The 114,158-nt window shown below is 62.4% G+C and carries 105 protein-coding genes and 3 pseudogenes (2 of these 108 running past the window's edge); 57 read left to right on the forward strand and 51 right to left on the reverse strand.

The window, feature by feature from the left end; genetic code table 11:
* The 20 genes from BRA1417_RS0119075 to BRA1417_RS0119170 form a co-directional block, all read right to left on the reverse strand.
* Positions 1-393 carry the 5' portion of a MoxR family ATPase gene (locus BRA1417_RS0119075; protein ID WP_027517166.1) on the reverse strand. It extends 489 nt beyond the left edge of the window, so only the first 393 of its 882 coding nucleotides appear in the window; it begins with the start codon at positions 391-393; the stop codon falls past the left edge of the window.
* 7 nt (positions 394-400) lie between these two features.
* Positions 401-1,423, reverse strand: a complete 1,023-nt coding sequence (locus tag BRA1417_RS0119080; RefSeq protein ID WP_007593027.1) for a xanthine dehydrogenase family protein molybdopterin-binding subunit — start codon at positions 1,421-1,423, stop codon at positions 401-403.
* 1 nt (position 1,424) lies between these two features.
* The gene (locus tag BRA1417_RS0119085; protein WP_027517167.1) at positions 1,425-3,020 is read right to left on the reverse strand and encodes a xanthine dehydrogenase family protein molybdopterin-binding subunit; all 1,596 of its coding nucleotides are present in this window, start codon (positions 3,018-3,020) and stop codon (positions 1,425-1,427) included.
* 11 nt (positions 3,021-3,031) lie between these two features.
* On the reverse strand, positions 3,032-3,508 hold the full coding sequence (locus BRA1417_RS0119090; RefSeq protein ID WP_027517168.1) for a (2Fe-2S)-binding protein: 477 nt from the start codon (positions 3,506-3,508) through the stop codon (positions 3,032-3,034).
* A 5-nt stretch (positions 3,509-3,513) separates the two neighbouring features.
* A complete protein-coding gene (locus tag BRA1417_RS0119095) occupies positions 3,514-4,332 on the reverse strand; it encodes a xanthine dehydrogenase family protein subunit M (RefSeq protein WP_027517169.1) in 819 nt (272 codons plus the stop codon).
* Positions 4,329-4,778, reverse strand: coding sequence for an SRPBCC family protein (locus tag BRA1417_RS0119100; RefSeq protein ID WP_027517170.1), 450 nt, complete (start codon positions 4,776-4,778; stop codon positions 4,329-4,331). Before BRA1417_RS0119100 ends, BRA1417_RS0119095 begins: the two co-directional genes overlap by 4 nt.
* Positions 4,779-4,783: 5 nt before the next feature.
* The gene (locus BRA1417_RS0119105; RefSeq protein ID WP_007593021.1) at positions 4,784-5,221 is read right to left on the reverse strand and encodes an SRPBCC family protein; all 438 of its coding nucleotides are present in this window, start codon (positions 5,219-5,221) and stop codon (positions 4,784-4,786) included.
* A gap of 9 nt (positions 5,222-5,230) precedes the next feature.
* Entirely contained in the window at positions 5,231-8,134 is a 2,904-nt protein-coding gene (locus BRA1417_RS0119110) for a flotillin family protein (protein ID WP_027517171.1), read from the reverse strand.
* A gap of 25 nt (positions 8,135-8,159) precedes the next feature.
* The gene (locus BRA1417_RS0119115) at positions 8,160-8,993 is read right to left on the reverse strand and encodes a phosphoenolpyruvate hydrolase family protein (protein WP_027517172.1); all 834 of its coding nucleotides are present in this window, start codon (positions 8,991-8,993) and stop codon (positions 8,160-8,162) included.
* Positions 8,994-8,996: 3 nt separating this feature from the next.
* Positions 8,997-11,210 carry an ABC transporter permease gene (locus tag BRA1417_RS0119120; protein ID WP_027517173.1) on the reverse strand — a complete coding sequence of 738 codons (2,214 nt, stop codon included), beginning with the start codon at positions 11,208-11,210 and terminating at the stop codon, positions 8,997-8,999.
* Complete coding sequence (locus BRA1417_RS0119125) at positions 11,203-11,985, reverse strand: ABC transporter ATP-binding protein (RefSeq protein WP_007593014.1); 783 nt, start codon at positions 11,983-11,985, stop codon at positions 11,203-11,205. The genes BRA1417_RS0119120 and BRA1417_RS0119125 overlap by 8 nt, the downstream gene beginning before the upstream one ends.
* Complete coding sequence (locus BRA1417_RS0119130; protein WP_027517174.1) at positions 11,978-13,111, reverse strand: branched-chain amino acid ABC transporter permease; 1,134 nt, start codon at positions 13,109-13,111, stop codon at positions 11,978-11,980. Before BRA1417_RS0119130 ends, BRA1417_RS0119125 begins: the two co-directional genes overlap by 8 nt.
* 1 nt (position 13,112) lies before the next feature.
* Entirely contained in the window at positions 13,113-14,123 is a 1,011-nt protein-coding gene (locus BRA1417_RS0119135; RefSeq protein ID WP_027517175.1) for a branched-chain amino acid ABC transporter permease, read from the reverse strand.
* Positions 14,124-14,323: 200 nt separating this feature from the next.
* Complete coding sequence (locus tag BRA1417_RS0119140; RefSeq protein ID WP_027517176.1) at positions 14,324-15,151, reverse strand: AraC family transcriptional regulator; 828 nt, start codon at positions 15,149-15,151, stop codon at positions 14,324-14,326.
* A gap of 129 nt (positions 15,152-15,280) precedes the next feature.
* Positions 15,281-16,531: an ABC transporter substrate-binding protein gene (locus tag BRA1417_RS0119145; protein WP_007593010.1), complete on the reverse strand. Its 1,251-nt coding sequence runs from the start codon at positions 16,529-16,531 to the stop codon at positions 15,281-15,283.
* 347 nt (positions 16,532-16,878) lie between these two features.
* A complete protein-coding gene (locus BRA1417_RS0119150; protein WP_027517177.1) occupies positions 16,879-17,844 on the reverse strand; it encodes an ABC transporter ATP-binding protein in 966 nt (321 codons plus the stop codon).
* Positions 17,841-18,815: an ABC transporter ATP-binding protein gene (locus BRA1417_RS0119155; protein WP_027517178.1), complete on the reverse strand. Its 975-nt coding sequence runs from the start codon at positions 18,813-18,815 to the stop codon at positions 17,841-17,843. The genes BRA1417_RS0119150 and BRA1417_RS0119155 overlap by 4 nt, the downstream gene beginning before the upstream one ends.
* A gap of 3 nt (positions 18,816-18,818) precedes the next feature.
* On the reverse strand, positions 18,819-19,679 hold the full coding sequence (locus tag BRA1417_RS0119160; protein WP_027517179.1) for an ABC transporter permease: 861 nt from the start codon (positions 19,677-19,679) through the stop codon (positions 18,819-18,821).
* A complete protein-coding gene (locus BRA1417_RS0119165; RefSeq protein WP_007608695.1) occupies positions 19,676-20,620 on the reverse strand; it encodes an ABC transporter permease in 945 nt (314 codons plus the stop codon). The genes BRA1417_RS0119160 and BRA1417_RS0119165 overlap by 4 nt, the downstream gene beginning before the upstream one ends.
* A 78-nt stretch (positions 20,621-20,698) precedes the next feature.
* Positions 20,699-22,240 carry an ABC transporter substrate-binding protein gene (locus BRA1417_RS0119170; RefSeq protein WP_027517180.1) on the reverse strand — a complete coding sequence of 514 codons (1,542 nt, stop codon included), beginning with the start codon at positions 22,238-22,240 and terminating at the stop codon, positions 20,699-20,701.
* Positions 22,241-22,478: 238 nt separating this feature from the next.
* Between BRA1417_RS0119170 and BRA1417_RS0119175 the strand changes: the two genes are divergently transcribed.
* Positions 22,479-23,435 carry a MurR/RpiR family transcriptional regulator gene (locus BRA1417_RS0119175; protein ID WP_027517181.1) on the forward strand — a complete coding sequence of 319 codons (957 nt, stop codon included), beginning with the start codon at positions 22,479-22,481 and terminating at the stop codon, positions 23,433-23,435.
* Between the two features lie 147 nt (positions 23,436-23,582).
* Here the strand turns inward: BRA1417_RS0119175 and BRA1417_RS0119180 are convergent, their stop codons facing one another.
* The 4 genes from BRA1417_RS0119180 to BRA1417_RS0119195 all read right to left on the reverse strand — a co-directional run bounded on the left by BRA1417_RS0119180 (position 23,583) and on the right by BRA1417_RS0119195 (position 25,187).
* Positions 23,583-23,858 (reverse strand): hypothetical protein, encoded by a 276-nt coding sequence (locus BRA1417_RS0119180; protein ID WP_027517182.1) that lies wholly within the window; start codon positions 23,856-23,858, stop codon positions 23,583-23,585.
* Positions 23,859-24,023: 165 nt separating this feature from the next.
* Positions 24,024-24,197, reverse strand: coding sequence for a hypothetical protein (locus tag BRA1417_RS44845; protein WP_198034843.1), 174 nt, complete (start codon positions 24,195-24,197; stop codon positions 24,024-24,026).
* Positions 24,198-24,288: 91 nt separating this feature from the next.
* A complete protein-coding gene (locus BRA1417_RS0119190) occupies positions 24,289-24,615 on the reverse strand; it encodes a hypothetical protein (RefSeq protein ID WP_027517183.1) in 327 nt (108 codons plus the stop codon).
* Positions 24,616-24,896: 281 nt separating this feature from the next.
* On the reverse strand, positions 24,897-25,187 hold the full coding sequence (locus BRA1417_RS0119195; protein ID WP_245286247.1) for a hypothetical protein: 291 nt from the start codon (positions 25,185-25,187) through the stop codon (positions 24,897-24,899).
* Between the two features lie 390 nt (positions 25,188-25,577).
* Between BRA1417_RS0119195 and BRA1417_RS0119200 the strand changes: the two genes are divergently transcribed.
* The 3 genes from BRA1417_RS0119200 (at position 25,578) to BRA1417_RS0119210 (ending at position 27,674) form a co-directional block, all read left to right on the forward strand.
* On the forward strand, positions 25,578-26,024 hold the full coding sequence (locus tag BRA1417_RS0119200; RefSeq protein ID WP_051448354.1) for a hypothetical protein: 447 nt from the start codon (positions 25,578-25,580) through the stop codon (positions 26,022-26,024).
* 445 nt (positions 26,025-26,469) lie between these two features.
* Entirely contained in the window at positions 26,470-26,745 is a 276-nt protein-coding gene (locus BRA1417_RS42870; protein WP_035968645.1) for a hypothetical protein, read from the forward strand.
* A 173-nt stretch (positions 26,746-26,918) separates the two neighbouring features.
* Entirely contained in the window at positions 26,919-27,674 is a 756-nt protein-coding gene (locus tag BRA1417_RS0119210) for an outer membrane protein (protein ID WP_035969427.1), read from the forward strand.
* Between the two features lie 316 nt (positions 27,675-27,990).
* Here the strand turns inward: BRA1417_RS0119210 and BRA1417_RS46315 are convergent, their stop codons facing one another.
* Complete coding sequence (locus BRA1417_RS46315) at positions 27,991-28,296, reverse strand: hypothetical protein (protein ID WP_371259998.1); 306 nt, start codon at positions 28,294-28,296, stop codon at positions 27,991-27,993.
* 439 nt (positions 28,297-28,735) lie between these two features.
* Between BRA1417_RS46315 and BRA1417_RS0119220 the strand changes: the two genes are divergently transcribed.
* The 3 genes from BRA1417_RS0119220 to BRA1417_RS0119230 all read left to right on the forward strand — a co-directional run bounded on the left by BRA1417_RS0119220 (position 28,736) and on the right by BRA1417_RS0119230 (position 31,693).
* Positions 28,736-29,824 (forward strand): AI-2E family transporter, encoded by a 1,089-nt coding sequence (locus BRA1417_RS0119220; RefSeq protein ID WP_027517189.1) that lies wholly within the window; start codon positions 28,736-28,738, stop codon positions 29,822-29,824.
* Between the two features lie 152 nt (positions 29,825-29,976).
* On the forward strand, positions 29,977-31,089 hold the full coding sequence (locus tag BRA1417_RS0119225) for an acetate/propionate family kinase (RefSeq protein WP_027517190.1): 1,113 nt from the start codon (positions 29,977-29,979) through the stop codon (positions 31,087-31,089).
* A 145-nt stretch (positions 31,090-31,234) separates the two neighbouring features.
* Positions 31,235-31,693, forward strand: coding sequence for a potassium channel family protein (locus tag BRA1417_RS0119230; protein WP_027517191.1), 459 nt, complete (start codon positions 31,235-31,237; stop codon positions 31,691-31,693).
* Here BRA1417_RS0119230 and BRA1417_RS0119235 read toward each other — a convergent pair.
* Positions 31,671-32,354, reverse strand: coding sequence for a helix-turn-helix domain-containing protein (locus BRA1417_RS0119235; protein ID WP_027517192.1), 684 nt, complete (start codon positions 32,352-32,354; stop codon positions 31,671-31,673). The two genes, BRA1417_RS0119230 and BRA1417_RS0119235, sit on opposite strands and share 23 nt — an antisense overlap.
* Before the next feature lie 335 nt (positions 32,355-32,689).
* On the opposite strand from BRA1417_RS0119235, the gene BRA1417_RS0119240 reads away from it, so the two are divergent.
* On the forward strand, positions 32,690-33,313 hold the full coding sequence (locus tag BRA1417_RS0119240; RefSeq protein ID WP_027517193.1) for a response regulator transcription factor: 624 nt from the start codon (positions 32,690-32,692) through the stop codon (positions 33,311-33,313).
* Between the two features lie 197 nt (positions 33,314-33,510).
* Positions 33,511-33,885, forward strand: a complete 375-nt coding sequence (locus BRA1417_RS0119245) for a response regulator (protein WP_027517194.1) — start codon at positions 33,511-33,513, stop codon at positions 33,883-33,885.
* 12 nt (positions 33,886-33,897) lie between these two features.
* Here BRA1417_RS0119245 and BRA1417_RS0119250 read toward each other — a convergent pair whose 3' ends face one another.
* Genes BRA1417_RS0119250 through aspT form a run of 3 tightly spaced genes read right to left on the reverse strand, consistent with a single transcriptional unit; the run spans position 33,898 to position 37,124 of the window.
* Complete coding sequence (locus BRA1417_RS0119250) at positions 33,898-34,509, reverse strand: invasion associated locus B family protein (RefSeq protein WP_027517195.1); 612 nt, start codon at positions 34,507-34,509, stop codon at positions 33,898-33,900.
* 27 nt (positions 34,510-34,536) lie between these two features.
* Positions 34,537-35,379, reverse strand: a complete 843-nt coding sequence (locus tag BRA1417_RS0119255; protein WP_245286249.1) for a S9 family peptidase — start codon at positions 35,377-35,379, stop codon at positions 34,537-34,539.
* A gap of 56 nt (positions 35,380-35,435) precedes the next feature.
* Complete coding sequence (gene aspT, locus BRA1417_RS0119260) at positions 35,436-37,124, reverse strand: aspartate-alanine antiporter (RefSeq protein WP_027517197.1); 1,689 nt, start codon at positions 37,122-37,124, stop codon at positions 35,436-35,438.
* Positions 37,125-37,248: 124 nt separating this feature from the next.
* On the opposite strand from aspT, the gene BRA1417_RS0119265 reads away from it, so the two are divergent.
* The 6 genes from BRA1417_RS0119265 to BRA1417_RS42880 all read left to right on the forward strand — a co-directional run bounded on the left by BRA1417_RS0119265 (position 37,249) and on the right by BRA1417_RS42880 (position 45,385).
* A complete protein-coding gene (locus BRA1417_RS0119265) occupies positions 37,249-37,923 on the forward strand; it encodes a YoaK family protein (RefSeq protein WP_027517198.1) in 675 nt (224 codons plus the stop codon).
* Positions 37,920-39,629 (forward strand): SulP family inorganic anion transporter, encoded by a 1,710-nt coding sequence (locus BRA1417_RS0119270; protein ID WP_027517199.1) that lies wholly within the window; start codon positions 37,920-37,922, stop codon positions 39,627-39,629. Before BRA1417_RS0119265 ends, BRA1417_RS0119270 begins: the two co-directional genes overlap by 4 nt.
* A 195-nt stretch (positions 39,630-39,824) precedes the next feature.
* On the forward strand, positions 39,825-42,578 hold the full coding sequence (locus tag BRA1417_RS0119275) for a decarboxylase (protein WP_027517200.1): 2,754 nt from the start codon (positions 39,825-39,827) through the stop codon (positions 42,576-42,578).
* A 10-nt stretch (positions 42,579-42,588) separates the two neighbouring features.
* Complete coding sequence (locus BRA1417_RS0119280; protein ID WP_027517201.1) at positions 42,589-44,289, forward strand: aspartate:alanine exchanger family transporter; 1,701 nt, start codon at positions 42,589-42,591, stop codon at positions 44,287-44,289.
* Positions 44,290-44,320: 31 nt separating this feature from the next.
* Positions 44,321-44,758: a hypothetical protein gene (locus BRA1417_RS0119285; protein ID WP_027517202.1), complete on the forward strand. Its 438-nt coding sequence runs from the start codon at positions 44,321-44,323 to the stop codon at positions 44,756-44,758.
* A 159-nt stretch (positions 44,759-44,917) separates the two neighbouring features.
* Positions 44,918-45,385 carry a hypothetical protein gene (locus BRA1417_RS42880; RefSeq protein ID WP_084462258.1) on the forward strand — a complete coding sequence of 156 codons (468 nt, stop codon included), beginning with the start codon at positions 44,918-44,920 and terminating at the stop codon, positions 45,383-45,385.
* A 112-nt stretch (positions 45,386-45,497) separates the two neighbouring features.
* Here BRA1417_RS42880 and ppk2 read toward each other — a convergent pair whose 3' ends face one another.
* Together ppk2 and BRA1417_RS0119300 are read right to left on the reverse strand one after the other, a co-directional pair.
* On the reverse strand, positions 45,498-46,298 hold the full coding sequence (ppk2, locus tag BRA1417_RS0119295) for a polyphosphate kinase 2 (protein WP_027517204.1): 801 nt from the start codon (positions 46,296-46,298) through the stop codon (positions 45,498-45,500).
* Between the two features lie 38 nt (positions 46,299-46,336).
* Positions 46,337-46,789: a hypothetical protein gene (locus BRA1417_RS0119300; RefSeq protein WP_027517205.1), complete on the reverse strand. Its 453-nt coding sequence runs from the start codon at positions 46,787-46,789 to the stop codon at positions 46,337-46,339.
* A gap of 181 nt (positions 46,790-46,970) precedes the next feature.
* Between BRA1417_RS0119300 and BRA1417_RS0119305 the strand changes: the two genes are divergently transcribed.
* The 6 genes from BRA1417_RS0119305 to BRA1417_RS0119330 all read left to right on the forward strand — a co-directional run bounded on the left by BRA1417_RS0119305 (position 46,971) and on the right by BRA1417_RS0119330 (position 53,864).
* Positions 46,971-47,381, forward strand: coding sequence for a hypothetical protein (locus BRA1417_RS0119305; RefSeq protein WP_027517206.1), 411 nt, complete (start codon positions 46,971-46,973; stop codon positions 47,379-47,381).
* On the forward strand, positions 47,374-48,606 hold the full coding sequence (locus tag BRA1417_RS0119310) for an HlyD family secretion protein (RefSeq protein ID WP_027517207.1): 1,233 nt from the start codon (positions 47,374-47,376) through the stop codon (positions 48,604-48,606). The genes BRA1417_RS0119305 and BRA1417_RS0119310 overlap by 8 nt, the downstream gene beginning before the upstream one ends.
* A 113-nt stretch (positions 48,607-48,719) precedes the next feature.
* Entirely contained in the window at positions 48,720-50,063 is a 1,344-nt protein-coding gene (locus BRA1417_RS0119315; protein WP_027517208.1) for a TAXI family TRAP transporter solute-binding subunit, read from the forward strand.
* A 236-nt stretch (positions 50,064-50,299) separates the two neighbouring features.
* Positions 50,300-51,205: an ABC transporter substrate-binding protein gene (locus BRA1417_RS0119320; protein WP_245286250.1), complete on the forward strand. Its 906-nt coding sequence runs from the start codon at positions 50,300-50,302 to the stop codon at positions 51,203-51,205.
* 104 nt (positions 51,206-51,309) lie between these two features.
* Positions 51,310-52,950: a DUF3300 domain-containing protein gene (locus BRA1417_RS0119325; protein WP_027517210.1), complete on the forward strand. Its 1,641-nt coding sequence runs from the start codon at positions 51,310-51,312 to the stop codon at positions 52,948-52,950.
* Positions 52,947-53,864 (forward strand): DUF2950 domain-containing protein, encoded by a 918-nt coding sequence (locus tag BRA1417_RS0119330; RefSeq protein ID WP_027517211.1) that lies wholly within the window; start codon positions 52,947-52,949, stop codon positions 53,862-53,864. The genes BRA1417_RS0119325 and BRA1417_RS0119330 overlap by 4 nt, the downstream gene beginning before the upstream one ends.
* A 114-nt stretch (positions 53,865-53,978) precedes the next feature.
* On the opposite strand, the gene BRA1417_RS0119335 is transcribed toward BRA1417_RS0119330, so the two are convergent.
* Positions 53,979-55,673 carry an MASE4 domain-containing protein gene (locus tag BRA1417_RS0119335; RefSeq protein WP_027517212.1) on the reverse strand — a complete coding sequence of 565 codons (1,695 nt, stop codon included), beginning with the start codon at positions 55,671-55,673 and terminating at the stop codon, positions 53,979-53,981.
* Between the two features lie 103 nt (positions 55,674-55,776).
* Positions 55,777-56,209, reverse strand: a pseudogene (locus BRA1417_RS42885) (amidase family protein); the annotation flags it as partial.
* 342 nt (positions 56,210-56,551) lie between these two features.
* Between BRA1417_RS42885 and BRA1417_RS0119340 the strand changes: the two are divergent.
* From BRA1417_RS0119340 to BRA1417_RS0119420, 17 genes and pseudogenes are all read left to right on the forward strand, one after another.
* Positions 56,552-57,214 carry a response regulator transcription factor gene (locus tag BRA1417_RS0119340; protein WP_027517213.1) on the forward strand — a complete coding sequence of 221 codons (663 nt, stop codon included), beginning with the start codon at positions 56,552-56,554 and terminating at the stop codon, positions 57,212-57,214.
* Positions 57,214-58,635: a sensor histidine kinase gene (locus tag BRA1417_RS0119345; RefSeq protein WP_027517214.1), complete on the forward strand. Its 1,422-nt coding sequence runs from the start codon at positions 57,214-57,216 to the stop codon at positions 58,633-58,635. Before BRA1417_RS0119340 ends, BRA1417_RS0119345 begins: the two co-directional genes overlap by 1 nt.
* 87 nt (positions 58,636-58,722) lie before the next feature.
* A complete protein-coding gene (locus BRA1417_RS0119350; RefSeq protein ID WP_027517215.1) occupies positions 58,723-59,799 on the forward strand; it encodes an ABC transporter substrate-binding protein in 1,077 nt (358 codons plus the stop codon).
* A 270-nt stretch (positions 59,800-60,069) separates the two neighbouring features.
* Positions 60,070-61,377: an MFS transporter gene (locus BRA1417_RS0119355; protein ID WP_027517216.1), complete on the forward strand. Its 1,308-nt coding sequence runs from the start codon at positions 60,070-60,072 to the stop codon at positions 61,375-61,377.
* 76 nt (positions 61,378-61,453) lie between these two features.
* Positions 61,454-62,248, forward strand: a complete 795-nt coding sequence (locus BRA1417_RS0119360) for a substrate-binding domain-containing protein (RefSeq protein ID WP_027517217.1) — start codon at positions 61,454-61,456, stop codon at positions 62,246-62,248.
* Between the two features lie 336 nt (positions 62,249-62,584).
* Positions 62,585-63,925: an MFS transporter gene (locus BRA1417_RS0119365; RefSeq protein WP_027517218.1), complete on the forward strand. Its 1,341-nt coding sequence runs from the start codon at positions 62,585-62,587 to the stop codon at positions 63,923-63,925.
* 42 nt (positions 63,926-63,967) lie between these two features.
* Complete coding sequence (locus BRA1417_RS0119370) at positions 63,968-65,005, forward strand: isocitrate/isopropylmalate dehydrogenase family protein (protein ID WP_027517219.1); 1,038 nt, start codon at positions 63,968-63,970, stop codon at positions 65,003-65,005.
* 4 nt (positions 65,006-65,009) lie between these two features.
* Positions 65,010-66,332, forward strand: coding sequence for an MFS family transporter (locus tag BRA1417_RS0119375; protein ID WP_035968649.1), 1,323 nt, complete (start codon positions 65,010-65,012; stop codon positions 66,330-66,332).
* Between the two features lie 76 nt (positions 66,333-66,408).
* Positions 66,409-68,067 carry an acetolactate synthase large subunit gene (locus BRA1417_RS0119380; protein WP_027517221.1) on the forward strand — a complete coding sequence of 553 codons (1,659 nt, stop codon included), beginning with the start codon at positions 66,409-66,411 and terminating at the stop codon, positions 68,065-68,067.
* A gap of 72 nt (positions 68,068-68,139) precedes the next feature.
* Positions 68,140-68,508 carry a phasin family protein gene (locus tag BRA1417_RS0119385; RefSeq protein ID WP_245286251.1) on the forward strand — a complete coding sequence of 123 codons (369 nt, stop codon included), beginning with the start codon at positions 68,140-68,142 and terminating at the stop codon, positions 68,506-68,508.
* Between the two features lie 203 nt (positions 68,509-68,711).
* Positions 68,712-68,927, forward strand: a pseudogene (locus BRA1417_RS0119390) (hypothetical protein); the annotation flags it as partial.
* A gap of 42 nt (positions 68,928-68,969) precedes the next feature.
* A pseudogene (locus BRA1417_RS40590) lies at positions 68,970-69,574 on the forward strand (adenylate kinase).
* Positions 69,571-70,743 (forward strand): iron-containing alcohol dehydrogenase, encoded by a 1,173-nt coding sequence (locus BRA1417_RS0119400; protein ID WP_027517224.1) that lies wholly within the window; start codon positions 69,571-69,573, stop codon positions 70,741-70,743. The pseudogene BRA1417_RS40590 and the gene BRA1417_RS0119400 overlap by 4 nt, the downstream one beginning before the upstream one ends.
* Before the next feature lie 24 nt (positions 70,744-70,767).
* Positions 70,768-71,442: a poly(R)-hydroxyalkanoic acid synthase subunit PhaE gene (locus tag BRA1417_RS0119405; protein WP_035968653.1), complete on the forward strand. Its 675-nt coding sequence runs from the start codon at positions 70,768-70,770 to the stop codon at positions 71,440-71,442.
* Positions 71,439-72,560, forward strand: a complete 1,122-nt coding sequence (gene phaC / locus BRA1417_RS0119410; RefSeq protein ID WP_027517226.1) for a class III poly(R)-hydroxyalkanoic acid synthase subunit PhaC — start codon at positions 71,439-71,441, stop codon at positions 72,558-72,560. The genes BRA1417_RS0119405 and phaC overlap by 4 nt, the downstream gene beginning before the upstream one ends.
* Positions 72,560-74,482, forward strand: coding sequence for an acyl CoA:acetate/3-ketoacid CoA transferase (locus BRA1417_RS0119415; RefSeq protein WP_027517227.1), 1,923 nt, complete (start codon positions 72,560-72,562; stop codon positions 74,480-74,482). Before phaC ends, BRA1417_RS0119415 begins: the two co-directional genes overlap by 1 nt.
* Positions 74,460-75,413 carry an alpha/beta fold hydrolase gene (locus tag BRA1417_RS0119420; RefSeq protein WP_245286252.1) on the forward strand — a complete coding sequence of 318 codons (954 nt, stop codon included), beginning with the start codon at positions 74,460-74,462 and terminating at the stop codon, positions 75,411-75,413. The genes BRA1417_RS0119415 and BRA1417_RS0119420 overlap by 23 nt, the downstream gene beginning before the upstream one ends.
* Positions 75,414-75,740: 327 nt before the next feature.
* Here BRA1417_RS0119420 and BRA1417_RS0119430 read toward each other — a convergent pair whose 3' ends face one another.
* Positions 75,741-76,607: a ferritin family protein gene (locus BRA1417_RS0119430; protein WP_027517229.1), complete on the reverse strand. Its 867-nt coding sequence runs from the start codon at positions 76,605-76,607 to the stop codon at positions 75,741-75,743.
* A gap of 201 nt (positions 76,608-76,808) precedes the next feature.
* On the opposite strand from BRA1417_RS0119430, the gene BRA1417_RS40595 reads away from it, so the two are divergent.
* The 8 genes from BRA1417_RS40595 (at position 76,809) to BRA1417_RS45675 (ending at position 86,195) form a co-directional block, all read left to right on the forward strand.
* Positions 76,809-79,121 carry a NosR/NirI family protein gene (locus BRA1417_RS40595; RefSeq protein ID WP_051448358.1) on the forward strand — a complete coding sequence of 771 codons (2,313 nt, stop codon included), beginning with the start codon at positions 76,809-76,811 and terminating at the stop codon, positions 79,119-79,121.
* Positions 79,122-79,143: 22 nt separating this feature from the next.
* Positions 79,144-81,090, forward strand: coding sequence for a TAT-dependent nitrous-oxide reductase (nosZ, locus tag BRA1417_RS0119440; RefSeq protein WP_027517230.1), 1,947 nt, complete (start codon positions 79,144-79,146; stop codon positions 81,088-81,090).
* Between the two features lie 13 nt (positions 81,091-81,103).
* The gene (locus BRA1417_RS0119445) at positions 81,104-82,465 is read left to right on the forward strand and encodes a nitrous oxide reductase family maturation protein NosD (protein WP_027517231.1); all 1,362 of its coding nucleotides are present in this window, start codon (positions 81,104-81,106) and stop codon (positions 82,463-82,465) included.
* Complete coding sequence (locus BRA1417_RS0119450) at positions 82,462-83,370, forward strand: ABC transporter ATP-binding protein (RefSeq protein WP_027517232.1); 909 nt, start codon at positions 82,462-82,464, stop codon at positions 83,368-83,370. The genes BRA1417_RS0119445 and BRA1417_RS0119450 overlap by 4 nt, the downstream gene beginning before the upstream one ends.
* Positions 83,367-84,194 (forward strand): ABC transporter permease subunit, encoded by an 828-nt coding sequence (locus BRA1417_RS0119455; protein ID WP_027517233.1) that lies wholly within the window; start codon positions 83,367-83,369, stop codon positions 84,192-84,194. The genes BRA1417_RS0119450 and BRA1417_RS0119455 overlap by 4 nt, the downstream gene beginning before the upstream one ends.
* Positions 84,191-84,748, forward strand: coding sequence for a nitrous oxide reductase accessory protein NosL (locus tag BRA1417_RS40600; protein WP_035968657.1), 558 nt, complete (start codon positions 84,191-84,193; stop codon positions 84,746-84,748). Before BRA1417_RS0119455 ends, BRA1417_RS40600 begins: the two co-directional genes overlap by 4 nt.
* A gap of 10 nt (positions 84,749-84,758) precedes the next feature.
* On the forward strand, positions 84,759-85,754 hold the full coding sequence (locus BRA1417_RS0119470; protein ID WP_027517235.1) for an FAD:protein FMN transferase: 996 nt from the start codon (positions 84,759-84,761) through the stop codon (positions 85,752-85,754).
* A gap of 153 nt (positions 85,755-85,907) precedes the next feature.
* Positions 85,908-86,195, forward strand: a complete 288-nt coding sequence (locus tag BRA1417_RS45675; protein WP_256379232.1) for a beta-propeller fold lactonase family protein — start codon at positions 85,908-85,910, stop codon at positions 86,193-86,195.
* A gap of 222 nt (positions 86,196-86,417) precedes the next feature.
* Here the strand turns inward: BRA1417_RS45675 and BRA1417_RS44125 are convergent, their stop codons facing one another.
* Positions 86,418-86,684: a hypothetical protein gene (locus tag BRA1417_RS44125; RefSeq protein WP_198034844.1), complete on the reverse strand. Its 267-nt coding sequence runs from the start codon at positions 86,682-86,684 to the stop codon at positions 86,418-86,420.
* A 135-nt stretch (positions 86,685-86,819) separates the two neighbouring features.
* On the opposite strand from BRA1417_RS44125, the gene dusA reads away from it, so the two are divergent.
* The gene (dusA, locus tag BRA1417_RS0119485; protein WP_084462260.1) at positions 86,820-87,815 is read left to right on the forward strand and encodes a tRNA dihydrouridine(20/20a) synthase DusA; all 996 of its coding nucleotides are present in this window, start codon (positions 86,820-86,822) and stop codon (positions 87,813-87,815) included.
* A 33-nt stretch (positions 87,816-87,848) separates the two neighbouring features.
* Here dusA and BRA1417_RS0119490 read toward each other — a convergent pair whose 3' ends face one another.
* The 5 genes from BRA1417_RS0119490 to BRA1417_RS0119510 all read right to left on the reverse strand — a co-directional run bounded on the left by BRA1417_RS0119490 (position 87,849) and on the right by BRA1417_RS0119510 (position 92,585).
* Positions 87,849-88,403, reverse strand: a complete 555-nt coding sequence (locus tag BRA1417_RS0119490; protein WP_027517239.1) for a TIGR02281 family clan AA aspartic protease — start codon at positions 88,401-88,403, stop codon at positions 87,849-87,851.
* A 28-nt stretch (positions 88,404-88,431) separates the two neighbouring features.
* Positions 88,432-88,635, reverse strand: a complete 204-nt coding sequence (locus BRA1417_RS0119495) for a DUF1289 domain-containing protein (RefSeq protein WP_027517240.1) — start codon at positions 88,633-88,635, stop codon at positions 88,432-88,434.
* 44 nt (positions 88,636-88,679) lie between these two features.
* On the reverse strand, positions 88,680-90,275 hold the full coding sequence (locus tag BRA1417_RS0119500) for a HAMP domain-containing sensor histidine kinase (protein ID WP_027517241.1): 1,596 nt from the start codon (positions 90,273-90,275) through the stop codon (positions 88,680-88,682).
* 137 nt (positions 90,276-90,412) lie between these two features.
* Complete coding sequence (gene nhaD / locus BRA1417_RS0119505; protein WP_027517242.1) at positions 90,413-91,690, reverse strand: sodium:proton antiporter NhaD; 1,278 nt, start codon at positions 91,688-91,690, stop codon at positions 90,413-90,415.
* A 22-nt stretch (positions 91,691-91,712) separates the two neighbouring features.
* Positions 91,713-92,585: an NAD(P)-dependent oxidoreductase gene (locus BRA1417_RS0119510; RefSeq protein WP_027517243.1), complete on the reverse strand. Its 873-nt coding sequence runs from the start codon at positions 92,583-92,585 to the stop codon at positions 91,713-91,715.
* Between the two features lie 181 nt (positions 92,586-92,766).
* Between BRA1417_RS0119510 and BRA1417_RS0119515 the strand changes: the two genes are divergently transcribed.
* The 4 genes from BRA1417_RS0119515 to BRA1417_RS0119530 all read left to right on the forward strand — a co-directional run bounded on the left by BRA1417_RS0119515 (position 92,767) and on the right by BRA1417_RS0119530 (position 96,491).
* Positions 92,767-93,204, forward strand: coding sequence for a VOC family protein (locus tag BRA1417_RS0119515; protein WP_027517244.1), 438 nt, complete (start codon positions 92,767-92,769; stop codon positions 93,202-93,204).
* A 53-nt stretch (positions 93,205-93,257) separates the two neighbouring features.
* The gene (locus BRA1417_RS0119520; protein WP_027517245.1) at positions 93,258-94,400 is read left to right on the forward strand and encodes an Mrp/NBP35 family ATP-binding protein; all 1,143 of its coding nucleotides are present in this window, start codon (positions 93,258-93,260) and stop codon (positions 94,398-94,400) included.
* Between the two features lie 217 nt (positions 94,401-94,617).
* Positions 94,618-95,709: a TRAP transporter substrate-binding protein gene (locus tag BRA1417_RS0119525; RefSeq protein ID WP_027517246.1), complete on the forward strand. Its 1,092-nt coding sequence runs from the start codon at positions 94,618-94,620 to the stop codon at positions 95,707-95,709.
* 422 nt (positions 95,710-96,131) lie between these two features.
* Positions 96,132-96,491, forward strand: a complete 360-nt coding sequence (locus BRA1417_RS0119530) for a hypothetical protein (protein WP_027517247.1) — start codon at positions 96,132-96,134, stop codon at positions 96,489-96,491.
* Positions 96,492-96,518: 27 nt separating this feature from the next.
* On the opposite strand, the gene BRA1417_RS0119535 is transcribed toward BRA1417_RS0119530, so the two are convergent.
* Positions 96,519-97,577, reverse strand: a complete 1,059-nt coding sequence (locus BRA1417_RS0119535) for an alpha/beta fold hydrolase (RefSeq protein WP_027517248.1) — start codon at positions 97,575-97,577, stop codon at positions 96,519-96,521.
* A 316-nt stretch (positions 97,578-97,893) separates the two neighbouring features.
* Here BRA1417_RS0119535 and BRA1417_RS0119540 point away from each other — a divergent pair, with 316 nt between their 5' ends.
* The gene (locus BRA1417_RS0119540) at positions 97,894-98,568 is read left to right on the forward strand and encodes a response regulator transcription factor (RefSeq protein WP_027517249.1); all 675 of its coding nucleotides are present in this window, start codon (positions 97,894-97,896) and stop codon (positions 98,566-98,568) included.
* A gap of 1 nt (position 98,569) precedes the next feature.
* Positions 98,570-100,024, forward strand: coding sequence for a HAMP domain-containing sensor histidine kinase (locus BRA1417_RS0119545; protein ID WP_027517250.1), 1,455 nt, complete (start codon positions 98,570-98,572; stop codon positions 100,022-100,024).
* Positions 100,025-100,143: 119 nt separating this feature from the next.
* Here BRA1417_RS0119545 and BRA1417_RS0119550 read toward each other — a convergent pair whose 3' ends face one another.
* Positions 100,144-101,445 (reverse strand): M20/M25/M40 family metallo-hydrolase, encoded by a 1,302-nt coding sequence (locus BRA1417_RS0119550; RefSeq protein ID WP_027517251.1) that lies wholly within the window; start codon positions 101,443-101,445, stop codon positions 100,144-100,146.
* A 278-nt stretch (positions 101,446-101,723) separates the two neighbouring features.
* Here BRA1417_RS0119550 and BRA1417_RS0119555 point away from each other — a divergent pair, with 278 nt between their 5' ends.
* Positions 101,724-102,812, forward strand: a complete 1,089-nt coding sequence (locus BRA1417_RS0119555; protein WP_027517252.1) for a TRAP transporter substrate-binding protein — start codon at positions 101,724-101,726, stop codon at positions 102,810-102,812.
* A gap of 79 nt (positions 102,813-102,891) precedes the next feature.
* Here the strand turns inward: BRA1417_RS0119555 and BRA1417_RS0119560 are convergent, their stop codons facing one another.
* From BRA1417_RS0119560 to BRA1417_RS0119580, 5 genes are all read right to left on the reverse strand, one after another.
* Positions 102,892-104,547, reverse strand: coding sequence for a TRAP transporter large permease subunit (locus tag BRA1417_RS0119560; RefSeq protein ID WP_027517253.1), 1,656 nt, complete (start codon positions 104,545-104,547; stop codon positions 102,892-102,894).
* Between the two features lie 28 nt (positions 104,548-104,575).
* Complete coding sequence (locus tag BRA1417_RS0119565) at positions 104,576-105,157, reverse strand: TRAP transporter small permease subunit (RefSeq protein ID WP_027517254.1); 582 nt, start codon at positions 105,155-105,157, stop codon at positions 104,576-104,578.
* Positions 105,158-105,326: 169 nt separating this feature from the next.
* Complete coding sequence (gene moaA / locus BRA1417_RS0119570; RefSeq protein WP_027517255.1) at positions 105,327-106,361, reverse strand: GTP 3',8-cyclase MoaA; 1,035 nt, start codon at positions 106,359-106,361, stop codon at positions 105,327-105,329.
* 108 nt (positions 106,362-106,469) lie between these two features.
* Entirely contained in the window at positions 106,470-106,967 is a 498-nt protein-coding gene (locus BRA1417_RS0119575; protein WP_027517256.1) for a hypothetical protein, read from the reverse strand.
* 135 nt (positions 106,968-107,102) lie between these two features.
* Entirely contained in the window at positions 107,103-107,792 is a 690-nt protein-coding gene (locus BRA1417_RS0119580; RefSeq protein ID WP_027517257.1) for an HAD-IA family hydrolase, read from the reverse strand.
* A gap of 174 nt (positions 107,793-107,966) precedes the next feature.
* Between BRA1417_RS0119580 and rpiA the strand changes: the two genes are divergently transcribed.
* From rpiA to gor, 3 genes are read left to right on the forward strand one after another with little or no spacing between them, the layout of a single operon-like run.
* Positions 107,967-108,680, forward strand: a complete 714-nt coding sequence (gene rpiA / locus BRA1417_RS0119585; RefSeq protein WP_027517258.1) for a ribose-5-phosphate isomerase RpiA — start codon at positions 107,967-107,969, stop codon at positions 108,678-108,680.
* Between the two features lie 2 nt (positions 108,681-108,682).
* Positions 108,683-109,201, forward strand: a complete 519-nt coding sequence (locus tag BRA1417_RS0119590; protein WP_027517259.1) for a DUF2059 domain-containing protein — start codon at positions 108,683-108,685, stop codon at positions 109,199-109,201.
* Between the two features lie 55 nt (positions 109,202-109,256).
* Complete coding sequence (gene gor, locus BRA1417_RS0119595; protein ID WP_027517260.1) at positions 109,257-110,645, forward strand: glutathione-disulfide reductase; 1,389 nt, start codon at positions 109,257-109,259, stop codon at positions 110,643-110,645.
* A gap of 7 nt (positions 110,646-110,652) precedes the next feature.
* On the opposite strand, the gene BRA1417_RS0119600 is transcribed toward gor, so the two are convergent.
* The 4 genes from BRA1417_RS0119600 to BRA1417_RS0119615 form a co-directional block, all read right to left on the reverse strand.
* Positions 110,653-111,792 (reverse strand): hypothetical protein, encoded by a 1,140-nt coding sequence (locus BRA1417_RS0119600; protein ID WP_027517261.1) that lies wholly within the window; start codon positions 111,790-111,792, stop codon positions 110,653-110,655.
* A 339-nt stretch (positions 111,793-112,131) separates the two neighbouring features.
* Positions 112,132-112,317 carry a hypothetical protein gene (locus tag BRA1417_RS0119605; RefSeq protein WP_027517262.1) on the reverse strand — a complete coding sequence of 62 codons (186 nt, stop codon included), beginning with the start codon at positions 112,315-112,317 and terminating at the stop codon, positions 112,132-112,134.
* Positions 112,318-112,380: 63 nt separating this feature from the next.
* Positions 112,381-113,607: a carboxylate-amine ligase gene (locus BRA1417_RS0119610; RefSeq protein ID WP_027517263.1), complete on the reverse strand. Its 1,227-nt coding sequence runs from the start codon at positions 113,605-113,607 to the stop codon at positions 112,381-112,383.
* 21 nt (positions 113,608-113,628) lie between these two features.
* Positions 113,629-114,158, reverse strand: partial view of a class II glutamine amidotransferase gene (locus BRA1417_RS0119615; RefSeq protein WP_027517264.1) — the 3' portion only. 298 nt of this gene lie beyond the right edge of the window; the window shows 530 of its 828 coding nt (coding positions 299-828); its start codon lies beyond the right edge, outside the window; it ends in the stop codon at positions 113,629-113,631.

The following is a 114,158-nucleotide window of genomic DNA, read 5'->3' on the forward strand; positions in this document are numbered from 1 at the left end:
CAGCAGCACGGTCGAGTCAGGCGCGCGCAGCGTCGCCAGCATCGGTCGCTCGATCAAAAACGTTTCGCCGTAGATGTCGATGCTCTCATCGCCGGCCCGGCGGATGGCGAGCATCTGGCGCGGATAGTTCCATTCGTAGAGTGCGGCGGACGCGTCGATGCCTTCGTAGCATTGTAGGCGGATCAGGCGGCGGCCGAGGACAGCGGCAATGGCTTTGGCGGCCTCGGTCTTCCCGACGCCCGGCGCACCCTCGAGCAGCAATGGCTTGCCGAGTGCCAGCCCGAGATAGGCTGCGGTCGCCAGCCCCTCGTCGGCGAGGTAATAGGCCGCCCGAAGCGCCTTCTCCAGTGCCTCGGGACTGTCGATGCCGACGATGTTGCTGCGGACGGCCATCGAGACCTCAGCGCCGCGCCTGAGGGCGCGCGCCGCCCTCGGCCTTGATCGCGCGCAGCACCTTCTCCGGCGTAATCGGCAGATCGTCGATGCGGACGCCGACGGCGTTGAAGATGGCATTCGCAACCGCCGGCAATACCGGATTCGCGCACATTTCCCCGGGGCCCTTGGCGCCGAAGGGGCCATCGGGCGCGGGACGTTCCAACACGGCGATGTCGTGGGGGCAGATGTCGCCAGGACCGGGCATGACATATTCGACGAAGTCGCGAGGGCCGTGGACAGGGTCGGGATAATAGGGTTCAGGCGTCTCGTAGAGCGCGTGACTGACGCCCATCCAGGCGCCGCCGACGAGCTGTTGCTCGACCAGGCGCGGGTTGAGCGCACGGCCGAGCTCATAGGCAGAGTCCATGCGGATCATCGTGACCTCGCCGGTCTCGTCGTCGACCTCGACCTCGGCGACGAGACAGGCATGGGCATAGCAGGTCGCCGGCGACATCTCGCCGGTTTCCGGATCGACGTTTGAGAGCGGCACCAGGAAGATGCCACGGCCCGAGATGGTCTTGCCCTGTTTGAACTGCGCCGCGATGGCGACGTCCTTGGTGGAGATCGAGCGGTGCGGCGCACCCTTGACGTGGATGTTGCCCCGTCCGTCGGTTTCGAGATCGGCCGCATTGACCTCGAGTTCCTCGGCGGCGGCCTCCATCATCACGCCGCGCGCCTCGCGCGCCGCCGCCATCACGGCATTGCCGACGCGATGGGTGCCGCGCGAAGCGAACGAGCCCATGCAATGCGGGCCGGTGTCGGAATCGGCCGTGTCGACATAAACATCCTCGACCGGTACGCCGAGCGTCTCAGCGCAGATCTGCCGCGTCACCGACTTCATGCCCTGGCCAAGGTCAATCGAGGATAGCGCCACGGTGAACTTTCCGCTTGGGTTGGAATGGACCAGGGCCTGACTGGGATCGCCGCCGAGATTCATACCGATGGGATAGTTGACCGACGCGATGCCGCGTCCGCGATGTCGAGTCATCTCAACGCCTCCTGGTGCCGAACACGGATGAAAATCGACCCGCCCCATGCGAGGGCGATGCTGGTCGCGGTGACGGCGGCGGGGAGGGCGCGGGCGGTGGGGGCTCGCGCGGCGGTTCGCGCGACGCGGCCGTTGGCAGGCGATCATAGCTCGTGCGCTGCTGCGCCGGCGCGGTCGTCCGTGCGTGGGTGTCGGCAGGCGTGCGCGGGATGGCGGCGCGGCTGCCGCCTCCGTCCTTGCGGGAGGAGGCGCGCTTGAACTCGTCGCGGATCGGCCATTTGGCTTTCTCGGCGGCGACCTGGACGCACTCGATCAGTGCCGTGTTCTTGGCCTCGCGCCGATGCGCCTTCATGTCGCCGTCGCGATAGGCATTGAGGATGCGGAACTCCATCGGATCCATGCCGACGAGGTTCGCGAGCTTGTCCATCTGGCACTCGATCGCAAAATCCATCGCGGTGACGCCGAAGCCGCGCATCGCGGTTGCCGGCGTACGGTTGGTGAAGACGCAGTAGACATCGCCATAGACGTTCGGGATGGTGTAGGGCCCTGGCAGATGGGCTGCGCATTTCACCGCGGCATAGCTCGAGAGCCGCGTATATGCGCCGCTGTCGAAATATGCGCGGATCTTCCGCGCAACGACCCGGCCGTCGCGCATCACGCCGTCCTTGATGTAGATGCGCTCGGCGCCGCGCGGCGGACCATATTGCATCTCCTCTTCGCGTCCGAATACGTAACGCACTGGACGTCCCGTCAGCATCGCACCCAGGATGCATAACGGTTCGGTCAGCGTGTCCACCTTGCCGCCAAAGCCGCCGCCGACGGTACCGCCAATGAAATGGAAGGTGTTGGAGGGGACATCGAGGATCTTGGCGCAGGTGTCGACCGAGAAGAACAGCGCCTGCGTCGACGTATAGACGACATATCGCCCGTTGGTGTCGGGCGCCGCGATCGACCCGTTGGTTTCAGTCGGCGCGTGCTCGATAGGCGACATCTGGTAGCGCTGTTCAAGCACGTGATCGGCGGTCGCGAGTGCGGCATCGGCATCGCCGAAGCGGAGCTTTTGGTGGTCGTATGTGTCGTGATAAATGAAGGCATTCTTCGGATAGGTATCGTTGACGACGGGCGCGCCGGCCTTCAGCGCATCTTCAACGTCGAACACGGTCGGCAACGGCTCGTAGTCGATGCGGACTTTCGAGATAGCTTCAAAGGCCTCGCGCTCGCTGTCGGCGACGATGGCCAGGATCGGCTCACCCTTGTAGCGAACCTTGTCGACGGCCAGCGACGGTTCGTCGTCCTTGCCGAAATTGATCAGGCTCAAGAGGGTGTTAAGATTGCGGGGCACATCGGAGCCGCGGATGATCCGGCGCACGCCGGCTGAGCGCTCGGCGTCCGTGGTGTCGATCCGCCGGATCCTCGCATGCGAATGGGTCGAGCGAACGACTTTCAGGTGCAGCATCCCCTGGAGCTTGTGGTCGTTGAAATAGCTCGATGTGCCCGTGACATGGCCAAGCATGTCCTGGCGCTGCGTGCCCTTGCCGATCTCGTTGAGATTGTCGTCGCGCTCGTCGGCGAAAATATCTTTGCGCAGTTCCAGCATGATGTGGTCCTTCAGGCGCTCACCCGGCCGCCGGCAGCGGCGAGGATGGCGTTGATGATCGGCTCGTAGCCGGTGCAGCGGCAGATGTTGCCGGAGATCGCCTCGACGATCTCGGCGTGGCTCGGGGAGGGATTGCGATCGAGCAGTGCCTTGGCAGCCATCAGCATGCCCGGCGTGCAATAGCCGCATTGGGCGGCAAAATTCTCGGCGAAGGCGCGCTGCAGCGGGTGGAGGTTGGGTCCCTGCTTCAGGCTATCCAGCGTCTCGACGGAGCGGCCGGCGACGGTCTCGGCCAGCGTCAGACAGGAGAGATGGAGCTCGCCGTCGATCAGGACGCTGCAGGTACCGCAGCCGCCTTGGCCGCAACCGAATTTCGGCGTCATGTCGCCGATCAATTCGCGAAGCGCGACGAGCAGGTTGGTGCCGCCATCGACGAAAATGGCGACATCGCTGCCGTTGTGACGAAATTGCAGGGCAGTCTTGGCCATACGATCTATTCCTGACCCAAGAGAAGACGACGCAGATGGACGCCGACGATCTCGCGGCGGTACCAGGCGCTGCCGAGCGCGTTGTCGGATGGCGATGTTCCTTCCACGGCTGCAGAGGCTGCGGCCGCAACGGTTGCGGCATCGAGCGGGCGGCCTTCGAGAGCGCGTTCGGCCGCCCGCGCACGTATTTGCGTCGGCGCCATCGATCCCAATGCAATTCGTGCCCCGGCGATCCGTCCGCCGCTGATGGGCAGATGTGCGGCGAGCGTGATAACCGAGCCTCCTTTGGGCTTGATCCGTGCGATCTTGCGGTAGCGGAAAGCCTCCGGGCTGGTCGGTCGCGTGCACGACACCGACAGCACGAGCGCGCCCGCCTGCCTTTCGCGTGACTGCAAGAACTCCTCGATTGGAATGTCGCGAGATCCAAAGCCGCCTTGCAGAGCCACGGTGGCATCGAGCGCAAGCAGGGCGACGATGAAATCGCCATAGGGACTGGGCGCGAACAGATTGCCGCCCACCGTACCCATGTTGCGCACCGCTGGGCCGCCGATCGAGCGGGCCGGAGCGTGCAGGAAAGCGAGGTCGCGCTCGGCCAGAATCCGGGCGAAAGTTACGCCAGCACCCAGTGTGATCCGCGGGCCTGAGGGGTCGATGCGCGTCAAGGCATGGTCATTGGCGCGCACGACGGTCGAGATCGAGATGTCACCTTCGTTCAGTGCGCGCATCACCAGCGTGCCGCCGCCGAGATAACGTGCGTTGCGATCGGACGACAGCGCGGCGGCGGCCTCGCTCGAACTCGTGAAGGTCTTCACCGTCACAGTCATGTTGACACAGTCTCCTTGAAGTGCCGGCGGATCGCGTCGAATCCCGCCTGGTAGATATCTTCCGCGACCATGTGGGTGATCCGATCCTTGTCCTCCGGCCGTGTCGAGAAGCGGGATTCCCAGTGCCAGAAGGTGCGGTCGCCGTCCGTCACGGGCAGCAGGCGGACGTGAGCTACGTAGTTGAACATCGGAACCGGCGTATCGAGCAGGCAATAGCTGAAGGTCTGCTCCAGATCCGACAGCGTCAGCAATTGCTCGCGCAGCTCCGAGCCGTCCTGCAGCTTGAAGCGCCTGACACAGCCGATCTTGTCAGAAGCCTGCGCCCGCTCGATCGTGGAGGTCGCAACCGCCGGATGCCAGCGATCGTGCCCGTTGAAATCGCGCAGCACCGCCCACACGGAGCCGGTCGGCGAATCCAGGATCGTGCTCTTGATGATATGCGGCACGGCGCTCAGCCTCCGAACTGGCGTTTGAGGGCATCGAAGCCGCCCTGGAACACGCCGCCGCCGATATTCGCGACGAGCTCCGCCTCCCGCTCGGGTGCGCAGTCGAACTCGGCGGTCCATTCCATGAAGGTCTGGTCGCCATCCGTGACCGGCGTCAGCCGAAGCGTCGCGACGTAGTCCTCGACCCCCATCGGGGACTCGAGGATCGAGTAGGTGCAGAACATGTCGTAATCGGACAGGCCGAGCAGCTTTTCCCGGATGCGATCGCCGTTGCGCAGGCGAAAATCCCTGACGCAGCCGATCTTGTCGGAGGGCTCACCGCCCTCGATGCGGCTTTCCGCAATCGCGGGATGCCAGTTCGGCAGACCGTTGAAGTCGCGCACCCGCGCCCAGACGCGATCATTGCGCGCGTTGACGACGGTTGAGACGTAGACGCGGGCCATGGTGCGACCTCAGCTCTTCTTCCGGGGGCTGCGCTCAACCGGCGGCTCGCCGTCGGCCGAAGGCGACGGCGCAGCGGCTGGCTTCTCGCCACCGCCGCCGCCCTTGCGTGCGGAGTCCTTGATGCCCTGCATGTCGCGAGCTTCCCGGATCAGGCCTGGCATCTTGGCGAGGCTGCCGCCTTCGACGCCGATGTCCGCCAGAAGCGAGTCGATCAGCGGCGCCTGGACGCGGTAGCGCAGCGCCGAGTCGATCACCTCGTCGGTGGCGCTGCGGCCGCCGTTGCCGCCATGGCCGTTGCCGTTGAGGCCGTCGACCTGGAGGATGCGGATGCCCTCGATCTTCTCCATCGGCTTGACGCTCTCACGGACGATGCCCTCGATGCGGTCGAGCAGCTTTCTACGGAACAGCGAGTAGCGCGCCTGGTCGGTCAGCACGTTCTCGGCCTCGTTGAGCATACGCTGCGCCTCGGCCTCGACTGCAGCGCGGATTCGTTCGGCTTCCGCGGCAATTCGCGTCTCCTCGGCCTGCTTCTCGGCGATCAGGATCTCCACGGTCTTGCGGCGCTTCGCGATCTCGCTCTCGCGCGCGGTGATGACGCGCTCGGCGGCTTCAGTGGCATGCACCCGCGCTTCCTCGGCCGAGGCCTTGGCCGCGGATTCCTCCAGCGACTTCAGGTGGATGGCAATCGCCTTCTCCATCAGAACGGTCTCGACCTCCTTCTCGCGATTGATTTCAAGCTTGCGCAGCTCGCGCTCGCGGCCGATGCGGGCCTCGTCGAGGCCGCGATCGGAGGCAATGCGGGCGCGGTCGACCTCTTCGCGCGCGGCAATCTCGGCTTCCTGGAGCGACTGGACGCGGGCGACTTCGAGTTGTTCAATCGAACGTCGGCGTTCGATCCGCGCCGCCTCCAGAGCTTGCTCGCGCGAGACGTCCGTGGTCTCGACCTCCTTGCGCGCGACAATCTCGGCCTGCCTGACCTGGCGGTCCGCGTCGATGCGCTCGGACTTCTTGGTCGAGAGCGCAATGACGCGGTCCTCATCCGCAATCTCGATCGCCTTCTTGTGCTCGATGTTGAGGACTTCGCGCTTCTTGGAGGACGTGATTCGCTCGGCTTCGAGCGCGAGATCGACGCCGATGCGCTGGCGCTCGATGGCGTCGCGCCGCTTCAACTCGGCTGCCTCGAGCACGGCTGTGCGTTCGATCTCGAGCGCGCGTGTGTCACGCTCGGCCTGGATACGCTCGGCTGCAACGGACTTCTCCTGCGCGATCCGGGCGGCTTCGATGGCTTCGCGTGAGGCAATGTCGGCTTCCTCGACGGCGCGGTTGCGGGCGATTTCCAGCGACCGAACGCGTTCTTGCTGAGTGATGCGGGCAGCTTCCGTGGCTTCGCGTGCCGTGACCTCTGCGACTTCCAGCGTCTGATTGCGTTCGATCTCCAATTGCCGGGTATTCTGCTCGACCGCGATGCGCTCGACGGCGAGCCTGTGCTCGCGGTCGATGCGCGCCGCCTCGACCGCGCGCTGCGCCTCAATCTCGGCTTCCTGGATGTTACGCACCTGCTGGATCTCCAGCGCGCGGGTGCGCTCATCGGATGCGATGCGCTCGACATTGACGATCATGGTCTGGGCAATGCGGGCCTTTTCGGTCGTCTCGCGGGCAGCGATCTCGGCTTCGTCCACAGCGCGGGTCCGGTCGATCTCGCGGCGCCGGGTCTCCTCTTCGTTGGCGATGCGGGCGTCGGTCACGACGCGGTCCTGCTGGATACGCGCTTTCTCGATCGCCTCGCGGGCGGTGATCTCGGCTTCCTCGACGGTCTGCATCCGCTCGATTTCGCGCTGGCGCACCTCGCGCTCGGAAGCGATGCGGCTGGTATCGATCGAGCGCTGGTTGGCGATCCGGGCCTTCTCGATTTCTTCCCGTGCGAGCAGTTCCTTCTCCTCGATGGTGCGGGTGCGCTCGATCTCCCGCTGGCGAGTCTCCCGCTCCGAGGCGATACGGGCTTCGGCAATCGCCTGGTCGTTGGCGATTCGCGCCTTCTCGATGGTTTCACGGGCGGAAATCTGCGCCTGCTCGGCTTCGGTCTCGCGCAGGGCTCGCTCACGTGCGACCTCGGTGCGTTGCAGGGCGCGGCGCATCTCGATGTCACGCTCCTGTTCGAGGCGCGCCGTCTCGCTTTCGCGCTCGATCTCGAGCGCCTGCCGCTCGGCCTCAAGGTTGCGAGAGCGGATCTTGATCATCGAATCCTGCTCGATGTCGTTGCGCAGTTTGCGCTTGGCCTCGATGTCCTCCATCAGGCGCGTCAGACCTTCGGCGTCGAAACGGTTCGAGGGGTTGAAGAATTCGAGATCGGTTTGGTCCAGATCGGTGATCGCGACTGACTCCAGCTCGAGTCCGTTCTGGGCGAGGGCCTCTGCCGCGTTTGCCTTGAGGCGGGCGACGTACTCGCCGCGCTGCTCGTGCATCTGCTCAAGGGTCATTTCCGAGGCGACGGAACGGATGGCCGAGATGAATTTGCCGGCCAGGAGGGCGTGGAGCTGTTCGGGCTCCATGGTGCGGCGGCCGAGCGTGGCGGCCGCGATAGACACGGCTTCGCGGGTCGCCTGCACTCGGACATAGAAATCGGCCTCGATGTCGACGCGCATGCGGTCTCGGGTGATCACGGCGTCTTGGCGGGAGCGCACGATGCCCATCGGCTGCACGTTCATGTTGACCGGCGTGTAGTCGTGGATGAACGGCAGCACAAAGGCGCCGCCGTTGATCACAACGCGCTCGCCGAGCAGGCCGGTCCGGACGAATGAGGTCTCCTTGGACGAGCGGTGATAGAGCCAGTTCACGATGTAGACGCCGACCACGATCACCACGATCGCGACGATCAGCCAGAGGATCAATTCACCGACCAGAGTCCCTGACATGTTTCTCTCCCTCGACCTTTCGGCGTTATCGCGCGCCGATCGCCTTGAATTTGCGAACCTGATCCGTCAACGCCCGCTCGACCGGCAGCCGTTCCATCGAGGAGGCGCCGTAGAAGCCGTGGCAGTTGCGTGTATTCCTCATGATGAAATCGGCATCGTCCGGATCGGAGATTGGTCCGCCGTGAGCGAGCACCAGAATGTCCGGATTGACGCCGAGCGCGGCGGAGGCCCAGGTGTCGATGTGCGCTGGGCAATCCGTCAGCTTGAGTGCGGTCTGCGCGCCGATGGTACCCCCGGTCGTCAGGCCCAGATGACAGACGATGATATCCGCGCCCGCGATCGCCATCGCGGCGGCTTCCTTCTCGCTAAAGACGTAGGGCGTCGTCAGCAGGTCTTTCTCGCGCGCCTTTGCGATCATGTCGATCTCGAGCGCATAAGACATGCCGGTCTCTTCGAGATTGGCGCGGAACACGCCGTCGATAAGGCCGACAGTCGGAAAGTTCTGCACACCGGCGAAGCCGAGCGCTTTCAATTGGTCCAGGAAAAGATCCATGTCGCGGAACGGATCCGTGCCATTGACGCCGGCGAGCACTGGCGTTCTGGTCACGACGGGCAGCACTTCGCCGGCCATCTCCAGCACGATGGCGTTGGCGTCGCCGTAAGCCATCAATCCCGCGAGCGAGCCTCGGCCGGCCATTCGGTAGCGGCCGGAATTGTAGATGACGATGAGGTCGACACCGCCGGCCTCCTCGCATTTGGCCGAAAGGCCAGTGCCGGCGCCGCCGCCGACGATGGGCTCGCCGCGCCTTGCCATGTCGCGGAAGCGCTTCAACAGTGCAGCGCGTTCAAACCGGGCCATCGGTCACCTCGCTAGTCTCCGGCGCGCCCCAGTGCGGCCGAACAATGTTCGGAACGCGCTGACAATGGTGGAGGCGAACTCGGGGTCATTGATGTTCTTGGGAACGCGGATAAGCTGACGGTTGGCGGTCTGCCGCACGTTGCGCTCCAGCGTGCGGAACAGCGCCGCATCGGCGTCCGGATCCCAGAATGGCTGTCCTCGCGCGTCGAGCGCGGAGACGCCGCCCTCAGGCAGGAAGAAGCGCACCGGGCCGTCCATCCGGTTGAGCCGATCCGCGATCCAGGATCCCATGCGCTCGTTCTCCTCCGCCGTGGTCCGCATCAAGGTGACCTGCGGGTTGTGGACGTGGAATTTCCTGCCGCGGTAGCGCTCCGGGATGGTCTCGGGGGCGCCGAAATTCACCATGTCCAGCGCGCCCACCGAGCCGACATAAGGCACCCGGCTGCGGATGATGGCACCAAAGCGGTCGTCGGTGGCCGGGAACACGCCACCCATCAGGAGGTCCCCGACCTCCGTGGTCGTGAGGTCGATGACGCCTGCGAGTTGCCCGGAATCGACGAGCTTCTCCATTGAGCGTCCGCCGACGCCGGTGGCATGGAAGACGAGGGACTCGAAATCCTCGCGCAAATCGGCCGCGATCTTCTGCACCGCCGGCGTGGTGACACCGAACATGGAGATGCCGACCGACGGCAATCCGCTGTCGTCGCGATCCTTCCGGGCATGCTGATCCAGGCGCGCCTTGACCATGCCGGCCAGCGCGTTGGCGCCATTGGCCAGCACGGCGCGCGAGATTGAATTGAGGCCCTGCACGTCGGCGACCGAATGCATCATGGTGATGTCCGCGGGGCCGACATAGGGTCCGACGTCGCCAGAGGCGACGGACGAGACGATGAGCTTCGGTATCCCGACAGGAAGCGTCCGCATGCCCGGCGCGACCAGTGACGCTGCACCCGAGCCGCCTGCCGAAATCACGCCAGCAACATTGTTCTGGCGCCGCAGCCAGCTGGCGAAGGCCTCGGCCATCGCGGTGACGGCGGCACCGCGGTCGGGTCCGAATACCGCCGATCCGCCGCGAGCATGGTTCAAGGCGATCTCCTGGGCGGAGACGTCGCTGGCCGCGTGCCTGCCGCTGGTGGAGACATCGACCAATCGGGTTCGCAGGCCGGTCCCGGCGATGATGTCGCGGATGAAGCGGAGCTCGGTGCCCTTAGTGTCGAGCGTACCGACGATGAGCACGACCGGAGAGCCCTGCGTTTGTGCCGCGACCGGTTCGCGCCGGCGTCGTGCCGTCTCGTCGAGACGCATCACTTGTGTCGAGAACGTGCGGGCGGCGGCCTCGATGCGGGCGATCGGCACAGGCTGCGACCACCGTGTCGGCGACGTCGGGTTTGACATGTAGATGCGGATCGCGCCGCCTGGACGCGTCTGCTGCGGAGAACGCTTTGGTTCCGTATCCGCCGGCGGCACGTCGAGGTCGAGCTCGAGTCCGGCGTGCATTCCGACACCAAGCAGGCGTTGCTGCAGTTCGCGATCGGCGGCAAGCCGCACCGAATCGATGATGCGGTTGACGCGGCCGTTGACCATGATCGCGACGTTACGCGACACGGCCGTCGCCACGCCGATATTCTGCTCGATCACGAGCACGGACATCTCGCCGTCCTCGCCAAGCCGTAGCAGCATCTCCTCCACCTGGGCCACAATGACCGGCGCGAGCCCCTCGGTGGGCTCGTCCATGATCAGGAGCCGCGGGTTGGTGAGCAACGCGCGGGAGATCGCAAGCATCTGTTGCTCGCCGCCGGAGAGCTGGCCGCCGCCGTGATCCTTACGTTCGGCCAATCGCGGAAACGTCTTGTAGATGCGCTCGACCGTCCAGGCGCCGCGGCGCAAGCCGGCGGCAAGCTGCAGATGCTCGTCGACACTGAGTGAACGCCACAACCGCCGGCCCTGCGGAACGTAGCCGACGCCGAGACGGGCTATGTGGGCGGGCGGCTGCCGGGTGATGTCATCGCCGCGGATGCGAATCGAGCCGCCGCTGACCGGCACCAGCCCCATGATGGCCTTGCACAGCGTGGTCTTGCCCATGCCGTTGCGACCGACGACGGAGAACACGCCGGCCTCGAGCGTCAGGTCCACGCCCTGCAGCGCATGCGAATGGCCGTAATAGACGTCCAGGCCGCGCACTTCGAGGGCGGCGGCGGTACGGCGGACCTCATTCATGGCCGCCTCCGAGGTAAAGCTCCTGCACTTCGGGATCGGACTCGATCTCCTGCGGACGGCCTTCCTTGAAGATCCGCCCGTTATGCATCATCGTGACGCTCTCGACGACGCGCAGGGCGACGTCCATGTCGTGCTCAATGATGATGTAGCCGATATGCGCGGGCAGGGAGGTCAATATCTCGATCAGCTCGGCACGCTCGGTCGGCGACAGTCCCGCGGCCGGTTCATCGAACAGGACGAATCGCGGCGCGCCGGCAAGCGCAAGTGCGATCTCGAGCTGGCGCTGCTGGCCATGCGCGAGCTCGGCAACGCGTTGATCCTTCACGCCGGAGAGATGGACGGCCTGCACGAGATTTTCGGCCGCGTGCATCAACGCATCGTTCTGACCGGGGCGGAGAAACGAGAAGCGCCCGCGTGAGACGCCACGGCAGGCGAGGTAGACATTGTCTTGGACGGTGAGGCCGGGAAACAGCGCCGAGATCTGGTAAGTCCGCCGCAGGCCACGGCGGATGCGCTCATAGGGCGGGAAGTGCGTGACGTCCTCGCCGAAGAAGCGGATGGTGCCGGAAGAGGGTGGGAAGTCGCCGGTGATGCAGTTGAACAGCGTGGTCTTGCCGGCGCCGTTGGAGCCAAGCACGGCGCGCCGTTCGCCGGGGCGGACGGTAATGGTGATGTCGGTGAGTGCCGCGAGTGCGCCGAACAGACGCGTCACGCCGCGCAGCTCCAGCGCCGCGCCGGCGCCCACGACAGAGAGGCGTTGCGCGACGCTATCCATGGCGGGATCCTTGGGTGGATCCTTGGCCAGAGTCTCGGTCAGGTTCTCGGCCGTGTCGTCCACTTGAACTTGCCGCGCCGGAGCGTTGGCGGCGGCGCCAGCTCTGCCAGAGCCCGATGACCCCGTCCGAGGACCAGAACACGATGGCGAGGAAGCCGAGGCCGATCAGGAGCCGAAAGCGGTTGCCGTCGAGCCCCAGCTTGACCAGGAAGTCGAGTGCGAAGGTGCGCAGCAGTACGAAGATCAGCGCGCCGATAAAGGGTCCGATGGGGCGCGTGATGCCGCCAACGACTGCAATGATGAGGATATCGATGCAGGCCCCAACGCTCACGGATCCCGGCGAAATCTGCCGGTAATTCCAGACCTGGAGTACCCCTGCCAGCGCCGCGACGAAGGACGCGAAGGCGTAGGCCGCGACGCGATGCGCATTGACGTTGAAGCCGAGTGCCGCCATGCGGCGGGGATTGTCACGTACGCCTTGCAACGCGAGGCCGAACGGCGCGCGGGAGATGTAGTCGACGGCGAAGTAACACAGCGCGGCTACCGCGAGGACGATATAATAGAAGGGTATGTCGGCGCGCCAGTTGACGCCCCAGAAATGGGGCGTGGCAACGGTATTGATCCCGGTATGGCCGTTGAAGATCGCCCAGTTCTGGTTGGTGAAATAATAGAACGCCGCGCCGATCGCGAGCGTGATCATGATGGTGTAGATGCCCTCGGTGCGCACCGCCAGCGCGCCGCCGAGCGTGCCGAAGATGGTCGCGAGCGCGAGCGCCATCGGGACCGCAAGCCACCACGGCCAGCCCAGGCTGATATTGGCGTTGCCGCTGACGCCAAACACGGCGACCATATAGGCGGAGAAACCCGCGATGGTGAGCTGCATCAGGCTGACCATGCCGCCATAGCCGGCAAGAAACATCAGACTCAGCGCCATGGTTCCGAGGATCAGCGTTGTCGCGAAGATCTCGATCAGGAAGAAGCCGTTGGCGATCAGCGGCATGATCAGGAGAATGGCCGCGACGGTCCAGGCCGCCGGATTGTCGATTTCCGGCCATCCGCGCAATCTGGAGCGCTGCACAGCAGCGGTGGGACGAACCGGGACGCGGGCGTCGTGAGCGAGGGACATGTCAGCGCCTCGCCAACAGGCCCTGCGGCCGAATGGCCAGCACCAGAACCATGATCAGGAAGGTCACGACGATGGCGTAGGTCGGGATGTAGACCGAGCCGAGCTGCTCGGCGAGGCCGATGATGAGCGCGCCCAGCGCAGCACCCGGGATCGAGCCCATTCCGCCGACGATCACGACGACGAGGGAGGCGAGCAGGAAGCGGATGTCCTCGCCGGGCGAGAGCGACTGGAAGGTTCCGCCGACGACGCCGGCGACGCCGGCGAGGCCGGCGCCGAGCGCAAACACCACCACGAAAACGAGTTGGATCCGCACTCCGGTCGCCGCCAGGATGTCGCGATCGTCGACCCCGGCGCGGATGATCATGCCGATGCGCGTGCGGTTGAGCGCCAGCCACATCGCCACGCCGATCACGACGGAGGCGGCGAAGATCACGAGCCGGACCATGGGATAGCGGAGATAGACCGGCTCGCCTGAGGACTTGACCGCGGTGACCAGCGGCAGCTCCACAGGTCCGATCAGCCAGTTCGGAGTCTGGATCTGATAGAAATCGCCGCCACAAGCCCACAGCATCAAATCGGCGAATACGATCGAGAGTCCGATCGTCACCATGGTCTGGCGCAGGTCCTGGCCTTCCATGCGGCGGAAGACGAGGACCTGGAGCAGGACGCCGACCAGCGCCGTCAGGATGAAAGCGAGGATGAAGCTGAGGACCCATGAACCGGTCGCGACGCTGATGGCGTAGCCGACATAGCCGCCGAACAGATAGAGCGAGCCGTGCGCGAGGTTGACGTTGCGCATCAGGCCGAAGATCAGCGTGAAACCGCTGGCGACGAGGAAATAGAGGCCGCCGAGCGTGATGCCGTTGAAGAGCGCGTTGAGGAAGACCCGCTTGCGGCCGAACGCATCTTCGACGCTCTGCGGCCACACTGCGAGAATCAGCCAAAGCGCCACCGCAACCACGATGATGACGATCAGTGCCCAGGCGGGATGGCGTTCGACAAAGCGGGTCATGATCGCCGCTCCGTCTTCACGTCACCCCATCTCTCACCCCACAAGCGGGGCGGAGGGGCACGCAGACCGTTGCCGGCCGCAAGCCCTGCCATGCACGTGCGCTCCCTATCGCGCGCGATCCTCTTTTCGGGACCGCGTTTGGCGCATCCTAATGCGGCTGTAAGGGAGGCGTTTGATCGTGAGTATCTTTTCGCGTGGGGTCAGGCGCGCAAAACCTTGGCCGCGCGGCGATAATCGGTCGGCGCCATGCCGACATTGGCGGCGAAGAAGCGGGTGAATCCGCTCTGCGACGAGAAGCCGAGATCGAACCCGATATCGGCGATCGGCGCTTCGCTCGCCACCAGCGCCTCCAGCGCCTGCTCCATCATCAGCGTGTTCAGATAGAGGTGTGGCGTGACGCCGGTCTGGGTGCGGAAGAGCCGGTAGAAATGCGGCCGGGACAGGCCGGATTCGCGCGCGATGGTATCGAGCTCGATCTCGGCGCCAGGACTCTCCGACATCATCTTGATGCATTTGCGCACGCGAAAATCCGTGACCGAGCCATTTGCGCGCGGATCGCGCGCGGTCGCGGCCTGTTGCCAGCTTTCGTCGTAACAGATGTCGATCAGGCTTCTCAGCTCGCCATCGAGGCTGTTGAGGGAGGGTGCGCCGCACACGAGGGCGGCTGCGTGCCTGATATGCTTGTCCAGTGCAACCGACCGTGTGAACTGGGTGCGGCCGAAGCGCAGGCGGTCGGCGCCGGGCGCATCGGGCGCGAACCACTCCGCATTGACGTAGAGCACGAAGAAAACGGCGCCGCCTTCGAGATCGGACGGCAGGAAATTGTGCGGCTCCCACGGATTGACCGCGACGACGGAACCTTCGGTGAGATGGTAGCGTCCGTCGCTGACATCAATGCATGCGGAACGCCCGCCGACATGGAAGATCAAATGACCTTCGCGATGTGCGTGGATGTTGAAAGGGCGATTCAACTGATAGACCGTCGCCCGACCAAAGCGGCCGTGGAAGACGGCGAGCGCCCGGCTCATGCCTCTCCTCCCAAAAGCTCTTGGTATTTTTGGTAGCGTTCAACAACCGGGGAGAGAATGCAAGGGCGCACGTGTCGCGCTTCTGGCAAATCTCTCCCCGGCCGGTCATCGCTCGCGAATGAGAATAGGTCAGTATTTCTTACATTCCGGTACTGTGCGGCTCGGCAAACCGATCTTGGCGAACACCGCAGGATCGTAGCCCAGCGTTTGGTTGACGTTCGGGATCACGTTCACGACCTTTGAGAACAGCGCGCCCTTGCCGTCGTCGACGACCTCGGTGACGAAGTTGGTGCCGATTGCCTGGCGGTTGGAGTCCAACTTGATCTTGCCGTTGGGTGCGTCGAGTTCGATCTTGGCAAGGGCCTCCTTATACTTGGCTTGATTGTTGGAGAGATCTCCGTTGACCTGACGCAGCGCCAGGATCAGCGCCATTGTCGAGCCATAATAGTTGGTGGCGAGCAGTGATGGGCTCGGGAAGCGCTTGTTGGGCGGGAAGGCGTCCTGATAGTCCTTCACGAACTTCTGCCAACTCGGGTTCTCCCAGGTGTCGGCCTGGCCGCTCGCGGCCAGCGTGCCAATCAGGGCATTCTTGGCGTTTCCCTTGGACGACAGGATGGTCTGGTCGATCATGATCGAGCCGCCCATCAGATGCGCCTTGCCGCCGGCCTGCTGGTATTGGTTCAGGAAGTTGACGGCGTCGGCGCCGCCGAGGCCGAGATAGATTGCATCGACGTCGTCGGGCAGTGCGGCGATAACCGAGGCAAAGTCCTTGGTGCCGAGCGGCACCCATTGCCGGTTGGTGACCTGTCCGCCAGCACCGCAGAACTCGAGCACGAGGCCGAACACTTGCGTATAGATGAAGGAGTAGTCTTCGCCGACGGTCGCGATCTTGCGATACTTCTTTTGGTCATAAGCGTATTTGCCGAGGCCCACCTGCCATTGCGCGCCGTCCATGTTGTAGCGGAAAAAGTTCGGAGCCGGATCGACATAGGTCGTTTCCTGGGCCCCGGAGGCGGCATTGATGAAGGTCAGTTCAGGATGGGTCTTTGCAAAATTCTTGACCGCGATGCCTTCGTCGCCAGAGAGCGGCGACAGCAGGATCTGTACCTTGTCCTGCTCGATCAGCTTGCGCACGGCTCGCACGGCGGAGTCCGGCGTCGCGTCGGTCGAGGCGATGACAAATTCGAGTTCCTTGTCGCCGACCTTCTTGCCGAGGACGTTGAGGGCCGTCTGGAAGCCGCGGATACCGTCCTCGCCGAGCACGGTGTACGTACCTTCGAGCGTCGCGGTGACGCCGACCTTGATCTTCTCCTGTGCGAAGGCGGTGCCCGAAAGTAACAGGCTGCTCAACGCGATCAGTCCTAGACTGCCTTTCAACATTGCTCTCCTCCCTGGGCGTTCTTATCACTGTTTTTCACCGCGCCTTGGCGCGTCCGCCGCGCGGTGCGGCGTTCGGGCAAGGCCAACGGTTCTTGACAGGGAGGCTAACCGAACTCGGATACAGTGCACGTGCCGGAGCCGTACGCGGCTTAACGGGCAGTCTCATTTTGAATGTTGCGTCGCGATTAACATCGCGGTGCAACAGGCATCAGGCTTCCCGATTTGCACCCGCCTGCCGCATGGCTGTCGCGACTGCCGCTGACTGCGGCTGCGGAATGGGATCGCTCGAATAGAGGATGAATCGATTGTACGCGTTGCGTCATTTCGCTGCGCGCAGCACTCGCTGGTTAAACGTTGTGGCAGGCGATTGTCCGACCGTCCGCGCCGGCAGATCGAAGTCGTGGCACATCGACGAGACAGCGATCGCTGGCCATTGGACAGCGGGGCGCATATGCACAGCCGCGCGGCCGCGTGAAGAGGCTTGGCGGTTCACCCATTTCGATCGCGCCCTGGATCCGCTTCGATGGATCCGGCTTCGGAATTGCTGCCACCAACGCGCGCGTATAGGGATGGAGCGGATGATCCAGCACCGTCCGCGTCCCGGCCTGCTCCACGATCCGGCCCATATACATGACAGCAACGCGGCTGCTGATCTGTCCGATCACGCCAAGGTCGTGCGAGATGAAGAGCATCGACAGTCTCAATTGGTCACGCAGATCCATCATCAGATTGAGCACCTGGGCCTGCACGGAAACGTCGAGGGCGGAGACCGGCTCGTCGGCGACGATGATGGAGGGCGCGGGAAGAATGGCGCGTGCGATTCCGACCCGTTGCCGTTGCCCGCCACTCAGTTCGTAAGGGTAGCGAGCGGCGAAAGACGGGTTCAACCCGACGGCCGTCAAGGTGGCAGCTATGGCCACGCTACGCTCGCCGCGGCTCTTGAAGAAGCCGCTGATGTCGGCCGCCTCTGCCACCGAATCTCCAATTGCGCGCCGCGGGTTGAGCGATGCATTGGGATCCTGGAAAACCATCCGGACGCTCAGACGCATCTCGCGCAGGCCGGAGCCGCCGGCTCCGATCACTTCGGTTCCCTTCAAATTGATGTTGCCGCTGTCGGGCTGGACCAGCCCGACGAGGGTGCGGCCCAGCGTGGTCTTGCCGCAGCCGGACTCGCCGACGATCCCGAGGACCTCGCCTTCGGCTAGCGACAGCGATACACCATCCACCGCCTGCACCCGGTATTTCCGACCGGCTCGCCTGGCACTGAACGAGACCATCATGTCCCGGACGTCGAGGATGGCATTGCCGCTCATGGCAGCTCCCCGCCGGCCAGCGGAAATGCGCAGAGCACCTCGTGCCCTTGGGCGGCCTCAAGGAGAGGCGGGGTCGCCACGCGGCACTCATCGCGCACCGCTGCGCAACGCAAGGCAAACACGCAGCCAGCAGCGACCGTACCTGGCAGCGGCGGCTGACCAGAAATGGTTGGCAGCCGGCGCGCGCCGGAATTTCGCGACGGCATGCAATCCATCAGTCCGCGGGTGTAATGGTGACGCGGTTCGCCGAACAGCGCATCGACTGCCGCGGTTTCCACGATCCGGCCGGCGTACATGACAGCTACGCGATCGGCGAGCTGCGCAATGACTCCCATGTCGTGGGTGATGAACAATATCGCCATATCCAGCCGGTTGCAGAGCTCGCGCAACAGTCCGAGAATCTGAACCTGTATGGTGACATCCAGCGCGGTGGTCGGTTCATCGGCGACCAGCACCTGTGGTCTGCAGGCAAGCGCAATCGCGATCATGACCCGCTGGCGTTGGCCTCCGGACAATTGATGCGGATACGCGGACAGCTGCATTTTGGGGTCGGGCATACGTACCAGCTCGAGCAGTTCGCGCGCACGGACCAGTGCCGCTGCACCCGGAATTCCCTCATGCACGCGCACGGCTTCCGCGATCTGATCGCCGATCCGACGAACCGGGTTGAGTGAGGTCATCGGCTCCTGAAAGATCATTGCCATGCGGCCGTGGCCCGCTTCGACACGTTGCCAGGGCTGCAGCTGCGTTACGTCGCAGCCCTCCAACAGGACCCGCCCCGCTCGGACCCGGGGGCCGGGCTGCGGCAGCAATCCCATGACCGCAAGCGAGGTCATGCTCTTTCCGCAACCGGACTCGCCGACGAGGCCTAGGATCTCGCCCTTGGCCAACCCGAAGGACACGCCCGCGACGATGTCGATCGGCGCGGTTTCCGGCCCCACTGACACGGTAAGGTCGCAAACTGTCAGCACGGCCTAACCCTTCTCACCAAAGACTTGACGGAACCGCGGATCGAGTCGATCCCGCAATGCATCGCCGACCAGGTTCAGAGAAAATGCCGTCGCCACGATCATCATACCCGGGAAGAAGAGCAGCCACGGAGCGCGCGTGATGAAGGTCCGCGATTCCGCGAGCATATTGCCCCAGCTCGGAATGTCCGGCGGGGCGCCGAGGCCCAGGAAATCGAGTGAAGCCGCGCCGAGCTGCGCGAACGCGAAGACGAAGCTGGCCTGCACGAGAAGTGGTGAGACCAGGTTCGGCAAGATGTGCCGACTGATGAGCCACGCCGCTCCGGCGCCCATGCTGCGAGACGCCTCGACGTAGGTTTCCGCGCGCAAGCGCAGTGTCAGTCCATAGACGATGCGGGTCGTCGTCGTCATGTAGCCGATCCCGATGGCCAGAATGACGGTGGCCACACTCGGGCTCAAGATGACAATCAGGCCGAGCGCCAGAAGCAGAGTCGGGAAGGCCATCAGCACGTCGACCATGCGCATCAGCAGGTGACCCAGCCGCGGGAACAGAGCGGAAAGCACGCCGGCCGGAACGCCTGTCGCGAGAGCGAAGACGACCACGCCCGAGCCGATCAGAAGTGCCATGCGTGCTGAATGAATGGTGCGCGACAGGGTATCCCGGCCGAATTGGTCGGTGCCGAACCAGTGGGTCACGTTCGGGGGCGTCAGGCGGATCACGGGATCGATGGCATACGGATCGTAAGGCGACAGCCACGGTGCGAAGATCGCGGCGAGCACGGTCGCCAGAAGAACCCCGAGCCCGGCCAACGCAATCGGGCGGGCGATGAACGGCTTGAGCCACAATGTCACGCTGTTGCTGCTCATTGAAGTTCAACCCGCGGATCGAGCAGACGATAGCTCAGATCGACAATCAGATTGATCAGGAGATAAACCACCACGATGACCAGGATGACTCCCTGGATCACAGGGTAGTCTCGACGAAGGATCGACTGAACGACGAGGCGGCCGATGCCGGGCAGGGCAAACACGGTTTCGGTCACCACCGCTTCGGACAGCAGCGCGGCGAAGGTGAAGCCGAATGCGGACACGACCGCCAGGAGTGCATTACGCCAGATGTGGCGGCGCACGACCTGCCACGGCCGGATTCCCTTTGCACGCGCCGTGCGCACGTAGTCCTCGCGGGAAACGTCGAGCATGCTGGCGCGCGTCAGCCGCAGGATCAAAGCGGCATTCGGAGCCGCAAGCGCCAGGCTGGGCAGGACGAGATAGCGGAGATTGACGACACCGCCTTCGAAGATCGACGGATAACCGGAACTCGGAAACCAGCCGAGCCAGGCGGCAAAGATCAGGATCAGATAGAGTCCGACCCAGAACGTGGGTATCGAGGCCATCAGCATCGCCCCACCGGACAATCCCTGATCGAGCCACGTGCCGTGCCGGACCGCCGCAATCATTCCGATCGGCACGCCGATGACCGCAACCCAGATCATCGTCATGGTGGCGAGCAAGGTGCTGGTCTCGGCGCCATCGGCTATCACCGACAGCACGGGCGCCTGGAAGAAGATCGACCGCCCGAGGTCGCCCTCAAGCACATGGCCGGCCCAAGTGAGATATTGCAGGATGATCGGTTGGTCGAGACCGAGTTGGTGTCGCAAGGCGTCGATCTGGTCGGGGGTCGCGGTGTCACCGAGCAGAACGTAGATCGGGTCACCCGGCACGATATGGATGAACGCGAAGATGATGATGGACGCTGCCAGCAGCGTCACCGCCGTCGTTCCTGCACGCTTGAATGCGTAAGACCACATGTGGTGGGCGCCTGGTCAGCGGCAACGATGCGCGCCGGCGCCGGCGCTCGACAGTCTTCGCGGCCTCATTGCCCGTCCTTACTTCGTGGACACATTCCAGAACACGGGCCCGTTTGGGTTGAGCCCCTTGAGCTTGGGAGAAGCAATGTCATAGGTGTAGGCATCGCCTACTTTCATCACCGGTACCTGCTCATAGATCAGCGACTGGATCTTGTCCCATGTCGACTTGCGCGCGGCTGGATCGGTCGTGTTGATCAACTCGGCCCTAAGCGAGCCGATCTCGGGGCTGTCCCACCAGCCGGGATAGCTCGCATTGAGGAACGTGAGCAGCAACGGATCAGGCGCGAAGGAATGGTGGGTGACAAAGATGTCCCACTGTTCCGGCTGGCCCCGCATCTTCAGAAGGGTCGCCCAATCGACGACCATCATCTGAACATTGATCCCGGCATCGGCCAGCTGGCGGGTGAAGACCGAGGCTTCGTCATAGTGTGCCTGGTAGTTCGTCGAGACCAGCAGGCGGATCGGCGTCCCCGTGTAGTCCGCCTCCTTTGCGAGCTCCTTGGCCTTCTTCGGGTCGTGCGCACTGTAATTGGAGACGCCTTCGCTCGAGTACCAGGGTGTGCCGTTGGGAAAGATCGATCCTTCAGCATTCCACAGGTCCTTGGGACCGAAGGCGACGCGCAGTGCCTGCGACTTGTCCAGCGCGGTCTGGATGGCGCGGCGGAGCTTGTAATTCTCCTTCAGAATGCCCTGCTTCGAGTTCATAAAGAAAAGGCCGAAAATCGGCGCGTTGGTACGCTGCACCTGAACCGATGGATCTTTGCTCAGGGACTCGTATAGATCACCGGAGATCATTTCCGCATAGTCGTAGTCGCCCGCCTGCACGCCGCTCACGCGCGTGCCGACGTCAGGCACCGGAATGAACCGGATCTTGTCGAAGCTCGCAACGCGGGCGCCGGCGAAGCCGTCGGCCTTTTCCTTCACCGGCTTGTAGCCGTCGAACCTCTCCACCTCGACATAGCGGTTCGGCCGCCACTCCACGAACTTGTAAGGCCCGGTGCCGATATAGTCCTTTTGCTCGATCGGCCGGTTCCCCGCCTTAGCGGCTATGTCTTCCGGATAGATCGCAAGACCGCCATTGACGTCCGCAATGAGAGCCTTCCAGGCGCCGTTCGGCGCGGACAATTTCAGCGTGACTTCATACTTTCCAGTCGCCTCGACCGACGTAGCCGCCGCCATCAGGAGCTTGCCGCGCGCACCGAAACTGCCCCATCGCGTCATTGAGGCGGCCACGTCCTTGGCAGTCATCTCCTTGCCGTTGTGGAAGATGACACCTTCGCGGAGCTTGAGGACGATGGTCCGACCGCCGTCTTCCGAGCGATCGCTCTCGGCCAGCATCGGACGCGGCGTATAGGTCGAATCCAGCGCATACAGGGTCTCGAAGATGTGGCGGCCGATGACCGACGCAACGTCGGCTGTCGTCAGCATGACATCGAGCGGCGGCGGTTCTCCGATGGTGGCTTCGCGCAGCAGGGTGGCGGCATTGGCCTGCGCAAGCAAGAATGACGCGGTGGCCAGCCCCACGACGCCACGCATCAAGACACTTGGACCGTATCTCATGATCGCCCTCCCGCCTTGTTGACCGCCTGCTTCCCGGTGCAGGGGATGTGCCTTTCAGCTGTTGGCTGATGGCACGCTATTGGTTGTTCGAAAGTTACATACACAATTTGGCAATTATCAAGCGGAAAATGCTGTTATTGATGGGGCATGCCGATATACGTTTGGTCGATGCTGAAGGTTTCTTACGGCAGCTTCGTGCCAAGAGCGCAGGTGGATCTGACCTGGGGAAGGGCAGGCAATGGTGCGTGCAAAGCGAAATCATCCGGCGAGAGCCGTTGGTGCCGCGATCTCGAAGCCGTCGGGCGACGACAATGTCGTGGCCGGCGACATCATCTCCCTTATCAGGCAGAGCGCTCCAAGCCTCAGCCCGTCGGAGCAGCGCGTTGCCACGGTGCTGCTGGCCGATATGGAGTTTGCCGTTCACGCCAGCAATTCCGAGCTGGCCCGCCGGGCGCGCGTGAGCGAGCCGACGGTAACCCGGTTCAGCCGCTCCGTCGGTTGCCGGGGCGTCCGCGACCTCAAGATGAGGCTGGCTCAAGCAATGGCGGTTGGGCGGATTTACGTTGAGCCTCCCCTGCATGTCGGGACCGATCTGGCGCGCCCCGCGCTCTGGCGGTCAGTGTTTCAGGAAATTCGTCGTGCAATTGCCGCTGCCGAGGAAGGACTTCGCAAGGAGGACATCGAGAGGGCTGCCGAAGCTATTTCGCGCTGTTCGAAACTTGCAGCGTTCGGGGTGGGGGGCGGTTCCACTCTTGCGGCGGCGGAAGTTCAGAACCGGTTCTTTCGTCTGGGGATCGCCGTCTCGCATGCCTCCGATCCGAGCTTGATGCGCATGATCGCCGCGACCTTCGGGCGGGATGACGTCGTCGTTGCCATCTCGACCACCGGTGCAGCGAACGAAGTGATCGAGGCAGCAACTATCGCCAAGCAATACGGCGCCCTGGTGGTTGCAATTACCAAGCCGCAAAGCAGGCTGGCTTCAATCGCCGATATTGCGCTTGGTGTGCACGTGCCGGAAGCGCCCGACGCGCTCAAGCCGACGGCGTCGCGCTATGCATTTCTCGCCACCATCGATCTACTCGCAGCGTCAACTGCCTATTGCAAGCCGCTCGAAGCCCAGGCACGCATGCGGCGGATCAAATACGAGTTGCTGAAGGGGAGCGACGGGGACGCCAAAGGGCCGCTGGGAGACTGAAAAATCTACAGTGGCCCAACGAGGATTTGGTCGGTACATCGCCGCTCGCATGTGGCAACGCCAATCGCGTTCCGAAACCTGATCCGCACATCCTGCCGAAAAAAATATCTGGCAGGATGCGATGTTCGGAGCCGGCAACGAGGGCTATCAGCGGCAGACGTAGCTGCCATTGACCAGAACGCGGACACATGCCGTGCCGACAGCGGCTGCACCGACGGCCGCGCCGCCGACGACCGCGCGCCTGGTGGTGCGCCGTGCTACGCCGGCGACTGATACGGGTGTCAAGGGCCGCCCGACTCGTGCTTCAGCCCGGCCGAGCGAGAGCGAAAGGCCTTCGTCCACCGACCAGTCGATCGAGCCGGACACTCCGAGGGCGACCACGGCAACCGCGAGTGATAGCTTTGTGACCAAACCACGCTTCATGATAGTCTCCGTCTTGTGAGAGTGAATTGGGATCGCTCCATGGTCTGGTGCTCGGACCATTGATCAAGGTCAAGGAATCGCAAGAAAACGATGCAGCTGGTAAGCGCGGGCAACACGCGAAAGCGCTTCCAGCAGAATGCGGGCGGCGACAGCTTCTTCGACCCTTTATTTCTGCATGCAGAGCGGCCTCAGTGTCTCGTCGCTGCTGCGCGCTTTCGCGTATTCCATCAGTGCCGTCCGGGCTGCTTCGCAACGCTCTGCGCTTGAAAACTCTTGTGTCGATATGACGGCGCCATTCGCGACGCCGAGCCAGCTGATGACGACCAGAACATAGGTCATGATATCCTTCCCCTCAGCCGTCGATCCCCTGAGCGCAGATTAGCGCGAGAGGCGGCTTAATGAGCGCCGCCCATCGCGCCATCATCAAGCTCTATTGGCACACGTACATGATGCCATCGCCGCCCTTCACCAACGAACCTGGGACGCACCCGATGCCGTTGCGCGCCGCATAGTCGGTCCAGCCGCTATAGCCGTAGCTCCACGGCCCGCCGAAGTAATAGGCTCGCACGGCGTACCAGGGCAGACTCTCGTTAGTGTAGTAGTGTCCGCGATTATAGGGAGTGACGTACAATCGCGTCGCCGCTTGCGCCTTGTCGAGCCCCAGCGAAATTCCGTCTTGGTCGTTCCAGCCGATGGCGAACGTCGTTCCGCATACGAGGGCGGCAACGGCAATCTTCCTTGCGCTCGTTGATTTCATGGACCTTCTCCAAAAATGAACTCCAGCGTCACAAGACCAACGCAGCACCAGGGCGGCAGCTTGCTTTAGATCAAGGGATTCAAACAAATCGCATCCGCTTCGTCTTCGACTTTGCCAGGGCAAGTTCGAATCAAGTTAAGTGAATCTGGATGACGACGCTCTGACGTCCGATAAGTGCAGCGCGCGGGAACACATCAGAAGCGAGCTGTCACGTGGGATCTCGGCCCTCTCTCACTTGGAGCCTAGTATGCAATCGTGCGAACGCTTCTCGCTGGAATGCGTCATGCAGTCGGCGACAAGCTCCGAGACGGCATGACGCCTCTCGACCTGCTCTTCATCATGTCTGCTGTTTCGTTCGTGGGCTCGTGTTGCGCCTCGACCAATTTGCTGAACGCGAAGAACAGTCTGGCGGTGATGCCACCCTTCAATCGGTGCTCATCATGAAGCCTCTCGGCCGCCAAGGTTGACCAACTTCTTGCCTCGGCCATCCAGACCGTTTGGTTTGCCGGATCCTGGCTTGCAAGCTGCCGGCAAAGTGCTGCGCGCGAACTCAGTTCGAATTGACTCATCATCGGCCCTCCCTGCCAGAAGCTCGATGTACGCGGTGAGAATTCTGCGTTGCGTGCCACATCTCTGCAATTGCCCTTCCGGCCATTGTACCAAGGGGCATGTCACGGCCACTGACTGAGCCGTGCGATATTGCGCGAGGCGGTGTTGCGAAAATTCAATTCGTTGATCTGGCTCAAGCGACGCCGCGTTCGGACACGGTGAACATTAGTTCGCTGCAGCGTGCGTGCGCCTACCGACGAAGCGCCGCTCATGCCGCAGCAAGTGCTCACCAGGGGCGCCGCGGCGGAAGCAACGGCCGCTCGATTTAGGCAGCCATGCCCATGCGGGTTGCATTACTTCGCCAATCCTGCCGCCGTGGCCCGTTGCTTGCCAGACGAAGATCTGCGGCGGCAATGGCGCCGACAATGCCCATCTCGCGATATCTGTTCTATGTGGGCGGTACGTTGCTCGCGATGCTCTTCGTTGCGGACGCCCTGGTGCCGGATCGGCCTGCGATCCACGGTGGAGCTGCGCGCTCCGCCACCATCCGCATCCATTCCGATTGGAAATTGCCCGAGCGGGTCGTTCTCGACACTAGCCTGCCCAGGATTGTCGCAACCGACATCGCCAAGGTCGAGCTTGGTGCCCTGCCAGGCGCCGACCTCCCACAGACGCGCGTGCGCGAGGCCTTTGCTCAGCTAGGACCGCTCGATGCCGAACGACCGCCAGCGCGTCCGTCGACAAAGGCTGATGTGAAGCCGCAGCGTCAGAACAAAAGTGCGAGGAGGCACATCGAAAAAAATATTCGGCTCGTCGCGCGGCCGCCGCAGTACGGCTGGTTTGGCAACCAGGTTTGGTGAGCGTCTTCGATCGCATCTTCGGAGTGGGGCGCCGGCCATTGATACTAGCAGCGCGTGCACGTCGAGGCATTGCCCAATCAAAGGTCCTTGAAGAACGGGAGTAACTGACATGAGTGAAACGTCAAGGTCTGAACGAATCGATCGTCGCGGCGCTCTTTCATTGCTCGGATGGGCCGCTGTACTCGGATTGGCGGCATCCGGCACGGTGCTGTTAGGAACAGAAGCGCCGGCGCAAACGATCGGCATGGAGCGACGCCAGGAGAGGCGCGGAGGCCGCCACGAGCGGCGTCAGGAACGGCGCAGGGGCCGGACTGAACGCCGCCAGGAAAGGCGTACAGGGCGCACGGAGCGCCGTGAAGAGCGGCGCAACTAGGACGTCAACATGCTCTCACCGATCATCGTTCGCCGGCAGATGTCTGCCTGATCGCGATCCGGAAGCTGGCGGATGCCGCAGACCTGGTACGTCACATTCGAGGTGCACAAGCGTGGGACCTTGCCGAAGCGGCGAAGTCCACGGGAGACACGCACATTCGAGAGCGAAGCCGAGGCGCGGGCTTTCGCGCGAGAGAAATTCAATGAGGGATTGATCGTGTTTGCAGGCACGCTCAATCCCTTTTTGCCGCGACGGCTGATTCCCTCGAGCGACATTCCGTCTTGGATAGAGCCAGACCGAGGTGACGAGGTTGGCGGCCACGATGACAAGCGCGAACCGGAGAAATAGGCAGCATGTCTTGGTGCTCATGCCGATGTCGCGTGCGAAATGTCTTGAGTGTTGCCATTATGGCACGTGGAGTTTGTGCCGTCGCCCGTAGAGTTTCAGCTGGAAGTTGGGGGATGATTGCAGTGCAACAAGCCGCCGTTCGAGCAATCAAAAGCGGCCGGCAAGGAGAGAGCATGATGAAAAGACTTTTACTAGCAACCGTTGGTCTGGTGGCGCTGTGCACGGCGGGGACCGCCATGGCTGCCGATATGGCCGTAAAGGCGCCTCCACCGGCACCGATCATTCCGATCTACAATTGGACGGGGTTCTACATCGGCGGCAATGGTGGCTGGGCGCAGAACCACAACTGCGTGGATTTCCTTGACGCGGCTGGAGTCGCCGTCGCCTCTGGCTGCCGCGATCGTTCCGGTGGTGTTATCGGTGGCCAGCTCGGTTATCGCTGGCAGGCCAGCCAGTGGGTGTTTGGCCTGGAGGCTCAGGGCGATTGGGCGGATCTCAGTAACCAGCGCGTCAGCCTGTTCAATCCGACGCTCTCCACGCGCGCGAAAACGAGTGCCATCGGCCTCTTCACCGGCCAGATCGGCTACGCCTGGAATGCGTCACTGTTCTACGTGAAGGGCGGCGCTGCGGTAACAGACAATCGTCTCAGCGTGCTTGATACTGCGTCCGGCGCCGAACTCGCCGCGCAAAGTGCAACCCGTTGGGGTGGCGTCATTGGTGTTGGCTTCGAGTATGGCTTCACCCCGAATTGGTCGGTGGGGCTTGAATACGACCATCTGTTCATGGGGCACCGGAATAATTCGTTCACGGTCGCTGATCCGCGACTTGCTGCTTTCGTGAACGACCGGATCACCCAGGACGTGGATATGCTCACCGTGCGCTTTAACTACCGCTTCGGAGGGGCCAACCCGGTCGTCGCGAGGTACTGAGCTCTCCAGGGTCTGACGTCTTCAGGGGGCCGGCAGTCATGTCGGCCCTCATTTTTTTGGTTTTATCGCGCAAGTCAGTCAGCGTCTGCCGGCGCGGTCGACCAGACCGCCGCGGTTGGTCGGAGTGCCGGGCCGCACCGCTTCTCGTGCGGCAGCCCGCGCGACGGGACGCACTCCCAGGACCGCGCCCGGTCTCACGACGCAATGCGCGGGATAGTCCACATACTGGCAGTATACGGCCGCGTTGGCGCATTCAGGGCTCGCGAAGATGAGCCCTGCCGTCAAGAGCGCGTGCTCAGGAGAATCCGAGGCAGATCTACCAGCCGGAATAGTAGCTCCGTCTCGCGTAGTAGCCGCCATAACCGCCATAGCTTCCGTAGGCGCTGTAGGCACTGGGCGGACAATAATCATAGCCGTATCCTCCGCCGTAAGGGGAGTATCCGCCGCCGTAGGAGGGATATGCACCATAGTAGCCGGAGCTTGCGATCGCGCCACCGACGACGGCGCCCGCGACCACTGCGCCGGCGCCCCAGCCACGGTAGCCTCTATATCCGTAGCCCCTGTAGCCGTAACCTCTGTAGCCGTAGCCGACGCCGCGATACCCCAAACCACGATAGCCCAATCCCGCTCCGCGGTAGCCTCCGCCCCATCCGCCACGATAACCCAAGCCTCCGTAGCGCACTTTCACCACGTCACTATCAAGCGTGGCTCTCATCGCACCGACGTTGGTGGGCAAAGGCGCCGCTTCGCTTCCGGGGACAGAAATCATGGCGCTCGCGACAGTAAAAATTGCTGCAAATGCTGCTTTGATGAACCTCATCATGTCCTCCACGTGGTTGAAACCTCGACTGACCGGCTAGGAAGAGATTCCTTCGCGCCGGCGGCATGACCGTGCACATGAAATGTTGCGATCGCTAAAAGTGTTTCAGGCCGAGCGTGAGCTAAACCCGTGCGGACCTCAGCCGGAGGAGAGCCGTGACGCTTGATCTGGATCAAGCCCGCTGAGCGAGAGCAGGGGCTAGTTCGCCTCAGCATGCGCGGCAAGAGCTGAAGGCGCGTCCGTGAAAACACTCCGCCAGGTCTTCTCTGGAGACGAGATCATCCAGCTTCTCATCCGGCTGGGGTTGCTGGGGCTGTTGCTCATCTGGGCGCTCCTCCTGGTCCGCCCGTTCGTGCCCATATTGGCCTGGAGTGTCGTGCTCGCCGCTGCGCTGAATCCGGTGTTTCGGCGCCTCAGTGACATTCTCGGTGACCGACCGAAGCTTGCAGCGACGATCCTTACTCTCGTCAATCTTGCTGTGGTGATCGGGCCCGCGACCTGGCTGGGCATGGGCGCGGTCGACGGGATCACCGACCTTGCCGCCCAGGTGACGGCTGGCGAACTGCATGTGCCTTCGCCGCCGCAATCTCTCAAGGATTGGCCCGTCGTCGGCCCTCAGCTCTTCGATCTCTGGGACCAAGCGACGACCAATCTCCGGTCGCTCTTGCGCGCAGTGGTGCCCTACCTGAAGCCATTCGCGGCAACCTTGCTCGGATTTGCCGGTAATGCCGGGGTGGGAACCGTCAAGTTCCTGCTGTCGGTGGCGGTGGCCGGGGTGCTGTTTCCGTATGGACCTCAGCTCGTTGCTGCGGGGCGCAGCTTTCTGTCGCGCGTCGTGCCGGACCAGAGCGAGCACTTTCTCGACCTGGCGGGTGCCACGATCCGTGCGGTGGCCCAAGGCGTGATCGGCGTCGCTATCATCCAGGCATTGCTGGCGGGTATAGGCTTCAAGCTAGCCGGCATCGCCAGCGCGGGGCTGCTGGCATTTGTGGTGTTGTTGCTGTCGATCGTGCAGATCGGCGGGGCCATCGTGATCCTGCCGGTCATCATCTGGATCTGGACCGACAAGGAATTTCCGATCGCGCTCCTGCTGACGGTGTTTTTCGTGATCGTATCGGTGCTCGACAACATCCTGAAACCGCTTGTCATGGGCCGCGGCCTGACCACGCCAGCGCTCGTGATCCTGATCGGGGTGATCGGAGGAACTCTCTTCCATGGGATCATCGGCCTCTTCATCGGACCGATCATTCTGTCGGTGGTCTGGGAGCTGACGGTGGCCTGGATACGTACCGAACGGGCTGCGCCTGCCAAATTGGCGATCGAGCGTTGACCGATATCAATTCGACCGAGCCTTTCAGGCAAGGCGATTCGACAAGACGTCGAGGTGGTGGTGGAAATGTCTGGCCCGCCTGGTCCTTCTATTGTGACCGCCGGTGTTGATGCAGGGCTTTGGCATGCTCCAATGAGGGCGATGTGAGTGCCATGGATACCATCCTTGTCATCAATGCCGGCTCTTCTGATCTCCGATTCCAGATCTACTCTGTCGAAGGAGAAGGCAGGCTACGGCAGCGGCTCAAGGGGCGGTTGGACGGCATCGGGCGCTGTCCGCGTCTGCGGGCGAGCAAGGCTGGCGGCGGTCCGCTCGCCAATCGCGCTTACCCAGTCGAAGCAGTGCAGGATATTGCGGCCGCGATGGACATTGCCGGCGCCTGGTTGCGGGATGAGCTTCATATCCACCCCATTGCAGTCGGGCACCGCGTCGCGCACGGCGCTGCGGAGCATGATCGGCCGGTCCTCATCGATCACGAAGTCCTGGCGTGCCTGGAGCGGTTGACCGCGTTGGCGCCGTTTGACCTACCGCACAATCTGGCGCCTATCCGTTCGATCCTGGTGAATTTCCTGGCGCTCCCGCAGGTCGCCTGCTTCGACACCGCATTTCACCGAACGCGTGCCGCGGCCGCCGACGATTATGTCATTCCTCGTCAGCTCTATGCCGAGGGCGTGCGGCGCTACGGATTTCATGGTCTCACTTACGAATATATTGCGAAGGCCTTGCCTAGGATTGCGCCGGAAATCGCGATGAAACGGGTGATAGTCGCGCGTCTCGGGAGCGAGGCATCGATGTGCGCGCTCAGCGGTGGACTGAGCGTAGAAAGCACAATGGCCTTCACCGCGCTTGACGGATTGCCGATGGACGTGCGAGCGGGGCAAATCGATCCGAAAGTCGTGGGGCGCGGTGATATGCGTCAGCTCGAAGCAAGTAAGGACGCGAGCGCGAAGTTCGCCATCGATCATTTCGTTTACCGAATCGGTCTCAGCGCGGGCATGCTCGCAGCTGCGTTGCAGGGTCTTGACGCGTTCGTCTTCACGGCAGAGGTCGGCGACAACTCCGCATTGCTCCGTTCGCGCGTGGCGGAGCAGCTCGCATGGCTCGGTGTCAAGCTCGATGCGAAAGAGAACGCGCTGCAATCGCGGCTGATTTCGTCTCCAGCGAGCCGCATCCCAGTCTACATCGTGCCCTCCGACGAGGATCTCATGATCGCTAGGCACACGCTGGCGCTGCTGTTGAAGGGTGGCTCGAGGGTGGCAAGCTGAGCGTCATGATCGGGGGTCTTGGCGGCCGCAGTGCCGAGCGTACACGCCCGCGGCACGTTGATCTGCGTCAAACGCCCGCATCATACCGCGGGCCGGATGGCAGGGCTGACCAACCAAACGCCGGCAGCGTCTGAGGGAGCTCGCAATGGCGGTCCAATTCCTGCTCGGTACCTTGATCAGCGTGATCAACATCATGATTCATGCGCTGGTGACCGTTGCGGCCATCGACATCGCTCGTACCGCCGGATTGAAGCACACGGCGCGGCCCCGGTCGCACCTGATGGCCGTGATGGTCACCACTGCTGTCATTTTGATGGTCGCGCACACCGTCGAGGTTCTGATTTGGGCGCTCGCCTATGCGACGGTCGGCGCGGCGCCTCCGGGGAGCGATCTGCTATATTTCACCTTCGTGAACTACACCACTCTGGGCTATGGGGACATCACGCCCGCGATGGGGTGGCGGCTGACGGGACCCATGACAGCGATGAACGGCATCCTGATGTTTGGTTGGTCGACCGCAGTTCTTTTCGAGGTGCTGCGCAAGACGGTTGAACATCTCGCTGCGATTGCGGCACCTAAGTCTAGTTCTGGAGATCGAGGCTAGCGAGCTTCAGCCTGTCCAGAAGCACGATCTGGCGCTGAGTGTTTCCGATGAAGCCGAGGATACCGAGCTCATGCAACCGCGATAGTGCGCGGGAGACGGTTTCCAGCGTTAGTCCGAGATAGTCGGCGATATCACGCCGCGACATCGGCAGCGCCATGATCCCGGCGGCCGTCAGCCGCTTGTCCATCTCGATCAGGAAGGCTGCGACCCGCTCCAGCGACGTCTTGCGGCCGAGCAGCAGCATGTGGTCTTCCGCATGCTGAAGGTTGGTCGTGGTCATGCTCAGCAGGTTACGAGCCACCACGGCGTCGTCCTGCGCGACCAGCTCGAGGCTTTGGCGCCTCACCAGGCGAACCGTGGTATCGACGATCGCTTCCGTCGTGAACCTGTGCGCACTGCCGTTTTCCAGCCCGAAGATGTCGCCCGCAAGATGAAATGCGCCGATCTGGCGTCGGCCGTCCGACAGCAGCTTGTAGCTCCGCACAGCGCCCTTCTTCACCTGATAGACGTACTCTGCCGGCTCCTTTTCGCCGTAGACTTCGGAGCCCTTCTTATAGGTAAACTCGTTTAGACTGATGATCGGATTTGAATCGGTGTTTAACCCTAGCTCGCGGAGCGAATGAAGCCGCGAGGACGTGTCGGCAGCGGTGCGAACGAACATGGCCAACTCCCGAACTAATGGTGACGCGGTATTTCCATCGTGGGAATAAGGAGCCGCCGAAAATCCGCTTCCCGCGAAGGTTGTTTAGGCGATTATTGGGGTTTTCAACCATTGTCTGTAGGTGCATTGTACCAAGGTACAGGAGGGGTTCGATGCGCTGACTGAGAATCCGTCAGAGTATCTGTCGGATAGTGCGGCAATATGCCGACAACGGACGCTTCGTTCCCGGTTGTGGCATCCCAATTGGGCTGCTTTGCTCAGGCATCAACGGCACGTCTGGTCTTTCTGCATTTCTGGTCTTTCTGCATTTGAAGTACCCATCGAGGGAAAAAAGCTTGTCCGGCTTCGTATATGTCGTGGACGACGACGCATCCTTTCGGACGGCGATACAGCGTCGGCTCAAACTGGCTGGGTATGAAGTTGTGACCTACGCGTCCGCCCAGCAGTTACTGGATGATCCGCCAGGGTCCGACCACCCGGGATGTATCTTGCTTGATGTGCAGCTTCCTGGCCTGAGCGGGCCGGAGTTGCAAAGCTCGCTCGTCCAACGCCGTTCGCCGCTGCCGATCGTCTTCCTGACCGGACATGCCGATACCGCGACGACGGTTCGTGCAATCAAGGCCGGCGCGGAGGATGTCCTTACCAAGCCGGTATCGTCCGAGCAGTTGATCGATGCGATTGAGCGGGCAATGGCTCAACAGGAGGTGGCGCGGAGCCAACAGAGCAAGCTCGATTCGCTACGTTCTCGCTTGAGGTCTCTATCGCGGCGCGAACGACAGGTGTTCGACCTGATCGTACGTGGTAAAATCAACAAGCAGATCGCCTATGAGCTCGGAACGACCGAACGCACAGTGAAGGCGCACCGCCACCAAGTGATGACAAAGATGCAGGTACTATCGTTTGCCGAATTGGTTTCCACTGCCGAGCGGCTCGGCCTTCTGGATTCGGCAAAGGTGTAATGCAGGCCGGTTTTCGTGCGCTTCGTCAGGTCCGTGATCAGACCTGTACGATGGGACAATATGAAATGTTATTGACATAATTCGCCCTGGGCCGCCTACATACCCGCGTCGTTGGCCGTCAGATTAGCACAGGAACTTTTGCCACGGAGCGTCGTTGCGACGCGAGTGCCAGGTTTCCAATCAGAAAGACGGGTCCATTGTTTGCACGTAAGCCGATTTACGTCGTGGATGATGATTTATCAATGCGCCGAAGCTTGGAGCGGCTGCTTCGAAAGCACGGCTTTGATGCTGTTGCCTTTGATTCCGCCGCTGCGCTGCTTAGGTATGGCTGCATCGAAGAGGCGTGCTGCATCGTTCTGGATATCAATCTGAACGGAGAGTCGGGTATCTCACTCCGCCGCAGGCTCGCGAGCGAATGTGCCAGTGTCCCCGTCATCTACATTACCGGCAACGACTGCCAGGCAAATCAGGCTGCCGCGATTCAGTCCGGGTGCGCCGCCTATCTGGCCAAGCCCTTCGCAGCAAGCTCACTCATCGATTCCATCGAACGCGCCTGCGCCGACCATGGCTGACCCCGCCGCTGCTCATTCCTCGATGTCCTGCTCCAGGGTCTGTGCGGGCGCGCCGTTGTGAACCGAACCAAACTTCGCCAGCGGCAGCGATGTTGTCAGAGACAAAAGGTTGGAATCGGTGACCTCAAGCACCAGAGTCTTGCCGGCTTCCATGTCCTCGATGAACCTGGGATCGGCAGCGTCGGCGGCGATACAGGTATTGCTCAGGCACCAGGTGTAGGGCAACGATCTGGAATTTCCCTGATCGACGGTCAGCTTGGCAGGCCGTTGCAGATACATCCCGACGGGGACAAACACTTGCAGCCGGGCAGTGCGGTCGCCGTCGCGCTCGATCAGGTCCACGCGCACCGCCATCTGGCCCGTTGCAAACTTGCCGGTGATCGAGGTTCGGCACAGCATCGGCGCACCGCCGGGCTTGACGCAAAGCTTCCGCCAGTCGCCATAGGTGATGTCCTTGGCTTCGCGCTGTCCGCGAGGCGCGATTTCGGCGGACTTCGCCTCTGGAGCCGGCTTGGGCGCGGCTGCATTCTGCGCCGAAGCTGGTCCGGCAAGAGCCGCCGCGAACAACATCGACAGCCAGACGAGCGTACCGCCCGGCGAAGGTATTGATGTTGGGTCGATCATGTTCTGCCTCCACGCCAGTCTCTGCGGCTATTTCTGCGCGTCAAGAAATCGTTCGACGAGCGGTGACCACATCGGGATCGTGTCGGGCGAGCCGATGAAGAAGTGTCCTTCGCTGCCGAAGGGCGGCATCAGATGATATTCGGCCCTGCCGCCGGCCGCGGTGAAGGCCTCATGCATGCGCTTCGATAGGGCAGGGCCGAAGAACGTGTCATTCTCGATATAGAACCACAGCATTGGCACTCGCGAGGTCCGGCCGAAATCGGCAGTCGCTTCGACCAGCTTGTCCGGTGCGCAATTGTTGTTGGGTTTGCCGTCAACACGGCCGCCGCGTCCAGCCGCGAAGGTGATGATTGCCTTGACCTGCGGCGGGTTTGCGCTCGAGAGCGCAATGGAAGCCCAGCCGCCCGCGGACTGTCCAATGACGATTACATCCTTCGGCAGAACGCGTTTCTCGGCCACCATGTAGTCGATGATCCAGAGATCGACCTGCGCCACCGCACGCCCGGCGTCGTGGAAGTTCGGATTGGTGCAGTTTCCGACCTTGGAGAAGAATGGCCCGTAGAGACCATGCTCGGGCATGTCGATGGCCGCTGCGCCATATCCGGTGCCGACGGGCGCCACCACGAGGTAGCCGCGTTTGGCAAACCACTTCGCGGCGTCCCGGAACTCCACCAGCGGGAAGAAGCTGCGATCGACGGGCTTGAGCGACACGCCGTGGTTCATGATCGCCAGCGGGAAGGGGCCGTCGCCGACGGGCCGCACCACATAGGCGAGCATCGGCAGCGGTAGCGGCAGAGCCCAGACCTCTTCCTGAATCCGAACATTGTCGTCGGCGCGTACAGGAGCAAGAAGGCCGGCCAGGATGCTCAAGGCCGCCGCCAAGTAGGTCGCTGTTGAAGCATGGCGGAGATTCACGCGCGCCCCCTTCAGCCGGCGAAAGTGCTGGCCACGATGATGGGACCAAGCACGGTCAGGACGACATTGCCGACAGCGTAAGGCACGGCGACGCCGAGCACCGGCGTCTGGCTTTCTGCAACATCACAGGCGCCCGTCACGGCTGCGTCGACCGTCATGGCCCCGGCCAGGGCGCCGCAGATGATCACGGGGTTCATGCGGAGCACGCGATGGGCAAACAGGGTCGTCACGATCAGCGGCACCAGCGTGACCACCAGGCCCATGCCCACCAGCAGCATGCCGTGCGATTGGATTGCGACCCAGGCCGCGTGGCCGTTCCCGAGCCCGATCGCGGCGATAAAGCCGCCGAGCCCGAGGTCGCTCAGCGTTTGCTGCGCGGCGGGCGGCATTGCACCCATCGTCGGCCGGCGCGAGCGGAGCCAGCCGCAGAAGAGCCCCGCAATCAGGGCGCCACCGCCACCGCCCAACGTCAGGGGCACCGACCCGATCTTGACGCTTGCGAGACCGGCGAGCAGACCCACGGCGATGCCTGCGGCAAGGAATGCAATGTCGGTACGGTCTTCGGAGCGGAGAATCTGTCCAACCTGCGAGGCGGCGCGCTCGATGTTGCGGGTGCTGCCGACCAGCGTCATGACGTCACCGACATAGACGCGGGTATCGGCGCTCAGGGGGACCTCGCGTCCCATCCGCGTCAAGGTGCGCAGGAACACGCCGCGCGCGGCGTCGCCGATGCGGTCGGCCATGTCCTTGACGGAGCGGCCGTGGAGCTTGCGATTGTCAACGAGGACGTCGACCACATTGCCTGGAAGAGCCTTCAGGATCTCATTGGCGTCGATTTCAGTGCCAACAATCGGCTTTGCGGCGACAATGGCCGCCGTGCGACCCGCGATGACGATGTCGTCGCTCGCTTCAAGCACCGTGTCGCGATGCGGCTCGACGTCAGCTCCCCGCCGTACGATCCGCTCGATCACGCTCCGGCTGCCGATCTCGTCTTCGACGGCGCCGACGGTTCGGCCGGCCGCGGCCGACACCCGGTACGCGCGGGCCTGGAATTTTCGATAATGCAGATTCTCAGTTTGTGGCGGGTTGCCGCCCGAAAGCTCCGCCTCGAGCTTTGCAGCTTCCGCTTTCAAATCGATCCCCATCAATTTCGGCGCGACAAACGGCACGTACAGGAGCGTAAGGATATAGCCGAGCACGTAGGTGACGGCGTAGCCGGCCGCGATATTGGCGTCCTGCTGCTGCAGCAACTCTTTGGACAGTCCGAGCTGGGCTAGTGCGCCAGATGCGGTGCCGATGACCGACGACTGTGTCAGGGCTCCCGCAGCAAGACCGGAAGCGGTGCCGGGACCGAGCGCGAACACATGGGCAAATATGAGAACGATGACGAGGCCGGTACCACCAAGCACGAGCGCGAGCGCGACCTGAGCCAGGGTCCGGATGCTCAGCGAGGCAAAGAACTCGGGTCCGGACCGGTAGCCGATCGTGAACACGAACAGGCTGAAGAGAATGACCCTGAGCAGGGACGGAAACGTGAAGGTGCCGAGCTGCCCGATCAGGACGGCAACGATGAGCGTGCACGCCGTGGTGCCGATCGAAAAGCCGCGGATCCGGACGCGGCCAAGAATCGTCCCGAGCGCGACTGACAGCAGCAGGAAGATTTCCGGCGCGGCGGAGATGATCCATCTGACCGTGCTCATTGCGCGTGCCCTCTAGCGATTTGCGCCAAATCTGGTTCCTCAAACCCAGGGAGGCTTGATTCAGATCAATCCCTGCCGAGGGTTAAGCCGCTCCCTGGTGAGCCGCAGGAGTTGACGTTGGGACATGAGCACGATGGATACCGCCGCTGCTTCGTCGATACGCCGCGACGAAACGGTGCCAATCGCGCTGTTGCTGGCCTTCACCGGCGGCTATCTCGACGCCTATACGTGGATCATGCACGGCGTCATGGCTAACGCCCAGACTGCTAATCTCGTGCTGCTGTGGGTCTATGGATCGATCGGCGACTGGACGAAAGCGCTCCACTTCGTCCCACCGATCCTTGCGTTCGCGATCGGCATCGTCGTCGCGTCATGGCTGCGCCGGGCGGCGCGAGAGCGCGCCAGTGCCATCAGCACGCTGGTCGAAATCCTCCTGCTGGTCACTATCGCCGTCCTGCACAACCGCTTGCCGGATCTCGCGGGAACACTCGGCATTTCCTTTGTCGCCGCCGTACAGAGCGCGGTCTTCACGAGGGTTGAGGGCGTGCTCTACAGCTCCGTCATGATCACGGGCAACATGCGGCAGGCGATTGAAGGTATGTTCGCTGTGGCCTCCCGGAATGGCTCGCTACGGTCGCCGGGCATTTTCGCTGTCTTGTGCATCACGTTCGGCCTCGGCGCAGCACTTGGCGCCTTCGCGACCAAGCAAATCCCGAATTTGGCGCTCGGTGTCCCCGTGATCGCGCTCCTGGTTGTGCTGCTGCGTTGCGAAAGTCCAGGCGACGAGACCAGCCCATGACCTCATCTGACCACAGATCGCGTTGGACCTTTCTGTTTCCGCCCACAACCTGGCTGGCGCAATATCGCAGTGCCTGGCTGCGTTCGGACGCAATCGCCGGAATCACCCTCGCGGCTTATGCGATCCCCGTGTCACTGGCCTATGCGACGCTGGCGGGCCTGCCGCCCCAGATCGGCATCTATGGCTACATGCTGGGCGGCATCGGCTATGCGCTGCTCGGGTCGTCGCGCCAGCTTGCGGTCGGTCCGACCTCAGCGATCTCGTTGATGATTGCGGCCACCGTCGGAGCGCTGGCCGGCGGAGACGCGGCGAAATACGCCGAGATCGCAAGCCTGGCGGCGTGCGCGGTGGCGCTGCTGTGCCTGATCGCATGGTTGTTCAAGCTCAGCGTTCTCGTCCGCCTGGTGAGCGACAGCATCCTGGTCGGCTTCAAGGCCGGCGCGGGACTTACCATCATGATGAGCCAGTTGCCGAGCCTATTCGGCGTCGCCGGAGGCGGTCACAATTTCTTCGATCGCGCCATCAAGCTCGCCGGCCAGCTCGACGGCATCAATTGGCTGGTTCTGGCGATCGGAGCCGTCGCGCTCTTGTTTCTACTGGTGGGGGAGCGGCGGCTGCCGGGAAAGCCGGTCGGGCTCACAATCATGGCGCTATCGATCATGCTGGCGACACTGCTTGGGTTTCCGTCGCTTGGCGTCCCGGTGACCGGCAAAATTCCGGAGGGATTGCCGGCGTTTGGATTACCCAGCTTTGGTCTGTTGGAGCCCGACGAGCTCTTCCCGCTGGCTGCGGGATGCGTGCTGCTGGCCTATATCGAAGGCGTCTCCGCCGCCCGCAGCTTTGCTGCCAAGCACGGCTATGCCCTCGATGTCCGGCAGGAGTTCTTGGGGCTGGGCGCGGCGAACCTGGTCACCGCCTTCGGCCACGGCTATCCTGTGGCCGGCGGGCTGTCGCAATCTGCGGTCAACGACAATGCCGGAGCGCGGACGCCGCTGGCCCTGGTGATCTGCTCGGTGATGCTTGCGCTGTGCCTGCTGTTCTTCACGGGGCTTTTGACGAACCTGCCCAAGGCGGTGCTTGCGGCGATCGTCTTTGCCGCCGTCTACAGGCTGGTGGATATCCGCGCGCTGGTTCGGATGTGGCAAGTCAGCCGCATCGATTTCTATGCCGCGGCGATTGCGTTGGTCTCGGTGCTGCTGCTCGGGATATTGCAAGGTGTCCTGCTGGCGGCCGTCGCATCGATCATGCTGCTGCTGGCGCGGGCATCGCGTCCGAATGTGGCGTTCCTTGGTCGGCTCCCCGGTACCGGCCGCTACTCCGATAAGGCGAGGCATGAAGGCGTCGAGCCATTGGTCGGTATCATCGCGTTTCGACCCGAAGCCTCGCTGCTCTACATCAATGCTGAAACGATCCTGGAAACAGTGTTGGGCACCTTGCCGCTATCGCTCGGCGTCAAGCTGGTTGTCTGCGATCTGTCGGCATCGCCTTACATCGATCTGGCCGGCGCGCGCATGTTGCATGATCTCTATGACGAGCTCGCCTCCCGAAATATCACCTTCCGCATCGTCGGCGCGCACGCGCAGTTGCGCGATCTGCTGCGGGCTGAAGGGCTGGCGGAAAAGACCGACAGCGCGGCGTGGCTTCGTTCGGTCGACAGCGTGCTCGGGGGAAGCACGACCCGACAATCATCTGATCCCAATCCATAGGATCCGGCCGACTTATTGGCCTGATGTAATCTCACCATCGTCCTCGATCCGTCATGCTGCAGCGCCTTGGACGATGTCGCACGACAAATGACTCCAGGCCTCTTCAAGATGCTCGACCCTTGACTTGGATCAATAGACCGAGGTGAGCGGGCATCACGATCCCGGCCACGACGTCGCAAAGATCCGGAGAGAGACATGTCCAAGGACGCCAAGGCTACAGAAAAGCGCATCGATCAGTTCATTTCCGGACCCGGCGCACGGGCGGATGATTGGCGCGATCTGGTCGAGGCAGCGAAAGCATGGGCGCGCGGCGGCGAGCGCACGAAGTACGATGCGGCTTTGGCTGATCTTTCCGTCATAGAGGAGTTTCACGGCTATCCCGGGCTGCAATTGATGGCGGCGTTGCGGGAGGCCGCCTCGGCGGGGGATGCGGCGGGTTCACTGAGCCTTGCGACGCGCATCACGCAGGCCCTGATGACGAGATCCTTCCGCCAGCATGCCGGCGATTGGGATCCCAAGGACGACGGCAGTGGCGATGCACCCGAGCTTGCGTCCTCCACTTTTGGCTCACATGCAGCCCGCCGGCCCTATTTCGAAACGCTGATCGTCACCGGCCTCTCCTCCGACAAGTGGCCGACGCTCGCCGCCGAATGGCGCAAGCTGCGACGGCCGGTGGATTCGTTCGTTTATGAGCCGGTGATCGTCGGCAGCCTAGAGGATGCCTTTTGCGCGACGATGCTCAATCCCGACATCGCGGCCGTCGTCATCAACGAAGGGTTCGGGCTGCGTTCGCGTCATGACGCGCCGATCCTGCGGACCATGACAGCCGGCGCGGGCCTTAATGACGAGGCCGACGCGTCCGCGCTCCGGCTCGCGCACATCATCAAGCGGGTACGTCCCGAGCTTGACATCTATCTGATGTCGAACCGCGACGTCGAGACAATGGCCGGGGACCCCGAGGCCAACGTGGTTCGGCGGATATTCTACTCCATCGAAGAGCTCCTTGAGCTCCATCTCTCCATCCTCGAAGGCATCCAGGATCGCTTCGACACGCCGTTTTTCGACAATCTCAAGAAATACGCACAACGGCCGATCGGAACGTTCCATGCGCTACCGATCGCTCGCGGCAAGTCCGTGTTCAAGTCGGACTGGATCCGCGACATGGGCGAATTCTACGGCTTGAACCTGTTCCTGGCCGAGAGCAGCGCCACCACCGGCGGCCTCGACAGCTTGTTGGAGCCGACCGGCACCATCAAGAAAGCACAGGACAAGGCGGCACGCGCGCTCGGCGCTGATCGCGTGTTCTTCGTGACCAACGGCACCTCGACTTCGAACAAGATGGCAGTGCAGGCGCTGCTTGGGCCGGGCGACATCGCGATCGTCGATCGCAACTGTCACAAGTCGCACCACTACGGCATGGTGCTGGCCGGCGCCCAGCCGATCTATGTCGAAGCGTTTCCGATGACCGAGTATTCGATGTACGGCGCGGTGCCGCTGAAGACCATCAAGCAGGCGCTGCTGAATGCCAGGGCCGACGGCCGGCTGGACCGCGTCAAGATGCTCGACCTGACCAACTGCACCTTCGACGGCCACATCTACAACACCCGGCGGGTGATGGAGGAGTGTCTCGCGATCAAGCCGGATTTGATCTTCCTGTGGGACGAAGCCTGGTTCGGCTTCGCGCGCTTCTCGCCGTTCCTGCGGCGACGGACCGCAATGGGCGCCGCCAACGAGATCGAGGCCTGGATGCACGACCCGAAATCGGTCGCGGCTTACGACAAGCAGCAGGCCGAGCTCGGCAAGACCCCCTCGGACGAGGTGCTTCTCAAGACTCGGCTGATCCCGGATCCGCGTCTGATCCGCTTGCGCGTTTACCAGACCAATTCGACCCACAAGTCGATGTCGGCGATCCGTCAGGGCTCGATGCTGTCGGTCAAGGACGTCGAATTCCATACCGTCGAGCAGCAGTTCAAGGAGGCGGTGTTCACGCACGCGTCGACCAGCCCGAACCAGCAGCTCATCGCCAGCCTGGACGTCTCACGGCGTCAGATGGAGCTCGAGGGCTACGGCCTGGTGGCCAATGCGATCGAAATTGCGTTCGCGATCCGCAAGGCGGTCAACAGCAATCCGCTGATCTCGAAATACTTCCGGATTCTCGGCGCGGACGCGATGGTGCCGGCGCAATATCGCCAGAGCGGCTTCACCGACTATCTCGCAACAGGCATGAACTGGGCGAGCGTCCTGAAGAGCCTGGACGACGACGAATTCTGCCTCGATCCGACTCGCATGACCTTGGTGTGCGGCACCGCGGGTTACGACGGCACGCAGTTCAAGGGCATCCTCGCCAATGATTACAATATCCAGATCAACAAGACATCGCGCAATTCGGTGCTGTTCCAGTCCAACATCAACAACACCCGCAGCGATGTTGCGCATCTGGTGAGGGTGCTGGCCGAGATTGCGGGCGAAGTCGATCGTGGACTGGTTCAGGGCGGTGCCAATGCGAAGAAGACCTTCGAGGCGCGGGTCAAGAGCCTGATGACCGATGTGCCAGATCTGCCGAACTTCTCGCACTTCCACGACAGTTTCCGGGGCGATGCCGGCACCAAGACCAATGAGGGCGACATCCGCAGCGGCTTCTACTCGGCCTATGACGCAGCGGGATGCGAATATATCCGGCTCAGCGATTCCGAGATCGACCGTCGCCTCAAGGCCGGGCCGGACCTCGTCTCCGCGAGTTTCGTGATCCCGTATCCGCCGGGCTTTCCGATCATGGTGCCGGGGCAGGTCATCACCCAGGAGACCATCGACTTCATGCGCAAGCTCGATGTGAAGGAAATCCACGGCTACGACGCCAAGGAAGGGCTGAAGCTCGTACGCGCCGAAGCCCTGGCAAAGATCGGCCGGCCCAAGCCCGGTGCGACGCCAAAGCTGAAGGCGGCATCATAAGGGGACTAACATGCAGGGATTTTTCTCGTTCCTCCAGCACAATCCGTATTTGTTGCTGTTCTTCGTCGTCGGGCTCGCCGTCTGGATCGGGCGAGCCAGCATCAAAGGATATGGTCTCGGCATGGTTGCCGGCGCCATCGTGGTGGGCGCCGGCCTTTCCGTGTGGGCGTCCATCTATGGCGTGAAGCTCGAGCTCAACACCTTCGCCAAGAGCCTCTTCTATTACCTGTTCATGTACGGCGTCGGACTGCGCGTCGGACCGTCCTTCATCAATAGCCTGAAGGGCGACGGCCTGAAGTTCTGCATCCTGGCGGTGGTGTCCAGCGTTCTCGGTCTCGCACTGGTCGTGATCATGTCCAAGCTGTTCGCGTTGCCGATTGGCGCCGCAGGCGGCATGCTGGCGGGCTCGCAGACGATGTCCGCCGCGATCGGCTCGGCCGAGCAGGCGATTACCTCTGGTGTGGTCAAGCTCCCTGACGGCATGAAGCCTGAGGACGCGTCGGGTATGATCGCGCTCTCATACGGCATCACCTACATCTGGGGAACCGTCGGCATCATCCTGATCTGCAAATACCTGCCGCGTTGGTGGGGCGTCGACGCCAAGGCGGCGGCCAAGCAGTACGAAACCGAATTCGGCGTCAAGGATCTCGAAGGCGGCGGTCTCACCGGCTACCGTCAGTTCGGCCTGCGCGCCTACCGGCTGGAGAACCCGGCGCAGGTCGGCATGAGCATCGCCAAATTCCGCACGATGAATCCGGAATACCGCATCGTTAACGTCGCGCGCGGCGGGGAGTCGCTAGGAGCTGATCCCGATCTCGTCCTGCAGAAGGCTGACATTGTCGCGCTGGGTGGCTCCACGGAGCATCTCACCGACAAGATGGGTCTGATCGGTCCTGAGGTCGCCGACGCCAAGGCGCTCGGTATTCCAATGGACCAGGCGGACATCCTCGTTACCAACAAGGAGATGGTCGGACGCACCTTCGGGTCATTCCGCGACTCCGCACTGGCAGGGCAGCTGCAAGTTACCAAGGTCGAACGGGGCGGCGTGCAGATTCCGGCTGGTCTCAAGACCAAGCTGGAGCGGATGGACATCATTTCGGTCGTCGGCCTGAAGTCGGCCGTCAACGAGCTCGGCGAGATGTGGGGACGCATTGCGCGGACCAACACGTCGACCGATCTGTTGACGCTCGCCGCCGGCATGATCATCGGATTCCTGATCGGGATGATCGAATTCCCGGCCTTCGGTGCCAAGATCGGCCTCGGCAATGCCGGCGGATTGTTGCTATCCGGCGTGATCGTCTCATCGCTGGTCTCCCGGCTGCGCTTCTTCGGCAACACGCCGAACGCGGCACGCAATGTGCTCGAGGATCTCGGTCTCGTGGTCTTCGTCGCCATCGTCGGCATCAATGCCGGCGCCGGACTGCTGGCGCAACTGACCGGGGCCGTGGCGCTGAAGATCTTCGTTGCCGGCTTCATTGCCTGCACGATTCCGCCGTTCATCGTCTGGGCGATCGGCTTCCACGTCTTCAAGATCAACCCGGCCGTGTTGATGGGCGGCGTTGCCGGTGCGCGGTCGCACTCCGGTCCGTGCCGTGAAGCCGCGGTGGAAATCCAGAGCTCCGTGCCCTGGATTGGGTTCCCGGTTGGCTACGCCGTCTCCGGCATTCTGCTCACCGTGTTCGGCTACTTCGCAATGATCCTGGCTCAATAGCTCGGCGTCAAAACCAGAGGAAAGAAAAGTCATGAGAAAAGTCGCTATCTATGCCGCCCTGGTCGTCTCGCTGGCAGCCGTCGCCGGGTTCAGCACGCCATCGCGGGCAGAGACCGGCCAAGTTGCCGTTGTCTTCACCAAGGGCGGATTCATCGTTGGCGTCGGTGGGGGCGAGGGCGTCCTGCTGTATCGCGGCCACAAATATCCCTTCACCGTCTCGGGTATGAGCGTCGGCTTCACGATCGGCGCCTCGACCACCAAGCTGGTCGGTCGCGCGCTCAACCTGAGGGGGCCGGAGTCGATCGAAGGCTCCTACGCTGTTGGCGGTGCGGGCGGTGCCATCGCTGCCGGCGCAGGTGCCGTTCAGTTACAAAACGGCAACGGCGTGGTTCTGCAGCTTAGCGGGCCGAAGGTCGGTGCGGAGCTGTCAGCCGCTGTGGGGGGCGTGACGATAGCTTTGAAGCGGTAGAGCGGCAATCGCGCCGCTCTAGCTTGAATGGCGGCTGCTTTTCTCATGCACGTAAGTCGGGGAAGCGGCCGCAAATCAGCGCCAGCTCGGGTGCCAGCCGCGTTTCGCGAGGCATCGGCGAAGCGGATCACGGCACCCCATATCGAGGGAGGACATGCCATGCTTCGTTATCTCCTAGCTCTTGTTGCGGTCGTCGTTCTTCTCACAGCCACGCTCATTCCAGATGACGCCTACGCCCGCCGGGGCGGCGGTGGTGGCTATCGCGGAGGTGGAGGGGGCATGCGCGCCGGAGGTTTTCATGGCGGTGGCTATCGTGGCGGTGCCGTTCACGCGGGGCGGATCCATGGCGGAGGCGGACGCCATTACGCTGGAGGTCCGCGGCCGAGCCATCCGATCGCCGGTCGTCCGGGTCGTCCTGGTTACCCCGTTGCGGGCCGTCCCGGCCGCCCCGTCGCCGGTTATCCTGGAGGCTATCCGCGATATGGCTATCGAGGCGCGGCTTACGGTGCTGCTGCCGTCGGTGCGGCCGCCGCGGGCGCCTACGGATACTACAACAACAACTACAACAACGGCTGTTATCAGGACACGTACGGCAACTGGGTCTGCCCCAACCAGTATCCCTATTGAAAGAGTATCCCTATTGAAAGAATGCGCTGCTGACGGACCAGCGAAGTCCGTCAGCAGCATCGATCTGACGGGCAAGGATCGGATCGCGCGGGAGCGCGGCCCGATCACCTCGTCAATATCGCTCGGTAACGAAGTTCATTCCTCGCAGGCCGGCCTGGTCATTGTAGCGTCCCTTATCGGAACGCTTCGGCAACTTCACCTTGTCCTTCTTGATCCGCTTGTGCGGGATAGCCTCCAGGAGGTGCGCGATACAGTTCAGCCGCGCCCGCCGCTTGTCGTCGGAGCGAATGATGTACCACGGCGCGTCCTTCGTGCTCGTCTTCTTGAGCATCAGGTCGCGCGCGCGCGAATAATCATACCAGCGTTTGAAGGATTCCAAGTCCATCGGGCTCAGCTTCCATTGCCGCACCGGATCGTCGATGCGGGCGTTGAAGCGGCGCTCCTGCTCCTCCATCCCGACCTCGAGCCAGATCTTGATCAGGATGATGCCCCCGTCAATGACGTACTTTTCCATCTGCGGGCAGAGCGCGAGGAAGCGATCGTGCTCGGCAGGCGAGCAGAAGCCCATGACGTATTCCACGCCGGCCCGGTTATACCAGCTCCGGTCGAAGATCACGATCTCGCCGCCTGCCGGAAACTGTTCCATGTAGCGTTGAAAGAACAGCTGCGACTTCTCGCGATCCGACGGCGCCGGCAGTGCCACCACCCGGAATACGCGTGGACTAACCTTCTCCGTGATCGCCTTGATGGTGCCGCCCTTGCCTGCGGCGTCCCGACCTTCGAACAGGACGATGACGCGAAGCTTGTTTTCCTTCACATAATCCTGGAGATGGCAAAGCTCGATCTGGAGCTTTTCGAGCTCTTTCTCGTACTCCTTGCGCTTCATCCGCTCTGCAGCCTCGGCCTCTGCCATGCTTCGCATTCCATTGCTTCGAGTTGGTCAAACCGTGATCAGTCGCCCCAGGAGATCGTGACCCCGATGTCGCCGGGCACGCCGTCCGGGAAGTCGATGACCTGATAACCGATGCGATAGCCGCGCGGCTTGAGGTATTCGGTCCAGAGCTCGAAGATCTCTCTTGGAATTCCCATCAGGGTTTTCTCCCAGCCCGCCTCCATCTGGTTGATCGCGCGGCCCCTGTCGGTGCACAGGGTGTTCGGGAAGCGGTAGACCTGCACTTCGGTCAGGCCGTTGCGAACCGCGCGCTGGATGATGGTCGAGGCGAGCTTGATTTTCTCCTCCTCGGATTTGCCGGACGGTTTGCTCAGCCGTTCGATCAGAGCGCGTTTCTCGGCTTCGGCCGCGGCGGCGAGGCGAACATATTCCTCAGCCTTTCTGGCCTCCTCGAGCGCGGCTTCCTTGCGGATTTGCAGTGCGTTGGGAATGAGCTCATCGATGCCGGGCATGATTGGTGCGTTCCTGGCTTGCTGTGGGATCGGAGTCAGGGCTAAGCTAAGTTTCGTGCCGTTCGGACCTTTGATTCATATCAAGCAATTTTCTCACCTGCGCGGCCACGGTAACGAGCCGGCGCGCAGACCGCCCTGATCTCTTCTGTGGAGGCGACCATTGAGCGAGCAACTTCATCCGATGGCCCCGCATCATCTGCCGTTCTATCTCGCGCCGGGAAGCGGGACGGACGTGCTGATGGTGGTGATGGGGATCTTCCTGGTCGGCAGCGTGCTCTGGGTTGGTACGCTGTATTGGAAGCTGCACAGCCTGCCGGAACGAATGGCCCACAAGTCGCAGAAGCTTCAATTCGAGATCGTGGCCGTGCTCGGCATCATCTCGCTCTTTACGCACATGCACATTTTCTGGGTAGCCGGCCTTCTGCTCGCGATGATCGACTTGCCGGATTTCGGTACGCCGCTGCGGAGTATCGCAGGCTCGGTCGAGAGGATCGCCGACGCCGCGCCCGGCGAGGGTCGCGAGCCAGAACTCCCCAGCTTGCCGCCGGTGGAGAAGCCGATCGTCAAGGGGAAGGAGCACAGCCATGTTTGAGCTCATGTTCTGCTCCCTTCTGACCATCCTGCCGGACTATCTCTACCGCCGCTATGCCCAGGGCAAACGTTTCGGCAAGGAGATCACGTTCTTTTCCATCTGGTATGAATTGCGATGGGGCATCACCGGCTGCCTGATGCTGACGATTTCGCTGATCACGATGATCTTCTACTTTCACCCGTCAACCACCTCGGCCGCGCTCTATTTTCGGACGGTCCCCATCCTTCCTGAAGGCTCCGGCCGCGTCGCGGAAGTCAATGTCGGCTACAGCGAGGCAGTGAAGAAGGGCGACGTGCTGTTCAGGCTGGACAGTTCAAAGCAGAAGGCAGCTTTGGAGACGGCCACGCGCAAGATCGCCGAGGTCGATGCCGCGATGACAAGCGCCGAAAACGACGTGGTCAAGGCCGAAGCGCAGATCCAGGAAGCCAAGGCCAGCCTTCAGCAGGCCAAGGACGAACTGGACGTCAAGACGGAGTTGCAGCGCCGCAATCCCGGTATCGTCCCGCAGCGCGATATCGAGAAACTACAGGTCGTAGTCAACCAGCGGCAGGCCGGTGTGGACTCGGCCACGGCGTCCAAGACGTCGGCGATGTTGCGGCTTTCAACGTTGTTGCCGGCTGAAAAAGCGAGCGGCCAGGCAGCGTTGGCTGAAGCGCAGGTCGATCTCGACAAGACCTTCGTTCGCGCCGGCGTCGACGGGCGAGTCGAACAGTTCCTCGTTCGGACTGGCGATCTCGTTGCCCAGATCATGCGACCAGCCGGCGTGTTGATACCAGCGGATGCCGGCAGGGGTAGGCTGCAGGCCGGGTTTGGACAGATTGAAGCGGGGGTGGTGAAGGTAGGGATGGTCGCAGAAGCGACCTGCATCTCCAAGCCGTGGGTCATCATTCCGCTCATTGTCACCGATGTGCAGGATTACATCGCCGCCGGTCAGGTCCAGGCTGGCCAGGAATTGATTGAAGCACAGAATGCACGCAAGCCGGGTTCGATCCTCGCCTTCCTGGAGCCGCTGTACAAGGGCGGACTTGAAGGCGTGACGCCGGGCAGCAGCTGCATCGTCAATGCCTATACCAGCAATCACGAGGAGATCTCTGCGAAGGAGACGGGCACGGCTCGGGCCGTCGCTCTGCATGTCGTCGACGGCGTCGGGCTCGTGCACGCCATGCTGTTGCGAATTCAAGCGCTGCTGCTGCCGATCAAGACGCTCGTGCTCAGCGGGCACTGACCGGCTTCGCTTTGGTTTGAATCGCACTTCGGTTCAGCGATGCGCCTCAGTTGGGCCGGTCTGGCGTCATGAGCCAGTCCGACCACCCAGCGCATATTCACTATGAGCGCCACATGGTCCCCGCAAAAATGCCGATCTGGCTTCGTTCCATCATTGTCGCCAGCGCTGTTGTGCTCGTGCTTGGAGCTGGCCTGTTCGGCTACCGGTGGTATTCTCGCCCCACGACGCTGAACATCGCCGTCGGATCGCTGGACGGTGAGGCCGCGCGTCTGGTCTCGGCACTGGCGAGCCGGCTTGCCGTGGTGAACGCCCCGGTCCGGCTCAGACTGGTGGAAACCACCAACGCGGTTGATGCTGCCGAGCAGTTTGCGGCGGAAAAGGTCGAGCTTGCTGTCGTCCGGGGCGACGTCGGCGATCTATCGCAGGCACAGGCCATCGTGGTTCTCGCCCATGCCGTTGTCCTGCTGGTTGCGCCGCCGGGCTCCTCCATTACCGAAATCGCTGGTCTGAAGCGCACCAGCGTCGGCGTGATCGGCGGCGAGATGAATCGCAAGGTCGTCGACGTCCTCAGCGACGAATACGGACTTGGACGCGCCAACGTGACATTCCGCAATCTCCAACTGGCAGACGCGCGGCGGGCACTCGACACCAAGGAGGTACGGGCGATTCTGATCGTCGTTCCTCTTGCCGAAAAGTATCTGGCCCTCTTGCGCGGCCTCTTTCTGCAGACGCCGAAGACCGCGCCGGTCCTCCTTCCCGTCGAGGCGGCTGGTGCCATCGCGGAAAAGCAGCGCGCCTATGAAAGCTTCGATGTCCCGAAGGGCACGCTGCGCGGTTCGCCGCCTGTCCCGAGCGAGGATCTCACCACGCTGCGGGTTTCGTTCTATGTGGTCGCGCAAAAGCAGCTCAGCGCAGAGGTGGCGGGCAGCCTGGCCGACGCGCTGATGAAGGCACGCAGGGACCTGCTCGGCGAATTGCCGATCCTCTCGCAAATGACCGCGCCGAGCACGGATTCGGACGCCTTCCTCCCGGTCCATCCCGGCGCCGCAGCATTCTACAACGGAACGCAGCAGAGCTTTCTGGACGAATGGGGAAACGCGATCTTTCTCGCGCCCATGATTTTCGGCGGCCTCATCTCCGTATTGGCCGCGGCTTGGAAATTCCTTCAGGTGCGTGATCCCTCTAAGGACGAACGGGGCCTGGACTTGCTGTATGCGCTGGGCGCGCGGATACGCAAGACGGAGGCGGAGGCCGAACTGTCCGATATCGAGGTCGAGATCGACCGGGTGCTCCAGGGCCAGCGCGCCAAGGCCGCTGCAGGAGACGAGAATGCGCTCGATGTCACGACATTGAATGTCGCTGCGCATCGTCTTCAGAGCCTGATTCACGACCGTCGGATCCTGCTGTCCGCGAACGGACATGAGCAAGCGCTCGGTCAGCCAGTTGACCGCACCTGACGGTGGTCACTCCAGACCAAGCCGAATCACGGCCGAACCCAAGCTCAGCGACCTTGATCTTGATCAAACCCTCGGGCCGCCAACCCCGTTTCCTTCGGTAATCGCGTCATACGAAGGGTGCGGGACATCAGGGGGATAGCGGACGGGCAATGAAGCGTCGTGAGTTCATGGCCTTGGTCGGGGCTGCAGCCGCTTGCCCGGTTTTCGCGCACGCTCAGGACGGGGCACCGCGGCCGATGCCGTCGGTCGGCGTGCTGACTGGCAATCTGGTGGGCGATGGCGGCGCTCAGATGCGCGTCAATGCCTTTCAGCAGGGTCTCGCCGACCTCGGCTGGATCGCCAATCAGAACTACCGACTCGATGTGCGCTGGCCGGGCTCCAATCCGACATGGCAGGAACGTGAAGCACGCGAACTTGTTGCCACCGGACCCGACGTGCTGTTTGCGACCAGCACGGCGACGACACGGGCGCTGCGGGCTGCAACGCAGGTCATTCCGATCATCTTTGTCGGGCTCTCGGATCCGGTCGGGACAGGCCTCGTCGTCGATCTGGCAAGGCCGACCAGCAATCTTACCGGCTTCTCGCTTTATGAGCATGCTATGAGCGGGAAATGGCTGAGCCTGTTGAAGGACATGGTGCCCAGCATGAGCAGTGCGATGCTTCTGTACAATCCCGAGACCGCGCCATATGCGCCCCTTTATCTTGAGGCCGCACACCAGGTGGAAAGTCGCCTGCGCATGACGGTTATCGGCGCCTCCGTCCGCAGCGGCGCCGAGATCGCGGGGGTCATCGAGACGGCGGCGCGGAATGGTAGCGGGCTCGTCGTGCTGCCGGATGGCGGTTTCTTCAGTACTCAGAGCGCCATGGCAATCCCGTTGCTGGCCCAGCGCCGCGTGCCGGCGATCTTCGCCGTCCGCTTCTATGCTGTGAATGGCGGGCTGATGTCTTATGGCGCCGACCTGACGCAACAGTTTCGGGACGGCGCTGGCTATGTCGCTCGCATCCTTCGCGGCGCCGAGGTCCGCAGTCTTCCGGTGCAATTCGCCACGAGGTTTGATCTCGTTATCAACGTGAGAGCCGTCCACGCGCTTGGGCTGGCGATCCCGGAACGATTGCTGATGGAGGCTGAGCTGATCGACTAGCTTGCTCGGGCGTCGCGGGGGATGAGGCAGCGTTTCGTTGATCTCGATCAACAAACGCCAGCTCTCGGGTCTGATGATCGCCGGACATGTGTATGGAGGATCTGATGTTTTGCTGCGGCAGGACCTTGATGGCGCTTGCGCTCGTGATCGCGATTCCGCTGGCGGCGGCGGCGCAGACCGCAGATAAGGCGCCCGCCTCCAGCCCACAGCAGGCAGATCCCCCCGCGCAAGCCGCAGAGCTTCTGAAGCCGGAGCAACTCGAAGCTCTGGTCGCGCCGATTGCGCTCTACCCCGACGAGTTGCTTGCCAACGTGCTGGCGGCCTCCACCTATCCTCTGGAAGTCGTTCAGGCCGATCGCTGGCTGAAGGAGCGCAAGACTCTGAAGGGTGATGCCCTGAAGACTGAAGTCGAGAAGCAGCCGTGGGATGACAGCATCAAGGCGGTGGCCTCGACTGCAGAGGTCCTGGCCATGATGAGCGACAAGCTCGACTGGACCAAGGCGCTGGGGGACGCCGTGCTGGCACAGCAGCCGGATGTGATGGATGCGGTCCAGCGGCTGCGTACCAAGGCTTATGACAACAAGAAGCTGGTGACCACCAAGCAGCAGAAGGTGAGCGTCAAGACAGAGGAAAGCAGGCAGGTGGTCGTGATCGAGCCGGCGGTTCCCGATACGATGTATGTGCCGTACTACGAGCCTGCGACAGTCTACGGCGCGTGGCCCTACACCGAGTATCCACCATATTACTTCGGCTACCCGTCCTACATCGGCGCAGGCGTTGTCGCGGCGGGTCTCGCCTTCGGCACGGCCTGGGCCATCGGTCGCTGGGGCAATTATTGGGGCGGCGGCTGCAACTGGGGCAACCGCAACGTCTATATCAATCACCGGACCACGAATATCGGAAATGGCTGGCAGCACAATCCCTCGCATCGCCAAGGGGTACGCTACAACAACGCCAACGTTCAGCAGCGCTTCGGCAATAGCAATCTGAAGGCCGGGGCCGCCGACCGGATGGATTTCCGCGGCCGCGACGGACAGCAGAAGCCGGGACAGGATCGGCCAGGTGCGGGAGATCGCGCAGAAGATCGTGCCGGCGATCGCGCAGGTGATCGAGGCGGTGACCGACAAGGCGCGGGCGATCGTGCCAAGGCGGGAGGCGATCGTGCCAAAGGTGGCGGCGATCGCGCGGCCAAAGGCGGTGGTGCCAAGAATGCCGGCGCAAAGAGTGCTGGCCCTAAAGCGGGCGGTGCCAAGGGCGGCGGCGGCACCAAGGCCGCGAACCGCGGTGGTGGTGGCGCCCTGAACGTGTCGTCGGGCCGCTCGGCGGCTGCAGCATCGGCCCGTGGCCAGGCGAGCATGGCGAGCATGGGACCGCGCGGTGGCGGCAGCGGAGGCGCGAGCTTCGCCGGCCGAGGCGGCGGCGGAGGCTTCCAGGGTGGCGGTGGCGGTGGCCGCGGTGGTGGTGGTGGCGGCGGACGGCGTTCCGATATCGGGCTGAAGCACGATGTCGTTCTGCTCGGCCATCTCGCAAGCGGGCTTGGTTACTACCGCTTCAGCTATATCGGCAGCGACAAGGCCTATGTCGGCGTCATTGCGCAGGAAGTCGAGGAAGTGAAGCCGGTAGCCGTCACCCGCGGAGCCGACGGCTATCTCCGGGTCCATTACGAAAAGCTCGGTCTGAAATTCCGTACCTATCGCGATTGGCTCGAGAGCGGCGCGCGGATTCCTGCGGGGGTGACGCCATGATGGGTCTGAAGTCGCTTCATCGTGCGGCGTTGCCGGCCATCATGGCGCTGGCGCTCCTGAACTCGCCATCCCTTGCGCAGCAGTCCTATCCGACACCGGAGGATGCGGCAGCGGCGCTAGCCGCCGCCGTCAAAAGCGGGCCGGACCGGGCCATCCTGAAAGTCCTCGGCAGCGCTGCCGAGGACATCGTCTCGTCCGGTGATGAGGTCGCCGACGTCGACATTCGGAAACGCTTCATCTCGATGTATGAAGCCAAGCATTCGATCAAGGCGGAGGGTAACAAGAAGGCGATGCTGATGTTGGGTCCGGACGACTTCCCGTTCCCGATCCCACTCGTCAACACCAAGACCGGATGGGAATTCGATACTGCCGAAGGCCGCATCGAAGTGCTCTATCGCCGCATCGGCCGCAATGAGCTCGACGCCATCCAGACCTGTCTCGCCTTTGTCGATGCCGAGAACGACTACGCCGACAAGGATCGCGGTGAGGGGGCCGGCGTGTACGCACAACGCATCGTCAGCAGCGCGGGCAAGAAGGACGGGTTGTTCTGGCGCGACGACAATGACCAGAGCCCGCTCGGCGCATTGGCAGCGCAGGCTTCGGCAGAAGGCTACAAGGCCGAAGAGGGTGCGGCGCCCTACCACGGCTATTATTTCCGGATCCTGAAGGGGCAGGGGTCGAACGCGCCAGGCGGCGAGCTCAACTATGTAGTCAAGGGCAAGATGATCGGAGGTTTTGCACTGGTCGCCTGGCCTGCCGAGTACGGCAATTCCGGCGTCATGACCTTCCTGGTCAACCATGCGGGCGTTATCTATCAGAAGGATCTCGGTTATCGGACCAAGGTTCTCGTCTCCCGCATGACTGCATTCGATCCGGACCAGACCTGGAAGAAGGTCGATGGTGCAAAACCCTGAGCTACGCACGCAGATAGTGCGTCTGGCAACCCTCGTATCGGTCGCCAACCTTAGCACGATCATGATCTCTATGAAGTGAGCGAAAGGCGGAACGATCGTGACGGTCTCGTAGTGTCATTGCAACGAAGTGGGAGCGGAGATTGGCATCTCCAACTCGAAAACGGAGCCCCTGACGTCCGATTTGACCAGCCTCAACCTTCCTCCGCACCTTGCGACCAGGTTGGAGGAGATGGCCAGTCCCAACCCCATACCGCCTTGCTTCGTCGTGAAGAAAGGGTCGAAGATGCGCTCTTGATGACGCGGTGTGATGCCGGTGCCCGAGTCCTCGACGGACAAATGGACCGTTGCGCCACCATCGAGGGCGGTTTTCAGACGGAGCTCTCGTTGGTCGGCGGGGACAGAGCTCATTGCGTCAATCGCGTTTTTGCAGAGGTTCAGGACAATCTGCTGAAGCTCAGTGCCGTCCAGTGCGACTGGAGGTATGTTGCCCTGAAGCTCCGTCGTCACTGATACGCCATTGGCCAGGAGATCGTGCTTCAACAGTCTCAGTGTAAGCTCCGCGATGTCCTCGACGTTTGCCGAAGCGCCGCCGCGCGCCGTTTTGATTGTCATCTCGCGAATGCTCGATATGATGTCAGCCGCCCGACCGCCGTCGGCTTCGATGTCACAGAGGATGTTCTCGAGTTCCTCGAGTTCAGGGGAGGCAGCTCGCAAGTGACTCAACCCTGTCGCAGCATTGAGCGAGATGGCCCCCAATGGCGATCTCAGCTCATGGGCGATCGCGCCAGTGACCGCATCGATGCTGAGAAGCCGGTTCGCTCGTTCGCGTCGCTGCAGGGCAATGACGCTGGCGAGGCGCGAATAGATAAACATCGTTTCGATGAGCAATACGGTCAGCAACATGCAACTGCCGACCAGAACGAAACCGCGTGCTGCATACCAACCGATGGTGAATCGAACCGAGCTGCCGATGATCGCTACCAGAAAGTTCGGCAAGTAGGCGAGCAAAGTCACCATCAGCCAAAGGTCAAGAATGGTGCGCATGCGCGCAAACAAGACGGTGAGAGCAGTCACATTCCAAAGCAAAAGTAGCAGGTTGACCTGATTACCGAGAGGCGTCTGATGCTTGACGTCGTTCATGTAGAAGCTAGGGAGAAGATCGGCTTTCGCGGTCACCATCCATGTCAGTGCTGCCACGGTGGCGGCGATGCCGCCGAAAGCTAGTACGATCGCGACTATTGCGGGTCTGCCTGGTCGGCCGGCGGTGGAGTGATCCTTTGTGAATCCGTACACCAGGATAGCCGCGGGAAAAGCCGTGTGCCAAAGCACGTAAAGCCAAGCGGGGCTATCCAGTCCATTTCCAATGACACCTGCGCTAGCGTATCCGTTCGGAAAAGCGAGCGTTTGCAAGAATGCGAACGATCCGCTGAAAACGTATCCGCTCGCGAGTGCGAGAAGTGCCCGCTGAGGCTGGATCGAAAATTGTGCAAACAGCAGGGCTGCCGTGATGAACTCGGCCAGGGCTAAGGCGGTCTGCAATACTGGAACGAAACCATTGATCTGGCCCAGTTGGATCCGGGCGAACGGCGCGATGGCCGCTGCAAAGGCGATGAGCAAGACGGCGACACCCACCGCCCAGGCCTTTTGGCGAGGTGTTGCGGGTATGTTCGCGATGATCAATGGGAATTCTTGCTCATCATCGTAGGGGGGCTCGGCGGCTGCATTGGCCGATCGCTGGCTCGCTCGCGCAATGCCCAATCCTGACGCTGTCGCACCGCCGCCAAGTCCCATGAACTTGCGCTGGCTCATTCTGCCTCCGGGCCCACGAGACAGCATCTTACTCGTCCCCGCGCCCGTTGAAAGCCCATAAGGGCTGATCGGCGTGTTCGGAAGAGACATCTGCCGGCCGGACTTATGTTCGCAACATGGCCTCGATCTCTTGCGTTGCTTCAAGCAGCGTGCGGTCTTGTCCGCGTGCAGCGATGACCTGAAGCCCGAATGGAAGCCCGTACCGATCCGTTCCGCACGGTGTCGAAATCGCCGGCAGGCGGGCATGATTGACAAAGGGAGTTAACGCCGCGTGCGCGCGGGTTCGCCGCGCGGCCACCGATCCTGTCGGGTCCGGACTGGGTGAGTGGCCAGGCGACACAGGGGACGGTTGGCGCCAGCAACAGATCGACCTCGGTGAAGAATGCAGCGAAAGCATTGGCGATTGCGGCGCTTGCCAGCAGCGCACCAGCTACTTCGGCGCCCGACCACGCCAGCCCTTACTCGATCTGCCTGGCGATATCAGGATCGAAGACGGTCGGATCCTCGCGGAAGGCGTCTCGATAGAGTGCGGCGAGGAGCGAGAGTTTAGGTTTTCCAATTGGTTAGCGGGCGACGTGTGCGCGATGTGTGCACTGGAAAATTCCTGGAAAGTTCGAGTGAGCGACCTCGATCTGAATCGCGCAAGGCGCTCTCGAAAGGGAGCAGCGCGGAATTGCGCTCGATGTGTTTGTGTTTGGAGCCAAGACTGCGTCGAGGATCGCTGGTCAGGAGCAATACAGGTCGCGCGCGAGTGATTTCTGTCTGTGCCAGGACCTAGTATGCGCGAGGAAGCTCCGATTTGATCTTTCGATACTGTCCTTCTAGCCTCACGGCGACGTCTCCCTCGCATGGGTGGTGCGAACGCAAGGGCTTGTTCAGTGAGGATTCTGATTGTCGAGGACGATGCCGCCATGGCGCGGGGCCTTGCCGAGCGGCTCAAGCTGTCCGGGTTCGCCGTCGATATCGAGTCTGACGGGGCTTCGGCGGCGCAGACGGCGTTGCTGGAACCCTACAGCCTCATCATCCTGGACATCAACTTGCCGAACGTGTCGGGTTTCGGAGTCCTGCACAAGATACGGCAGGCGGGGTCAACCGTTCCGGTCATGATTCTGACTGCCCGTTATACGGTCGGCGACAAGGTCAGCGGGCTCGATCTCGGCGCCGATGATTACCTCTCCAAGCCGTTTGATATCGCCGAGTTTGATGCCCGCGTCCGTGCGCTCGTGAGAAGGGGGCAAGGGCTGCCCAATCCGACCTTGATCTGTGGCCCGCTCGCGTACGACCGCGCCGCGGGCACGATTACGCTGAGCGGCCGGCCGCTTGAGTTGCGACGGCGCGAGTTTGCCGTGTTGGAAGTGCTGATGACCCGCGCCGGCAAAGTCGTGTCCAAGGAGCGTCTGATCGCGGAGGTATTTGGCTTCGACGAGGCGGTAGCGCCGAACGCGGCGGAACTCTATGTTGGTCGCGTTCGCCAGAAACTCGGTCCCGACGGGCCGCGGATCCGCACCGTCCGCGGGCTAGGGTATCTGCTGGAGGTATAGTGATCGCCACCTGGCGGCCGTCGTTGAGGCGAACGCTCCTCACCAATCTGGTGGCGCCCGCCATTGTATTGGCGATCGTGCTTGGAATCGGCGGTATGTTGCTGATCCAGCGCGTTGTCCAGACAGTCCATGACCGGTTGCTCGATGGATCGGTTCTCGCCATTGCCGAACGTGTCGGCGTGGAAGATGGCGAACTGACCGTCGACTTGCCGCAGGTTGCGCTCGGCATGCTGGAAAGCCAGTCGCACGATAGCATTTACTACAGCGTAACTTACCTCGGCGAATTGATCACCGGGTACAAGGATCTTCCATTGGCCGGCTTCGATCGATTGAAGGCTGGGGAAACAGGCCATCGCGATGGCGCGTATCGCGGCAAAACGGTTCGTATCGGCGCGCAGGCGCGGCAGGTCTACGGCAGGCCAGGGCTGGTCCTCGTCGCAGTGGCCGAAACGGTGCAGGCACGCCGCGTCGTCGAACGTGAAATGCTGATCGGACTGGCGATGCTCGAGGCCGGGTTGATTAGCCTCATCGCTTGCCTCGGCTGGTACGCGGTCGATCGAGGCCTGAGGCCGCTTGGCGAACTCAAGCAAGAAATCGACGCGCGCGGTATTCAGGGCGGTCCAAATCTCAGTCCGCTCGATCTTTCCCGGGTGCCGCAGGAAGCTTTAGCACCGGCGCTCGCGGTAAATTCCCTGCTACAGCGGCTGGATCTGGCCATTGGACTGGTGCGCCGATTCACCGCCGATGCCTCGCATCAGATGCGAACGCCATTGGCGATATTGCGGACGCATCTCGATCTGGTGCGACGCCTGGGGTCGGAGACGCCGGCGGGCCGATCTGCTCTCAACGAGGTCGATAACGCCATCAACCGCCTTGAACGGCTGCTCGGGCAGCTCGTGACACTGGCTCGGGCCGACGAGCAGAACATTGCGCAACCGGCCGCGGAGAACGTTGACCTGAACGAGGTCGCCTTCAATGTCCTGTCGGAGCGTGCCCCACAGGCTTTCGCGCGCGACATCGACGTCCAGTTCGATCGATTTGACGGTCCCGCGGTCATCGCCGGCAATACCGTCCTGATTGGCGAATTGCTGGCAAACCTGATCGACAATGCCATCCGCTACAACCAACCCGGCGGGTTGGTCCTGGTTCGCGCGGTTGTTGACGCCACGACCGCGCGAATTGAAGTCGAGGATACCGGTCCAGGAATTCCGGAGGCCCATCGCGCCCGCGTCTTCGAGCGTTTTTATCGGATTCCGATGGCGAACGGCCCTGCGGGCAGCGGTCTTGGACTAGCCATCGTGAAAGCCTTGTCGGACCGTCTCGGGGCTCAAATCGTGCTTGCACCTGGCCCGGAAGGCCGGGGTCTGCGGGTTTCCGTGAGCTTTCCTCTTGCCAAGCGTGATGGTGAAAGCTCAAGTTGAGGCCCGATTGTGCGCTGCCGTACAAATGGCTGCAGTCCCGAACAAACTGAAGTCCGCAAAGCGGATCATCGATGAGGAAACGTCCCGATGGGGGCTGCCAAAGCCTTGGCCTTGTGCGTTGGAGTCTTGCTCGCATGGCCTGCCATGTCGGAGCAGGCGCAAGTAAGCCTTCCCAAGGGGCAAGCATCCGCTATCGCCGGAGCTCGAGAGCAACTCAACATCGTATCGACGACCCAGGACGCGGACGTCGCCGACTTGCTTGCCGATTTCCGGGCACGTCATCCGGACATCGAGATCGTCCATACAAAGATCAATTCCAACGAGATCTACAATCAAGTCGTGGATCCCTCGACCTCCAGCGCAGCACCCGGAGACATTGTCTGGAGCTCCGCGATGGATCTGCAGATCAAGCTCGTCAATGACGGCTATGCCCAACCCTATGTGTCGAAGGAAATTGCACATATCCCGGATTGGGCAATCTGGAAAGACGAAGCCTATGCCATCACGGCGGAGCCGATTGTCATTGTTTATAATAAGAATCTCGTTGCGGAGTCCGACGTTCCCCGAACCCGCGCTGATCTGAAGAGGCTTCTAAGCCGAAAGCCTGACACCTATCGGGGCAAGATCGCAACCTATGACCCGGAGCAGAGCGGGACCGGATTCCTGTTCATCACGCGCGATGCCGGAATCACGAGGACGACGTGGGATTTGGTCCGTGCCTTCGGCGGCGCCGGTATCAAGCTCTACTCGACCACCGGAACGGTGCTCGATCGAATTTCATCCGGCGAACATTTGATCGCCTACAATATGATAGGGTCTTACGCGATCGAACGGGCCAAGGAAGATGCCTCAATCGGAATAGTGTTTCCTGCCGACTACATCACGTTGATGTCGCGCATAGCCTTCATACCGGTCACCGCGCCAAACCCAGAATCCGCGAAACTGTTCCTCGATTACTTGCTTTCGGAACGCGGCCAGAAATTTCTCCTGGCCCGGTCGGTCGGTCCTGTGCGCCTCGGTCTCGGTGCACAAGGCGTGATACCTGCGGATCGCAGCAACGCGGTCAAGCCGATCCATATTGGTGCAGAATTGCTCACCTATCTCGATCAATCGAAACGAGCGAGCTTTCTCAAAGAGTGGCGCCGCGCGTTGCAGGATCGATAGAAATCCACGGATTTGGATTTCAAACGGAATAACATCCGAGAGAAGCCCCCCATATCTGCCGCTCATCAAGCGCGCTGTCTTCAACCCGATTTTCCTGCGGAGTGCGGCAGCGACAGGTTGGTGACAGGGAGCTGATATACGATGAGGCAGCAATCGTAGCTTGAACGATCGCACCCCGCGTATCGGTCAATCCGGCCGCGATTAAGTTCGCAACACCTGCAAGACGGGTGAACAAGACAAAAATCATAAACGATAAAAAGGGAGAACGGCATGACGGCTACCACCGGACAGTCGAAGCTTGGCATGGTGCTCCGCGTCACCAGTGGCAACTTTCTTGAGATGTTCGATTTCTTTCTGTCCGGGGTCTACGCATCGTACATCGCCAAGGCCTTCTTCCCGCTCGAAAATGAATACGCGTCACTGCTGCTGACCTTTGTCGCGTTTGGCGCAGGTTTTCTGATGCGCCCGCTCGGCGCCATCATCCTCGGCGCCTACGTTGATCGGATCGGCCGGCGCCAAGGCCTGATCGTTACGTTATCGATCATGGCTGCCGGAACGGTGCTCATCGCGTTCGTGCCGAGTTACGCAACCATTGGCATATTGGCGCCGATCCTTGTCTTGATTGGACGCCTGCTGCAAGGCTTCTCGGCTGGCGTTGAGCTCGGTGGTGTTTCCGTCTATCTCTCGGAGATGGCCACACCGGGGAAGAAGGGTTTCTACGCCAGCTGGCAATCGGCAAGTCAACAGGTCGCGATCATCGTCTCGGCCTCGCTGGGTTTCGCTCTGAATGCATGGCTTGCACCGGCGCAGCTTGACGATTGGGGCTGGCGTATCCCGTTCTTCATCGGCTGCCTGATCGTTCCTTTCGTGTTCTTCATTCGACGCTCGCTGCAGGAAACCGATGAATTCCTAGCGCGGAAGCATCATCCGACGCCCCGCGAAATCTATCGCTCCATCCTCGCAAACTGGAGCATTGTTCTTGCCGGGATGATGATGGTGATCATGACCACGGTGTCGTTCTACCTCATAACCGTCTACACGCCGACGTTCGGCAAATCGGTCCTCAAATTGTCCGCGGCCGACGGTCTGATTGTGACCATCTGTGTTGGTCTTTCGAACTTTATCTGGCTCCCTATCATGGGCGCACTCTCGGACCGTATCGGTCGTCGCCCGATCCTGATTACCTTCTCGACGCTGGCGTTTCTCACCGCCTATCCGGCGCTTTCTTGGCTGGCAGAAGGACCGACGTTTTCGAAGATGCTGATGGTCGAGCTTTGGCTGTCGTTCATCTACGCCAGCTACAACGGCGCAATGATTGTCGCATTGACCGAAGTCATGCCGGTTAGCGTGCGAACGTCGGGATTCTCTCTCGCATATAGTTTGGCAACGACGTTCGGGGGATTTACCGCGGCGGTCTGCACCTGGCTTATCGCTACCACTGGTGACAACGCGTCGCCGGGATATTGGATGAGTGCGGCAGCGGTTTGTGGTCTGGCCGGGACCTACTTCGTTTACAGGCCGCAACAACGACGCGCGCTATCCGGCGCCAATTCGCTGGAGTCGGCGATAGGGACGTGAGTACCAAAAGATCGATGACCTCGGTCGTCGTCGAGCGAGCACAGTCTCCGAATTATTGCATCGAAGGAAGTTGCCGATGAGCGTGATGACCCACGTGCGCAGGCTGATTGCGCTAAGCTTGCTGATCATTTTGGCAGCGGCGGGAATCGCCAGGGCGTCCGAGATCAGGGTCATGATCTCGGGAGGCTTAGCGACACCTTACAAGGAGCTCGTACCGCAATTTGAACGCGCGACGGGAAACACAGTCGTCACGGCCTACGGCCCCTCGATGGGGAAGACGGAGAACGCCATCCCTGTGCGACTGGCACGCGGGGAGGCAGCGGACGTACTCATCATGGTCGGCGACGCGCTGGGCGAGATGATCGAGCAGGGCAGGGCAGTCAGAACCAGCCGCGTCGACCTGGTACGCTCGCCGATCGGGATCGCGGTACGCGCCGGGACCCCAAAGCCTGATATCGGTACGCCTGACGCATTGAAACAGGCACTGTTGAACGCGAAGTCAATTGCCTACTCCGATAGCGCCAGCGGCGTCTATGTGGGCACCGAGCTGTTCAAGCGTCTCGGGATTGCCGCCGAGATGAAGGACAAAGCCAAAATGATTCCGGCCGTGCCGGTCGCGAGTGTTGTTGCACGCGGTGACGCCGAACTCGGCTTTCAACAGATCAGTGAACTTCTGCCGATCGCTGGAGCCGATCTTGTCGGGCCGCTCCCGCCAGACGTCCAGAAAATCACGATCTTTTCTGCAGGCATAACCTCCAGCGCCACTCAGCCGGAAGCCGGACGGGCTCTCATTGCCTTCCTCGCTTCAGCTGCAGCCGCTCCGACCCTGAAAAAAGCGGGTCTCGATCCCTTTGCAGCATCGGAGAAATAGACCGGCTTCAGATCTGCGGGAGGCGGACGATTCCAGCGAAGGGGGACTTGATAGTGAAGCAGTATCTCAACAGCTTCGACGCTCGCCAGACACTTGTCGTCGGTGCAAAGACCTACGCCTACTATTCGCTTGCCGCGGCGGAAAAGAATGGCCTTCCCAGCGTCTCGAGAAGCTCGCGATCGAGATCCGCGAGTCCGATGGTGCGAACAAGGCCATCATTTCCTTGACCTGCCGCATCGATACGCTCGACGAGCTCGAGTATTCCGTAACGGCGGAATTCCTCAATACGTCCTACGCCAACTGGCTGCCTGATTGTCAATCCGAAACGAGGACGCCATGCCAACGACTTCCGCGCCGCTACCGAGGATCGAAGCGGGAACCATGCGCCGCATTACTTGGCGCCTGCTTCCGTTTTTCATGCTTTGCTATTTCATTTCATACGTCGACCGCGTCAATGCCGGTTTTGCGGCCCTGCAAATGAACAAGGATCTGGGGCTGACGCAGGCTGCCTTCGGGGCGGGCGGGGCGCTGTTCTATATCGCCTACATTATTTTCGAGGTGCCCAGCAATCTGGCGATGCAGAAAGTTGGCGCGCGGATCTGGATCGCGCGTATTATGATCACATGGGGAATAGTCGGTATTCTCTCCGCTTTTGCGGTAGGGCCGATTACTTTTTATCTGAGCCGCTTTTTGTTGGGTGCAGCGGAGGCCGGGTTCTTTCCTGGTGTGATCCTGTATCTGACCTTCTGGTTTCCGGCGGCTTATCGCGCACGGATCGTTGCGGTTTTCATGGTGGCTATACCGCTATCGAGCTTTCTGGGATCGCCGATATCCGGCGCCTTGCTGGCGATGGATGGCTTGCTGGGTCTGCGTGGTTGGCAGTGGCTTTTCATCGTTGAAGCCATTCCGGCCGTCCTGCTCGGCCTGGTCTCGTTCTTCGGGCTTCCGAACAAACCCGCTGATGCAAAGTGGCTCGAGCCGGAGGCGCGCAATTGGCTCGACGCGCGCCTGCAGTCCGAGCGATCGATGGCGAAGCAGGTCGGCCACATGTCGCTGTGGCAAATTCTGACCAACAAATATGTGCTCATCCTAGGTCTGATCTATGCGGGAAGCTCGGCCACGAGCAACGCGTTGTCGTTGTGGCAGCCTCAGATCGTGAAATCGTTCGGGATGTCCAACATGGAGACCGGCCTCCTGAATGCCATCCCATTTGGCATCGCCTCCGTCGCGATGATCTTCTGGGGAAGATATTCGGACAGGTCGAACGCCCATGCCCAAAACACCGCAATCCCACTTGCGTTATGCGCAACGGCGCTGCTTGCGACCATGCTCACGAGTTCATTACCCGTGACGCTTGCTATTCTGAGCGTGGTCTTGATCGGTAATTATTCGATCAAGGGACCATTCTGGGCTCTGGCGACTGGGACACTCTCTCCGGCAACTGCTGCGGCCGGAATTGCCGGCATCAATACCCTGTCGCACATCGGCACTTCTGGCGCGGTGTGGCTGCTCGGCGTCATCAAGGAGGCGACGGGTAGCTTCCCCGCGGCCTTGATACCACTGGCTTTGCTTCAAATCGCCGGGATCATCGCGGTGCTTTGGATCAGCAAGCAGGAAACGCAACCCGTCGCCTCCGCCGCAAGCCCCCGTGCATTGAGTGCAAGGCAGCATGTCTGACATTCACAAAACTCCGCGGCTCTCATCTTCGAGGACATAGGAATGCCTGCTCAATCCAAAACGAAGCGGCCCGCTACGCTCATTCCAGGCGATGGTATCGGCCCCGAGATCGTGAAATCGGCCGTCGACATTCTCGAAGCGCTCGGCTCTCCGTTCGAATGGGACATCCAACAGGGTGGCCTGGCCGCGATCGAGGAAAGCCGTGATCCGCTGCCGCAGGCGACGCTGGACAGCATCCGACGTACGCGGCTCGCCCTGAAGGGCCCGCTAACAACGCCGGTGGGAGGAGGATTCCGCTCGATCAATGTTCGTCTGCGCGAAGAGTTCGGCCTTTACGCCAATTTGCGGCCGGTTCGAAGCATGGTTCCCGGAGGACGATTCGACGAAATCGATATCGTGCTGGTTCGAGAGAACCTCGGCGGGCTCTATGTCGCTTTCGAACACTACATCCCGATCGGGGACGATCCGCACGCGGTCGCCATTTCGACCGGGGTCAATACCCGCGAAGGATCGCGCAAGATCATCGAATTCGCATTCGACTACGCACTCAAGAACGGTCGCAAGAAGGTGACCGTCGTGCACAAGGCTAACGTCCTGAAGGCGCTGACCGGCATCTTTCTCGAGGTCGGTCACGAGGTTGCAAAGAAGTACGAGGGCAGGGTCAAAATGGACGATCGCATCGTCGATGCCACGGCAATGCAGCTCGTGATGAATCCCTGGCAGTTCGACGTCATCGTCACCACCAATTTGTTCGGCGACATCCTGTCCGATCAGCTCGCCGGGTTGGTCGGCGGTCTCGGCATGGCGCCCGGTGCCAACATCGGACCGGATGCGGCGATCTTCGAGGCCGTGCACGGCTCGGCGCCGGATATCGCCGGCAAGGGAATCGCCAATCCGCTCGCTTTGCTGCTGGCGGTCGGGCTGATGCTGGAGCACATTGATCAGCCTGATCTCGCAAACCGACTTAGGGCGGCAATTGATCAGGTCTTGCGCAAGGACGGCGTTCGCACGCCCGATCTGGGCGGCAAGGCGTCCACTGGCGACTTCACGCAAAGCATCGTCCGTCGATTGGGAGGGTAAGCAAATGACCGCCATTGCTGCATCGCACCCGGCAATCCCCGCTGATAGCACGGCGCAAAAGCTGTCACGCATCAGGGCGATCGTGGCTGCCTCGTCGGGAAACCTGGTCGAGTGGTATGACTTTTATGCCTACGCGTTTACCTCGATCTACTTCGCGGCCGCGTTCTTCCCGTCGGGCGACCAGACGAGCCAGTTGCTGGCGACGGCCAGTATTTTCGCCGTAGGGTTCTTCATGCGGCCGCTCGGTGGCTGGCTGTTCGGTTGGATCGCCGACGCGCATGGCCGCAAGAATTCGATGGTGCTGTCTGTGCTCCTGATGTGCGCCGGATCGCTAATGATCGGGATGCTGCCCACCTATCAAACAATCGGCGCTGCGGCGCCTGCGTTGCTCCTGTTTGCGCGCATGGCACAAGGCCTGTCGGTCGGCGGCGAGTATGGAACGGCGGCAACCTATATGAGCGAGATTGCCGGCAAGGGTAACCGCGGGTTCTATTCGTCCTTCCAGTATGTAACGCTCGTTGGCGGGCAACTTCTCGCGCTCCTCGTCGTCGTGGTTCTGCAACAGACATTGTCGCTCGACGAGTTAAAGGAATGGGGCTGGCGGGTTCCGTTCCTGTTCGGTGCCGTCGCAGCCGTCGTGGCGTTGTATCTCCGCCGCTCATTGCAGGAGACGGCTTCGGCAGAGACCATGCATCGCAAGGAGGCAGGTTCTCTCTCGGGCCTCTGGCATCACAAGCGCGCGCTGCTGATCGTTCTCGCATTCACTATGGGCGGATCGCTGTTTTTCTATACGTTCACGACCTACATGCAAAAGTTCCTGGTCAACAGCGTGAAGCTGGATGCCAAGACGGTCAGCTCAATCATGACCGCTGCCCTGATCGCCTTCATGCTGCTACAACCGGTGTTCGGGGCGCTTTCGGACAGGATCGGCCGGCGCAACAACATGATCCTGTTCAGCGGATGCGCCACCTTCGCTGCGGTGCCGCTATTGATGGCATTGTCCAGCACCACCAACGTCTACGCCGTTTTTGGCCTGATCATGATCGGCCTTGTGATTGCGTGCTTCTATACCTCGATCAGTGGCGTCGTGAAGGCCGAACTGTTTCCGCCCGAGGTGCGCGCCCTAGGGGTCGGACTTCCCTACGCGATTGCCAATGCGATGTTCGGCGGAACGGCGGAATATGTTGCATTGTCGCTGAAATCGTCCGGATACGAAACCCTGTTCTTCTGGTACGTCGCGGCGATGGCGCTGGTCGCCCTCATCGCGTCCCTCTGGATGCCGGATACGCGGGCGCGAGGCTATCTCGACGGCGATGGCCGGATCTGAACCGAAACACGACGGCCCCGTCCATGCGTGCGACGGCGTCCGGAGAGCATTGAATTCGAATGGGAGAGACGCGCTGATGGCTAAGGGATCAGATCTGTTGGTTGCCGCACTCGAGAACGAAGGCGTCGACCGAATTTTCGGCGTTCCCGGCGAGGAGAACTTGGATGTTGTGGAAAGCCTACGTAATTCGTCGATCAAGCTGGTCCTGACGCGCCACGAGCAGGGTGCGGCCTTCATGGCCGCGACCTATGGACGGCTGACCGGCAAGCCCGGCGTGTGCATCACCACGCTGGGCCCGGGCGCATTGAACCTGACCACTGGTGCCGCCTACGCGCTACTCGGCGCCATGCCCATGATCATGCTCACGGGTCAGAAGGGCATCATGAGCAGCCGGCAGGCCAAATTCCAGATCGTCGACGTGGTTGGCGCTTTCAAGCCGTTGACCAAGCTGTCGCTCCAGATCGTCAGCACGACCAGCATTCCGACGATCGTTCGCGATGCCTTTCGGATCGCCATGGAAGAACGCCCGGGTCCGGTGCTGCTCGAATTGCCGGAGGACATCGCCGGCGAAGAATCCGAGGATGTCGCGATGGTGGCGCCGCATCCGATTGAGATCCCGGTCGCCCATCGTGCCTCGCTGGACCGCGCCGCCGACATGATCCTCAAGGCCAAGCGGCCATTGATCATGCTCGGTGCCGCGGCATCCCGGCCGCGGAGCACGGCCGGCATCGGCGGCTTCGTCCGCCGCACGAAAATCCCGTTCTTCACCACACAAATGGGCAAAGGAACGGTACCCGGCGGCAGCAATCTCTACATGGGAACGGCGGCACTCAGCGAGCGCGACTACGTTCATGAAGCGGTCGACCGGGCCGATCTGATTATCGCCATAGGTCACGACACCATCGAAAAGCCGCCCTTCATTATGGGCCCGAAAGGGCCTCAAGTCATCCACGTCAGCTACACGCCAGCCAACGTGGAGCGGGTCTACTTTCCGCAGTGCGAAGTTGTCGGCGATGTTGGACCGAGCCTGGAGTTGCTGGCCGATCGTCTCGAGGGGCGGCTGCATCATGCCGGCGCGCTGTTAAGCCTTCGCGAAAGTATCCTGGCCCGGATCGGCGATCGCGCGACCGAGGAGCGCTGGCCCCCGACACCGCAACGCATCGTGCATGATGTGCGAAAGGTCATTCCCGAAGACGGCATCGTCGCGCTCGACAATGGAATGTACAAGATCTGGTTCGCCCGCAACTACCGCACCTATGTGGCGAACACGCTGCTGCTGGACAATGCGCTGGCGACAATGGGCGCCGGGCTGCCATCCGCCATGATGGCGGCGATGCTGCATCCGGAACGTCGCGTGCTCGCGGTCTGCGGCGACGGCGGCTTCATGATGAATTCTCAGGAGATGGAAACCGCAGTTCGCCTTAAATTGAATCTCGTCGTGCTTATCCTAGAAGATTCTGCTTATGGCATGATCCGCTGGAAGCAGGCGGTCGATAGTTTCCCCGACTTTGGCCTCACGTTCGGCAATCCGGATTTCGTCAAATATGCCGAGAGCTACGGCGCGAAAGGCTCGCGGGTCGAAAGCACGGACTCATTGATTCCGACGCTCGAAAACGCGTTCAAGGGCGGCGGGGTGCACCTCGTCGTGGTGCCGATCGACTACAGCGAGAATACGCGCGTGCTGGTGGATGAACTTCGCGAGAAGCTGAAACAGGTCGTTGAGCCGACCGTGTGAGCCGTCGGCAGGGTCAATTGGTGAGCTGAGCTGAAATTGGCGTGGTCGCAAACGTCGGCAATGGAGAGTGCAATGAGTGAGCAGATCAACGAGCAGGCCGAGAAGATGCGGGAAATGGCGCAGACCACGCTCGATAAGGCGAAAGAGGCTGTGTCGAAGTACATAACCGAATCTCAGAAATTGAGAGAGAAAGCCGATTCCAGCGTTCGCTCAACCTATTCGGCGGCGAAGGAGATGAATGAAAGGGCAGTCGCGTTCGCCGAGGAAAATGTGGCTTCGGGCTTCGAGCTTGCGCAACGGCTGTTGCAGGCCAAGGACCCGCAGGAAATGGGTGCAGTTTATCAGAGCCATCTCAAGGAGCAGATGGAAAAAATGAACGCACAGTTTCGCGAGCTTGCAACTGCAATGAGCCAGCCGCCGACGGTTGACCTGAAAAAGTAGGGCCAGTCGCCTCAAAGCGAACCAAGTCGCTTGACCATGGGATGTTGTCTGCACGCGGTGCGAGCGTGGACGAGGCGCCATCCGCTCAAGACAATCGTATCGTGGTGCGTCGAGGAGGCTCCAGGGTGGGCACGGAAAAGTCAGATACGCTGGTCCATGACGTGCCGGGCGGCTGGGCATGGCGGGCTCATGCTGACGCTGTCATTCAGTTTGCGTCGGGTCTGCCCAAGACCCGCTCTGGAAAGATCATGCGTCATATTCTGCGCAAGATCGCCGAGGACGAAGTCGGAGCGCTCGGCGACACGTCGACCTTAGCTGATCCCGCGGTGGTCGATGATCTGGTCAAAAACCGCCATAGCCAAAAAGGCGGCGTCGAAATGAATATCGAGAGGGCGACAGTGCCGAAGTGCGCCGGCTGAATCGCGCGGGCAAAGAGCTGAAACCGAGATATGGGCAACGATATGAGACTGGTTCTGTTGGGGCCGCCAGGCGCAGGTAAGGGCACGCAGGCGACGAGGATCGTCACTCGATTTGCGATCCCGCAATTGTCGACCGGAGACATGCTGCGTCAGGCGGTCGCGGAAGGCACGGCTGCGGGATTGCGCGTCAAGCACATCATGGATCGCGGTGAACTTGTGCCCGACGATGTCGTGGTATCGGTGATCGCCAATCGTATCGATCATTCCGACGCGGCAAACGGCTTTGTCCTTGACGGCTTCCCGCGCACGGTCGCGCAGGCCGAAGCGCTCGATCGGGAACTCGCCACCCGGGGCATCAAGCTCGACGCGGTACTTGAGCTCGAGGTCGGCGAAGATCCACTGCTCGGGCGCATCAAGGGGCGCGCCGACGAGGCGGCGAGCCGCGGCGCAGCGACGATAATCCGGAGGTCTTCAAGACCTGGCTCGACGTTTATCGCGAGCAAACCGCGCCGGTCACGGAATACTACCGGTCGCTGGGACTGCTCAACATCGTCGACGGCCTGCAGCCGATTGACGCCGTGACCGAACAGCTCGCCGTCGCGCTTGCGGCAGTAACGTCCGGTCAGATCAGGAGTGATGTCAGATGAAAGCTTTTACCTTCCAGGCACCGCCCAACATCCTGTTCGAGGCAGGCGCATCGAAAAAGCTGGCGGAGTTGGTTGCGGGATACGCGGCAAAACGTGTCCTGCTGGTGACCGACAAGGGTGTACGCAATGCAGGCCTGACGAAAAACGCCGAGGCCGGCCTGATTGCCGGCGGCTGCGAACTGACAATATTCGAAGATGTGGAGGCGGATCCGCCGTCGCATATCATCGAGCGGGCGGTCGCACTTTGCCGTGACAAGGACATCGAGCTGGTTGCCTCGATCGGCGGCGGCAGCGCGCTCGATACCGCGAAATTGGTGGCCTATCTGGCCAAGACGCCTGATCGCCTCGAAGATATTTACGGCGTCGGTCTTGCCAAGGGCGAACGCCTTCCGCTGCTGCTGGTGCCGACAACGGCCGGAACGGGCTCGGAGGTGACCCCGATCGCGATCGTCACCACGCCGACGACTGAGAAAAAGGGCGTCGTTGCGCCCCGCCTGCTTCCGGACTGGGCGATCCTTGATCCGGAGCTGACGCTCGGCCTGCCCGCGCATGTCACCGCGGCGACCGGCATCGACGCCATGGTCCATGCCATCGAAGCCTATACCAGCAAGCACCGGAAGAATCCGATGTCGGACCAGTTGGCGCGGCAGGCTCTCGCCCTGCTGTCGGCGAATGTCCGGACGGTCTGTGTGGACGGATCTAATCTCGAAGCGCGGTCGCAAATGCTGCTGGGTTCGATGCTGGCCGGCATGGCGTTCGCCAATTCCCCGGTCGCCGCCGTGCACGCGCTGGCCTATCCGATCGGCGCGCTGTTCCACGTGCCGCATGGCCTATCGAATGCCTTGGTGCTGACCCAGGTGCTGCGGTTCAATTTGCCGGAGGCAGAAGGCCTCTACGCCGAACTCGCGCCGATCGTCGATCCCAAGTCAGAAGGAATGAGTGTCAGCCAGCGAGCACGCCTGTTCGTCGATGCGATCGCAGCGATCTGCCGGGATTGCAACGTGCCGGCCTCGCTGGCCGATGTCGGCATCGCGAGGGGCGACCTGAAGAACCTCGCCGAGGACGCGATGAAGCAGACGCGGCTTCTCGTCAACAATCCCAGGGAATTGAGCTTCGACGATGCCCTGGCGATCTACACCGAGGCGTTCGGGAACCGCGCGGCGGCCTGAACGGGCACACAAACAGTGAGCAGCATGAGCGAGAACAATAAACCGGCTTCCGCTGAGTCCGATCCCGGCGTCGAATGGGCGAAGCTTTGGCAGACGATGGCGGAATCCTCAAACCGCATGGTCGAGGCGTGGTCGGGGTCGATGGCACCGTTCATGATGGCGCGTCTGTCCGAGAAGCCGGGTGGATTTGGCGACGGCAACGAATTGTCCGCAGCGATCGAGCGAATGGCGCAGGGGCCGCGGCTTGCCGACGTCTGGGACATCGACCGGAAAATGGCGTTGGCCTTTGGCGCCTGGATCGAGATGCGCCAGCGGCTTGCGCGCTACAATGCGGTTGCCGCCGCGCCGTGGCCCGAAGCGTCGAAGCGGTTCTACGAGACGATGTCCGCAACCGCTAGCGATGGGTCCCCGCAACCGGAGTGGCGCGAGGCGTTCGCCAAATGGAGCGAAATCTCCAACGAGGAACTGATCCGTAACCAGCGCACCGACGGCTTCTTGCAAGCTCAGAAAGAGCTGCTCCAGGCGGGACTCAAATTGCGGAGCCGGCAGGATGACGTGGCTGAAGCGGCGTCAGCCATGTTGGGCCTGCCGACTCGTAAGGATTTCGACGATGTGACGCGGCAATTGACCGAACTCCGCCGAGAAGTCCGTACGCTCGCCCGCCAGATCCGCGACCAGAAGAGCGAAGCCGCACGATGAGCGATCAGGAGAACCAGACCTCGCGCTTCGCCCGTGACATGGCGGCTAACGCCGAGAAGATGTTCAAGGCGACACAGCTGATCGCCAATACGCGGGATGAAGACGTCGCCATCGGCACCACGCCGAAGCATCTCGTCATGCGCCGCGACAAGGTCGAGCTGTTCCATTACGAGTCGACGGCGGAAGCGGCCGCGAAGACGCCCGTCCTTTTGGCCTACGGCCTGATCGGGCGGTATACCATGGCTGATTTACAGCCTGACCGCTCACTGGTGCGCAGCCTGCTCTCAAAAGGGCTCGATCTCTGGCTGATCGACTGGGGCCAGCCGGGCCGAACCGAGCGATGGCTGAAAATTGATGATTACGTCGATGACTACATCGATGCCGCAGTCGACCGCATCGCGCAGGAAACCGGCCGTGACAAGATCACGCTGCTCGGCATCTGCGAAGGCGGCGTCTTTACGACGTGCTACGCCGCTCTGCATCCGGAGAAGGTGAAAAATCTCGTCATCACCATCACGCCGATCGACTTCCATGCCGATGTCAAGGACAAGGCCGCGCACCACGGCTTCCTCAACCTCTGGACCCGTAGCCTCGATCCTGATGACATCGACAAGCTGGTCGACACCTATGGCGTGCTGCCGGGCGAGTTCATGAGCTCGGTGTTCTCGATGATGACGCCGATGCGCTCACTGACGAAGTACAATGTCGATCTCATCGACGTCGTCGATGACGAGGCCAAGTTCATGAATTTCCTCCGCATGGAAAAGTGGCTCGCGGATCGTCCGCATCATCCTGGCGAAGCGGCGAAGCAGTGGCTGAAGGATCTCTACCAGGAGAACCGCCTGGTCGATGGCAGCTTTGAACTGTCCGGCCGTCGGGTCGATCTGAAGTCGATCACGGCTCCCGTGCTGAATGTTTTTGCGCTGGACGACCACATCATTCCGCCGGACTGCTCGCGCGCGCTCGGAGCGAAGATCGGCAGCACCGATTATACCGAAATTCCGCTGCCCGGCGGCCATGTCGGCCTGTTCGTCTCCAGCAAGTCGCAGGGCAAGCTGAGCCAGAGCATTGCCGACTGGCTGGTCGCCCGCGACGCCAATTCCGCAAGAGAAACCTGATGCGCAACAAGATCGTCGACGCCGCCGAGGCGGTTGCCATCATCCGTTCCGGTGACACCGTCGCCTCGTCCGGCTTCGTCGGTGTGGGAACGCCCGACGAGATCATCAAGGCGCTGGAGCGGCGCTTCGTGCAGACCGGAGAGCCGCGGGACCTTTCGCTGGTGTTCGCGGCAGCGCCAGGGGACGGCGCCGATCGCGGCCTCAACCGCCTGGCGCATCCCGGGCTGATCAAACGCCTGGTTGGTGGACATTTCGGCCTGGTTCCGAAACTCGCCCGGATGGCGGTCGACAATCACGTCGAGGCCTATAATTTGCCGCTCGGATGCGTATCGCATCTGTTTCGCGAAATTGCGGGGCGCAAGGCCGGGCTTCTCTCCAAGGTCGGGCTCGGCACTTTCGTCGATCCGGCCAATGGCGGCGGAAAGCTGAATGCGCGCACCACCGAAGAGCTGGTGCGGCTGATCGAAATCGACGGCGAACAATGGCTCTTCTACAAGGCATTTCCGATCAACGTTGCGATCATCAGAGGTACCACCGCCGACCACAACGGCAACATCTCGATGGAGAAAGAGGCGTTGACCCTCGACAATCTGGCGTTGGCAACGGCTGCCAAGAATTGCAAAGGGTTCGTCATCGCGCAGGTGGAGCGCATCGCCGCGTCCGGTTCGCTCAATCCGCGTCACGTCAAAATTCCGAGCGTCTTGATCGACTGCGTCGTCGTTGCGCAGCCCGAAAACCATGTCCAGACCTATGCCACCGGCTACAACGGCGCGTTCTCGGGTGAATTGCGTGCGCCGGCCGATCGCAATGTTCCGATGGCGCTGGATAACCGCAAGATCATTGCGCGCCGCTGCGCCCTGGAATTGCCGATGGGCGGCGTGGTCAATCTCGGCATTGGCATGCCCGAGGGCGTTGCGTCGGTTGCCGCCGAGGAGAAGCTGTTCGACTTTGTGACGCTGACCGCCGAGCCTGGCATCATCGGCGGTATTCCGCAAGGCGGCCTCGATTTCGGTGCTTCGATCAATGCAGAATCGATCATCGACCAGAACCAGATGTTCGATTTTTACGACGGCGGCGGGCTCGATCTGGCCTGTCTCGGCATGGCTCAGGTCAATGGCCGCGGAGACGTCAACGTCAGTCTGTTCAATGGCCGCCTGGCCGGCGCCGGCGGCTTCATCAACATATCCCAGAATGCGCGCCGGCTGATCTTCGCAGGCACCTTCACCACCGGTGGGCTCAAGACATCGGTCGTGGATGGCGAGCTCAAGATCCTCAGCGAAGGAAAATCATCGAAATTCATCGACAAAGTGGATCAGATCACGTTTTCGGGCCAGCTTGCCGCAACCAACAGGCAGCCGGTTCTCTATGTGACCGAGCGATGCGTGTTCAAGCTTACCCAGGAAGGTCTCGAACTAACGGAGATCGCGCCGGGTGTCGACATGGAGCGCGACATTCTCGCGCTGATGGGCTTTCGCCCCATCATCCAAGCGCCGAAATCGATGGATGTTTCGCTGTTCAGCGAAGCGCTGATGCAGCTCGACGACCGGCTGCTCAACAGGCCGCTGGTGGAGCGGCTGTCGTACGATGCCGATCGCAACACGCTGTTCCTCGGGCTCGACGGCTATCGGGTCCATAGAGATGCCGACGTTGAAGTAATCCGGGCGTCGATCCTCGAGCTCTTCCATCGTGTCGGACGCCGGTTTTCCGCAGTCGTCAATTACGATTCGTCTTACATCGCTCCCGACATGGCGGAGAAATGGTTTTCAATGGCCGCCGAGGTCGAGCGGACCTGCTACGATCATGCTTCGCGCTACACCACCAGCGCATTCATGCGTCTGAAGCTCGGCGACGCGTTGTCACGTCGCGACGTCGCGCCGCATATCTTCGAGACCTCGGCCGATGCTCACCGGTTTGTCGAATAAACCGATGCGGCTGAAATCCACCGAGGTGCGCCCCGCGGATTGGCCTGAAGGACGGCAGATGGCGCCCGACCGTATCGGTTCGGTGCGCGGGCTGACCCGCCGCAGCTTCCATCGCATCGCATTCACGGATTGGGGACCGGCGTCCGGGGTGCGGCCAGTACTCTGTGTCCACGGGTTGACGAGAAACGGCCGGGACTTCGATCATCTCGCTGCAGTTCTCGCCAGCGCGGGCCGGCGTGTCATTTGCCCGGATTTGCCGGGCCGGGGACAAAGCGAGCGGCTGCAGGACAGCAGCGACTACGCGTTGCCGCAATATTGCAGCGATATGACAGTGCTGATGGCGGGCCTGGGTGCAACGGAGATCGACTGGGTCGGCACGTCGCTCGGTGGCCTGATCGGGATGGTGCTGGCCGCCCTTCCGGGCAGTCCGATCCGTCGCATCGTCATCAACGATATCGGACCGTATTTGCCCTGGGCCGGATTGCTTCGCCTCGGCGCCAATCTCAACGATGCGCCAAGATCCTTTGAGACGATCGAACAGGCCGAAGGCTACTACCGGCAGGTTTTGGCGCCCTTCGGGCGATTGGAGGATGCGCACTGGCGGCATCTGACAACGCATAGTGTGAGCTGGAGCGCGGAGGGGCGCTGCTTCAGGCCGCTGTGCGATCCGAACATCGCTCAGGCCTTTCGAAACCCTTGGCACTATAGCGTCGATCTCTGGAAATACTGGGATGCGATCGATGTCCCCATTCTTGTGATACGCGGGCAGCAATCGGATTTGCTTCCCGAAGCCGTCCTCAGGGACATGATGCGGCGCAATCCTAATATCCGCGTCCACACCATTGCGGATTGCGGCCATGCGCCGGCCCTGATCGCTGACGACCAGATCGAGGTCGTGACGCAGTTTCTGAGCGGCAACGACCCCACTTAACGGTGAGCACTTTATGCCGAACCGCACCAATAACGGTGTTAGTTCCAACCTGGCTGTACTCACGATGATGTCGAAACTCATACTCGATCTTCTATTTCACGGACGCGCCTGACCTGATGCGCGGTTTAGTTTCCGGAGACGCAGCTGAAAGTCACGCCTACGAGCGCGCCAAGCGCATCGCCAAGAGCGATGGGACCACCTGGAAGGCCGAAGCTTTGAGAGCCGAGTTCAGTCGGCAGCTCGGCGCGGCTGCCGACGGTCATTGTCCCGACTGCACGGGTCCGATCGATCCGAGGTGTTGAGGCGGCGCTTTTTAAAGTGCCGTCGTCAGGCTGACAAGGAGCGGAGCCACGCAAGACGGGCTATCGAACGGCCGGCGAGAGCCTGGAGAGTTTCGAGGTGTGCCGCGTTGTCCTGCGCCTCCGCGCCCTCGAGATAGGCGTCCGTCAGGGCCTCGGCGATCGTCTCGGCATCACGCTGCTGAAGACTGGCCGGAAACCGCCCGAATCCATCCGACTGTTCCGACATCGATCGCGCTTCGCCCGCGAGCTCGCGAATCCTTGCAGCCTGCATCGGATCGAGGGCGCCTTCCATTTGCTCGAGACGACCGACCAACCGGCGCTCCAGGGCGCCGGCATCGATTCGCTCTGCCGGCGCCTCACCCCACCGTGCCACATCAGGTTCTTGCCGATAGGCCCGACGGCGTGCCTTGCGCAGGATGGCCACGTGACCGAGCTCCTCGCTCGCCATCGCCTCCGCGGCCTTTTTGATCTCGGGATCGTCGGCGAATGCCGCCAGGTAAGACCAGAACGCGAAGGCACGCTCCTCGTTGCGCACCGCCATAGCGAGCGCGCGGTAAGGGGTCATCAGGTTCGAAGCCTTGATTTCGGCTGTGGCGTCACTGTCGAACGTCTCGGGCGCCTCCCAGCGGACCAGAGCGGGATCCGGCAACTTCCCGCGGCGCGACTGTGACCAGCGCTGCACGCTATGGACGTGTTCGCGCTCCGCCGCCGCCAAATCGGAGAAGACCGTCAGCAGGTCGACACGGCCCTGACGTCGCATCTCTTCGGCGAGTTCCCCGTACTTGGTCGCGGCTTCCTGCTCCATGGCATTCGCAAGCGCGAACAGTTCGTCGAGCGAGTGCAGGGTCCCTGCCGGTTCCATCTTCAAGAGCGTCGTTCGCAGCAACGGCATGATCATATTCCTCGGCTGTTTGATGCAGCGCAAGTTGCGAGGCCATTCCTATCATTAGATAGACCTTCTTGACGCAGCACGATTTGCGTTGGCTCAATCGATCCTCCCGTCCGGCGTCAACGACGATCCCGGGACATCAAACATCGAAATTCGAATGGAATGAGCGTGCTCGGGCAGACCCGTTCCGCTTTGAGGTACTCCATGGTCCGGAGTTTTTTCGCCCACAGACGGCCTGCATCTGCAGCAGTCTTCGCGGTGATTGTCGCGATCTGCGCGACGTTGTGGGCACATGCGGCACTCGCTGCCGGCGATCTCGCCACTTTTCTGCCGAAGGTCACGCCCGCCGACTTCTTTCAAGGCGCCGACCGATTCGGTCCGCCGCAGGGAGATCCGCCGATCGTTCCGGTCTATCGCGGCGACCAGTTGCAGGGGTTCGTCTACCTCAATTCCCAGTTCGCCAACGCCACGGGCTATTCCGGCAAGCCGATCCAGGTTCTGATCGGCATCGATACCAAGGGCGTGCTCAAGGGATTCAAACTGGTCGAGCACAAGGAGCCGATTGTTCTCGTCGGGATTCCGGAGAAGAGGATCCTGGACGCCGTCAACAAGTTGATTGGTGCCGACATGAGCGAGGTGGCGCGCGGTGCTGCGCAGGCGCCCCAGGTCGACATTGTCAGCGGGGCTACGGTGACCGTGCTCGTGTTCGGAGACAGCATTGTCCGTTCCGCGACCAAGCTGATCAAGAGCGGCCGGCTCGGCGCCCAAGGCAATGCAGCCGCCAGCGCAGCGCCGCAAGCGTCGAAAGCCATCGATCCCGCAAAGAGCGAGGTTCGCGATTGGCAAAGTCTCGTCGGTGACGGCTCGGTGAGGCGGCTCTTTCTGTCGGTCGCGGATATCAACAGGGCGTTCGAAAGCACTGGTAACGCCGCCGCGACCGCGCATCCGGAGACGGGCGATCCCGACGACACTTTCATCGATCTGTATGTCGCCGATGTCGCCGTTCCCACGATCGGACGGAGTCTGCTCGGAGACGACGGCTACCAACGGCTCGTCGGCCGTCTCAAGCCAGGTCAGCAGGCGCTGGTCGTGGCCGGATCCGGCCGCTACTCGTTCAAGGGAGCCGCCTACGTCCGCGGCGGAATCTTCGACCGCATCGAACTGGTTCAGGAGACCAACAGCGTCCGCTTCCGCGACCGCGATCACACCCGGCTCGGCAACCTTGCCGCCGAAGGTGCGCCCGACTTTCCGGAAATCGCGCTGTTCACGGTGCCTCCCGAGCTCGCGTTCGATCCGATTGAACCATGGGTGCTGCGGCTCCTGGTGCAGCGCGTGGTCGGCGCCCGAGACAAGGCTTTGGTCACCTTCGATCTCGGCTATGCACTTCCTGAGGCCTACCTGAAGCGCCAAGCGCCCCCGGCGCAGCCTCCGCAAGCGGCGGCTTCGAAGGCGTCGACGACCTCCGTTGCCGAGATGCGCGAAGTCGGTACGCCGCCGCCCGCGTCGGACGAGGAGCCGCTGTGGATGCGGATCTGGCGCGCCAACACCGTCAAGGTCGGCTTGACCGTGGCGGCGCTCGGCGCGCTCACCCTCATCTTCTTCTTTCAGAACGTGCTGGTTCGACGTCCAGCCGTGTACGTCTGGGTGCGCCGAGGCTACCTGCTCTTCATCCTTGTCTGGCTTGGCTGGTATGCGAACGCCCAGCTCTCTGTCGTCAACGTCCTGACCTTCGCGAATTCCCTGTTGACCGGTTTCAGCTGGGACTACTTCCTCTCGGCTCCCCTGATCTTCATCCTCTGGGCATCGATTGCGGCCGGGCTGCTGTTCTGGGGCCGTGGACCGTTCTGCGGCTGGCTTTGCCCGTTCGGCGCCCTGCAGGAATTGCTCAACAACGTCGCGCAGGCGCTCAAGGTGCCTCAATTCCGCGTTCCCTGGGGACTTCACGAGCGGCTCTGGCCGATCAAGTACATCATCTTTCTCGGCCTGTTCGGCATGTCCCTCTACTCGACCGCCTTCGCCGAGCAACTCGCCGAGGTCGAACCATTCAAGACGTCCATCATCCTGAAGTTCGCGCGGGAGTGGCCGTTCGTCCTCTATGTGTTGACCCTGCTCGCCGCCGGATTGTTCGTCGAGCGCTTCTTCTGCCGCTACATGTGCCCGCTCGGTGCTGCGCTGGCGATCCCAGGGCGCATCCGGATGTTCGAATGGCTGCGGCGCTGGCCGGAATGCGGCTCGCCCTGTCAGCGCTGCGCCAACGAGTGTCCGGTGCAGGCGATCCATCCGGAAGGTCACATCAACGTCAATGAGTGCATCTACTGCATGCACTGCCAGGAACTCTATTTCGACGACCACCGCTGCCCGCACATGATCCAGGTGCGGCTGAAGCGGGAAAAGCGCCAGGCGATGTCGTCGCCATCGATGCGCTCCGGCGGCAAGGGTCCGGACACGCTCATCATTGCTGGCGGTAAACCCGTCCGCGCGGCGCCCGCCGACGCTATCACTCCACCTGCAACCTGAAACGAAAGCCGAGGAGACCATCATGAGCGACAACGAAAACGCAAAGGGCGTCAGCCGACGAACCCTGCTGGGGACCACTGCCGCGGCTGCGGGCGTTGGACTCGCCGGCGGAGCTGTGATGAAGGACGGCGGCTTCGTCTCGGTAGCCGACGCGCAGACCAAAGCTGGCACCCCCAAGGCGCCGCCGGCGCGTCCGGCTGTGCAGAAGACGGAAGTCGCGCCGGGCGAGCTCGACGAATACTACGTCTTCTTCTCGAGCGGCCAGTCCGGCGAAATGCGCATCGTCGGCCTGCCCTCGATGCGCGAACTGATGCGCGTTCCGGTCTTCAACCGCTGCAGCGCCACCGGCTGGGGACAGACGAATGAAAGCCTCAAGGTTCTGACCGAAGGATTGCAGCCGGAGACACGAGAGTTTCTCAAGAGCCGCGGCGGCACCTACCTGAACGGCGACCTGCATCACCCCCATATCTCATTCACCGATGGGACCTATGACGGCCGCTACGCCTTCATGAACGACAAGGCCAACAGCCGCGTCGCGCGGGTGCGCCTCGACGTCATGAAGTGCGACAAGATCATCGAGTTGCCAAACCAGCACACGGTGCACGGCCTGCGCGTGCAGAAATATCCGCGCACGGGTTATGTCTTCGCCAACGGCGAGGACGCCGTTCCCTTGCCGAACGACGGTAAGATCCTTGACGACAGGAAGCAGTATCGCTCGATCTTCTCGGCGGTCGACGGAGATACAATGAAGGTCGCATGGCAGGTGATCGTCGACGGCAATCTCGACAACGTCGATGCCGACTACCAGGGCAAATACGCCTTCTCGACCTGCTATAACGCGGAGGAGGGCGTCACCCTCGCCGAAATGACCGCCAACGAGCAGGACTGGGTCGTCATTTTCAACCTGAAGCGGATCGAAGAGGCCGTGAAAAAGGGCGACTTCAAGGAAATGAAAGGCGTGCCGGTCATCGACGGCCGCAAGGGCTCGCCGTACACGCGCTATGTTCCGGTCTCGAACAATCCGCATGGCATGAACACCGCTCCCGACGGGATCCACATCGTTGCGGCCGGAAAGCTCTCACCGACGGTCACCGTGATGGACGTGCGGCTGTTCGATCAATTGTTCGACGACAAGATCAAGCCGCGCGACGTCGTTGTCGCCGAGCCCGAACTCGGCCTCGGACCGCTGCATACAGCTTATGATGGGAAGGGCAACGCCTACACCACCCTGTTCCTCGACAGCCAGGTCTGCAAGTGGAATATCGACCTCGCCAAACGGGCGTTCAAGGGCGAGAAGGTCGATCCCATCATCCAGAAGATCGACGTGCACTATCAGCCCGGTCACAACCACTCCTCGATGGGGCAGACCAAGGAGGCCGACGGAAAATGGCTGATCTCGCTGAACAAGTTCTCGAAGGATCGATTCCTCAACGTCGGTCCGCTGAAGCCCGAGAACGATCAGTTGATCGACATCTCGGGCGATCAGATGAAGCTGGTTCACGATGGTCCGAGCTTTGCGGAGCCCCATGACGCCACCATCGTGCACCGGTCCAAGATCAATCCGATCTCGATCTGGGATCGCGCGGACCCGATGTTTGCGGATGCAGTCAAGCAGGCCAAGGCTGACGGCATCGACCTGGAAGGTGATTCCAAGGTCATCCGCGACGGCAACAAGGTGCGGGTCTACATGACCTCGACGGCTCCGGCATTCGGGCTCGAGCAGTTCCAGGTCAAGCAGGGCGACCAGGTCACTGTCTTCATCACCAACATCGATGCAGTCGAGGACCTGACCCACGGCTTCAGCATCGTGAACTACGGCATCCAGATGGAAGTCGCGCCGATGGCGACGGCATCGGTGACGTTCAGTGCCGATAAGCCCGGCGTGTACTGGTACTACTGCTCGTGGTTCTGCCATGCGATGCACATGGAGATGAAGGGCCGCATGTTCGTGGAGCCGAAATCGGTTTGATTGGAGTGACGCCGTGCGTCTTTCGTTACACCTGCTTCCGGCGGCGCTCGTCGCCGCCGGATTGGCCGGCTCTGCCAACGCGGAGACGCTGACGGCTGTGCCAAGCCAGTCGCTGCAAGCGTTGCTGGATCACGCGCGCGACGGTGACGTGATCCAACTTGCTTCGGGAGACTACAACGGTGCGATCCGGATCGATCGTCCCCTTGTGCTGACCGGACACCCCGGCGCCGTGCTCGACGGCGGCGGCACCGGCAACGTCGTGACGGTGACCGCGCCGGATGTGACCATCAGCGGCGTGACCGTCCGGGGCTCCGGGCGCGATCTGCAGGCGATGAATTCCGGAGTCTTTCTTCAGAAGACCGCCGAACGCGCGAGGATCGAGAACAACCGTCTGGTGGGAAACCTCTTCGGTGTCTACGTGCACGGAGCAGCGGGGTCACAGGTCGTTCGCAACACGATCGAAGGGATTCGCGGCGGTCGCCTCAACGAGGCCGGCAACGGCGTGTCGCTCTGGAATGCGCCTGACGTCACCATCGCCGACAACAATTTTCGCTACGGGCGGGATGGCATCTTCAGCATTTCGAGCCGCAAGGACCGCTTCATCGGCAACCGCTTCGAGCAGGTCCGCTTCGCGGTCCACTACATGTACACCAACGACAGCGAAGTCAGTGGCAATGTCTCGATTGGAAACCATGTCGGTTACGCCATCATGTACTCAAACCGCCTGCGAATCCGCGACAACATTTCTGAGCGCGATCGAGATCACGGCTTCCTGTTCAACTATGCCAACTACGCCGAGATCGAAGGCAACAGAGTGACGGGCGGTCCGCTGGATACCATCGTCGACAGAGGCGACGAGCGTCCCGACGACGAGCGCGGCATGATTCCAGAGGCGAGGCGGGAGCCGGGCTTGCGGAGCGGCCCGGAAAAATGCGTCTTCATCTACAACACGAACCATAACCGGTTCCGGAACAATTGGTTCGAGCGGTGCGCCATCGGCGTTCATTTCACAGCGGGGTCCGAGGGCAACGAGATCACCGGAAACGCCTTCGTCGGCAACCGCAATCAAGTCAAATACGTCGGCACCCGCGACCTCGATTGGTCGAAAGGTGGCCGCGGCAACTACTGGAGCGACAACCCGGGCTTCGACCTCGACGGCGACGGTATCGCCGATACGGCCTACCGGCCCAACGATTTGGTCGACCGGGTGCTGTGGACCGCGCCCTCGGCAAAGGTCCTGATCAACAGCCCGGCGGTCCAGGTTCTGCGGTGGGCGCAGGCTCAGTTTCCGGCGCTCTACCCGGGCGGCGTCATCGACAGCCGGCCCTTGATCGCTCCGCCGCCGCGTCCGTCGGGCAAGGAGCAGCGGCGATGAGCGCGACCGTCTCCGTCACCGGCATAGTGAAGAACTACCAGGCCGTGCGGGCCCTGCGCGACGTCTCGTTCGAGCTCGTCCCGGGACGGCTCAGCGCGCTGGTCGGGCACAATGGCGCCGGCAAGACCACGCTGATCAAGTTGTTGCTGGGGTTGATCCGTCCGGACCGGGGCTCAATTCGCGTGCTGGGCGAGGACCCCGCCGCCGGCGAATTTTCGGCCCGCCGGCAGCTTGGATTTCTTCCGGAGAACGTCGCGTTCAACGCGGCGCTGACCGGGCGGGAAACATTGTCCTTCTACGCGCGGTTGAAGCGGGTCGAGCCCTCCAAGGCGTGGCCTTTTCTGGATCGCGTCGGGTTGACCGATGCGGCGGACCGCCGGGTCGGCACCTACTCAAAGGGCATGCGGCAGCGCCTCGGACTGGCGCAGGCGCTGCTAGGGCGGCCTCGCGTGCTCCTGCTGGACGAGCCGACGACGGGCTTGGATCCGGCACTGCGGCAAACCTTCTACGAAATCTTGAATGAACTCCGCGACGACGGCGCCACGGTGCTGATTTCGTCGCATGCGCTGAACGAACTCGAAGATCGCGCTGAGCACGTTCTCATCATGAACAGGGGCTTGCTCGTCGCGCAGGGCTCGCTGACGGAACTGCGCTCGATCTCACAACTGCCGATCCGGGTTTCGCTCGATCTTGCGCCCGGCGCCAGCGTACCCGCGGCGTGGATGAACGGCGAGAGCCTCGCGACCGCGCGCGGACGCCTACTGCTGGTGCCCGATGAGGCGGGCAAGATGGACGTGCTGAGAGCTGCCGCCGGAAATCCTGACGTCACCAATATCGAGATCGCGGCGCCGACTCTCGACGAGCTTTATGCGCATTTCCTCAATTCGCAGGAGAGCGTAGCGTGAGAACGATCCTCATCATCGCCATCAAGGAGATCCAGGAGGGGATGCGGAATCGCTGGGTGCTGGCAACCACGCTTCTCCTGGCTGCGCTCGCCTTGTCCTTGACGTTCCTTGGCAGTGCGCCCACCGGAAACGTAGGCGCGGGTGCGCTCGATGTTGTCGTCGTCAGCCTGTCGAGCCTGACGATTTTCCTGCTTCCGCTGATAGCGCTGCTGATCTCGCACGACGCCGTCGTCGGCGAGATGGAACGCGGCACCATGATGCTTCTCCTGAGTTATCCCGTGGGACGCAGCCAAGTGATCCTCGGTAAGTTCTGCGGTCACGTCCTGATCCTCGCCTTTGCAACCGTCATCGGCTATGGCGCCGCGGCCGCCGCCCTGGCGATGACCGGCGCCTCGGTACTCGCCGCGAGCTGGTACGCCTTCGCCTCGATGCTCGGAACGTCGATCATGCTGGGTGCCGCCTTCGTCGCGGTTGGCTACCTGATCAGCAGCCTAGTGCGCGACAGGGGCACCGCCGCGGGCGTGTCGGTGGGCGTGTGGTTGTTGATGGTGCTGGTGTTCGACATGGCGCTGCTCGGGATATTGGTTGTCGACCAGGGAAAGCTCGTGTCCGCACCTGTCCTGGAAGCTCTACTGTTCCTCAATCCGACGGACTTGTACCGGATGACGAACCTGACTGGATTCAACGTCAGCCAATTCTCGGGAATGGCCGGGCTTGCTGGAACTGCGACCACCAGCCTTGGCGCGCTATTGATCGGCCTGGCAGCCTGGGTCGTCGCGCCCCTCGGTCTTGCTGCCATGTTCTTCGCACGGAGAGAGTTATGAGGCGCTTCGCACTCGTGTTCGCTGTGCTGGCTCCAATCTTGTTGGGCGGCTGCTGGGAAAAGCAGACGGCCGAGCTTCCGCCCCCTAGCAGGATGACCGCTGAGGACATCGGCCACTATTGCGGGATGAATGTGCTCGAGCATCCGGGTCCCAAGGGACACATCTTCGTCGCGAGCCTGATCGAGCCGGTCTGGTTCTCCTCGGTGCGCGACACCATCGGTTTCACAATGCTGCCGGACGAGCCCAAGGACATTCGGGCGATCTACGTGTCGGACATGGGCAAGGCGCCGAGCTGGGAGAAGCCGGGCGCGGACAACTGGGTCGAGGCGCGGAAGGCGCTGTTCGTGATCGGCAGTCGCGCAAAGAGCGGCATGGGCGGAGACGAAGCCGTTTCATTCGCTGATCGGGCGGACGCGGATAAGTTCGTCCGCGAAAACGGCGGCAGGATCGTCAATTTCGGCCAGGTGCCCCGCGACTACATCCTGGCCTCGGCTGGCGTCGAGGGAGGCGCTTCCGCCGACGAGGCCGACCCACGGCGCCAGAAAAGTGACTAAGGAGGACACGATGACGGGGATGATATCGCGCCGACGCTTCGTCAGGATCAGTGCCGCAGCGGCAGGACTTGGTCTTCTGCCCTCCGGCCGTGCCGTTCATGCCGGCGCTGGGCCCGTCGTCTGGCGCGGTACCATGCTGGGCGCGGCCGCCACGATGGAGATCCACGACGACGATCGCAGACGAGCGGAACGGCTGATCGCTTTAGCTTGCGCCGAGGCACGCCGGCTCGAGCGGCAGTTCAGTCTCTACCTGAAAGACTCTGCTCTCGCCGAACTGAACCGGACCGGCATCCTGGTTGGCCCCGCGCCCGAAATGGTCGAACTGCTGACTCTGTCACAGCGCTACTCCGAGCTAACGGAAGGCGCATTCGACCCGACGGTGCAGCCGTTGTGGGAGCTCTATACGAACCACTTCGCGCGAGAAGGGGCGGACACCGCCGGTCCGCCGCCTGCGGTGATCCAGGCCGCGCTCGGGTGCGTCGGCCATCACCGTCTGTCGGTCAGCCGCGACCGGATTGCGATGCCTCACGGAATGGCCGTGACGCTGAACGGGATCGCGCAGGGTTACGTGACGGACAAGATCGTCGAGCTGCTGCAGGCCGAGGGCATCTCTCACAGCCTGGTGGACATGGGCGAGACCCGGGCGATCGGCGCGCGGCCGGACGGCAGCGCCTGGGAAGTGGGCGTCGCCGATCCGGAGATCGTGGGCCGCACCGAGGCGATCCTTCCGATCGTTGATCGGGCCGTGTCGACCTCGGGGAGCTACGGGTTTCGGTTCGATGCCAAAGGCCGTTTCAACCATCTGTTCGATCCACGGACCGGCGCTTGCGCCGTGCGTTACCGGAGCGTCACGACGGTATCCCGTAGGGCGACCGCGGCGGACGCGCTGTCGACGGCGTTCAGCCTGATGCCGGTAGAGCGCATCCGTTCGCTGCTGCCATACGTCGACGTCGAACGCGTGCATCTCATCGATGCTGCGGGCAAGTCATCCGAAATCGCCGCTTGATCGATCGACTTCAAATCCCGAGGAAAAGGAGAACTTGATGAACCGGACAGCACTTGCAGCCCTGTTTCTCGCCAGGGTCTTGGCCAGGCGAGCGCGCAGGACGCCGCCGCGGCGTTCGGCACCATCCAGGTCTTCAAGGGTGGCGCGAACGGGCTGGCAGTCTATGCGATCGATGAGAAGACGGGCGAGTCCTCCCCCATACAGCACATAGAGTCACGCGGTGTGCATCCGCGCACGTTCCGGATCGACCCGAGCGGCCAGATGCTCGTCGCGGAGCATAACCTGCCTGTTACCGTGCGTGACGGCGACCAACTGAAGGTTGTTGCGGCTGGACTGTCGGTATTTCGCATCGGCGACGACGGCAAGCTGGAGTTCATACGCAAATACGACGTCGATGTCGGCAACAGCTCCATGTTCTGGATGGGCATGGTGGAGCTGTGAATAGCGAATCGTGGCTCTCCGCCATGATGGTGCGCTTGAGCAGAGGCAGGCAAAGCCGTCAGCCCTCGCCTCAGGGCGCGCTTTATCCTGAGCAGCTTGCCCGAATACGCTATGCGGCTAGCGCCGTTTGCTGGAAATTGGAGCTCGCCATGTAGGCGAAAGCTGCTTCGCCGGTCTCGCTCCTTCCGATGTCTGGATTTCAACGATCGTCAACTCACCTCGTCAATGCTCGACCGCGCCCGTCAGAAGCACCCGGGCGTGGTCCTGGTTCACATGTCTTCGATGTGCAGATCGATAATATCGCCGAAGGTTTTGACTTGGACAGCGGCACTGGGCTTTGGTGATCCGCTGCAATCGATATTTGCGCTCCACATCGAGGGCCCAGTCTTCGCCGTCCTTGCGCCGGCGGAAGGTCTCTGACACGTAGCGGTTCTTGCGGCGGACCTGGACGCGCCAGTTCCCGGAAGGCAATTGAGTGAAGCTGGCCACGGGCGTGTGCACTCCCCAATTCGTGTGCGCTACGTGTGCACTGAGAGGTCAAAACAGGTACAAACGTGTGCAATTTCGGCTAGTTTGGAGTGCACAGGTTCGTGTTTCATCCTATTGAGATGATAAGGTAAATCATTGAAATCACAACACTATCTCTTTTCCGTGGCGCCCATGATGGATTGGACCGACCGGCATTGCCGGGTGTTCCACCGTCACCTGACGCGGCGGGCGCTGCTCTATACGGAGATGCTGACTACTGGTGCCATCATTCATGGTCACCGGGAGCGGCTGCTTGGGTTCGACCTGGTCGAGCACCCGGTCGCGCTTCAGCTCGGCGGGTCGGATCCGCGCGAGCTGGCGCTGGCGGCGCGGATCGGCGAGGAGTTCGGTTATGACGAGATCAACCTCAACGTCGGCTGCCCCTCCGACCGCGTGAAGGACGGCCGTTTCGGCGCTTGCCTCATGGCGGAGCCTGATCTCGTGGCGAGGTGCGTCGAGGCCATGAAGGGTGCGGTTGCTGTGCCCGTCACCGTGAAGTGCCGCATCGGCATCGACGACCAGGATCCGGAGGTCGCGCTCGACAATCTTGCGCGCGCGGTCGTCGCCTCCGGCTGCGATGCGCTGATCGTGCATGCCCGGAAAGCATGGCTCAGCGGTTTGTCACCGAAGGAAAATCGCGACATCCCGCCGCTCGACTATGATCGCGTCTATCGCCTCAAGCGAGCGATGGCCGATATGCCTGTCATCATCAACGGCGGCATCCCCGGCATCGACGAGGCAAGAGCACATCTCGATCACGTTGACGGTGCGATGCTTGGACGAGCCGCCTATCAGGAGCCGTGGCGGCTGCTCTCGGTCGATACCGACATTTTCGGCGAGGCGGCGCCGCATGCCTCGATGCAGGATGCACTCGAAGCGATGATGCCCTACATCGAACGACAGCTCGCGCGCGGCACGCGGCTGCACTCCATGACGAGGCATTTCGTCGGCGCATTCCATGCCGTGCCCGGCGCGCGCGCCTTCCGCCGGCATCTTGCCGAGCAGGGGGTGAAGCCGGGCGCCGGCCTCGAGGTGCTGCGCGATGCGATTGCGCGTGTCGGTGCCCGCGCGCCGGCGGAGGCGGCAGCCTAGCCGGAGTCACATGACGAGCCGGATTGCAAAAGTCTAGTCGACTGCCAGGCGCGAGCGGCGGTGATTGGTCTGGAGCTCCGGATAACCGGTGAGCATCAGCTTGTCGGCGCGCACGCCCCAGCTCTCCAGGCGGTCCAGGAAGCTCATGCCGAGCAGGTTGGTCTTCATCTGACCGCGCGGCACGACGAGGGCGGGGACCGATTTCTCGACGAGGTGACCGACGGAGAGGCGGTCGATGGTGAGGCGGGCCGCCTTGGTGTGACCGCCCGCGGTTTCGAGATCGACGTCGTATTCGAGCATCTCAAGCGGCAGCCCGATCGCTTTCGCGGTTTCCCAGGTCAGCACTACCGAAGTCGCGCCGGTGTCGATGACCATCGGTGCGGCCACGCCGTTGATCTTTGCGCGCAGCGCGAATTCGCCGCCCTGGCCGCGAGGGATCTGCACGGCGGGGGCGGGCGCTGCGGTCTGCGGGCGAAAGATATGCGAGACCTTGCTGCTCGCGCGCGCGATCTGGTCGGAATCGCCATAGGCGACGACGGCACCGGCCGTGCCGGCGAGCGTGATGAGAACCAGCAGGAAGCGGGTCATTGCGTATCTCCAGATGCGCGCCGACCGGTCAGGTGTGTTTTGGCGATCCCGCGATGGGCGCAAGTCCAGCCTGATTCATGCGCGCCGGCAACAGCGCCATGACCGCCAGTCGTTCCGCGCTCTCCATGGCGTGCCAGCGCGCGATCTCCGGCAATGTGCGTCCGCAGCCGAAGCACAGCCTGGTCTTGGGATCGATCATGCAGACGGCGACGCACGGCGTTTCTTTGCTCATTCGGACATAGTGGCGGATGGTCGGGCATGTCTGCAAGCATCTCGTTACGAGCCCGTACCTGCGCTCATGATCGGCTTGCGACGGGGCCGGCGCTTCTCGTCCGCTACCGCGGAACTCTCGGGCTGGAGCGGCGGAGAATCATCCGACATCGGCGCCAGAGCGCTCATCACGCGCTCGGGCGGGAAGGTGACGATCACTTCGGTGCCGATGCGCAGCTTCGATTTCAGCGTGAACGTACCGCCATGTAGGTCGACCAGATTCTTGGCGATCGGCAGGCCGAGACCGGCGCCCTGTTCGGCCGATTTGATCGAGTTGGAGCCTTGGCCGAACGAAGCCAGCACGACCGGGATCTCGTCCTCGGGGATTCCGGAGCCGGTATCCTTCACCGAGAGATATTGTCCGCCTGAGGCCGTCCAGCCGGCCTTGAGCCAGATCTCGCTACCCTGCGGAGTGAACTTGATCGAGTTGGAGAGCAGATTGAGCACGACCTGGCGGATCGCGCGCTCGTCGGCCCAGAGCCGCGGCATTGCCTGCTCGAACACCTCGTGGATAGTGATGCCACGGCTCGAGGCGCGCAGCTTCATCAAATGATGGCAATCGGCGACGATGCCGACCAGCGACACCGCTTCTTCATTGAGCTCGTAGCGGCCGGCCTCGATCCGCGACAGATCGAGAATTTCGTTGATGAGGTTGAGCAGGTGGACGCCGGAATTGTGGATGTCCGCCGAGTACTCCTTGTAGACCGGCACGGCATGCGCGCCGAAAATCTCGCTCTTCATCACCTCGGAGAAGCCGAGGATCGCATTGAGCGGCGTCCGCAATTCGTGGCTCATCTGCGCCAGAAAGCGCGACTTGGCGACATTGGCGGATTCGGCGCGGTGGCGCGCTTCGTCCGAGATCGCCTTGGCCTGTTCGAGCTCGCCGATCAGTGCGTCCTTCTCGGCGCGCGCCTCGAGCGTGGCGAAGGTCGAAGAGTGCAGGCGGTGGGCCAGCAGCACAAAATAGCCTTCGGCGGCGAGGGCGAGCGCGGCCAGGATGTAATTGTCCAGCGAGCCGGTCATCACGAAGCTCAGCGCCATCGCGACCGCGACCGGCGCGGTGGCGGCAAGGGCGGCGATCGGCAGATTGGCGGCCAGCATGCTCGACACTGCGATCACCAGCAGCATCAGGAACATCATCAGCGATTCCGTGATCATGTCGAGCACGGGATGGATCAGGATCGCCATCCAGCAAAGGCCATAGAGCAGGTCGAGCACGACGAAACGCGTCTGCCATGCGCGCGTTGCCGCGGGCGAGGCGGGCTCGGCCAGGAAGCGGTGGCAGCTGCGGATCATCGCGGCATGGATGCAAAGCATGCCGGCGGTCCAGGCCGCGGCCGGGATCGGCTGCATCCACAGCCCAAACAGCACGCCTGTCGCGACCACAAGCAGCATCACGACATAGGAGGCCGACAGCCGCGTCTGGGCGTAATGACGCAGCATTTCGGCGTCGAAAGCCGGCCGGGTTCCACTGGTCGACGTTAACTTATCGCGCGCCTCGCGCACCCGCTGTGCCGCAGCCCGGCGATGGCTCGCCGACGGCACGCTCACCGGCTCGGCCGGAAGCTGCACAACCTCGGGCTTTTCAGCGGGTTTACTCATCGCACAACAACAATTCCTGCCCGCGCGGGGCGGGCCTTCTGCATTGTCTATCTCTGGCAAGAAATCCTTAAGAGGTGACTTAAGGAGCTAAAGAATTACGTTAACCCGGCGTTAATTTTGGATCCGGCGTGAGCCGCTCAATGCAGCGCCGCGTGCTGCGCGATGTACACCACGGCGCCCGCCAAGTAACCGGCGAGCGCGGGAACGGCGATGCGGCGGGCGTACCAGAGGAACTCGATGCGCTCGAGTCCCATGGCGGCGACGCCCGCGGCCGAGCCGATGATCAGGATCGAACCGCCGGTGCCGGCGCAATAGGCGATGAACTCCCAGAGGAAGCTGTCGGGTGGATAATGCGCCAGGTCGTACATGCCCATGGTCGCGGCGACCAGCGGCACGTTGTCGATGACGGCGCTAAGCAGCCCGAGCACGATCACGATGATGTCCTGTCGGCCGATCGCGGTGTCCAGCCATTTGGCCAGCATGGAGAGCAGGCCGGCATGTTCGAGGCAGGCGACCGCGAGCAAGATTCCGAGGAAGAACACGATCGAGCCCATGTCGATCCGCGTCAGCGCATTCGCAAGCGTGAGGGGACCGCGGACATGCTCATCCTTGTCGCGGTGAACGATCTCGCCGACCAGCCACACGATGCCAAGCCCAAGCAGGACGCCCATGAAGGGCGGCAGGTGCGTGACCGTCTTGAAGACGGGCACCGCGATCAGTACGCCGAGTCCGAGATAGAACATCACGTTCCGCTCGAACGGATCGACGCTTTGCAATCCGTCCTCTTTCGGCGGTGGTGCGATGGTCTTGCCCTTGAGCGAAAAGCTGATGAATGCGAGCGGCACCAGCAGGTTGAGTAGCGAGGGCAAGAAAACGGAGCCCATGATTTTCAGGGGCGAAATCTGCCCACCGATCCACAGCATGGTCGTGGTGACGTCGCCGATCACGGTCCATGCACCGCCGGCATTAGCGGCGATGACGATGAGGGAGGCGAACAGCAGCCGGTCGTCGCGCTTGGCGATCAATCGCTGGATCAGCGAGACCATGACGATGGTGGTGGTCAGATTGTCGAGGATTGCGCTGAGGAAGAAGGTCACGAAGCCAATCAGCCATATCAGACGAACCTGGCTGGTGGTGCTGATGCGGGAGGTAATGACTTCGAAACCATCATGGGCGTCGATCACTTCGACGATCGTCATCGCGCCAATCAGGAAGAACACGATCTGCGCGGTGGAGGCGACGGACTCATCTAGCTGACGGCCGACCAGCGTGTGGTCACCGGTCGCGAGCGCATAGATTGTCCAGAGCACGCCGGCGCCGAGGAGCGCAGACGCGCTCTTGTTCACCCCGATCGGATGCTCGAGCGCGATCGCCGCATAGGCGAAGACGAAGATTGCGGCGAGTGCGATCAGCAAGGCAGGATCACTTCGTCAGGTGTCAGCGATTAAGGCGCGCGAGCAGGCTCGACGTATCCCAGCGCTTGCCACCCATCTTCTCGACCTCGGAGTAGAACTGGTCGACCAGCGCGGTCACCGGCAAATTGGCGCCATTGCGGCGGGCTTCGGCCAGCGAGATCGAGAGGTCCTTGCGCATCCATTCAACCGCGAAGCCGAAATCGTATTTGTCCTCGTTCATGGTCTTGTAACGGTTTTCCATCTGCCAGGACTGCGCGGCACCCTTGGAGATGGTTTCGATCACGGCCGCGACGTCAAGGCCACTTTTCTTGGCAAAGTGAATACCCTCGGAGAGGCCCTGGACGAGGCCGGCGATGCAGATCTGGTTGACCATTTTGGTCAGCTGGCCGGAGCCGGCCGGCCCGAGCAGTTTGCACATCCGCGCATAGGCGCCTGTGATGATCGGCTCGGCACCCGCATAGGCGTCCTGCGCGCCGCCGCACATCACCGTCAGCACGCCATTCTCGGCGCCGGCCTGGCCGCCGGACACGGGTGCGTCAATGAACTTGAAGCCGGCCTTGGTCGCGGCCGCATCGAGTTCGCGCGCGACCTCGGCGGACGCGGTGGTGTGGTCGACGAAGGTCGCGCCCTTCTTCATGCCGGCAAACGCGCCGTCGGCACCGATCGTGACCGCGCGCAGATCGTTGTCGTTGCCGACGCAGCACATCACGAAGTCCTGGCCCTCGGCAGCAGCCTTTGGGGTCGCGGCGGTCTTGCCGCCGAACTTGTCTGCCCACTCCTTCGCCTTGGCCGCGGTGCGGTTGTAGACGGTGACCTCATGGCCCCCTTTTTTCACGAGGTGTCCGGCCATGGGGAAGCCCATCACGCCGAGACCGAGGAAAGCGACTTTAGCCATCTGTGGTACCTTGTCCGTAGTTTGGGTTTTACGGTTCTTGCCGGGCGAGGGGCGCCCGGTTCCGCCATTGCGGCAGATCGGCCGCACCATAAACCCTTGAGGCCGGAGGGCAACGGGTTCGTTTGGCCCCCGCTTGTGCTAGGGTGGCGGACCTAAGGACTTCAAACAAGGGAGCGAAGGCATGGGCGGCGTAAGCGTGGGCGTGCTCGATCATTTCAACATCCGGACCCGGAATCTGGCCGAGACCGTCCGCTTCTACGAGGACGTGCTGGGCCTGGAAAAAGGCGCCCGGCCGAATTTCGCCTTCCCCGGCGCCTGGATGTACAGCGAGGGTAAGCCGGTGGTGCACCTCGTCGATATTTCTCCGACTGCCGAGCCACAAAAGCCGGATTCCGGCGTTGTCCACCATGTCGCCTTCGCCAGCCGCGGGTTTGACGGCATGAAGCAGCGGCTGGCCTCAAAGGGGATGAAGTTCGACTCCCGCCAAGTGCCCGGCGGCGAACTCTGGCAGATCTTCGTCCACGACCCCAACGGGGTCATGATCGAGCTGAACTACGAGGCTGCCCTGGAGCAGGGCGCGGCGCCCGCCGAGATGGCTGACGATATCGGCAGGCAGTAGCCTTTTGGGCGTTTCCGCTCTAATGGGGCATCTTGAATTCTAGGAGATGCGCTTTGAGCGTGACGCAGCAACAGGTTCTCGACAGCCTCGCCAGGATCAAGTCGCCCCGCGGGGTCGCGCTCACTAATGCCAATGTGCTGAGCGCGATCAGCGCGGCTGATGGCAAGGTGTTCTTTTCGATCAATGTCGATGCCGCCGAAGCGCGCGCCTGGGAATCCGTCCGGGCCGAGGCCGAGGCCGCGGTGCGCGCTATTCCCGGCGTCACCACCGTCATGGTGGCGCTTACGGCGGAGCGGAAGGCCGGCGCGGCGCCGCCACCGCCGCCAACGCCCAGCCGCGGCACGCCAGGCGTGCAGCCGGTCCATGCCCACAAGCCGCCGCCGCAGGGCGGCGCCCAATCGCCGATGGCGCGGCAGTCCGAGATTCCGGGCGTTGCGGCCGTGATCGCGGTCGCCTCGGGCAAGGGCGGCGTCGGCAAGTCCACCACCGCGCTCAATCTTGCGCTGGGCCTGCGCGATCTCGGCCTCAAGGTCGGGCTGCTCGATGCCGACATCTACGGCCCCTCGGTGCCGCGGCTGACGGGCCTGCATGAGAAGCCGGAGCTGGATGGCGAGCGCAAGATGATTCCGCTCAAGCGCTTTGGCCTGGCGATCATGTCGATCGGCTTCCTGGTTGAGGAAGAGACCGCAATGATCTGGCGCGGGCCGATGGTGATGTCGGCGGTGACGCAGATGCTGCGCGACGTCGCATGGGGCCAGCTCGACGTCCTCGTCGTTGACATGCCGCCGGGGACCGGTGATGCCCAGCTCACGCTGGCGCAGAACGTCCCCTTGAAGGGCGCCGTGATCGTCTCGACCCCGCAGGACCTGTCCCTGATCGACGCAAGGCGGGGGATTGCGATGTTCAAGAAGGTCAACGTGCCCGTGCTCGGCATCGTCGAGAACATGAGCTATTTCCAGTGCCCGCAATGCGGCACGAAATCCGACATTTTCGGCCATGGCGGCGCGCGCCACGAGGCCGAGAAGCTCGGGGTACCGTTCCTGGGCGAGGTCCCCCTGCACATGGCGATTCGCGCCACCTCGGACGCCGGCACGCCCGTGGTGGACAGCGAGCCGGATGGTCCCCATGCGGCGATCTACCGCGCCATTGCGGGACAGGTGCGGGACCAACTCAAGGGCGTCATCGCCGCGGCCTGAGCGGATCCAACCAACCTCTTCAAACCGATACACTGGGGACATGCGACTTTCGTAGAGCCCTGTCATGCCAATGTCGCGTTTCGAAAGCGGGGCTTCCGTGTTAAAGGCCGACGGCAGTCAAGCCCCTTCGGTTCGACGCGGCCCAAGAACGCGTCGCCGGAATGAGCGGCAGCAAAGAGGAAGTTAGGGGAAACGCCCCAACAAGGAGAGACTGAAGATGAAGCGTCGTGATTTCCTGAAAGTGTCGGCAGCCGGTGCGGCGGCGACCGCAGCGGTGGCCTCGCCGGCGATCGCGCAGTCCTCGCCCGAGATCAAGTGGCGCCTGACGTCGAGCTTCCCGAAGTCGCTCGACACCATCTACGGCGGTGCCGAGCAGATGGCGAAGTACGTCGCCGAGATGACCGACAACAAGTTTCAGATCCAGGTCTTCCAGGCGGGTGAAATCGTCCCGGGCCTGCAGGCGCTGGATGCGACCCAGAAGGGCACCGTCGAGATGTGCCACACGGTGTCGTATTATTACGTCGGCAAGGACCCGACTTTCGCGATCTTCGCGTCGGTGCCTTTCGGCCTGAACGCACGCCAGCAGAATTCCTGGCTCTACCAGGGCGGCGGCAACGAGCTCGCCAACGAGTTCTTCAAGAAGTCGAACGTGGTGGGCTTCCCGTGCGGCAACACCGGCACCCAGATGGGCGGCTGGTTCCGCAAGGAGATCAAGACCGTTGCCGACCTCTCGGGCCTCAAGATGCGCATCGGCGGCATTGCCGGCCAGGTGCTCCAGAAGGTCGGCGTGGTGCCGCAGCAGCTCGCCGGCGGCGACATCTATCCGTCGCTGGAGAAGGGCACCATCGACGCGGCCGAATGGGTCGGCCCCTACGATGACGAGAAGCTCGGCTTCGCCAAGGTCGCCAAGTACTACTACTATCCGGGCTTCTGGGAAGGCGGTCCGACCGTTCACGCCTTCGCCAACATCGACAAGTGGAACGAGCTGCCGAAGAACTACCAGGCGATCCTCACCAACGCGACGGTCAACACCAACACCTGGATGGCCGCGCGCTACGACATGGTGAACCCCGGCGCCCTGAAGCGTCTGGTCGCCGGCGGAACGCAGCTTCGCCCGTTCACCAATGAAGTTCTGGAAGCCTGTCTCAAGGCGACCAACGAATTGTGGGGCGAGATCTCGGCCAAGAATCCCGACTTCAAGAAGTCGATCGACGCCATGCAGGCCTACCGCTCCGACGAATATCTGTGGTGGCAGGTTGCCGAATACACCTACGACAGCTTCATGATCCGCTCGCGCACCCGCGGCTGATCTTCGAACCAGTCGCAAGACGACATGCCCGGTCTCGTTCGCGAGGCCGGGCTTTTTCTTTGGGATGACGCGATCGGAATAGGCGAGGCGGAAGCCGCCGAGCGGCGTTGTCGCCGCGGTACGGGCGGGGGCCTCCAACAAAAAATCTGAAAAACAACCCCATGCACAGTAGACGAGGGGTGGGAGGACAACGCGTTGCGAGTGCAGCCAAGCGCTTGATGCGATGAAGCTAATTGGCAGGCAGTCCCGAGCATCGCGGGGGCGATGAGAACTTCGCAATTTGGGCGTCAAAGCGGGGTGTGCCCAGGAGTACCAAGCGAGCGCTTCAGCGAGACCCGTTTGACTCGTCGGGCAAAACAGTGGCATAAAGGCGTTATCGCAAAATCCGAAATGAGCGCCTCGGCGGCTGGCGTGGGTTGACGATGAGCTTCGATCCCGGTGAAGTTCAAAGCGCGCTGCGCAAGGCCTGGTCCTTGGCAACCGCCAGTCAATGGACGGCGAGCAATCCGGCGGGCGGGCAATGCAATGTCACCTCGCTGCTGGTTCACGAGCTCTTCGGCGGCGAGTTGCTGAGGACGCCGCTGCCGGCCGGCGACCATTTTTACAATCGCATCAAAGGCCAGCGGTATGACTTCACGGCGAGTCAGTTCGATCAGCCGATTGCTTACATGGATTTACCTGCAAGCCGTGCCGATGCGGAACTGGGAGCGACGAGTGATCAACTGGCCGAACTCAGAGTCGCTTTTCAGGAGCATCGTACGAAGCAGGTCAGGGCCAAATAGGCGACATTCGACTATCCTCGCGCTCGTTCACGCGCCGGAAGTCTCTCGGGGCTGCTGCACGCCCGGACCTTCCCTCCCATGGGTCAACACGGCCTCGGCAGCAGCTTCGTCGATGGCCGCCATCACATCAGCGGTTGCGGAATGATGAATCATGTGTCCCGCTCCGTCGATCCGGTGCAATTTGCTCTGCTTGAGTTCGCCATGCAGCCTGACCGACTGCTTGATATCGATCAGACGATCGTCCTGGCCCGCGATAATGATCGTGGGCATCTTGAGTTCTGCATAAGTCTTCGAACCTGAGAATGCGGCGGGGACCAACATCGTCGCTTCGGCCGCTGCGGCCCGCATCTGTGATGGGCGGAGCGCCATTTCTTTCGGAAAGCCAGCGAACTTGTTCGGGACCGGCCGCGGGCCAAACAACTTGCGCAACATCGCGGGCCACATCATCCGACCGGCTAGCGGCGAAATCGTGGAGCTGATGACGTCGCCGACCACTGGTAGGGCGGATAGCACGGACGTGGCGCTGTCTGAGCGGGGCGTCGGGAAATAATATCCCGAGGCCAGCACGAGAGCCTGCACGAACGAAGGATGTCTTGTCGCCAGCGCAACCGCAACCGACGCTCCCCACGAATGGCCAAGGACAATCGCTTGAGAGACGCCCAACTGATCGAGCGCCTTCTTGAACAGGTCCGCCTGGGCATCCGGCGTCCAGACGACGTGTCGCGGCCGCGAACTATGCCCAAAGCCCGGACGATCGAACACCATGACCCGGTAATTCTCGGCTGCGAGATCGATCAATCCACTCGAGTCGAAATCCTGGACCATGCTGCCATTGCCGTGAAACAAAACCAGCGGCTTGCCCCTGCCGCGTTCCAGATAGTGCAGGCGAACCCCCTCGACGTCGATGAACCGACCCTGCGGAGGATTATCGCGTTGCGCTTTGTTCGCGAGCCGCCGATTTATGATTGCGGTAGCCGCAACGAGGGTACCTGCGGCAGCAAACGCGGCGGCGCCCGGATGTCGCGTGATGGCGGTCAGGCAATCGGATAGAAGGGAGCTGGAACGTGTTCGTCGTGCAAGGCGCATGTGCATTACCTTAGGTGGTCTGCACGACGCCCCATCAAATGAGAAATGTTGCAGCTGAGGTAAACGGTCCGCGGGGTTGTTCGTTCCTTGGCAGGGTCGATGCGACGCGGACGACAGGGCCCAAGGAGGCAAGCTTCCGCGCCATCCGGGACCTCATCCGCACATGTCTTGATTGGCTTACAGGAACCTGACGGAAGGGAGCGGCCGCCCGGCGGAGGATGCTTTTTCGCTGGCCGAGATGCCCCGGATGGTGGCAGACAGCGAAGATGCGGCGCGAGCCGTGCGGTGATACCGGAACATCCCGCGGGAAAATGCGATGCGCCTTCTGATCGTCGAGGACAATGCCGAGCTGTCGCGGCTCGTTGCCGGCGGGCTGTCGGCGGCCGGCTATGAGAGCGACATCGTCGGCAGTGCCGCCGAAGCGCGCGAGGCGGTCAGCAGCGTCAGCTATGCCGCGATGATCCTCGACCTCGGACTACCCGACGGCGATGGCCTGTCGGTGCTGCGCGAGCTGCGCCGGCAGATGGAGCCGTTGCCGGTGCTGGTGCTGACCGCGCGCGGCGGCTTGCAGGACCGCGTCAGCGGCCTGCGCAGCGGCGCCGACGACTATCTCGCAAAACCGTTCGCGATGGAGGAGCTGGTGGCGCGGCTGGAGGCGATCCTGCGCCGCCCCGGCCAGTTGCTTGGCCGCTCGCTGCGCCTTGCCAACCTCGTCTATGACACCGAAAGCCGCCAGATCTTCGTCGACGACCAGCCGCGCATCATCTCCGCGCGCGAGACCTCGGTGCTCGAGATCCTGCTGCGCCGGCAGGGGCGGGTGGTGCCGAAGAAGAACGTCGAGGACCACATCTTCGGCCTCGATGGCGAGGTCGCCTCCAACGCGGTCGAGGTCTACGTCTCGCGGCTGCGCAAGCAGCTCACCGAGCACGGCGCCAAGGTCGTGATCCACACCATCCGTGGCGTCGGCTATCTCATGGCCGAGGAGAAATAGCGTGGCCCGGATCGGATCTCACGCCGGATTCCGCGCCGGGATCCATGCGAGGTCGCCCACGTTCAAATCGCTGATCTGGCGCATCGTGTTCCTGCACATCGTGGCGGTCGCTGTGGTCGCGATCTTCCTGCCGCTGGTGCTGTTCTGGCTGCTCAATTCCGAGATCGACCAGCTGCATCGCGATGCCATGCGCGCGCAGGCCGAGGTATTGGCCGAGCGCATCGTCGCCCAGCCCGATGGGCTGCTGACGTTCAACCTGCCGGACAGTCTCAAGGGTCTCTATTCGGAAGCCTATGGCCGCTACCAGTACGACATCCGCGATGCCGAGGGGAATCTGCTGTTCTCGTCGCGTCGCAAGACCGGCACTGCCACGGTTGCGCCACCGCCGCTCTCCGAGACGATTTCCGGCGCCGGCGTCACCCGCACCATCGACGGCAAGGTCATACGCATTCGCGTCGCGGAGGACCTGGCGCACCGCGACGTTATCATCGACGACATCGTGTCGAACTTCTTCCGGCGGGTCGGGTGGATCACCATTCCGATCCTGCTGGTCCTGCTCGCCATCGACATCATCATCTTTCGCCGCGCCGTCGCGCCGCTGTGGAAGGCCTCCGAGGAGGCGAGCAATATCGGCCCGGCGCGCACCGACATCCGCCTGCCGACGGAGCAGATCCCGCGCGAGATCATGCCGCTCGTCACCGCCGTCAACCAGGCGCTCGACCGCCTCGAGGGCGGCTTTCGGGTGCAGCGGCAGTTCACCGCCGACGCCGCGCACCAATTGCGCACGCCGCTCGCGATCCTGCGCACGCGAATCGAGACGCTCGGCGACGGCGCTGCACGGCAGGCGCTGCATGCCGACATCGAGGGCATGAGCCGCATCGTCGCGCAGCTGCTGGAGATCGCCGAGCTCGACACGCTGGTGCTCGATCCCGGCGAGACCGCGGATTTGCGCGCGGTCTGCGCCGAGGTGGTCGGTTCGATCGCGCCGCTCGCGATCGCGCAGCACAAGGACATCGCGCTGAGGGGCACCGAGGCGCCGGTGCTGATCCACGGCAATTCCGTGATGCTCCAGCGCGCGATCTTCAACCTCGCCGAAAACGCCATCAAGTTCACGGCAAAGGACACGTCGGTCGATGTCGATGTAAGCGAGGACGGCGCGGTGCGCGTGCGCGATTGCGGACCGGGAATTGCGGAAGCCGAGCGCGAATTGATCTTCCAGCGCTTCTGGCGCGCCGACCGCCAGCGCAGCGACGGCGCCGGCCTCGGGCTCTCGATCGTTCGTGCGGTGGCGGATGATCACGCGGCGACGGTTGCGGTGGAGAATCTTCCGGGCGGCGGCGCGCAGTTCACGCTGCGGTTCAGGCTGGCGGAGGCATCCAAGGCGATTGAGAAGAACGGGCGCGTCGTTGACGCTGAACCCTCTCCCCTTGTGGGAGAGGGTGGCTCGACGCGATAGCGGCGAGGCGGGTGAGGGGTTGTCTCCGCGCAGCCAATCTCTCAATGGAGCGCGCGGAGAGAACCCCTCATCCGGCGCTTCGCGCCACCTTCTCCCACAAGGGGAGAAGGAAGATAGAGCTATTTCAGCTTGCCGGTGGACAAATCCATGATCATGCGCGTGGTCAGATAAAGACGCGGCACGATGCTGTTGAGCTGCACATATTCGGCGTCGTTCGAATGCGCGCCGAAGCCCGACAGGCCCATGCCTTCCACGACGGCTGCGTTGGTCTTGAGCGCGGCAAACGCCGCGTCGGTGCCGCCGCCGGTCGCTTTCTCGTCGACCTTGAGGGGCAGTCCGAGCTCCCCATAGATCGTCTTGCCGTAGGCCGCCACGCGGCGCGAGGCGTCGTTGGCCTCCAGCGGCGGGCGACGCACCTCGAATTTGAGCGCGACCTTGGAGTCGGGCAGCAGGTGATTTTTGATCTTCTCCTGAAGTGTCTTCTCGAGCTCGTCGAAATCGGCGACCTTGAGTGCACGTGCGTCGGCCTGGGCCGTGGCCTCCGCGGGGATGACGTTGCGGTTGGTGCCGGCCTTGGAGACCGTCCAGTTCAGTTTCAGGCCCTGCTCTGGCTTGGACAGGTCCTTCATCTGCAGCAGCTGGTGCGAGAGTTCGTACAGCGCATTCACGCCGCCCTCGGGCCGTGAGCCCGCATGCGACGACTTGCCCTGCACCGTGAGATAGGCCGAGCCGATACCGCTGGTGGCCAGCCGCAGCGTGCCATCGGTGCCGCCGCTTTCAAAGGAGAACACCACGTCCTGATCCGAGGCGAATCTGGTGATGGTGCTGCGCCAGCCCGGTGAAGAGATCTCCTCGTCGCCATTGGTGAGCACCGTGAGCGTGCCGTAATCCCGGAAGCTCAGCTTCTGCAGAAACGCCACCGTATGAAGAATGAGCGCGAGGCCCTGCTTGTCGTCGGCAATGCCGAGGCCGTAGGCCTTGTCGCCGTCGATGCGGAACGGTTGATCCTTCAGCATGCCCTTCAGGTACACGGTGTCCATGTGGGCGATCAGCATGATCTTCTTGCTGCCTGTGCCCTTGAATACGGCGTGTACGGCCGGGCCGATTTTCTCGGGTGTGTCGTCGAGGCGATAGACGTCGGTGGGTTGCAGGATCTCCACCGTGCCGCCAAGTTGCTTGAGCTGGCCGGCAACGCGCTCGGCGATCTGGTTCAAGCCGTCGATATCCTTGCTGCCGGATTCGATGCTGACGAGATCGCGCAGCGTGTCGAGCAGCGGCTGCTGCTCCTTTTGCGCCAGCACATGGACGTCGGCCGTGACATTCGCGCTGGGCTCCGCATGGGCCGGCATTGCCGCACATGCCAGCCAGAGCGATGCGATTAACGGACCAACGAGCGATGGAGCAGCGTGCGATCGAGACATGCGTGGCGACCTTAGGGTGCGGGAATGGCGCGGTATGCCCGTGTTTCCGGCGCTTGTCACGTGCCCGGCGCACCCGTCATGCCGGCCGAGGCGGATGTGATGGAAGGGGCCAGGCCGCTGGCCGCCTAAGCCTAAAGTCGTAGGACCGGAGGGTGCGGGAGCTGGGCATTTTCGTCCCTCACATCGTGAGGGATGGAAATCGGACGACACATGTTCCATGCTGGCCTCCAAGCCTCGGCAAGAAGGCCCACCGTCACAATCCATCAGGGTAGGAAATCATGAAAAGACGAGATTTCATCAAGGTCACCGGGCTTGGTGCGGCGGGTGTCGCCACGCTCGCCGCTCCAGCGATCGCGCAGACGACGCCCGAGATCAAATGGCGCATGCCGACGAGCTGGCCGAAATCGCTCGATACGCTCTATGGCGGCGCCGAGATGATGGCCAAGATGGTCGCGGAGGCGACCGACAACAAATTCCAGATTCAGACATTTGCCGGCGGCGAGATCGTGCCGGGCCTGCAGGTGCTCGATGCCGTGCAGAACGGCACCTGCGAAATCGGACACACCGCGTCCTACTATTATTTCGGCAAGGACCCGACCTTTACCTTCGGCTCGGCTGTGCCGTTCGGACCGAACATGCGCATCAACCAGGCCTGGTACACACTCGGCGGCGGCAGGGACATCCTCAACGAGTTCTACAAGAAGTACAACGTCGTCTCGCTGCTTGCCGGCAACACCGGCTGTCAGATGGGTGGCTGGTTCCGCAAGGAGGTCAAGACGCCCCAGGACTTCAGCGGGTTGAAATTCCGCATCGGCGGCTTCGCCGGAAAGGTGATGGCCAAACTTGGCGCGGTGCCGCAGCAGATCGCCGGGGGCGACATTTATCCGGCGCTGGAGAAGGGCACTATCGACGCCGCCGAATGGGTCGGCCCGTATGACGACGAGAAGCTCGGCTTCGTCAAGGTCGCGCCGCATTATTACTTCCCGGGCTGGTGGGAAGGCGGGCCCATGCTGCTCGCCTTCGTCAACCAGGACAAGTGGAATGCGCTGCCCAAGCACTACCAGAGCATCCTCGAGCAGGCGGGGCACTACGCCAACAACTGGATGATGGCGAAGTACGACCAGGCCAATCCACCGGCGTTGCGGCGCCTGCTCGCGGCCGGCGCCAAGCTGCATCCGTTCTCGCCCGAGATCATGCAGGCCTGCTTCAAGGCGTCAAAGGAGCTGCACACCGAAGTCTCGGCCACCAACCCCGACTTCAAGAAGGTCTACGAATCGCTGACCGCGTTCTCGAACAACGGATATCAGTGGTTCCAGGTCGCCGAAGTCGGCTATGACAACTTCATGGCGCGCAACTCGCAGAGCTGATCGCAGGGCGCGCGATCGGCGCAAACGAAAAAACCCGGAGCGAAAGCTCCGGGTTCTTTTTTTGCAAGCGAGCGGGGCGCTATTGCTTCGGCTGGCCGAAGTCGAGCGGCGGCAGATCGATCTGGGGAATGTCGATCTTGATGCTGTTGGGATCGACGGTGGACTGCACGCCCTTGTAGTGCATCACCATCGACGGGAACATGATCACGAGCAGCACCATGATCATCTGGATCACGACGAACGGCACCGCACCCCAATAGATCTGTCCCGTCGTGACCGGCTCCATGCGCTTGCCGGTGACGCGATCCGTATAGCGCTCCTTCGGTGCCACCGATCGCAAATAGAACAGCGCAAATCCGAATGGCGGGTGCATGAATGACGTCTGCATGTTGACGCCGAGGATGACGCCGAACCAGATCAGATCGATGCCGAGATGCTCGGCAGCCGGCCCGAGCAACGGGATCACGATGAAAGCGAGTTCGAAGAAATCGAGGAAGAACGCCAGCACGAACACGAAGGCGTTGACGAAGATCAGGAAGCCGACCTGGCCGCCGGGTAGGGAGGTCAGCAGGTGCTCGACCCAGACGTGGCCGCTGACGCCGTAGAAGGTGAGCGAGAACACGCGCGCCCCGACCAGGATGAAGACGACGAACGCGGACAGCTTCGCCGTCGATTCGGTGGCCTGACGGATCAGGTCCCAAGTCAGCCGCCGCTTCGCGGCTCCAAGAATGAGGGCGCCGGCTGCACCCATGGCGCCGCCTTCGGTGGGCGTCGCGACACCGATGAAGATCGTGCCCAGCACCAGGAAGATCAGGAACAGCGGCGGCACCATCACGAAGGTGGTCTGTTGCGCCATCTTCGAGAGGAAACGGAAGCCCGTCAGCTTGTCGAGGACCCAGTTTGCGATGGCGACGAAGAATGCGAAGAGGATGCCGAAGAACATGCTGAGCACGACAAAGTCGGCGCCGTGGGTCTCCGAATTCCGCATCATGAACCAGCCGAAGACGCAGCTCGCCAGGAACAGCACGCCGAGCGACTTCAGGCCGCGGTCGCCGCTCTCCTCGCGGAAACCGATGGCTTCCTTGGGCAGGCCCGGCGCCGCCTTCGGGAAAATCATGGTCACGAGGAACGCGTAACCTGCATAGAGGCCGGCGAGCACCAGGCCCGGAATGAACGCGCCCTCGTACATGTCGCCGACCGATTTGCCGAGCTGGTCCGCCATCACGATCAGGACGAGCGAGGGCGGAATGATCTGCGCCAGCGTGCCGGAGGCCGCGATGATGCCGGTCGCCACGCGGCGGTCGTAGCCGTAGCGCAGCATGATCGGCAGCGAGATCAGGCCCATCGAGATCACCGAGGCCGCCACGACGCCGGTGGTCGCCGCAAGCAGGGCGCCGACGAACACCACCGCGTAAGCGAGGCCGCCGCGAATGGTGCCGAACAACTGGCCGATAGTGTCGAGCAGATCCTCGGCCATGCCGGAGCGCTCGAGCACCAGTCCCATGAAGGTGAAGAAGGGGATGGCGAGCAGCGTGTCGTTGTTCATCACGCCGTAGACGCGCTCCGGCAGGGCCTGGAGAAAGTCCGGGTGGAATTGCCCGAGCTCGACGCCGATGATGGCGAAGAACAGGCCTACGGCGCCGAGCGAAAATGCCGCAGGGTAGCCGAGCAGCAGCACGACGACGAGCGTCGCGAACATGATTGGCGCCATATTGGCGACGATAAACGCGGTCATTGAATCCCCCTACGATGCCGCTTGGCGATCACTTCTGTTCGATCGCTTCAACGAGATGCTCGACTTCGGCCTCCAGCGCCGAAATCTGCGACTCGTGGGGATCCGGAATCATGCCACGCATGATGGCGATCCGCTTGATCAGTTCGGAGATGCCTTGAACAAGCAGGAGCGCGAAGCCGATCATGATGAGCGACTTGGCCGGCCATTGCGGCAGGCCGCCCGCATTGCCGGATTGCTCGTTGATCTGAAGCGAGCGCAGGAAGAACGGTATTCCGGTCACGATCATGACGATGGTCAGCGGGATCAGGAAGAAGATGTGCCCGATGATGTCGATGATGTTGCGAGCCCGTTTCGGCATCATGCTGTTGAAGATGTCGATCCGGATGTGCTCGTTGTCGAGCAGCGTCCAGGACGCGCACAGCAGGAACACGATGCTGAAAAGCACCCATTGCAGCTCGAGCCACGAGTTGGAGGACGTGTCCAACGTCTTTCGAATGATCGCATTCAGCGCCGAGATGACGACGGCGAGCAGGATCAGCCAAGCCAGACGCTTGCCGGTCCAACGTGTGAACGCGTCAATTCCATTGCTCAGCTTCAGGAGCGCTTGCAAGATTGGTCCTCCCCGATTTGCCCCGGCCGTCTTGACTGCGCCGAGTGGCGCGTTGGCTTGTCTCGCCGCGCAGGCATGAGGCAGCCGCACCAAACCAGCGAGTTTGCCGCCAGTCAATCGGAAGTTTGTTGATAGTTAAGGGGAATAAGCCGCGGCCGGGCAGCCGATGCTAGCCGCCGGTGACGCTCATGTGCCTGCTAACGCTGGGGCGGTCGTGGCGGCGGTCGATGATGAAATCGTGGCCCTTGGGCTTCAAGCCAATGGCGCGGTCGATCGCATCCGCAAGCAGCGAATCGTCGTCCGATGCACGCAGAGGTTTGCGCAAATCGGAGGCATCCTCGTGGCCGAGGCAGGTGTGCAACGTTCCCGTGCAGGTGACGCGCACGCGGTTGCAGGATTCGCAGAAATTGTGGGTCATCGGGGTGATGAAGCCGAGCTTGCCGCCGGTCTCGGCGACGCTGACATAGCGCGCCGGCCCGCCGGTGCTCTCGGCCAGATCCGTCAGCGTGAATTGCTGGGCGAGCCGCGCGCGCACCAGCGACAGCGGCAGGTATTGGTCGATCCGTCCCGATCCGATCTCGCCCATCGGCATGACCTCGATCAGCGTCAGGCCCATGCTCTTGCCGTGGGCCCAGCGCATCAGGTCGGGAAGTTCGTCCTCGTTAAGATTCTTCAGCGCCACGGCGTTAATCTTGACCGCGAGGCCCGCAGCGCGTGCCGCCTCGATGCCTTCCAGCACCTTGTCGATCTCGCCCCACCGGGTGATCTCGCGAAACTTTTGGGGGTCGAGCGTGTCGAGCGAGACGTTGATGCGGCGGACACCGCAATCGGCGAGCTCGCTTGCGTATTTCGCGAGCTGGGTGCCGTTGGTGGTCAGCGTCAGCTCGTTCAACGCGCCGCTCTCGAGATGCCGCGACAGCGAGCGCACCAATGTCATTACGTTGCGGCGGACCAGCGGTTCGCCGCCGGTGAGCCGCAGCTTCTTCACGCCCTTGGCGATGAAGGCCGAGCAGAGCCGATCGAGCTCCTCCAGCGTCAGCAGGTCCGCCTTGGGCAGGAACGTCATATCTTCCGACATGCAGTAGAAGCAGCGCAGGTCGCAGCGGTCGGTGACGGAGACGCGCAAATACGAGATGGTCCGTCCGAACGGATCGGTCATCGCGCTCGACAGCGCGGCGCGGGGGCTCGCGGAAAGTCCGTTCATACCAAATGCCTTGTCACTTGCGGCAACGCGAGCAGTTTTGCTTCAGCGTCGTCCTGGACGCAATCTAAGCATCGAACGCGTCAGAGACAATTGGGGGGATGACGGAGGTCAGCGCTTGCCGGCGTTTGGATCCGGGAACGGCGAGCCCGCGGCCGGTGCGGCAGCAGCCGGGGCAGCGGCGGGCGCCACGGGTTTCGGTTTCTTCGGCCGGTGCGGCCTGCGGACCGGTTTTGGCGGAATGGCCGGCTGGAGCTCCGCGAAAACCGGGTTGGGGTCGGTGGTGACCGAGGCGGGCGTCGTGAAGTCGCCGGGATTCCTGATGACGTTCACCGGCACGCTTACCGGCTGGTATTTCGGCAGCGCGAAAGCGACCGTGAAGGGGACTTCGGGGGCGGGAACCGACACGGAGCAGGGGGTCTTGCAGCCCTGTCCCAGTGAGGTCGTGGCGTCAGCGCCCGGAGGATTGGATTCGAGCCGGACCTGGACGATCGGCGGGGCCGATTTGAACATGTCCCAGGAAGTCGAAGACATTGAGGAGCAGGCGGCAAGACTTGTTGCCCCGAGGACGCTTACTCCGGCTAACGTCAACGTGATGACACGACGCATGACATCCACCGAGTGCGACGAACCGCCACATTCCACGCGAACTTAGGAGCGTCGTTTCCAGCGAGCAACCGGCGGGCCGCGCATAGTTAGTGGATGGTTAACGCGGGATTCTGCGGAATAACCAAGCTATCTCAGCTACTTGAGAGCTTCCTGCGCAGTCATCAGGCTGCTCGCGGCGGCCGGCAGGTCGCGCATGTGATGGATCAGCCGGTCCGGCTTCAACTCGGCAATCGGTACGTCCGTATAGCCGAAGCTGACCCCGATCACGGGAACTCCGGCGCGCCGGGCCACGCCGACATCGGGTCCGGCATCGCCGACCATGATGCTGGCTTTGACCTCGCCACCGGCCCGCGCCACCGTTTCGCGGAAAATGGTCGGATCGGGCTTCTGGACCCCAAAAGTGTCGGCGCCGCAGATTGCGGCGAAGCGCCGGCTCAGGTCGAGCTGATCCAGCAAGCGCTTCGACAACCATTCCAGCTTGTTGGTGCAGACCGCGAGGCGATGGCCCTGGGCCGCAAAATGGTCGAGTGCGGCCTCCAGCCCCTCGAAGGGCCGGGATTCGACCGCGATATTGTCGGCGTAATAGGCGATGAAATCGGCCGTCATCCGGTCCATGTCGGCAACCGTGACGCTGCGGCCCTCGGCCTCTAGCCCCCGCTCGATCAGCTTGCGGGCGCCGGCGCCGATCATGTTGCGGGCCGAGGCCATCGGCACGGGCGGCAACCCTTCGCGGTCGAGCACGTAATTGAGCGCGGTGATCAGGTCGGGCGCCGTATCCACAAGCGTGCCGTCGAGATCGAAGACGATGGTGTGGGAGGGGATCATGGCCCAGCGCTACCGGCCCGGCCCCGCCCGCGCAAGGGCCGAAGCCATAAGATCACCTTATAAGGTGGGCCCGGAGGCCTGTTCCCCCAGGCCCTGTTCTCCGAGGGAAAACGAGGCTACACAGGCCGCCGCGAGCCTATGAGGCAGCACTCGTAATTCAGGGACGGCGCAAACGTGAACATGGACCAGTTGAAGCGGCAGGCTGCGGCGCGCGCCCTCGAGGACGTCCGTGACGGCATGCAGCTCGGGCTCGGCACCGGCTCGACCGCAAAACATTTCGTCGAGCTGCTCGGCGAGCGCGTCCGCGCCGGACTGAAAGTGATCGGCGTGCCGACGTCCGAGGCGACGCGCCTCGATGCGCTGCGATGCGGCGTGCCGCTGACGACGCTGGATGAGATCGACCATCTCGACATCACAATCGACGGCGCCGACGAGATCGACCCCGAACTCAATCTGATCAAGGGCGGCGGCGGCGCGCTGTTGCGCGAGAAGATCGTGGCGGCCGCCTCGGATCGCATGATCGTGATTGCCGACGACACCAAATGGGTGCCGACACTCGGCCGCTTTCCGCTGCCGGTCGAGGTCATCCCGTTCGGGCTCGGCGCAACGCGTCGCGCGATCGAGAAGGCGTTTGCGGAATGCGGCGTTTCCGGGCAGATGGCGGTCCGCAACGGCAAGGACGGCCACGTTTTCGTCACCGATGGCGGCCACTGGATCGTCGATGCCCAGCTCGAAAAGATTGAGGATCCCGCGCGCCTCGCTACCGCGTTGAGCGCGATCCCCGGCGTTGTCGAGCATGGTTTGTTCATCGGCTTGGCCAGCTCGGCTGTCTTGGCGGGTGGCGAGGGAATTCGCGTGATTGAACGGCGAAAGCCGAAAGGAGACTAGGAATGAAGAGCGTTTTGAAATTGTTGTCGGTCGCGACCCTCGCTGTGGGACTGGCCCTCTCGGTCGCCCCGGCCGGGGCCCAGCAGGCCGCGGGGCCGAAATCGACGCCGGCGGCCATTGCGGCCGCCAAGGAGATCCTGGCAATCAAGAACGCCAGTGCGATGTACGCGAACGCCGTGCCCGGCCTGGTCGACAAGACCAAGATCGCGCTGATCCAGCAGAACCTCAACTATCAGAAAGATCTCACCGAGGTCGCCGGGGTCGTCAACCAGCAGTTGGCAGGCCGCGAAAAGGAAATCGGAGAAGGTATGGCGCAGGTCTATGCCAGCGAGTTCACCGAGCAGGAGCTGAAGGATCTCGTCACCTTCTACAAGTCGCCGCTGGGCAAGAAGCTGATCGAAGCCGAGCCGCGCGCCATCGGGCTGAGCATGGCCTTCATGAACTCCTGGGCCCAGAACTTCTCCGAGACCGTGATGGGTGCCTTCCGCGCCGAGATGCGCAAGCGTGGCAAGGAGATCTGACAGTTCCTATCTGATCAGAATCCGGATCATGTTCTGAAAGAGGTCGGAGTGGACAATGGCTGAATTCGACGTCGACCTCTTTGTCATCGGTGGCGGTTCGGGCGGCGTGCGTGCCGCCCGCATCGCGGCCGGTTACGGCGCCCGCGTCATGATCGCGGAAGAGTACCGCATGGGCGGGACCTGCGTGATCCGCGGCTGCGTGCCGAAGAAGCTGTTCGTCATTGGCTCGCATTTCCGCCATGAGATCGAGGACGCCGCCGGTTTTGGCTGGACCGTTCCGCCTGCGAGCTTCGACTGGCCGACGCTGATCGCCAACAAGGACAAGGAGATCGCGCGTCTGGAGGCGGCTTACACCGCCAATGTGGAGAAGTCGGGCGCGCAAATCGTCAAGAGCCGCGCGGTGATCGAGGACAAGCACACCGTCCGTCTGCTCGAGAACGACCGGAAGATCACCGCAAAATACATTCTGATCGCCACCGGCGGCGCGCCCAATCACGGCGCTCCGATTCCCGGCATCGAGCACGTGATCTCCTCCAACGAGGCGTTTCACCTGACCAAGTTGCCGAAGCGGATCGTGATCCAGGGCGGCGGCTACATCGCGCTGGAATTCGCCGGCATCTTCGCCGGCTTCGGCTCCGACGTCACAGTCGTCTATCGCGGCGACAACATTCTTCGCGGCTTTGACGAGGATGTTCGCGCCCACGTCCGCGCCGGGATGGAGAAGCAGGGCATCACCATCCTCACCGGCTGCACGGTGACGAAGGTCGATCGGCACGGCGAGGAATTCACCACGCATCTGTCGAACGGATCGAGCCTCGCCTCCGACCAGGTGATGTTCGCGATCGGCCGCCATCCGGCGGTGGCCAATCTCGGCCTGGAGAAGGCCGGCGTAGCCATCAACCCGCGGAACGGCGGCATCGCGGTCGACCATTTCTCGAGGAGCTCGGTCGACAGCATCTATGCAATCGGCGACGTCACCCATCGCTTCAACCTGACGCCGGTCGCGATTCGTGAGGGCCATGCGTTCGCCGACACCGTGTTCGGCAAGCGCGAGGTGCAGGTGGATCACGCCAACATCCCGACCGCCGTGTTCTCGCAGCCGGAGGTCGGCACCGTCGGCCTCACCGAGACCGAGGCCCGCGCGCAATTCAGCCATGTCGACATTTACAAGACCACGTTCCGCCCCATCAAGGCGACGATGTCGGGCCGCGATACCCGCGTGCTGATGAAGCTCGTCGTCGACGGTTCAACCGACCGCGTGCTCGGCTGTCACATCGTCGGCGATGCCGCGGCCGAGATCACGCAGGCAGTCGCGATTGCAGTGAAGATGAAGGCGACCAAGGCCGATTTCGACGCGACGATCGCACTGCATCCGACCGCGTCCGAAGAGCTCGTCACCATGCGCACGCCGACCGCACGCCACGTGCGCCAGGCGGCGGAGTAAACTCCGCTTAGCCGTAGAGGTACCCGACCGGCTTGCCCTCGGTGCGCAGGGGACGGATATCCTTCTGCGTGATGATCTGACCGGCGAGGCCGTCGATTTCATCGCGTTGCGTCGGCGTCCAGCTGCGGAGGTCGTTCATGCCTTTGAGAAGGCCTAGCCGAAGGACCTGCGTGTTCTCGCCGACACCGACGAGGGCTGTAGCGTTCTTGCCTGCCGTCACCACGTCGCCGGCCGCGAGCTCAAAGGTCTCGCCCGTCTTGTTCTTGAATTCGGCCGTGCCGCGGATCACGCGGTAGATCACGACCTCGCCCTTGGCGAAACATGTGGTGTCCGCTGTTGCCGACGTGCTCTTGGGCAGGAGCGATTGGCCGCGCGGGTCGGTTGCGATGATGTGGCCGGTGACGAGATGTCCGCTCGGCACTTCGATGCCGATATCGCGCATATACACCGGCATGGATGATTTGACCGGGCTGTCGGTGAGCGGCTTGAACAGCGCATCCAGCGCCAGCGGGTCCTGGAGCCAAAAGCCTGCGTCCGCGGGGCGATCATGCAGAGAGTGGCTCCACGCCACCCGTGGCGTCTCGTCTTCGTTGATCTGATCCGGGCCGACAATAGTGGGGTTTGGAAAGGTCGTCGGATCGGTAATGAAGGCTTCGAGGAATTTGCCGGAATAGCCCATGGAAATTGGATCGGGCGCCACCGTCTGTGGCGTCTTCAAATTCTCTTCGGTCGATAGTCCCGACCAGGTGTAGAACAGCTGTCGGTGCACGATCGCGCTTTGCAGCATCACCGCGCCGGGGCCGACATTGTAGAAGCGCCCGTCATAGTCGAAGGTGAACGCGCCCGAGGTGACCAACACGAGCTGAAAGCCGCCCGGCGGCAGATGAAGATGGAAATCTGTGGGACCGGTGTCGGGCAGATAGATCGGCAGATTGGTCGCGACTTCGTGCAGCAGGAAGGTTTCGTTATTGGCGTGGAAACCCTCGTTGGCGCGATTGTAGAGGGCTTGCGGCCGGTACGTCGCCTCGAACTTCGCATTCCGGTCGCGGTCGATCGCCACGAAATCCTGGCCGTTGAGGCGTAGGGGGGCGCCGTCCGGGCGGGTGAGGCCGGTGATTTTGAGATCGCCGGCGGCATGCACGTTCATGGCAGTCTCCGATTCTAGGCCGCTCACCCGGTCTCTCTCGGCGCACGCATCTTGCTGCAGTAATCGGGAGAGCAGGGGATCAGGCCTGATGCTGCCTTGCGAATTCTGGGCCAGTCGAGGCGCCGCGCGGTACGCAAGGCTGTGCGACACGCCGCAACGCGAGGAAAAATCGAGGTTGCACCTGAGGTTAGCTGACACGCTTCGCCAGCCTGCATGGCCATGTTCGCCCGGTCTGCAAACCTGGCGACGAAACGCGTCTTGTCTAATTTGTCGGCATCCTGGCGCGGACGTGCAGCCGCGCCGATCAGAGGAAGTCGGCGGCCGGGTGAATGGAGCCGTTCATTCGAAAGATCGACCGACGGTCCGCTCGGGCTTGCCGTACGGGCTGTCAGCCCACTTCGCCATGTCCACTGCACGCGCCTCGATGAGCTCGCACCAGAGGCAGCTGAGCTCTGCGCGCCCTTTGGCCGAGAGCATCGGAATGAGGCCATGGCCGCAGCCGGCGCAACATTTGACGCGATTCATGGTTCTCTCCGCGACCTTCCGAATTCAGGAGCGACATTGTTGCTCCCGAAGCTTGCGCGGGCGCTATGAGGGCGCAGCGACGCCTGCGGCCGGGGCGCTCGTGCCCGAGATCGTCGCGTCTGCGATCCAGCGCGACACCGCGGCGATGTCCTCCGCATTGTCGCGGAAGGCACGAAGCTGGAATTCAGCCGAGCTGCCACGCTCGACGATGGTACGACAGTGTTCGACCTCGGCGGCGCAGTTCAGCGCGGCGGCGTCTTCGGCGATGTCCTCGATCACGCGGGAGAGCAGCTCGGAGATCTCGACCGGCCCGTCCTTGGAGGCAAAGATGCAATCGGTGCCGTAGCGCTGGGCGCGCCATTTGTTCTCCACCGCGATCGCGCGTTCGACCGCGGTGACCTCTTTCGACAGATGAGGTCGCAGGTACAGATAGCGCGTCAGGCAGCGATAGAGCGAGGCAATGGCGACGGCGTCGTCGACGAAGGTGCAGGTGTCGGGCGCACGCAGCTCGAGGGTCGGGTGCTTCATGGAGGGGCGCATGGCCCACCAGATGTGGCTTTCATCGGGGATCACGCCGGAGCGCTGCAACGCGCCGACATATTCGTCGTAATCCTGCCTGCTCTCGAACAATTCGGGCAGGCCGGTGCGCGGCAGCTCGGAATAGGCGGCGAGCCGATAGCCCTTCAGCCCGGTCTTGTGTGAATTCCAGAACGGGGAGGAGGCCGACAGGGCGATGAACAACGGCAGATGCGGCAGCATCGCTCGCATCACCGCCATGCGCTTCTCCGGATCGGGCAGCTGGACGTGGACATGCATGCCGCACATCAGGTTGCGGTGGCCGATGCTGCGCAGATCCTCGATCATCTCCTCGTAGCGCGGCTTCGGGCTCGGCTGCGACATGCGCCAGACCGCGGTCGGATGCGTGCCGCAGGCCATGATCACGAAACCGTATTGTGCCGCGACGTTTGCGACTTCGCGACGCAGGAAGCGAAGCTCTTCGCGCGCGTCGGCAACGTCGACATGAACGTTGGTGGCGACCTCGAGCTGCGACTGCAACATCTCCCGCATCGCCTGGCCGCCGGTGGACCAGTTCGCAGATTCGAACAGGGCATTTGGAGTTTCGATCGCAACGTCCAAAGTTCGCCGGTCGGCGAGGAAGTATTCCTCCTCGATGCCGAACGAATATTCCGCGGCCTTGCCGCGTCCGCCGGCGGAGCGAATGACGAGGTGCTGCTTGTCTTCCGAGGAATCGAGCCGCAGCAGTCTCAAAACGTCTGATGCAAATGTCATCGTGCCACCCGGCCAAGGTATTTACCTGCGGGCGATAATCCTTCTGGCAGGGGCGGGTTCCGCCTCAGACCCACCGGAAATTGCAAGGTCGAACGGAACAATCTTCGCGCTTTCGGATGCACGTGCGACCAGCGCGTGATTCGGGGGCACTTCCGTCCAGTCGGTTTCCTCGTCGAACGGCTCGGACACGACGATGACCTGGCCGCCAACCTCGCGGAAATACAGCGTGTTGGCGGCATCGTTGACCGCAACCCGGAAGGCGTAGAGATCCCGGCCGTTGGCGATGGCGCTGGTGAAGCGGAGCCGCTCACGAAGCTCGCCTTCGTTGACGAGGCCGACGAGGGCTCGCAGCACGCGATGCGTTGCGCCGAGCGGATCGGCGTCGAGCCCCGCGCCCATCATGGCGAGAAACACGGCTTCCGAATCGGTCGTTCCTGTCCGCGAAGGATAGTAGGCGTCGGGGATCAGCGCCTCGACCTTGCGCCGCAGGCGATTCCAGCTGCCGACGAAACCGTTGTGCATGAACATCCAGTGGCCGCAGGCAAACGGAT

The organism is Bradyrhizobium sp. WSM1417 (assembly GCF_000515415.1).
In the GTDB taxonomy this organism is placed as follows: Bacteria; Pseudomonadota; Alphaproteobacteria; order Rhizobiales; family Xanthobacteraceae; genus Bradyrhizobium.

Excerpts from the sequence above, each read along its gene's own strand:
- BRA1417_RS0119080 (WP_007593027.1), bottom strand. The coding sequence starts at position 1,423 with ATGACTCGACATCGCGGACGCGGCATCGCGTCGGTCAACTATCCCATC.
- BRA1417_RS0119085 (WP_027517167.1), bottom strand. The coding sequence starts at position 3,020 with ATGCTGGAACTGCGCAAAGATATTTTCGCCGACGAGCGCGACGACAAT.
- BRA1417_RS0119090 (WP_027517168.1), bottom strand. The coding sequence starts at position 3,508 with ATGGCCAAGACTGCCCTGCAATTTCGTCACAACGGCAGCGATGTCGCC.
- BRA1417_RS0119095 (WP_027517169.1), bottom strand. The coding sequence starts at position 4,332 with ATGACTGTGACGGTGAAGACCTTCACGAGTTCGAGCGAGGCCGCCGCC.
- BRA1417_RS0119105 (WP_007593021.1), bottom strand. The coding sequence starts at position 5,221 with ATGGCCCGCGTCTACGTCTCAACCGTCGTCAACGCGCGCAATGATCGC.
- BRA1417_RS0119110 (WP_027517171.1), bottom strand. The coding sequence starts at position 8,134 with ATGTCAGGGACTCTGGTCGGTGAATTGATCCTCTGGCTGATCGTCGCG.
- BRA1417_RS0119115 (WP_027517172.1), bottom strand. The coding sequence starts at position 8,993 with ATGGCCCGGTTTGAACGCGCTGCACTGTTGAAGCGCTTCCGCGACATG.
- BRA1417_RS0119120 (WP_027517173.1), bottom strand. The coding sequence starts at position 11,210 with ATGAATGAGGTCCGCCGTACCGCCGCCGCCCTCGAAGTGCGCGGCCTG.
- BRA1417_RS0119125 (WP_007593014.1), bottom strand. The coding sequence starts at position 11,985 with ATGGATAGCGTCGCGCAACGCCTCTCTGTCGTGGGCGCCGGCGCGGCG.
- BRA1417_RS0119130 (WP_027517174.1), bottom strand. The coding sequence starts at position 13,111 with ATGTCCCTCGCTCACGACGCCCGCGTCCCGGTTCGTCCCACCGCTGCT.
- BRA1417_RS0119135 (WP_027517175.1), bottom strand. The coding sequence starts at position 14,123 with ATGACCCGCTTTGTCGAACGCCATCCCGCCTGGGCACTGATCGTCATC.
- BRA1417_RS0119140 (WP_027517176.1), bottom strand. The coding sequence starts at position 15,151 with ATGAGCCGGGCGCTCGCCGTCTTCCACGGCCGCTTTGGTCGGGCGACG.
- BRA1417_RS0119145 (WP_007593010.1), bottom strand. The coding sequence starts at position 16,531 with ATGTTGAAAGGCAGTCTAGGACTGATCGCGTTGAGCAGCCTGTTACTT.
- BRA1417_RS0119150 (WP_027517177.1), bottom strand. The coding sequence starts at position 17,844 with ATGAGCGGCAATGCCATCCTCGACGTCCGGGACATGATGGTCTCGTTC.
- BRA1417_RS0119160 (WP_027517179.1), bottom strand. The coding sequence starts at position 19,679 with ATGAGCAGCAACAGCGTGACATTGTGGCTCAAGCCGTTCATCGCCCGC.
- BRA1417_RS0119165 (WP_007608695.1), bottom strand. The coding sequence starts at position 20,620 with ATGTGGTCTTACGCATTCAAGCGTGCAGGAACGACGGCGGTGACGCTG.
- BRA1417_RS0119170 (WP_027517180.1), bottom strand. The coding sequence starts at position 22,240 with ATGAGATACGGTCCAAGTGTCTTGATGCGTGGCGTCGTGGGGCTGGCC.
- BRA1417_RS0119175 (WP_027517181.1), top strand. The coding sequence starts at position 22,479 with ATGGTGCGTGCAAAGCGAAATCATCCGGCGAGAGCCGTTGGTGCCGCG.
- BRA1417_RS0119180 (WP_027517182.1), bottom strand. The coding sequence starts at position 23,858 with ATGAAGCGTGGTTTGGTCACAAAGCTATCACTCGCGGTTGCCGTGGTC.
- BRA1417_RS44845 (WP_198034843.1), bottom strand. The coding sequence starts at position 24,197 with ATGACCTATGTTCTGGTCGTCATCAGCTGGCTCGGCGTCGCGAATGGC.
- BRA1417_RS0119190 (WP_027517183.1), bottom strand. The coding sequence starts at position 24,615 with ATGAAATCAACGAGCGCAAGGAAGATTGCCGTTGCCGCCCTCGTATGC.
- BRA1417_RS0119195 (WP_245286247.1), bottom strand. The coding sequence starts at position 25,187 with ATGATGAGTCAATTCGAACTGAGTTCGCGCGCAGCACTTTGCCGGCAG.
- BRA1417_RS0119200 (WP_051448354.1), top strand. The coding sequence starts at position 25,578 with ATGGCGCCGACAATGCCCATCTCGCGATATCTGTTCTATGTGGGCGGT.
- BRA1417_RS42870 (WP_035968645.1), top strand. The coding sequence starts at position 26,470 with ATGCCGCAGACCTGGTACGTCACATTCGAGGTGCACAAGCGTGGGACC.
- BRA1417_RS0119210 (WP_035969427.1), top strand. The coding sequence starts at position 26,919 with ATGATGAAAAGACTTTTACTAGCAACCGTTGGTCTGGTGGCGCTGTGC.
- BRA1417_RS0119225 (WP_027517190.1), top strand. The coding sequence starts at position 29,977 with ATGGATACCATCCTTGTCATCAATGCCGGCTCTTCTGATCTCCGATTC.
- BRA1417_RS0119230 (WP_027517191.1), top strand. The coding sequence starts at position 31,235 with ATGGCGGTCCAATTCCTGCTCGGTACCTTGATCAGCGTGATCAACATC.
- BRA1417_RS0119235 (WP_027517192.1), bottom strand. The coding sequence starts at position 32,354 with ATGTTCGTTCGCACCGCTGCCGACACGTCCTCGCGGCTTCATTCGCTC.
- BRA1417_RS0119250 (WP_027517195.1), bottom strand. The coding sequence starts at position 34,509 with ATGATCGACCCAACATCAATACCTTCGCCGGGCGGTACGCTCGTCTGG.
- aspT (WP_027517197.1), bottom strand. The coding sequence starts at position 37,124 with ATGAGCACGGTCAGATGGATCATCTCCGCCGCGCCGGAAATCTTCCTG.
- BRA1417_RS0119265 (WP_027517198.1), top strand. The coding sequence starts at position 37,249 with ATGAGCACGATGGATACCGCCGCTGCTTCGTCGATACGCCGCGACGAA.
- BRA1417_RS0119270 (WP_027517199.1), top strand. The coding sequence starts at position 37,920 with ATGACCTCATCTGACCACAGATCGCGTTGGACCTTTCTGTTTCCGCCC.
- BRA1417_RS0119275 (WP_027517200.1), top strand. The coding sequence starts at position 39,825 with ATGTCCAAGGACGCCAAGGCTACAGAAAAGCGCATCGATCAGTTCATT.
- BRA1417_RS0119280 (WP_027517201.1), top strand. The coding sequence starts at position 42,589 with ATGCAGGGATTTTTCTCGTTCCTCCAGCACAATCCGTATTTGTTGCTG.
- BRA1417_RS0119285 (WP_027517202.1), top strand. The coding sequence starts at position 44,321 with ATGAGAAAAGTCGCTATCTATGCCGCCCTGGTCGTCTCGCTGGCAGCC.
- BRA1417_RS42880 (WP_084462258.1), top strand. The coding sequence starts at position 44,918 with ATGCTTCGTTATCTCCTAGCTCTTGTTGCGGTCGTCGTTCTTCTCACA.
- ppk2 (WP_027517204.1), bottom strand. The coding sequence starts at position 46,298 with ATGGCAGAGGCCGAGGCTGCAGAGCGGATGAAGCGCAAGGAGTACGAG.
- BRA1417_RS0119300 (WP_027517205.1), bottom strand. The coding sequence starts at position 46,789 with ATGCCCGGCATCGATGAGCTCATTCCCAACGCACTGCAAATCCGCAAG.
- BRA1417_RS0119305 (WP_027517206.1), top strand. The coding sequence starts at position 46,971 with ATGGCCCCGCATCATCTGCCGTTCTATCTCGCGCCGGGAAGCGGGACG.
- BRA1417_RS0119310 (WP_027517207.1), top strand. The coding sequence starts at position 47,374 with ATGTTTGAGCTCATGTTCTGCTCCCTTCTGACCATCCTGCCGGACTAT.
- BRA1417_RS0119315 (WP_027517208.1), top strand. The coding sequence starts at position 48,720 with ATGGTCCCCGCAAAAATGCCGATCTGGCTTCGTTCCATCATTGTCGCC.
- BRA1417_RS0119320 (WP_245286250.1), top strand. The coding sequence starts at position 50,300 with ATGCCGTCGGTCGGCGTGCTGACTGGCAATCTGGTGGGCGATGGCGGC.
- BRA1417_RS0119325 (WP_027517210.1), top strand. The coding sequence starts at position 51,310 with ATGTTTTGCTGCGGCAGGACCTTGATGGCGCTTGCGCTCGTGATCGCG.
- BRA1417_RS0119330 (WP_027517211.1), top strand. The coding sequence starts at position 52,947 with ATGATGGGTCTGAAGTCGCTTCATCGTGCGGCGTTGCCGGCCATCATG.
- BRA1417_RS0119335 (WP_027517212.1), bottom strand. The coding sequence starts at position 55,673 with ATGAGCCAGCGCAAGTTCATGGGACTTGGCGGCGGTGCGACAGCGTCA.
- BRA1417_RS0119350 (WP_027517215.1), top strand. The coding sequence starts at position 58,723 with ATGGGGGCTGCCAAAGCCTTGGCCTTGTGCGTTGGAGTCTTGCTCGCA.
- BRA1417_RS0119355 (WP_027517216.1), top strand. The coding sequence starts at position 60,070 with ATGACGGCTACCACCGGACAGTCGAAGCTTGGCATGGTGCTCCGCGTC.
- BRA1417_RS0119360 (WP_027517217.1), top strand. The coding sequence starts at position 61,454 with ATGAGCGTGATGACCCACGTGCGCAGGCTGATTGCGCTAAGCTTGCTG.
- BRA1417_RS0119365 (WP_027517218.1), top strand. The coding sequence starts at position 62,585 with ATGCCAACGACTTCCGCGCCGCTACCGAGGATCGAAGCGGGAACCATG.
- BRA1417_RS0119370 (WP_027517219.1), top strand. The coding sequence starts at position 63,968 with ATGCCTGCTCAATCCAAAACGAAGCGGCCCGCTACGCTCATTCCAGGC.
- BRA1417_RS0119375 (WP_035968649.1), top strand. The coding sequence starts at position 65,010 with ATGACCGCCATTGCTGCATCGCACCCGGCAATCCCCGCTGATAGCACG.
- BRA1417_RS0119380 (WP_027517221.1), top strand. The coding sequence starts at position 66,409 with ATGGCTAAGGGATCAGATCTGTTGGTTGCCGCACTCGAGAACGAAGGC.
- BRA1417_RS0119385 (WP_245286251.1), top strand. The coding sequence starts at position 68,140 with ATGAGTGAGCAGATCAACGAGCAGGCCGAGAAGATGCGGGAAATGGCG.
- BRA1417_RS0119400 (WP_027517224.1), top strand. The coding sequence starts at position 69,571 with ATGAAAGCTTTTACCTTCCAGGCACCGCCCAACATCCTGTTCGAGGCA.
- BRA1417_RS0119405 (WP_035968653.1), top strand. The coding sequence starts at position 70,768 with ATGAGCGAGAACAATAAACCGGCTTCCGCTGAGTCCGATCCCGGCGTC.
- phaC (WP_027517226.1), top strand. The coding sequence starts at position 71,439 with ATGAGCGATCAGGAGAACCAGACCTCGCGCTTCGCCCGTGACATGGCG.
- BRA1417_RS0119415 (WP_027517227.1), top strand. The coding sequence starts at position 72,560 with ATGCGCAACAAGATCGTCGACGCCGCCGAGGCGGTTGCCATCATCCGT.
- BRA1417_RS0119420 (WP_245286252.1), top strand. The coding sequence starts at position 74,460 with ATGCTCACCGGTTTGTCGAATAAACCGATGCGGCTGAAATCCACCGAG.
- BRA1417_RS0119430 (WP_027517229.1), bottom strand. The coding sequence starts at position 76,607 with ATGCCGTTGCTGCGAACGACGCTCTTGAAGATGGAACCGGCAGGGACC.
- BRA1417_RS40595 (WP_051448358.1), top strand. The coding sequence starts at position 76,809 with ATGGTCCGGAGTTTTTTCGCCCACAGACGGCCTGCATCTGCAGCAGTC.
- nosZ (WP_027517230.1), top strand. The coding sequence starts at position 79,144 with ATGAGCGACAACGAAAACGCAAAGGGCGTCAGCCGACGAACCCTGCTG.
- BRA1417_RS0119450 (WP_027517232.1), top strand. The coding sequence starts at position 82,462 with ATGAGCGCGACCGTCTCCGTCACCGGCATAGTGAAGAACTACCAGGCC.
- BRA1417_RS40600 (WP_035968657.1), top strand. The coding sequence starts at position 84,191 with ATGAGGCGCTTCGCACTCGTGTTCGCTGTGCTGGCTCCAATCTTGTTG.
- BRA1417_RS0119470 (WP_027517235.1), top strand. The coding sequence starts at position 84,759 with ATGACGGGGATGATATCGCGCCGACGCTTCGTCAGGATCAGTGCCGCA.
- BRA1417_RS0119490 (WP_027517239.1), bottom strand. The coding sequence starts at position 88,403 with ATGACCCGCTTCCTGCTGGTTCTCATCACGCTCGCCGGCACGGCCGGT.
- BRA1417_RS0119495 (WP_027517240.1), bottom strand. The coding sequence starts at position 88,635 with ATGAGCAAAGAAACGCCGTGCGTCGCCGTCTGCATGATCGATCCCAAG.
- BRA1417_RS0119500 (WP_027517241.1), bottom strand. The coding sequence starts at position 90,275 with ATGAGTAAACCCGCTGAAAAGCCCGAGGTTGTGCAGCTTCCGGCCGAG.
- BRA1417_RS0119510 (WP_027517243.1), bottom strand. The coding sequence starts at position 92,585 with ATGGCTAAAGTCGCTTTCCTCGGTCTCGGCGTGATGGGCTTCCCCATG.
- BRA1417_RS0119515 (WP_027517244.1), top strand. The coding sequence starts at position 92,767 with ATGGGCGGCGTAAGCGTGGGCGTGCTCGATCATTTCAACATCCGGACC.
- BRA1417_RS0119525 (WP_027517246.1), top strand. The coding sequence starts at position 94,618 with ATGAAGCGTCGTGATTTCCTGAAAGTGTCGGCAGCCGGTGCGGCGGCG.
- BRA1417_RS0119530 (WP_027517247.1), top strand. The coding sequence starts at position 96,132 with ATGAGCTTCGATCCCGGTGAAGTTCAAAGCGCGCTGCGCAAGGCCTGG.
- BRA1417_RS0119535 (WP_027517248.1), bottom strand. The coding sequence starts at position 97,577 with ATGCGCCTTGCACGACGAACACGTTCCAGCTCCCTTCTATCCGATTGC.
- BRA1417_RS0119540 (WP_027517249.1), top strand. The coding sequence starts at position 97,894 with ATGCGCCTTCTGATCGTCGAGGACAATGCCGAGCTGTCGCGGCTCGTT.
- BRA1417_RS0119550 (WP_027517251.1), bottom strand. The coding sequence starts at position 101,445 with ATGTCTCGATCGCACGCTGCTCCATCGCTCGTTGGTCCGTTAATCGCA.
- BRA1417_RS0119555 (WP_027517252.1), top strand. The coding sequence starts at position 101,724 with ATGAAAAGACGAGATTTCATCAAGGTCACCGGGCTTGGTGCGGCGGGT.
- BRA1417_RS0119560 (WP_027517253.1), bottom strand. The coding sequence starts at position 104,547 with ATGACCGCGTTTATCGTCGCCAATATGGCGCCAATCATGTTCGCGACG.
- moaA (WP_027517255.1), bottom strand. The coding sequence starts at position 106,361 with ATGAACGGACTTTCCGCGAGCCCCCGCGCCGCGCTGTCGAGCGCGATG.
- BRA1417_RS0119575 (WP_027517256.1), bottom strand. The coding sequence starts at position 106,967 with ATGCGTCGTGTCATCACGTTGACGTTAGCCGGAGTAAGCGTCCTCGGG.
- BRA1417_RS0119580 (WP_027517257.1), bottom strand. The coding sequence starts at position 107,792 with ATGATCCCCTCCCACACCATCGTCTTCGATCTCGACGGCACGCTTGTG.
- BRA1417_RS0119590 (WP_027517259.1), top strand. The coding sequence starts at position 108,683 with ATGAAGAGCGTTTTGAAATTGTTGTCGGTCGCGACCCTCGCTGTGGGA.
- gor (WP_027517260.1), top strand. The coding sequence starts at position 109,257 with ATGGCTGAATTCGACGTCGACCTCTTTGTCATCGGTGGCGGTTCGGGC.
- BRA1417_RS0119600 (WP_027517261.1), bottom strand. The coding sequence starts at position 111,792 with ATGAACGTGCATGCCGCCGGCGATCTCAAAATCACCGGCCTCACCCGC.
- BRA1417_RS0119605 (WP_027517262.1), bottom strand. The coding sequence starts at position 112,317 with ATGAATCGCGTCAAATGTTGCGCCGGCTGCGGCCATGGCCTCATTCCG.
- BRA1417_RS0119610 (WP_027517263.1), bottom strand. The coding sequence starts at position 113,607 with ATGACATTTGCATCAGACGTTTTGAGACTGCTGCGGCTCGATTCCTCG.